Origin of the sequence: Paenibacillus cymbidii (genome assembly GCF_004764705.1) — a bacterium.
GTDB lineage: Bacteria > Bacillota > Bacilli > Paenibacillales > NBRC-103111 > Paenibacillus_AN > Paenibacillus_AN cymbidii.
The window spans coordinates 1-115,343 of sequence record NZ_SHLX01000028.1; the positions used below are offsets into that span (position 1 = coordinate 1).

91 protein-coding genes and 1 pseudogene (1 of these 92 running past the window's edge) are annotated in these 115,343 nt (G+C 52.2%); 17 read left to right on the plus strand and 75 right to left on the minus strand.

Annotated elements, in window-relative coordinates; translation table 11 throughout:
- Positions 1 to 141: 141 nt before the first annotated feature.
- Positions 142 to 1,668 carry a sulfatase-like hydrolase/transferase gene (locus EXY20_RS29120; protein ID WP_135555826.1) on the minus strand — a complete coding sequence of 509 codons (1,527 nt, stop codon included), beginning with the start codon at positions 1,666 to 1,668 and terminating at the stop codon, positions 142 to 144.
- A 236-nt stretch (positions 1,669 to 1,904) separates the two neighbouring features.
- Here EXY20_RS29120 and EXY20_RS40730 point away from each other — a divergent pair, with 236 nt between their 5' ends.
- Entirely contained in the window at positions 1,905 to 2,027 is a 123-nt protein-coding gene (locus EXY20_RS40730) for a DeoR family transcriptional regulator (protein ID WP_167859607.1), read from the plus strand.
- Between the two features lie 454 nt (positions 2,028 to 2,481).
- Positions 2,482 to 3,276 carry an endonuclease/exonuclease/phosphatase family protein gene (locus EXY20_RS29130; protein WP_135555829.1) on the plus strand — a complete coding sequence of 265 codons (795 nt, stop codon included), beginning with the start codon at positions 2,482 to 2,484 and terminating at the stop codon, positions 3,274 to 3,276.
- 866 nt (positions 3,277 to 4,142) lie between these two features.
- Here the strand turns inward: EXY20_RS29130 and EXY20_RS29140 are convergent.
- The 11 genes from EXY20_RS29140 to EXY20_RS29190 all read right to left on the minus strand — a co-directional run bounded on the left by EXY20_RS29140 (position 4,143) and on the right by EXY20_RS29190 (position 17,477).
- The gene (locus EXY20_RS29140; RefSeq protein WP_135555833.1) at positions 4,143 to 4,997 is read right to left on the minus strand and encodes an FAD-dependent oxidoreductase; all 855 of its coding nucleotides are present in this window, start codon (positions 4,995 to 4,997) and stop codon (positions 4,143 to 4,145) included.
- Entirely contained in the window at positions 4,994 to 6,868 is a 1,875-nt protein-coding gene (locus EXY20_RS29145) for an FAD-dependent oxidoreductase (RefSeq protein ID WP_135555834.1), read from the minus strand. Before EXY20_RS29145 ends, EXY20_RS29140 begins: the two co-directional genes overlap by 4 nt.
- A gap of 27 nt (positions 6,869 to 6,895) precedes the next feature.
- A complete protein-coding gene (locus EXY20_RS29150; RefSeq protein ID WP_167859608.1) occupies positions 6,896 to 8,425 on the minus strand; it encodes an extracellular solute-binding protein in 1,530 nt (509 codons plus the stop codon).
- A gap of 35 nt (positions 8,426 to 8,460) precedes the next feature.
- The gene (locus EXY20_RS29155) at positions 8,461 to 9,321 is read right to left on the minus strand and encodes a carbohydrate ABC transporter permease (protein WP_135555838.1); all 861 of its coding nucleotides are present in this window, start codon (positions 9,319 to 9,321) and stop codon (positions 8,461 to 8,463) included.
- Positions 9,315 to 10,202, minus strand: coding sequence for an ABC transporter permease (locus tag EXY20_RS29160; protein ID WP_235886254.1), 888 nt, complete (start codon positions 10,200 to 10,202; stop codon positions 9,315 to 9,317). The genes EXY20_RS29155 and EXY20_RS29160 overlap by 7 nt, the downstream gene beginning before the upstream one ends.
- 187 nt (positions 10,203 to 10,389) lie before the next feature.
- Positions 10,390 to 12,216, minus strand: coding sequence for a cache domain-containing sensor histidine kinase (locus EXY20_RS29165; protein ID WP_135555839.1), 1,827 nt, complete (start codon positions 12,214 to 12,216; stop codon positions 10,390 to 10,392).
- Positions 12,213 to 12,929, minus strand: coding sequence for a response regulator transcription factor (locus EXY20_RS29170; RefSeq protein ID WP_235886247.1), 717 nt, complete (start codon positions 12,927 to 12,929; stop codon positions 12,213 to 12,215). The genes EXY20_RS29165 and EXY20_RS29170 overlap by 4 nt, the downstream gene beginning before the upstream one ends.
- A 287-nt stretch (positions 12,930 to 13,216) precedes the next feature.
- On the minus strand, positions 13,217 to 14,839 hold the full coding sequence (locus EXY20_RS29175) for a helix-turn-helix domain-containing protein (protein ID WP_167859609.1): 1,623 nt from the start codon (positions 14,837 to 14,839) through the stop codon (positions 13,217 to 13,219).
- A gap of 44 nt (positions 14,840 to 14,883) precedes the next feature.
- A complete protein-coding gene (locus EXY20_RS29180) occupies positions 14,884 to 15,906 on the minus strand; it encodes an ABC transporter substrate-binding protein (RefSeq protein ID WP_135555844.1) in 1,023 nt (340 codons plus the stop codon).
- A 291-nt stretch (positions 15,907 to 16,197) separates the two neighbouring features.
- Complete coding sequence (locus tag EXY20_RS29185; RefSeq protein WP_135555846.1) at positions 16,198 to 16,692, minus strand: hypothetical protein; 495 nt, start codon at positions 16,690 to 16,692, stop codon at positions 16,198 to 16,200.
- Positions 16,692 to 17,477, minus strand: a complete 786-nt coding sequence (locus tag EXY20_RS29190; RefSeq protein WP_135555848.1) for a hypothetical protein — start codon at positions 17,475 to 17,477, stop codon at positions 16,692 to 16,694. Before EXY20_RS29190 ends, EXY20_RS29185 begins: the two co-directional genes overlap by 1 nt.
- 180 nt (positions 17,478 to 17,657) lie before the next feature.
- Here EXY20_RS29190 and EXY20_RS29195 point away from each other — a divergent pair, with 180 nt between their 5' ends.
- Entirely contained in the window at positions 17,658 to 18,230 is a 573-nt protein-coding gene (locus tag EXY20_RS29195) for a CBO0543 family protein (RefSeq protein ID WP_135555850.1), read from the plus strand.
- Positions 18,231 to 18,401: 171 nt separating this feature from the next.
- Here EXY20_RS29195 and EXY20_RS29200 read toward each other — a convergent pair whose 3' ends face one another.
- The 11 genes from EXY20_RS29200 to EXY20_RS29250 form a co-directional block, all read right to left on the minus strand.
- Positions 18,402 to 18,890 (minus strand): DinB family protein, encoded by a 489-nt coding sequence (locus EXY20_RS29200; protein ID WP_135555851.1) that lies wholly within the window; start codon positions 18,888 to 18,890, stop codon positions 18,402 to 18,404.
- The gene (locus tag EXY20_RS29205; protein ID WP_135555852.1) at positions 18,887 to 20,080 is read right to left on the minus strand and encodes a CaiB/BaiF CoA transferase family protein; all 1,194 of its coding nucleotides are present in this window, start codon (positions 20,078 to 20,080) and stop codon (positions 18,887 to 18,889) included. Before EXY20_RS29205 ends, EXY20_RS29200 begins: the two co-directional genes overlap by 4 nt.
- Before the next feature lie 37 nt (positions 20,081 to 20,117).
- Entirely contained in the window at positions 20,118 to 20,711 is a 594-nt protein-coding gene (locus EXY20_RS29210) for a cysteine dioxygenase family protein (protein WP_135555854.1), read from the minus strand.
- Between the two features lie 18 nt (positions 20,712 to 20,729).
- Positions 20,730 to 21,482: a CoA-transferase gene (locus tag EXY20_RS29215; RefSeq protein ID WP_167859610.1), complete on the minus strand. Its 753-nt coding sequence runs from the start codon at positions 21,480 to 21,482 to the stop codon at positions 20,730 to 20,732.
- Positions 21,479 to 22,360: a CoA transferase subunit A gene (locus EXY20_RS29220; RefSeq protein WP_167859611.1), complete on the minus strand. Its 882-nt coding sequence runs from the start codon at positions 22,358 to 22,360 to the stop codon at positions 21,479 to 21,481. The genes EXY20_RS29215 and EXY20_RS29220 overlap by 4 nt, the downstream gene beginning before the upstream one ends.
- Positions 22,361 to 22,387: 27 nt before the next feature.
- The gene (locus EXY20_RS29225) at positions 22,388 to 23,746 is read right to left on the minus strand and encodes an LLM class flavin-dependent oxidoreductase (RefSeq protein WP_135555859.1); all 1,359 of its coding nucleotides are present in this window, start codon (positions 23,744 to 23,746) and stop codon (positions 22,388 to 22,390) included.
- A gap of 31 nt (positions 23,747 to 23,777) precedes the next feature.
- Positions 23,778 to 25,814, minus strand: coding sequence for an ABC transporter ATP-binding protein (locus EXY20_RS29230; RefSeq protein ID WP_135555860.1), 2,037 nt, complete (start codon positions 25,812 to 25,814; stop codon positions 23,778 to 23,780).
- Between the two features lie 45 nt (positions 25,815 to 25,859).
- A complete protein-coding gene (locus EXY20_RS29235; RefSeq protein WP_135555862.1) occupies positions 25,860 to 26,756 on the minus strand; it encodes an ABC transporter permease in 897 nt (298 codons plus the stop codon).
- A gap of 30 nt (positions 26,757 to 26,786) precedes the next feature.
- Complete coding sequence (locus tag EXY20_RS29240) at positions 26,787 to 27,707, minus strand: ABC transporter permease (RefSeq protein ID WP_135555864.1); 921 nt, start codon at positions 27,705 to 27,707, stop codon at positions 26,787 to 26,789.
- 102 nt (positions 27,708 to 27,809) lie between these two features.
- On the minus strand, positions 27,810 to 29,462 hold the full coding sequence (locus tag EXY20_RS29245; protein ID WP_135555866.1) for an ABC transporter substrate-binding protein: 1,653 nt from the start codon (positions 29,460 to 29,462) through the stop codon (positions 27,810 to 27,812).
- Positions 29,459 to 30,814 carry an LLM class flavin-dependent oxidoreductase gene (locus tag EXY20_RS29250; RefSeq protein WP_135555868.1) on the minus strand — a complete coding sequence of 452 codons (1,356 nt, stop codon included), beginning with the start codon at positions 30,812 to 30,814 and terminating at the stop codon, positions 29,459 to 29,461. The genes EXY20_RS29245 and EXY20_RS29250 overlap by 4 nt, the downstream gene beginning before the upstream one ends.
- Positions 30,815 to 31,106: 292 nt before the next feature.
- On the opposite strand from EXY20_RS29250, the gene EXY20_RS29255 reads away from it, so the two are divergent.
- Complete coding sequence (locus EXY20_RS29255) at positions 31,107 to 32,012, plus strand: LysR family transcriptional regulator (protein WP_135555870.1); 906 nt, start codon at positions 31,107 to 31,109, stop codon at positions 32,010 to 32,012.
- Positions 32,013 to 32,121: 109 nt separating this feature from the next.
- Complete coding sequence (locus EXY20_RS29260) at positions 32,122 to 33,366, plus strand: MFS transporter (protein WP_135555872.1); 1,245 nt, start codon at positions 32,122 to 32,124, stop codon at positions 33,364 to 33,366.
- Here the strand turns inward: EXY20_RS29260 and EXY20_RS29265 are convergent.
- The gene (locus EXY20_RS29265) at positions 33,360 to 34,706 is read right to left on the minus strand and encodes a hypothetical protein (protein WP_135555874.1); all 1,347 of its coding nucleotides are present in this window, start codon (positions 34,704 to 34,706) and stop codon (positions 33,360 to 33,362) included. The two genes, EXY20_RS29260 and EXY20_RS29265, sit on opposite strands and share 7 nt — an antisense overlap.
- A 160-nt stretch (positions 34,707 to 34,866) precedes the next feature.
- Between EXY20_RS29265 and EXY20_RS29270 the strand changes: the two genes are divergently transcribed.
- On the plus strand, positions 34,867 to 35,751 hold the full coding sequence (locus EXY20_RS29270; protein WP_135555875.1) for an AraC family transcriptional regulator: 885 nt from the start codon (positions 34,867 to 34,869) through the stop codon (positions 35,749 to 35,751).
- Positions 35,752 to 35,796: 45 nt separating this feature from the next.
- Here EXY20_RS29270 and EXY20_RS29275 read toward each other — a convergent pair whose 3' ends face one another.
- Positions 35,797 to 36,690, minus strand: coding sequence for a helix-turn-helix transcriptional regulator (locus EXY20_RS29275; protein ID WP_167859612.1), 894 nt, complete (start codon positions 36,688 to 36,690; stop codon positions 35,797 to 35,799).
- 145 nt (positions 36,691 to 36,835) lie between these two features.
- Between EXY20_RS29275 and EXY20_RS29280 the strand changes: the two genes are divergently transcribed.
- On the plus strand, positions 36,836 to 37,621 hold the full coding sequence (locus tag EXY20_RS29280; protein ID WP_135555879.1) for a phytanoyl-CoA dioxygenase family protein: 786 nt from the start codon (positions 36,836 to 36,838) through the stop codon (positions 37,619 to 37,621).
- A gap of 153 nt (positions 37,622 to 37,774) precedes the next feature.
- Here EXY20_RS29280 and EXY20_RS29285 read toward each other — a convergent pair whose 3' ends face one another.
- On the minus strand, positions 37,775 to 40,150 hold the full coding sequence (locus tag EXY20_RS29285; protein ID WP_135555881.1) for a glycoside hydrolase family 31 protein: 2,376 nt from the start codon (positions 40,148 to 40,150) through the stop codon (positions 37,775 to 37,777).
- 116 nt (positions 40,151 to 40,266) lie between these two features.
- Between EXY20_RS29285 and EXY20_RS29290 the strand changes: the two genes are divergently transcribed.
- Positions 40,267 to 41,142 carry an AraC family transcriptional regulator gene (locus EXY20_RS29290; RefSeq protein ID WP_135555883.1) on the plus strand — a complete coding sequence of 292 codons (876 nt, stop codon included), beginning with the start codon at positions 40,267 to 40,269 and terminating at the stop codon, positions 41,140 to 41,142.
- Between the two features lie 165 nt (positions 41,143 to 41,307).
- On the opposite strand, the gene EXY20_RS29295 is transcribed toward EXY20_RS29290, so the two are convergent.
- Both EXY20_RS29295 and EXY20_RS29300 read right to left on the minus strand, forming a co-directional pair.
- Positions 41,308 to 41,676, minus strand: coding sequence for an FG-GAP repeat domain-containing protein (locus EXY20_RS29295; RefSeq protein WP_135555885.1), 369 nt, complete (start codon positions 41,674 to 41,676; stop codon positions 41,308 to 41,310).
- A gap of 692 nt (positions 41,677 to 42,368) precedes the next feature.
- Positions 42,369 to 43,307 (minus strand): SGNH/GDSL hydrolase family protein, encoded by a 939-nt coding sequence (locus EXY20_RS29300; RefSeq protein WP_135555886.1) that lies wholly within the window; start codon positions 43,305 to 43,307, stop codon positions 42,369 to 42,371.
- A 359-nt stretch (positions 43,308 to 43,666) separates the two neighbouring features.
- On the opposite strand from EXY20_RS29300, the gene EXY20_RS29305 reads away from it, so the two are divergent.
- The 3 genes from EXY20_RS29305 to EXY20_RS29315 are packed head-to-tail and all read left to right on the plus strand — an operon-like array spanning position 43,667 to position 46,442.
- Positions 43,667 to 44,431 (plus strand): DeoR/GlpR family DNA-binding transcription regulator, encoded by a 765-nt coding sequence (locus EXY20_RS29305; RefSeq protein WP_135555888.1) that lies wholly within the window; start codon positions 43,667 to 43,669, stop codon positions 44,429 to 44,431.
- Between the two features lie 11 nt (positions 44,432 to 44,442).
- Positions 44,443 to 45,219 carry an alkaline phosphatase family protein gene (locus tag EXY20_RS29310; protein WP_135555890.1) on the plus strand — a complete coding sequence of 259 codons (777 nt, stop codon included), beginning with the start codon at positions 44,443 to 44,445 and terminating at the stop codon, positions 45,217 to 45,219.
- Entirely contained in the window at positions 45,207 to 46,442 is a 1,236-nt protein-coding gene (locus tag EXY20_RS29315) for an MFS transporter (protein WP_135555891.1), read from the plus strand. Before EXY20_RS29310 ends, EXY20_RS29315 begins: the two co-directional genes overlap by 13 nt.
- Before the next feature lie 840 nt (positions 46,443 to 47,282).
- Here EXY20_RS29315 and EXY20_RS29320 read toward each other — a convergent pair.
- From EXY20_RS29320 to EXY20_RS29370, 11 genes are all read right to left on the minus strand, one after another.
- A complete protein-coding gene (locus EXY20_RS29320) occupies positions 47,283 to 48,791 on the minus strand; it encodes an Ig domain-containing protein (protein WP_135555893.1) in 1,509 nt (502 codons plus the stop codon).
- A 189-nt stretch (positions 48,792 to 48,980) separates the two neighbouring features.
- Entirely contained in the window at positions 48,981 to 50,303 is a 1,323-nt protein-coding gene (locus EXY20_RS29325; protein ID WP_135555895.1) for a neutral/alkaline non-lysosomal ceramidase N-terminal domain-containing protein, read from the minus strand.
- Positions 50,287 to 51,279, minus strand: coding sequence for a Gfo/Idh/MocA family protein (locus EXY20_RS29330; protein ID WP_135555896.1), 993 nt, complete (start codon positions 51,277 to 51,279; stop codon positions 50,287 to 50,289). The genes EXY20_RS29325 and EXY20_RS29330 overlap by 17 nt, the downstream gene beginning before the upstream one ends.
- Positions 51,280 to 51,303: 24 nt before the next feature.
- The gene (locus EXY20_RS29335; protein ID WP_135555898.1) at positions 51,304 to 52,290 is read right to left on the minus strand and encodes a Gfo/Idh/MocA family protein; all 987 of its coding nucleotides are present in this window, start codon (positions 52,288 to 52,290) and stop codon (positions 51,304 to 51,306) included.
- A 39-nt stretch (positions 52,291 to 52,329) separates the two neighbouring features.
- On the minus strand, positions 52,330 to 53,745 hold the full coding sequence (locus tag EXY20_RS29340) for a sialidase family protein (RefSeq protein ID WP_135555900.1): 1,416 nt from the start codon (positions 53,743 to 53,745) through the stop codon (positions 52,330 to 52,332).
- Positions 53,746 to 53,776: 31 nt separating this feature from the next.
- Positions 53,777 to 54,661, minus strand: coding sequence for a carbohydrate ABC transporter permease (locus tag EXY20_RS29345; protein ID WP_135555902.1), 885 nt, complete (start codon positions 54,659 to 54,661; stop codon positions 53,777 to 53,779).
- Between the two features lie 16 nt (positions 54,662 to 54,677).
- Entirely contained in the window at positions 54,678 to 55,514 is an 837-nt protein-coding gene (locus EXY20_RS29350) for an ABC transporter permease (RefSeq protein ID WP_235886248.1), read from the minus strand.
- A gap of 215 nt (positions 55,515 to 55,729) precedes the next feature.
- Positions 55,730 to 57,385, minus strand: a complete 1,656-nt coding sequence (locus EXY20_RS29355; RefSeq protein WP_135555905.1) for a type 2 periplasmic-binding domain-containing protein — start codon at positions 57,383 to 57,385, stop codon at positions 55,730 to 55,732.
- A 187-nt stretch (positions 57,386 to 57,572) separates the two neighbouring features.
- Positions 57,573 to 58,961 carry a response regulator gene (locus tag EXY20_RS29360; protein WP_135555907.1) on the minus strand — a complete coding sequence of 463 codons (1,389 nt, stop codon included), beginning with the start codon at positions 58,959 to 58,961 and terminating at the stop codon, positions 57,573 to 57,575.
- Positions 58,962 to 58,963: 2 nt separating this feature from the next.
- Positions 58,964 to 60,628: a sensor histidine kinase gene (locus EXY20_RS29365; RefSeq protein ID WP_167859613.1), complete on the minus strand. Its 1,665-nt coding sequence runs from the start codon at positions 60,626 to 60,628 to the stop codon at positions 58,964 to 58,966.
- A 164-nt stretch (positions 60,629 to 60,792) separates the two neighbouring features.
- Positions 60,793 to 61,563, minus strand: coding sequence for a M55 family metallopeptidase (locus tag EXY20_RS29370; protein ID WP_135555910.1), 771 nt, complete (start codon positions 61,561 to 61,563; stop codon positions 60,793 to 60,795).
- A gap of 215 nt (positions 61,564 to 61,778) precedes the next feature.
- On the opposite strand from EXY20_RS29370, the gene EXY20_RS29375 reads away from it, so the two are divergent.
- Together EXY20_RS29375 and EXY20_RS29380 are read left to right on the plus strand one after the other, a co-directional pair.
- On the plus strand, positions 61,779 to 63,533 hold the full coding sequence (locus tag EXY20_RS29375; RefSeq protein WP_135555912.1) for a sialidase family protein: 1,755 nt from the start codon (positions 61,779 to 61,781) through the stop codon (positions 63,531 to 63,533).
- A 31-nt stretch (positions 63,534 to 63,564) separates the two neighbouring features.
- Complete coding sequence (locus tag EXY20_RS29380; protein ID WP_135555914.1) at positions 63,565 to 64,770, plus strand: Gfo/Idh/MocA family protein; 1,206 nt, start codon at positions 63,565 to 63,567, stop codon at positions 64,768 to 64,770.
- A gap of 69 nt (positions 64,771 to 64,839) precedes the next feature.
- On the opposite strand, the gene EXY20_RS29385 is transcribed toward EXY20_RS29380, so the two are convergent.
- From EXY20_RS29385 to EXY20_RS29405, 5 genes and pseudogenes are all read right to left on the minus strand, one after another.
- On the minus strand, positions 64,840 to 65,550 hold the full coding sequence (locus EXY20_RS29385; protein WP_135555916.1) for a FadR/GntR family transcriptional regulator: 711 nt from the start codon (positions 65,548 to 65,550) through the stop codon (positions 64,840 to 64,842).
- Between the two features lie 51 nt (positions 65,551 to 65,601).
- Positions 65,602 to 66,378 (minus strand): HpcH/HpaI aldolase family protein, encoded by a 777-nt coding sequence (locus EXY20_RS29390; RefSeq protein WP_135555918.1) that lies wholly within the window; start codon positions 66,376 to 66,378, stop codon positions 65,602 to 65,604.
- An 858-nt stretch (positions 66,379 to 67,236) separates the two neighbouring features.
- The gene (locus EXY20_RS40810; protein ID WP_456238571.1) at positions 67,237 to 67,443 is read right to left on the minus strand and encodes a group II intron maturase-specific domain-containing protein; all 207 of its coding nucleotides are present in this window, start codon (positions 67,441 to 67,443) and stop codon (positions 67,237 to 67,239) included.
- Between the two features lie 90 nt (positions 67,444 to 67,533).
- Positions 67,534 to 68,334: pseudogene (locus EXY20_RS40815) on the minus strand (reverse transcriptase domain-containing protein); the annotation flags it as partial.
- Positions 68,335 to 69,113: 779 nt separating this feature from the next.
- Complete coding sequence (locus EXY20_RS29405) at positions 69,114 to 70,181, minus strand: SGNH/GDSL hydrolase family protein (RefSeq protein WP_135555920.1); 1,068 nt, start codon at positions 70,179 to 70,181, stop codon at positions 69,114 to 69,116.
- Between the two features lie 716 nt (positions 70,182 to 70,897).
- Here EXY20_RS29405 and EXY20_RS29410 point away from each other — a divergent pair.
- Together EXY20_RS29410 and EXY20_RS29415 are read left to right on the plus strand one after the other, a co-directional pair.
- On the plus strand, positions 70,898 to 71,887 hold the full coding sequence (locus EXY20_RS29410) for a tyrosine-type recombinase/integrase (RefSeq protein WP_135555921.1): 990 nt from the start codon (positions 70,898 to 70,900) through the stop codon (positions 71,885 to 71,887).
- Between the two features lie 3 nt (positions 71,888 to 71,890).
- The gene (locus EXY20_RS29415; protein WP_135555923.1) at positions 71,891 to 72,898 is read left to right on the plus strand and encodes a tyrosine-type recombinase/integrase; all 1,008 of its coding nucleotides are present in this window, start codon (positions 71,891 to 71,893) and stop codon (positions 72,896 to 72,898) included.
- Between the two features lie 214 nt (positions 72,899 to 73,112).
- Here EXY20_RS29415 and EXY20_RS29420 read toward each other — a convergent pair whose 3' ends face one another.
- The 4 genes from EXY20_RS29420 to EXY20_RS40520 form a co-directional block, all read right to left on the minus strand.
- Complete coding sequence (locus EXY20_RS29420) at positions 73,113 to 73,448, minus strand: hypothetical protein (RefSeq protein WP_135555925.1); 336 nt, start codon at positions 73,446 to 73,448, stop codon at positions 73,113 to 73,115.
- 118 nt (positions 73,449 to 73,566) lie between these two features.
- Positions 73,567 to 74,091 carry a restriction endonuclease gene (locus EXY20_RS29425; RefSeq protein WP_135555927.1) on the minus strand — a complete coding sequence of 175 codons (525 nt, stop codon included), beginning with the start codon at positions 74,089 to 74,091 and terminating at the stop codon, positions 73,567 to 73,569.
- A gap of 562 nt (positions 74,092 to 74,653) precedes the next feature.
- Positions 74,654 to 75,370 (minus strand): DL-endopeptidase inhibitor IseA family protein, encoded by a 717-nt coding sequence (locus tag EXY20_RS29430; protein ID WP_135555928.1) that lies wholly within the window; start codon positions 75,368 to 75,370, stop codon positions 74,654 to 74,656.
- A gap of 30 nt (positions 75,371 to 75,400) precedes the next feature.
- Positions 75,401 to 76,471 carry an RHS repeat-associated core domain-containing protein gene (locus tag EXY20_RS40520; protein WP_135555930.1) on the minus strand — a complete coding sequence of 357 codons (1,071 nt, stop codon included), beginning with the start codon at positions 76,469 to 76,471 and terminating at the stop codon, positions 75,401 to 75,403.
- Between the two features lie 304 nt (positions 76,472 to 76,775).
- On the opposite strand from EXY20_RS40520, the gene istA reads away from it, so the two are divergent.
- Positions 76,776 to 78,227: an IS21 family transposase gene (istA, locus tag EXY20_RS29440; protein ID WP_207671354.1), complete on the plus strand. Its 1,452-nt coding sequence runs from the start codon at positions 76,776 to 76,778 to the stop codon at positions 78,225 to 78,227.
- On the plus strand, positions 78,228 to 78,968 hold the full coding sequence (gene istB, locus EXY20_RS29445) for an IS21-like element helper ATPase IstB (RefSeq protein ID WP_235886250.1): 741 nt from the start codon (positions 78,228 to 78,230) through the stop codon (positions 78,966 to 78,968).
- Here the strand turns inward: istB and EXY20_RS29450 are convergent.
- The 27 genes from EXY20_RS29450 to EXY20_RS29585 form a co-directional block, all read right to left on the minus strand.
- Entirely contained in the window at positions 78,952 to 80,070 is a 1,119-nt protein-coding gene (locus EXY20_RS29450) for an RHS repeat domain-containing protein (RefSeq protein ID WP_135555934.1), read from the minus strand. The genes istB and EXY20_RS29450 overlap by 17 nt on opposite strands.
- A 99-nt stretch (positions 80,071 to 80,169) precedes the next feature.
- A complete protein-coding gene (locus tag EXY20_RS29455) occupies positions 80,170 to 81,603 on the minus strand; it encodes an RHS repeat domain-containing protein (RefSeq protein ID WP_135555936.1) in 1,434 nt (477 codons plus the stop codon).
- Position 81,604: 1 nt separating this feature from the next.
- Positions 81,605 to 82,849 carry a transposase gene (locus EXY20_RS29460; protein WP_235886251.1) on the minus strand — a complete coding sequence of 415 codons (1,245 nt, stop codon included), beginning with the start codon at positions 82,847 to 82,849 and terminating at the stop codon, positions 81,605 to 81,607.
- Between the two features lie 82 nt (positions 82,850 to 82,931).
- Positions 82,932 to 83,915 (minus strand): alpha/beta hydrolase, encoded by a 984-nt coding sequence (locus tag EXY20_RS29465; protein ID WP_135555938.1) that lies wholly within the window; start codon positions 83,913 to 83,915, stop codon positions 82,932 to 82,934.
- Between the two features lie 31 nt (positions 83,916 to 83,946).
- Positions 83,947 to 84,897 (minus strand): carbon-nitrogen hydrolase family protein, encoded by a 951-nt coding sequence (locus EXY20_RS29470; RefSeq protein ID WP_135555940.1) that lies wholly within the window; start codon positions 84,895 to 84,897, stop codon positions 83,947 to 83,949.
- A gap of 207 nt (positions 84,898 to 85,104) precedes the next feature.
- Positions 85,105 to 86,115: a Gfo/Idh/MocA family protein gene (locus EXY20_RS29475; protein ID WP_135555941.1), complete on the minus strand. Its 1,011-nt coding sequence runs from the start codon at positions 86,113 to 86,115 to the stop codon at positions 85,105 to 85,107.
- 43 nt (positions 86,116 to 86,158) lie between these two features.
- Positions 86,159 to 87,565 carry a sialate O-acetylesterase gene (locus tag EXY20_RS29480; protein ID WP_135555943.1) on the minus strand — a complete coding sequence of 469 codons (1,407 nt, stop codon included), beginning with the start codon at positions 87,563 to 87,565 and terminating at the stop codon, positions 86,159 to 86,161.
- Positions 87,566 to 87,601: 36 nt separating this feature from the next.
- The gene (locus EXY20_RS29485; RefSeq protein WP_167859614.1) at positions 87,602 to 88,591 is read right to left on the minus strand and encodes a hydroxyacid dehydrogenase; all 990 of its coding nucleotides are present in this window, start codon (positions 88,589 to 88,591) and stop codon (positions 87,602 to 87,604) included.
- 26 nt (positions 88,592 to 88,617) lie between these two features.
- Entirely contained in the window at positions 88,618 to 90,129 is a 1,512-nt protein-coding gene (locus EXY20_RS29490) for a DUF6298 domain-containing protein (RefSeq protein WP_135555946.1), read from the minus strand.
- Between the two features lie 222 nt (positions 90,130 to 90,351).
- Complete coding sequence (locus EXY20_RS29495; protein WP_235886252.1) at positions 90,352 to 91,242, minus strand: carbohydrate ABC transporter permease; 891 nt, start codon at positions 91,240 to 91,242, stop codon at positions 90,352 to 90,354.
- Positions 91,243 to 91,280: 38 nt separating this feature from the next.
- On the minus strand, positions 91,281 to 92,225 hold the full coding sequence (locus EXY20_RS29500; RefSeq protein ID WP_135555948.1) for an ABC transporter permease subunit: 945 nt from the start codon (positions 92,223 to 92,225) through the stop codon (positions 91,281 to 91,283).
- A 269-nt stretch (positions 92,226 to 92,494) separates the two neighbouring features.
- Entirely contained in the window at positions 92,495 to 94,330 is a 1,836-nt protein-coding gene (locus tag EXY20_RS29505) for a cache domain-containing sensor histidine kinase (protein WP_135555950.1), read from the minus strand.
- A gap of 9 nt (positions 94,331 to 94,339) precedes the next feature.
- Positions 94,340 to 95,932 carry a response regulator transcription factor gene (locus EXY20_RS29510; RefSeq protein ID WP_135555951.1) on the minus strand — a complete coding sequence of 531 codons (1,593 nt, stop codon included), beginning with the start codon at positions 95,930 to 95,932 and terminating at the stop codon, positions 94,340 to 94,342.
- 134 nt (positions 95,933 to 96,066) lie between these two features.
- Positions 96,067 to 97,938, minus strand: a complete 1,872-nt coding sequence (locus EXY20_RS39255; RefSeq protein WP_167859615.1) for an S-layer homology domain-containing protein — start codon at positions 97,936 to 97,938, stop codon at positions 96,067 to 96,069.
- Between the two features lie 58 nt (positions 97,939 to 97,996).
- The gene (locus EXY20_RS29525) at positions 97,997 to 101,791 is read right to left on the minus strand and encodes a polysaccharide lyase family 8 super-sandwich domain-containing protein (protein WP_135555956.1); all 3,795 of its coding nucleotides are present in this window, start codon (positions 101,789 to 101,791) and stop codon (positions 97,997 to 97,999) included.
- Positions 101,792 to 101,870: 79 nt separating this feature from the next.
- Entirely contained in the window at positions 101,871 to 104,132 is a 2,262-nt protein-coding gene (locus EXY20_RS29530; RefSeq protein WP_135555958.1) for a glycosyl hydrolase family 95 catalytic domain-containing protein, read from the minus strand.
- On the minus strand, positions 104,129 to 105,826 hold the full coding sequence (locus tag EXY20_RS29535) for a glycoside hydrolase family 2 protein (RefSeq protein WP_135555960.1): 1,698 nt from the start codon (positions 105,824 to 105,826) through the stop codon (positions 104,129 to 104,131). The genes EXY20_RS29530 and EXY20_RS29535 overlap by 4 nt, the downstream gene beginning before the upstream one ends.
- Before the next feature lie 14 nt (positions 105,827 to 105,840).
- The gene (locus EXY20_RS29540) at positions 105,841 to 106,191 is read right to left on the minus strand and encodes a cupin domain-containing protein (protein ID WP_235886257.1); all 351 of its coding nucleotides are present in this window, start codon (positions 106,189 to 106,191) and stop codon (positions 105,841 to 105,843) included.
- Complete coding sequence (locus EXY20_RS29545; RefSeq protein ID WP_135555963.1) at positions 106,154 to 107,248, minus strand: zinc-binding alcohol dehydrogenase family protein; 1,095 nt, start codon at positions 107,246 to 107,248, stop codon at positions 106,154 to 106,156. The genes EXY20_RS29540 and EXY20_RS29545 overlap by 38 nt, the downstream gene beginning before the upstream one ends.
- A gap of 33 nt (positions 107,249 to 107,281) precedes the next feature.
- Positions 107,282 to 108,325: a Gfo/Idh/MocA family protein gene (locus EXY20_RS29550; RefSeq protein ID WP_235886253.1), complete on the minus strand. Its 1,044-nt coding sequence runs from the start codon at positions 108,323 to 108,325 to the stop codon at positions 107,282 to 107,284.
- A gap of 13 nt (positions 108,326 to 108,338) precedes the next feature.
- On the minus strand, positions 108,339 to 110,288 hold the full coding sequence (locus EXY20_RS39260) for a hypothetical protein (protein WP_167859617.1): 1,950 nt from the start codon (positions 110,286 to 110,288) through the stop codon (positions 108,339 to 108,341).
- Positions 110,289 to 110,290: 2 nt separating this feature from the next.
- A complete protein-coding gene (locus EXY20_RS29560; RefSeq protein ID WP_135555967.1) occupies positions 110,291 to 111,085 on the minus strand; it encodes an MBL fold metallo-hydrolase in 795 nt (264 codons plus the stop codon).
- A complete protein-coding gene (locus tag EXY20_RS29565; RefSeq protein ID WP_167859618.1) occupies positions 111,082 to 112,008 on the minus strand; it encodes a ketopantoate reductase family protein in 927 nt (308 codons plus the stop codon). Before EXY20_RS29565 ends, EXY20_RS29560 begins: the two co-directional genes overlap by 4 nt.
- Position 112,009: 1 nt before the next feature.
- A complete protein-coding gene (locus EXY20_RS29570; RefSeq protein WP_167859619.1) occupies positions 112,010 to 113,329 on the minus strand; it encodes a four-carbon acid sugar kinase family protein in 1,320 nt (439 codons plus the stop codon).
- A gap of 28 nt (positions 113,330 to 113,357) precedes the next feature.
- A complete protein-coding gene (locus tag EXY20_RS29575; RefSeq protein ID WP_135555972.1) occupies positions 113,358 to 113,768 on the minus strand; it encodes a VOC family protein in 411 nt (136 codons plus the stop codon).
- Between the two features lie 12 nt (positions 113,769 to 113,780).
- A complete protein-coding gene (locus tag EXY20_RS29580) occupies positions 113,781 to 114,620 on the minus strand; it encodes a fumarylacetoacetate hydrolase family protein (protein WP_135555974.1) in 840 nt (279 codons plus the stop codon).
- Between the two features lie 97 nt (positions 114,621 to 114,717).
- Positions 114,718 to 115,343, minus strand: partial view of a polysaccharide lyase family 8 super-sandwich domain-containing protein gene (locus EXY20_RS29585; protein WP_135555975.1) — the 3' end only. The gene runs 3,958 nt beyond the window's last position; 626 of the gene's 4,584 nt are visible here — the last part of the coding sequence; the start codon falls outside the window, past its right edge — the gene reads right to left on this strand; it ends in the stop codon at positions 114,718 to 114,720.

The following is a 115,343-nucleotide window of genomic DNA, read 5'->3' on the forward strand; positions in this document are numbered from 1 at the left end:
AAATATCTGAAATTCTAGGTAGGGCAGGTTTAGTTTGCGTTTGCCGTTTTTCGGGACACCCCCTGAAAAAGTGACGGTACGCGAGAATCTCCTTCATTCAGGGTCTTGACATCGTACCGCTGCTCTCCTGCCGACCTCTGTTCAGGACGATCCGATTCGCGGCCGGCGCAGCTTGCTCTCGGGCTTCTCCATCTCGTCGACGATGAGCGCCATCAGCCGCATTTTCACCTGCTGCATGGCCGGCGCATGAAACAGATTGACCGTTTCGCGGGGATCCTCGCGCAAATCGTAGAGCTCGCCGTACTCGCGGCGATGATAGACAGTCAGCTTGTACCGCTCGGTCACAACCGTTTTCAACCGCAGGTCGTCAACCGTATCGACATATTCGATGAAGGCGTGCTGTCTGACAGCAGGTTGCTCGTTTCGCAGCAGGGGCATCAGGCTGTGGCCGTCGATCCAGCCCGGCACCTGCTGTCCGGCCGCCTCGAGCAGCGTCGGAGCGAGGTCGGCCAAGCTTGCGAGGCTGGCGCAAACGCCGGTGCGCCGCAAGCCGGCCGGCCAGCGCAGCAGCAGCGGAACATTAATGAGCTGCTCGTAGTGAAACGGGCCTTTCAGCCACAGGCCGTGATCCCCGAGCAGCTCGCCATGATCCGTGGTGAAAACGACGATCGTGTTGTCGACCAGTCCAAGACCGGCCAATTCGTCCAAAATGACACCCGCACAGCGGTCGACCAGCTGCACCATCGCGTAGTAGTAAGCCCGCGCCAATTGCGCTTCTTCCGCCTCTACTGCGCTGAACGCATCCGGGTACTCTTTGCCGGTCCGAAACGGCGCCTTGGTCGGGTATGCGTGTTCTCCCTCATGCGCCGATTTGAAATGCGGCGGCTTGTCGTCCAACTCTCCCTCGCTCCAGAGGGGCGGCGGTACCCGGCTTGGGTCAACCGTGCCGCCGAGCGACGCCGGCAGGCAATGAGGGTGATGCGGGTCCTGAAAGCTGGCCGCAATCAGAAACGGCTTCCCTGCAGCCTTGGCTTCACGCAGCGCATGCACCGTTCTTTCCGCTACCCAGCTGCTGTTGTGCAGCTCCACCGGCATGTCCCAATCGTACGCTTCCGCTCCGAAACGGTGAATGCTCTTCGCCTTACGAACCAGCTCCGCGGGGCGTTTATCGCCCAGCTTCTCCCTCAGCCAGAGGCCGTAGTGGCCGAAATGCCCGAAGCTCGTATGTCCCATCGACAACTCCGCGTGCTCGAATCCGTAGTAAGGCGTGGGGAAACGGCGGAAATTCCGCTCCCAGTCGTCGTGAAAGCTTTCGAGCGAGCGCTGCGGCGAGGCGGCCCAGGAGCTGAAATGCGCCTTGCCGACATAACGGGTGTCATATCCCGCTTCCGCCAGTCGGGCGGAGAGGAATGTGCCGTTGTCTTCGGCAATGGTGCCGATGTTCCATGCGCCGTGGCTGCCGACGTGCATGCCGGTGAACAGACTGACGCGGCTCGGCGTGCACACCGGGTTCGTACAGTAGGCACGCGTGAACAGCAATCCGTCCGCGGCAAGTCGATCCAGCGACGGCGTGCGGACAAACTCGCTTCCGTAACACCCCAGACTGTCGCAGCGCTGCTGGTCAGTCATGATCAGCAAAATGTTCGGTCGCGTCGATTGACCATCCATATCGTCATCTCCGTCGGTTCGTCATCATACAGGGGCGTCATTGCATTGCACTCGGCGCGGTTCGCCGAAACAAGCTATACAACAAACGCTTTGCCGTTGAATTAGCGTATCACACCTGCGATGATCCCGATATGCAGAGAAACAATCATTTTATTTTCAAAACTGCCAAAGTGTGACCAGACGGTGAGTAGATGCTGATCCACCCCTACCGGTAATTGTTTGCAAATGAACGTCGTGTGAGAATTGTCGAGCTACTGGAACGAAAATCATCCATTTCCGTTTCTGAGCTTATGAAGTTGTTCGGAGTATCAATTGAAACGGTACGGCGCGATTTGGAATATTTAGAGAACCAGCGCTGAAACGCGTCCATGGGGGGGGTGTCCAACAGAAAGATGAAAAGCTTCGCAAATCTCGAAAACCATATGGAGGAAAACAGAGCCCTCAAACAAAACCTTGCGAAGAATACGATTCCGTTTATAAGCGACGAATGAGAAGGTATTGTTGATCCTGGTCGATGTCCGAGATAGTGAACTCGTTGCAGATCACCAATCAGTTGGCGGGTATGCAGTAATCGGCAGCTTTATCGCCTACGGCATCGGCAGCGCCCTGTCGATCCATGGATCGCCACGATTAGGAAGGTTTACGGATGAGGATTAACGTCGGTCCGCCGTTCCCGTCGCTACTCCCGTTTTCTTCACTACGCGGATCACTGCTTGAGCGATCCTATTATTACTTGTCACATTCCAAACCCGTCTTTATAATCAAACACGGAGACTTGGCGCACCATCAGAAAAAAGAAGGCAGGTGGCGTAAATGTATATCGTAACATTCAATTTACGCGGAAGTTGGGCCGGGGATGGAATCAATGCCTTCAGGCACCGAGCCGGAGAAATTTTGGATAAAATCGATCAAGAAGCTCCTGATATAATGGCCTTCCAGGAAGTCTCCCCTCATATTCGGCAATATTTAGAACGCCATCTTCCGGAGTATAACTTTGTCGGACATGGACGCAATGCCGATTTAGGCGGGGAGGCGCTTGCTATAGCCGTTCGCAAATCGACCACTGTCTTGCTGAGCAGTTCCGTTTTCTGGCTCTCCCCTACTCCGAAGGTTCCCGGAAGCCGGTTTGCCGATCAAAGCGAATGCCCCCGAATTGTAGTCAGTGCTCTGCTCGCCGATAAACAATCCGGTTTGAAGCTTTACGTCTACAACGTGCATCTTGACCATATCGGCGAAGGCGCGAGAGTGGCTGGTATCAAGCAGCTTATGGAGCAAATCGACTCGGACCGTCAGTTTCTGAAGGCCCCCACTTTCGTCCTTGGCGATTTTAATGCTGATCCGGACAGCGCGACGATTCGTTACTGCAAGTCTTTGGGTTTTGCCGATCTTGCTCCTGCGGGAGAGGCAACCTTCCATAATTTTGGACGCGGGGATGGGGATGATGGTCGTTTCGTGAAGATCGATTATATCTTTGCAGATGCCGCCGCCCGTCAATACAAGTCCGAAGGTTTCCTGTGGACGGATTGTTCGGATGGCATCTATCTTTCGGATCACTATCCGGTCGCGGCGAAAGTGGATCTGACGAAACAAGGAAGAATGTCTTCTTGAAGATAACTGCCCGTTTTTTGTTGAACTGTGCGTATAGGCATTAAGAAAAAACCATCAAGAAAGATCACCCTGACGTTTCTTTTGGGGTTGGGTTGGGTTGGGTTGGGTTGGGTTGGGTTGGGTTGGGTTGGGCTGGGCTGCTGCTAGGGAAGGCTGGCCTTGTGAGAGAGGATCGCCTATCTTGGAACAGACACATTGCTTTATGCGCGCCATTCCCTCATCCGCCAACTCCCCCCTTGCCAAATAGGCCATGTTTTGCCTATTTCGCAAAAAAATGGGCCGTCAATTAACTATGGATCGATTGATGAGAACGGATGGATGCAGAGATTAAAGATGATTTTTCACATATAATTTCGAAAATGAGGCTAAAATCGCGAATTATGTATGAAATATCGCATATAATCGCTGGAATGGGCAGGTCCAACCATTATTATAGATGATTTTTCGCCTATAATTTCGTGCGCCCTGCCCAGGCACTCCATAATACATTTCGAATGGAGTACCCAATTCATAATCCCCCGCCTTCCATTTTCGATATGATTTGGCGGAACCCAGCGCCCTTATTCATAGGCACAACCCGATGAATCGCATCGCAACGGAACTCAGCGCCGTTATTGGGCGTTTGGCAGGCGTATTTGCACCATTGATTGCTGAATAACCGCGCTCAGTTCCGTTAAGCTGGCTTATAATCTATTATTTCGTCCGGTAGCGGCGCTCAGTTCCGTTAGCTCCAGTTCGAACTAATCTGCCCGGTAGCTCAATGGACCGTTGAAAAATAATATCCATCTGACAACAAGACAAAAGGAGCAGTTGCCTGCCGCTGCAATCTGCTCCTTCCCTGACCGTAATTCCTGCAAAGACTTCTGTCAAACTGTTGCCTTGTTGGAACACTTTAAGTCGGCATCTGACAGAACGAACCGACTTTCGAGCCGTCTTTTCACCGAGTTCCAAAGGTCATGAGGCGATTCATGGCCGCTTGACCATAGCAGCGGCTTGTCGCCTATATGTGCCAGACGGGCAGCGGCGAGTGCCGGATCCGATGTTCGCAAGGCAAGAAGGATTTCGCCGAGTCTGGCATAAAACGACTGCATCTGGCCGGCCGGTTGTGCGGCTGTGCCTGTCATCAGGACGTAAGCGAGCGTTTCATCCTCGTAAAAGCCCCGTTCGAACCGCGCCGGAATCGGCCCCCCAGCCGTTTCAAGCATTTGATCGGCAAATTCCGGCAGCTTGGCATTCATCAGCGTTAGCGCCCATATTTCGCTGTCACAGCGGGTTTCGTTCATCGTCTGGTAAAAAGCTTGCGCCCGCACCCGCCCCTTCTGCCCTCGGAGCGCCAGTTCGTGAACGTGCGGTTCGTCGCCGGCCGCAAGAAATCCGGCCTCGAACAAGACGTCCACTCCCAGCTGCCGCAACAACCGATCGGCAACGATCGTGGCCAGACACGGCTCAACCCGCCCGTCCCGATAACCCCCGGCCTGAGTAAGCCATTCCGTATACATTCCGGCCGGTTCGCCGGCCTCTCCGGTATGGGCGAAGTCGAGATCGAGCCGCGTCCAGCGGCTCCAGGCGATCTCTCCCATGCATCCTCCGCCCCGCTCCACGAGCAGCGTTTTGTCTCCCTGCAGAGCCAGACGCGCCGCAAGCATTGTGCCCCGAATACCGCCTCCGTAGACAACAGCGTCGTAGGTGCCGGCATCGAACGATCGGCTAATCTCCCTCATTGCTGCCGCCCTCCTTCGGATAATTGGAGTGATTGGGCCAATCTGCGGACGAACGCGCTCTCATGGTTGGCATACTGGCAGCCGATTGCTGCGCCCGACGCATCGTCGCCGATCTCGTTCAGCAGCTTCGCCGCATGCAGCGCGGCATAAGGCGTATAGTCGCTCGACAGGCCGCCGTGCGTCACTCGCGAAGTCTCCCGTTCTCGCAACCGGTCGGCCAGCGAACGCAGCTCGCCGGCGAGACGGCGGGCGATTGGCTCCGGAAGCTTCGTTCTCATCGTTTCGAAGTATTTGAGGAACAGCGAGTAGTAGTGCACCGGATACTCCTCGGCAATAAGCTCGAGCAGCGGGATCATCACTGTCTCGCAGCCCAGCCTCCTGAGCAGCACCAGCGCCCCAATCCATCGCGGCATGTTTTTATAGCCGTCGTCCGTTTCTCCGTCGCGGCGCTCGAACACCTCGATCAGAACCGGAATCGCCGCCCCGTTGCCTCGGGCGCCAAGCGCAAATGCGGCTCCGCGACGCTTCGGATATTCCGCGTGCCGCAGCAGTGGAAGCAAGACGGAATCGACGGCTTCTTCCGCTGCGGCCAGCCACAGTACCGCTTTGCCTTCCTCGGCGGTGCCGAAATAACCGGTCAGCTCACGGGCGCAACGATGCGCGTCCGCAGCGGTCAAACCGCGGCCATGCAGCTCGCCCGTGGCGAACTGATAGCCGACCGGCGCCGGCTCGCGCAGCGTTTCCCGGGACAGCACGCCCCGTTCGATGAGCCGCTCCTGCAGTCGCGTAATATCGAGCCGCCGGGGCGTGACGCCCTCGCGTACGGCCATCGCCGCCGCCACGCCCGCCGTTTCGCCGAGCTTCTGCATGTCCCGCTGCATACGGACGGCCATGCCGGCTTCGCGGTCTACCGAGAAGGCACGGCTGGCGAGCAGCAGCGACTCCGTCTTGCGGGGCAGCAGGCAACGATACGGGATCGATGCCCGCGACATGTGCATGAATTGCCCGTAAATCGTCGTCCACGTTTCGTAGTCGTCCTGTTCGAAGCCGATATCCATGTTGTGCAGATCATAATGGGAATAGCAGGTCATCACCGTGTCCGGGAACGGGCGATTGCTCGCATAATCGTCCCAGGTCAGCACGTAATCGCCGACGATATGTCTGCCTTCGCGGACGCCGAGCTGGGGCGCGACGGCGTATATGCGCGGCGCCGTCCCTGACGCATACAAGTCGGCGATTCGCTGCCGGCCGATGCGGTAATGCACCGATACATCCCATGGATCGGTAGGATCGACAAAACCGCAATCATAATTCAAATGGGCGATCGCCCCATTCGGCTCCACGGTACGCGGGACAAGCGAGCAGGCATTGGTCGCGCCGTCGCTTTCCCGCCCTAACGTAAACGCCTCTCCCATTCCGGCGGCCACATCGCCGTCGCCCGTAGCGTCAACGGTCACATGCGCCTGCACGCGCCATATCGCGCCGGGCGTGGAAGCCATGACGCCGGCAATCCGCTCGCCATCGGTCAGGAAGCCGTAAACGATCGCCTGCAGCCGGATATCGACACCACGCTCTGCTAGCATGCCGGTCAGCGCCGCCCGTTTGGCGTCAGGATGGAAGCCCGCCGATTTGACGCCGAAGGCTTCGGCCCATTCGCGGCAACGGCTGTCCACCGCATGCTGGATGCCGCCGGTCGAGCCGTACCAGTATGCATTAATGCCCGCCCGCGTCCCTACGCCGCCGAGGGCGTCGTCCCGCTCCAGCAGAACGACGCGCGCCCCTTCCTCGGCGGCGGCCAGCGCGGCCAAACAGCCGGCAGTTCCGCCGCCCACGACCAATACGTCAGTAACGAGCTCTTGTTCCATGCGCATGCTCCCCCATCCTTCTTGCGCTCCGATTTACTTCAGCACGCCGGCCGCCTTCAAATCTTTTTCCGCCTGTTGCAAGTAAAGCGGCAGCTTATAGGTGTCATTCAACGTTTTGACAAAATCGTCGAACTGCGACAAAGGCCGGGTGCCGTAGATGAATTTCGTCAGCTCTTCCGTTTCGTAGCGTGTCTTGTCTTCGACGACCACCCCGCTCGGTGGCGAAACGAACTCTTTGTATACCGAAATGCGAGGCTGGTTGACGGCAAACTTGATCAGCGGCGACTCCGCCGGAAATTTGGTGCTCAAATATTCCTGTTCGTTGCGGCGCGTCAACTGATGCAGGATGGAATAGTTCGCCGCATTCGTAACGACGATTTTGCCGTTCTCTACCTTGTAATTCGTACCCTCGATACCGTAATTGACCAGCGTTTGCCCCTTGCCGGGGTCGGTAATGTAGTTCAAGTATTCGAGCACCTTGTTCAGCTTGTCGGGATTTTTCTCCAGCGATTTGGACAAAGCGACACGGCCCGGCGTTTGTCCTTTGTCCCAAATGCCCTGCAGCTTGCCGCCGGGCCCGGTCAACGCATCGAGCTGCACCCATTCCGCCTTCGGATTGATGCTCTTGTACTCCTCCACTTGCGCCGTCTTGCCCATATCGCCCCAATGACGGTACAAGGCGCCTGCTTGACCCTTGATCGCTTTCTCCCGATCCTTCGTGCCCTGGTTGGCCATAATTTCGGGATCGACGACTTTCAGCGCGACCAGTTCGGCGATAAAGGCAAGCGCCTCTTTCATCTGCGGGGCGGTGGTCGAATAGACGACTTTGTTGTCGACGATCATGTACTGGCCCGGATCGGCTGTGCCGAAGGCGGAGAACAGCCCGCTGAACGCGCCGAGTCCGTTGCCGGTAAGCCCGTATGTGTCCTTCTTGCCGTTGCCGTCCGGATCCTTGTCGGTAAAAGCGATCAGCATCTGCTTGAACTCCGCGGTCGTCGCCGGCGACTTCAACCCGACGTTGGCCAGCCAGTCATTGCGGATCCAGAACGTTTGCCCCGGGACATCGGGCCTGGCGGGAATCGCAAACAATTTGCCGTCCACCCGCCCCATGTTCAGCATCGCATCTGTATACGTTTGTTTGATGTTCGGCATTTTGTCGAGATAAGGGCCGAGCTCCAGCAGAACGCCCTGCTGCGAATACGTTTTCATCGGATCTCTCGTCAAGATGAAAACGTCGGGAGGCGTACCGCCGGCGATCTTCACATTAAGCTGCTGGGCGTAATCGCTCGGCGCAGCGGTAAACTCCATGTCCATGTTCAGGTCTTTGTTCAGCTGCTGCAAAATCGGATCCTTATCCGGCGTCGGCAATCCGCTGCCGCCGACGAATACGCTGAATTTGACCGGTTCCTTCGCTTTCGGCTCCGGCGACTTCGCCGCTTGTGCGGCACCGGGGGATGCGGACGTTGCCGTCTTATCCTTGGATCCGCTGTCTCCGCCGCATCCGGACAATACCGCTCCCATGCCGAACGTGCCAATCATGATTGCTGCCACCCATCTTTTCACTTGTCCATCCACCATCCCTTTTGATGTTTTATATCTTATCCCTTGATCGATCCAAGCAGCTTCCCTTGGGTAAAATACTGCTGGACGAAAGGGTAGATAACGAGTATGGGCAATGCAGTAAGCACAACGGCCGACATCTGCATCGATTCCGTCGGCAGCGTTTCCTCGAAATTCAGATCGGGATTCATCGCTTGCATCAATATGCCCTTCAATATCACCTGCAGCGGCCATTTGACGGGATTGTTGACATACATGACGGCCTGAAAAAATTCGTTCCAATGCCCAACCGAGTAGAATAACCCGATTGTGGCCATAATCGGCATGGACAAGGGCAGCACCAGACGGGCAAAAATGCGCAACTCCCCCGCCCCGTCAATCCGCGCCGCATCGTCGAGGCTCGCCGGCAGCTGTTCGAAAAACGTCTTCATCATCAGCAGGCTGAACGTCCCGACCGCCGAAGGCACGATCATCGACCAAAGCGAATTGATCAACCCGGTTTCTTTGACAATCAGATAAGTAGGAATCATGCCGCCGCTGAACAGCAGCGTAAACACGAGCAGCAGCAACAGCTTGTTGCGTCCGGGCAAATAAGATTTGCTGAGCGGGTAGGCCATCAGCGACGTCAGCGCGAGATTGACCAACGTGCCGACGACTGTAATAAACACCGTTACACCGTAAGCGGTCGGTATCAATGAGTTGTTGAGAAATGCCGTATATGCGGCAAACGTCACCTTGCTTGGGATAATGATGAACCCGCCATGCTTCAGCACCTCGCTGTAAGGCGTAATCGAAACCGAAACGACATAAAGCAGCGGAAATACGATGCTGGCCGACAGGACGATAAGGAGCGTGTAGACGAAAACGGAAAATACTCGCGCCCGACCAACGGTTACCATATGCCTTCTCCCCATTTCTTCGCCAGTTGGTTCGCGCATACGACCAGCAGCACGCCGATCAACGATTTGAACAGCCCAACGGCGGCACCCAGACTGAAGTTCAACTGCTGCAAGCCGACGCGGAACACCCACGTATCGAGAATATCGGCCACCGGATACACCTGGATGTTGTACATGATGTAGATTTGATCGAAGCCGGCGTCAAGAATATGCCCGAGTCGCAGCACGAACAACAGCACGATAACGGAACGGATTCCCGGCAGCGTAATATGCCACATCATCCGCAGCCGTCCGGCGCCATCGGAGCGGGCGGCTTCGTAGAGCGTCGGATCGATCCCGGCGATGGCGGCGAGATACAAAATGGAGCTCCAGCCGAGATTTTGCCAAATTTCCGAACCGACCAGAATGCTGCGGAACCATGTCGGCGACGTCAGGAACGGGATCGAATGACCGATGCCCGACTTCAGCCAGTAATTGACAAGCCCGCTCGATTCGGATAAAAAAGCGAGCAGAATCCCGTAGATGATCACCCACGACAGAAAATGGGGCATATACGTAATCGTTTGCACGATCCGCTTGAACGTCTTCCGCTGCACCTCGTGCAGAAGCAAAGCCAGCACGATCCCCGGAGGCATGCCCCAGAGCAGCTTGTACAAACTGATCAGCAACGTGTTCGCCAGCAACTGCGAGAAGTACGGCGAATCGTAAAAATACTGAAAATGTTTGTACCATGGATCCGCCCACGGACTGCCCCAAATGCCCCGAAGCACGTTAAAATCCTTAAAGGCGATAAGAGCTCCGTACATAGGCACATACCGGTAAATGACGTAGTAGATCAGGCCCGGCAGCAGAAACGCATACAACACTTTATGCTTCCATATTCGTCTGGCCGCCGTGCCCCACGCAGCGGCAACGGGCGCGGAAAGCGCCGGGCCTATTCGTTTGACTGTTGCTTTGTTCACCGTCGTGGCCTCCCGAGCCGTTTGTTTGAAAACGCTTAACCTGTTTCCATTATAGGCCCGGGCCCAGAGCGAAAATATACAGCGCTCGCCCGATATTGTCAGATCATCATGGTTGTTTCTCCGGCAGGTCGGGGCGATCGGGAATAGCGGGCAAACGAATGGTCACCTTCGTTCCCGCTCCGGGCACGGACGCAACATCAACGCCGTACGCTTCCCCGTAGATCAGCCTGATGCGCTCCCGGACATTGCCGAGTCCCATGCCGTTCATGCCGCTTGCCTGGTCGCGTTCCACTCCCTGCAGCTCCCCGGTATACGCCGGGTCGGCGAACAGACGCAGTCGTTCCGGCGGCATGCCTTTGCCATTGTCCTCGACGGTCAGGTGAAGATCGGCTCCGACCTCGCAGGTGCGAATGACAATTGTGCCGTGCTCCTTATTCTCGAAGCCGTGAAAGATGCCATTCTCCACTAGCGGCTGCAAAATCAGCTTCGGAATCCGGCATTGCAAATGCCGCTGCGGCACGTCGAGCGTCAGACGGAAGGCATCGCCGTAGCGCATTTGCTGGATTTGCATGTAGGCGAGCAAGCCGTCAAGCTCGTCCTCCAGGCGGACGATCTCCTTCTTCTTATCGATGCTCGACGTCAGCAAAATAATGAGCGAACGGATCGTTTGCTCCACTTCCTTGATTCGGTGCTGCTTGGCCAGGCTGCCAATGCAAGCGAGCGTATTGCAAAGAAAATGCGGCCTGATCTGGCTCAGCAGCAGTTTCATCTCCAGTTGTTTTTTGCGCTCCACGTGCTGCCGTTCCGTCTCCATCAATTCGCGAATGCGATCCATCATCATGCTGAAGCTGAACGACAGCTGGCCGATTTCGTCCTTCCGCGCAAGCGGCTCGACCGCCGCTCCCATGCGATCGCCGCGAATCCGGTCCATCTGCAGCGCAAGCCGGCGGATCGGAATCGTGAAGTGGCGGCTGGTGACGAGCGCAAGCAGCATCAGCAGCGCGAACCAGATCGCGCCGATCTGCGCAAACTTGGCGTACAAGCTTTCGATGCCTTGGCGAAACGCTTTTTCATCCGTCAGCGTGACCAGGTACCAGCCAAGCTGGTTGCGGTTGCTTTTGACCGTAATCAAGGTGCCGCGGTTCCCTTCCGCACGGCCGATACCGTTCGAAAGCCCCAGCAGATCGGCGGCAAATTCGTCCGTCATTTCGCTCGGGAAGGTGAGCGCCTTGCCCGGAACAAGCGAACTGTTGCGATCATAAGAAACGATATGGCCCTTTCCTGTAAACAAGGCGAACGTTTGCCCGGCCGCATACAGTTGGCTGCCCAGTTGATTGGTCAGCTTCAGCGTGTTGATTTCGAGCAAAGCGATACCGGTGATCTGTCCGCTTGCATCCCGCAAGGAAATGGCGAAGGCGACGGTATTGTCAACCAGCAGCGGGGAATAGTAAGGCTCGCTGGAATTGATCAAGTCGGGATTGTCATAAGCGATGCGAAAAATATTCATCAATTCCGGATGCCCGATCACCTCGTACAGCACCTGGTTGCTGGATATGAGCCGGTCGCGGCGGTCATACACGAACAGGTTGCTGACGATTTCGCTGTTTTGCGCTGCGTAACGGCGCAAGACAGCTTCGATCTTCCTGTCGTCCTGCTCGTCCAGGTCGATCCCGGAAGCCACATTGAGCAGAATATTGCGGATGTTCTGCAAGTACAAATCCAGGTATTGGCCCGTTCGTTCCGTAAACAGCGTCATGTCCGCCACCTTCTGGTTGTATAGCGCTTCACGCGAGCTCGAGAGAGATTTGTACATCATGCCCGTAAACACCAGCAGACTGACGACGGCAATGGTCAGAAACAATTTGGCGAACATGCTCGAGAAAGGGGCCGACACTCGTTCGGCCAGATGCGCCCATCGGCTTGTAGCGTTCATATGCCTCTATACTCCCGGGGCGTTTTATGGAAATGCTTGCAGAATACGTCGGTAAAATAGCGGTAATTCGGAATGCCTACGCTTTGAGCGATTTCGTACACCTTCAGCGTACTGTTGCGCAGCAGTTCGGCTGCTTTATCCATACGCACTTTTTTGACATAATCCTGGAAATACTCTCCCGTTTCCTTGCGAAACAGGATACCGAAGTGGTTGGCGCTCAGGCTTACTTCCTGGGCGATTTCCGTCAACGAGAGCGGTTCGTGCATACGCTCGTGGATCAAGCGGATGGCGCGGCTGATTTCGTAACGCACTTCGGGCTCGGCGGGCATCGTTTTGTTGATTTTGCTTCTTGTTTTGTTAAGTGTATCGAGTAAATCCTCTTCGCTGTAAGTCCCTTTCAACAAATAATCGCTTGCTCCCGATACGAGCGCCTGGCGAATGTAATCGAAATCGCTGTGGCACGTAAGCAGAATCACCTGCAGGTTCGGGTTCCATTCCTTTAAGGCGTACGTCAGCCGAATGCCGTCCATCCCCGGCATGACGATGTCCGTAACTACAATGGCAGGCGCCGTTTGGCGGCAAAGCTCCAGCGCCTCGCGCCCGTTCCTCGCCTCGCCCGCCAGTTCGAATCCGTGCGTCTGCCAGGGGAATAACCGCAAGCTTTCGAGCATCGGAATTTCGTCATCGACAATAACTACACGTGTATAACGCACAATATCCCTCCTACATTCGGCACATGGGGTGCATAAGCAACCGGTTTCATTCTGGTTTGCCCACATTTTAGCGACAGCCAGGGCAAAATAATATACACAATATCATACGAAATGTCAGAAAATCAACGATGCTCGCATACGAGTTCATGCCACTGCCAATGGTTAGAAACATTGTCCGAAAACCAAAAAAGCCCGCAATTTCGCGGACTGAAAACGGTCAGACGTCGCATCCCTTTTATTAGGTACGGATTACTGAAATGCTGTACTAGGGGCGACAGCAGGGGAATTTATTCATTTGTCCATGGCTGTCGCTGCTCCGAAACCGAAAGCAATAGCTCGTCGATAATGCGGCTGCGGCCGGGCGGGTTCCAGCTCATCCGGAACCAATTGGGAATGTGCCGCACCTGACCGTAACGAACGGCCTTAATGGCGTTCCATGCCGATGTGGCGCGCATTCGCTCGTATACCGTCTCGCTGCCGGCGGGCAGATGATTGCGATGCACGAACAACCGGTCGGCCTGCAGCGAGGGCAGTCGCTCCGGGGGAAGTTCAAGGCGGAAATGGTTGTTCGGAATGTTTGCCCCCGGTTTTAAGCCGAGTCCTCCGTACAGCAGCTCGTTGAGCGGATGACGCACCGTGCCCTGAATCCGGGCCAACCGGTGATTGATTTGCAGCACGATGATCGTTTCGTTGCCGAGCGCATGACCAAGCTCCCTTGCCGCTTCCCGCTCCCGCAGTTCCATGCCGCGGATCGTCCGCCTGCCTTCCTCCTCCAGACCGACCAGTTCGGCGATGGTGCCATGAATGATCCGCCAATCGGACTCGCTCGGCAGGAATGTCGCCGGAGCGATGTCACCGAGCCGGTCGGCTAACGGCTGATGAAAATAGTCGCCGATTATAAGCTCGGGACGTACTTGCTCGAGCCGATTCATCTGTTCGGCCGTGATTCGGGCATACTCCTCGTCGCTCATCCATGGGTAACGAAAGCAGTTGACGCTCGCCACCGGCTCGTAGCCGAGCGATTGCAAATTATCCTGATAATCGAGACAAGAAGCTGTCGCCACGCGAATCTTCCTGCGCTTGATGTAAAGCGCAGGTGCAATCCCGACCTGCTGTTTGAAGATGCGGCTGAAATAAAATTCGTTCTCGAAACCGACGGCGGCCGACACATCCTTGACGCGGCTTCCGGTTTCCGACAAGAGCCGTTTGGCGCCGGAGATGCGCAGTCCGATCAAATAATCGATTGGCGACTGCCCCATCGTCTTCGCAAACGCCCGGGAATAGGAGCTTGGGGTGAAGCCGGCTATGCCGGCAAGCGTCGCCAGCGTAATTTTCTCGGCAAAGCGCTCCCGCATGAACCGAATCGTTTCGCCGATGCCTATACCTCCATCACCCCCCTGCTTACCGCGCTCCTCCATCCCGTCGACGATAGCATGCAGCAGTTCCTGGAAACGCACGTGCAGCAACGAGCGGTCCGCGTCCGATCCAAGAGCCGATCTGCTTTCGACGTATAGCCGCTCGAATCGCTTGAGTGTCCGCTTCGCATCGGTGACAATCAGTCTCCCCGGCACAAGAAAGGAAGGCAGACGCAGCGAAGGCGCCGCATACAGCGCACCATCGCGCCTGGCGATGACTGCCGTATCCAGCAGCACGATGTAGTACGCCCATTCGCCGTAAGCTCCCGCCGTCTCCACCGACATGCCGGGAGCGAAATAAAACAAGCTTCCCGCTTCGAGCTTGTACGCCGCCCCGTCGAGCAGCAGCGCCCCGTCTCCGCGCGTGACGAATACGAGCATCGGTCGGGATACACTGCGAAGCCGTATCGTCGCAGGACGCGCACGCTTCCGGTAATGCACCGAACCGAGCAAAAACAACGCCAGCTCTCCGCCATCGCCCGCCGTTTTTCCCATCCGCCTATCCCTCCCGCATAAAAATGACGCGTACGCCAACATATTTATTTGGCAGCCGTCATATCCTGCCGGATTTGATCGAGAATCATGCCGCGGCCGATCGGCCCGAGGCTCATCGCAAGCCAATTGTCGACGTTGTAGACGTGACCCTTTTTGACAGCAGGTATGCTTTTCCATACGCTGCTGTCCTGAATGTTATTTACGACCTGCTCCACCGTACCGAAGCGGTTCCGCTGAACGAAAATATGCTCGGGATTGAACGTGCTCATTCCTTCCAGCGACACCTCCATGCGATTTTCGCTCGGGATGCCCTTGGCCGGCGTCAACCCGAGATCCTTGTACAGCAGGTCGTTAAGCGGATGCCCGGCCATTCCCTGGACACGGATCGTCTTTTCATTTATCACAACAGCCATCACCGGCTCGAGACCGATCGCTTTATGCAACTCGGCTTTGACGGCCGCCGCTTTGGCATCATAATCCCGCAGATTCTGTTCGGCCTCCTTCGTTTTGCCGACGATCTCCGCCAGCTTCAGGTGCGTGACGCGCCAGTCGGCGTTGAACCCGACATAGACGGTAGGGGCGATTTTGTTTAGCTGCTCGTAAAATTTTTCATTCTGGCCGTTGATGATGATCAAATCCGGCTCCCACGTCAACAACTGCTCCAAATTAGGCGCTTGGCCGTCGATTCCATTGACTCCCTGCAGCCGGTCGGCAATATGCGGGTAAAACTTTTTCTCCGACCAGGCAAATGTCGAAGCGACAAACGGCTTGATTCCCATGGCAAGCATGTTGTCTTCGAAGGCGTTATCGTTGACGAACGCAATTTTGCCAGGCGTTGCGGGAATAATCGCTTCTCCCTTCTCATCTTTGATCGTGCGCGTCTGGTCGGCTGCTTTCGCCGCAGGCGAGGCACTGGCCGCGGCCGGCGATTGTACCGTCGCACCGGGAGACTTCGTTCCGACCGCTCCGTTCGAATCCGATTGTTCACTTCCGCAGCCGACCAGTCCGGCGGCTACCAACACGAATGCACAACCCGTCAACAAACGACTCCACTTCTTCCTTAACATATGCACCCTCCATAATGATAATGAGAATTATTATCAGTATAGACCGAGGATATCGCTACGTCCATATATTATTTTGTCCGATTTCCCTGCTGTGGTTCATGACCGTATCGCAACGCATGCGCACGCTTTTTTTCGGCTTGCCGGCTCATCCCTCCTCCGCTAGTCATCGAACAGCAGCAGTTGGAAGAAGTTCGAAGCTGAAACAAGCCCGCCTGACGGCGGGCTTTTCCATAGGTAAGCGATCAGCTCTATCAGTAAAGAGAAGTATGCTCTGGCCCCTTTTTCTTTGGGCTACGTCGATGAACTTGTCTCGAATTGGGATGTTTCCATTCGAGTTTTGGCAACCCCCAGCGCCAAGTTTCCCCACAGTGTTTGTTCCACAAAAGAGGATTGTTCATTTGAACACTGAACGATTAATATTACTTCCCCTGTCTTGGTCTTTGCTGTTCTGATTTTTTTGCGTTTGATAAGGTTCTTTATAAGATCGTACATGAAACCTATAGCAAATCCGCCGGCGGCTCCAATCAGCCCCCAAAAAATGGGACCCCAATGGAGAACAAATCCTCTTGCTACCCCAATGGTACCGCCCATCATGGAAATAATAAGCCCAATATCGACTAATGACGTTCCGTCCGCACCGTGCATCGTATCAACAAACTTCATATCCAACGAACGGTTATCAAGAGGAACGGCATAAATAGCAACAACTTCGTTTTCTTTCAGTTTGCTTATAGCAAGCTCGACGTAGTGCGAGTGTTGGAATGTGGAGAAGAACTGGACACCCATTATACTTTTTCTCCTTTATGGATGACAAAGTTTTGCGGTTGAAAATTGCTTTTCAAGAAATTTGCTTGTTCCCAATCAAACAGTTTTGTCAGCTCAACTGTATTGGAGTAGGCATCATACATACCGAAGAAATAAATCGAAGGGAAGTACAGAAACCACTGAACCCCCATAACTTCTCTGGATTCAGGGAGGTTTCCCAACAAAACGTAGTGAATGCCCTCAATCATGTCTGATCGAATAACAATAAGCATCGTCATTACAAGCGTCAAGGCAGCGGCAACGATACGATGAATGTACAGCTGCCCGAGACTTGGAACCGTCATCGCCCAAAATAAAGCGATCCATGGCTTTTTCTTGTCCAAATAATTGATTTCGAAAGGACTCTCCGTGAAATTGGGATACAAGGCATTTTCCCTTTTCGCCAACATGTGAATCTTATTCTCATCGATCGCAGTTCGGTAGCTGTCCCATATTGAAAACAAATAAACGGGAATATAAAGGTAAATGTATTTTTCATTTAATACATCCTTTGCTTGGGCGATGTTGCCGTTAAACGAATACATGATGGCTGTATTAAGATGCGTAAGTTGATTGATGTAAAATTCCCAAAAAAACAATGCAAAGCCAGTAATAAATTTATGCAATAGAAAGTGTCCAAACCCGGGGAATGCAACCGACCATAATGCAATTACAAGGGGATTCCGCTGGTGAAGTTGAATAGTTCCGAATGTGGTAACGTTGGCTTGGCAGTAGCGATTCCTATATTTATCCCTAAAATTATTCATTTTTGAACCACACTCCCAAAACGGAATGGGGGTATGTTTTCCATGTTGGCGAAGTTTTATTCATCGTCTGTCAACCATGGAGTGGGATGAATAAATTTGTGGCAAGAGCGCCATACTTTTAGGAGATATAAGGGAAAATCCATTAACGGTGATTCAGCACAATAAGGAGTTGCAACGCTTTTGCCAGCTCAGTATCCTTCCTTTGGCGAAATAAGGGATGTGCAACGAAAGCTAACTGAAATGAAGAAGCAATACTATTTTCACCATGACCTGTTCTCCATTCAATGGTGGCTGCTAGTAGCGCTTATGATTGTATCTTGGATGGTATGGTGGAAAATCGTTGACAAATCAAGAGTGCGGGAAATCTTATTATATGGAGCTGTCTTATCTGTAGTCATTATTATGCTTGATGATATTGGCAGTGAACTGGGGCTTTGGTCGTACCCTTATCAAGCCATACCGTTAATACCGCGCCTAAATGCGATTGATCTTTCCGTTTTACCTGTATTTCATATGATCGTTTATCAATATTATAAAAGTTGGAAATCATTCCTTGCAGCTAATGCGGTAATGGCACTTTCGTTTGCTTTCATTGCAGAACCCCTTTTTGTCTGGCTTGATATTTATCATATGGAGAATTGGAGATATATTTATTCAATCCCACTGTACATTGCCAAAGCTCTCTTTGTTAGATGGTTGCTTGAGTTCATCCAAGCAAAAGCAAGCGTAAAACAACAACGACTTATAAAATAAATCTGCATTTCGACTGTATAAATCGGTTCATCTGCCAGTTGACATACAGGTTTTCTTTCCTCCCTCGCATCAGCGTTGAAGCGCATTTAATCGCCAAAAAACTTGGACCTCCTCGCGGAAGTCCAAGTTTTTTGCCTGTTTGCCTCGCAGCAGTTACGTTGCTGCTTACTGCTAAACCAATCCGGAGGGCAACGCCGCCTTAGTACGATCGATTTGGGCCTGATGGATGCCAACGTGGCGAATGAATCCCTGGAACAGCTCGGCGACTGTCACTTGTTTGCCGTTGGTATCCCCCGCCTTCTCCCAGTCCGCGTCTGTTATCCGTCCGTAAAACATCGCATTGTGGGTCAGAATCACTTCATAAGTCTGTAAGATGTCCGCTATCGCCGCCTCGTTAGACCGCGCGCCGGCAACCCATGCGTCCTGGTCATAGACAGGCAGCACGGGATGCGGCTCGGTCACGATTTTGCGCACACGTACGCTGTGCACGATGCTCGAATCGACGAGGTGGGCGACTACCTCCTTGACGCTCCACTTGTCCGGCGCCGGCTTCCAGCTCAGTTGCGCTTCGCTTAAGCCGTCGATACTTTCACGGATGCGCCGGAGCGTATCGGTGAATGCCGCTGTCGATGGCTTCGCTTCACTTGCCGTTTCGCTCATGTTCCGATTCCCCATTCCTCGATAATCGTTTCGTTATGTTCGCCTTTCAGCGGCGGTCTTCGGTAAGCGCGAAACGAATAGCCGGACAACCCGATCGGGTAACCGACCGTCGTCGTCACGGCGCCGTTCGGCAGCTCCAATTCGTGCAGCAGTCCGGACGCCGCCACCGCGGGATCATGCAAAATATCGGCATAGTCGTTCACCGGCGCGCACGGCACGCCACGCCGATCGAACTCGGCCAGCCATTCGGCGGCGGTCCGGCGGCCGAACGTCTCTTGCAGCAGCCCGGCCAATTCCTTCTGGTTGCGAGCACGGTCGGCCTGCCGCACGAACCGGGGATCTCGTGCAAGCTCCGGGCTGCCGACGGCGGCGCATACTTCGCCCCACAGCTTGTCGTTGCCGGCGGCGATAACGAACGGCTTGTCGCTGCCGCGGTAGCCCTGATACGGCGCATTGCGCGGATGTGCGCTGCCGAGCCGCTTCGGCGCAATGCCGTTGCCGTAATATTCGCTCGTCTGCAGCGCCGATATGCCGAGCACGCTGCCCAGCATCGGCGCGTCGATATAAGCGCCTCGCCCGGTTCGCTGCGCCTGCAGTACGGCGGCCAGCACCGTGTAGGCGCCATACAACCCGGCGACGAAATCGGCGACGGGCACGCCGCATTTGACCGGTTCGCCCGCTTCTTCGCCGGTCACGCTCATCAGGCCGCTGATCGCCTGAATCGTCACGTCGAACGCGCCTTTGCCCGCATACGGTCCTTGTTGGCCGTAGCCGGATATCGAGCAATAGACGAGCCGCGGATTGGCTTCGGCCAGCGATAAGTAATCGAGCCCGAACTTGGCGAGCACGCCCGGACGATAATTTTCGACGATAATGTCGGCATTGGCGCACAAAGCGCGCAGCCGCTCAAGCTGCTCCGGCGCCTTGAAGTCGAAGGCGACGCTCCGTTTGTTGCGGTTGAGCGAGCTGAAGTTCGCGCTGAACGGATCGCCATCCTCGCCGTCCAGGAAGGGCGGCCATTCGCGCATGCCGTCGCCCGTGTCCGGCCGCTCCACTTTTACGACGTCGGCGCCCAGGTCGGCGAACAGCATGCCGGCAAACGGACCGGCGGCGATTTGCCCGAATTCGAGCACCTTTAAACCTTGCAGCGGCCCGTTCGGTTGTCCGTTCGCGGGAGTCGTTGACGTCATAGGATCGTTCCTCTCGCTTGATAAACTATCGGGCACGCTAAACGGCGGCATATACCGGCCGTTCGTTGTCGTGCTTCGTCACGACGTCGCGATGCCCCCCGGTCGCCACATCGTGGATATGACGCTGCTGCTTGCCGATGTCCGTACCGTAAATGTGAATTGTAATTGCCTGTTCGTCGAACGGATTCGACACGCCGTGAATGTCGTAATCCGGCGGATAAACGAACGATATATCGCCCCGGCGCGCCGTCGCCTCGCCGACCTCGCGCAGCTCGTAGCGCGGATCGGCCGTTTCGCCGCGATCGTTACGGCGATACCGCTTCTCGACGACCGCGCCTTCGTACAAGCCGACAAGCCCCCAAACGAGATGGTCGTGCACCGGCGCCGTCTGCTTCGGCCCCCACACGAAGGCGATGACCGCAAACGATTCGTCCTCCGGCTTGTAAAGCAAATATTGCGCGTACTTGTGCGGCAACGGCGTCCGGTATTCGGCCGGCACAAGCTCCTCTTGCGCCAGCAGCCGCTGCAAGTAAGGACGCACCCCGTCTACGATCGCGCGGTTGCCCTCGGCCGTGGCCAGCACCGCTGCGATATCGCGTTCGAGCTGCTTCCAATCGTACGGTTCGCTCATGGCATGTTCCTCCTCCAATCAATCTCCAAGCGCGTTGCGGGCAAATACGGGATATAATGGTAGCAGCCGCTCGAGCACGACGCCGCGCAGCGCGTCCATCTCGGCCGCCGTCGGTGTTTCGGCTTGCGCGAAATGGGCGGACGGCACGCTTGCGAGCACGTCGAACCCCGTCCGCTCCTGCACCTCATCCGGCGTTACGCCTGGCGCGGTCTCCGCAAGCCGCAGCGCGCCGTCCGGCGGCTGCGGCCGAAGCGTGCCGAGCGGCGTAAACACCCCTTCCAGCCGTCCCCGGCGAAACACGCCCGCTTCTTCGCGGAACGTGCTGGTCGTTGTATCGACCTGCGCCGGGAACCCTTTGACGGTATGATCGGTCTTGAACAGCAGGACGCGTTTGCATGCATAAGCGACGACAGCCGAGCCTGCGCCGCCGGGCAGCCGCACTTTCGGCCTTTCCGCATCGCCGATCGCCTGCAGGTTGATGCTGCCGAAACGGTCGATTTGGCCTCCGCTGAGAAAAAATACGTCGACCCCGCCCCGTTGCAGGAAGTCGAAAAACTCCTTCGTGCCGTCGAACGGCCAATCCGGCGAGCCGAGGATGAATACCGTCGCCTGCGGCGCATGTGTCGCTTGCGCAAGCAGCGCCGCCGCCGCCGGGATCGGCGAAAGGTTGCCGGCGGCAATCGTTTCGCCGTTGCGCAGCTGCCGCGCCAGCGAGCAGATCAGCCATTGTTCGTCGGTATAGCCGCGCCCCGCGACGCCCGGCCCGCTCACGACGCCTCCTCGCGCGTGCGGATCAGCCTGCGGTACGCGGCTTCCCCTTCCGCTCCCGCATACCGGCGCAAATAGGCGGCGAACGATTCGTTTGAGCGCGAGGCGTCGACATACTCCCGCACGTGCTCGGCATCGAGCGGATAATTGCCGGGACACGCGGCCGGATGGGCGCCGTACGGCGCATCAACGACTGCCGCCACATAGAGCGACGGCACGAACGCGCCGCCTCGGGCGCGCTCCGCGAGCAACTCCTCCGGCGTCACGATCCGCTCCGCCGAAACGATCGTCCGTCGCGCCGCCTGTGCAAGCAGCCGGCCGTTCTGCACCGGATGTGCAAGCACGTTCCCTTCCGGATCGGCCGCGTAAGCGTGAAGGAACGCCACGTCGGGCCGAAGCGCCGGCACGACGGCGATACGCTCGTTATCGTCGTACGGGTTGACAATCGTGCGGAAATCGCCGCGCCGGTTCATATAATCCGTACCGAGCAGCCCGCGCACCGGAAGGAACGGAATGCCGGAGACGGCGGCTTGCAGCGCCGCGATCAGCGTCGGGCAAGCGTGCTCGCGACCCGCGATCGTCCCCGCCTCGAAGCGGCGGCGGAAATGCGGGGCGGCGCCGTATTCCCCAAGCGATATTTGCGAGAACTCGACGCCGCTCACGGCGCCCGCGCCAATCAGCAGATCGGCGCCGATCGCCGCCGAACCGACGCAGACGAGCCGCAGCTCCTTGCGTCCGGAGCGGATCGTTTCGCGAACAAGCGCCAGTGGCGCCATCGTCATATCCCCGCCGATCGCAAGCGATGTTCCGTCTTCCAGGATACGCACCGCTTCGGGAAGCGATACGATTTTGGAGGCGTTTGCCCTTGTTGTTGCAGTCACAGGATCCCTCCTCTTGATGCCTTGACGTTACACCGGCTGCCTTGCCTTCGCATACGCGTTCGCCGGCCGTTCCAGCCCGAAGTGCTCGCGCAGCGTCTTGCCGGCATAGTCGGCGCGAAACAAGCCTCGGTTTTGCAGCTCCGGCACGACGAGCTGCAGAATGTCGTCAAGTCCCGCCGACATGTAGGGCGCCATCAGGTTGAAGCCGTCGCTGCCGCGCTCGCGGAACCAGGCGGCCAACGTATCCGCTATTGAATCGGGCGTGCCGACGACGATAGAGTGGGAGCGGCTGGCGGCATACCAGCGTCCGACTTCGGCCAGCGTCAACCCCTCTTCCTTCGCCTTGCGGAAGACGAACGCGAACCGGCCCCGGCTGCCGCGAATGCGGTCTTCGATATCGGGGAACGGGCCGTCCAGCGGATGCTGCGACAAGTCGTAGTTCATGCTGCCGGACATGAAGGCGAGCCCCGCGTGCGGATGAATCAGCGAATCGAGGTAATCGCGCTTCTCTTTCGCTTCTTTTTCAGTTGAACCGACGATCGGCATCAAGCCGGGCAAAATTCGCAACGAAGCTTGCGACCTGCCGTGACGGACGGCGCGCGCCTTGACGTCGGCATAAAACGCCTGCGCCGAACCGAGATTCGGCTGTGCGGTGAAAATCAGTTCGGCGTGGCGGGCCGCCGTTTCGCGGAACGTCTCCGACGACCCCGCTTGAATTAGCACCGGATGGCCTTGCGGCGTCCGCGCGACATTGAGCGGACCCGCAACGTCGAACCACGCGCCCTTATGTCGAGCGGCGTGCACTTTGGCAGCATCGGAGAACACGCCGGACTCCTTGTCCGCATGCACCGCCTCATCCTCCCAACTGTCCCACAGCTTCTTGACTACCTCGATGAATTCGTCCGCCCGCTCGTAACGCGTGCCGTGCTCCAGATGAGCGGACTTGCCGAAATTGCGCGCCTCGTCATCGCTTGTCGACGTTACCGCGTTCCATGCCGCTCGCCCTTTGCTGAGATGGTCGAGCGTAGCGAACATGCGAGCGACGTGGTAAGGCTCGTGGTACGTCGTCGAAGCGGTGGCGGCAAGACCGATGCGTTCGGTCACCGCACTCAGCGCGCCGATCAGCGTCAGCGGCTCGGCCGTAAAACTGGGCCGATAGGTGACCGATTGTTCGTAGCTGCCTGCGTGAACCGCTTTGATCGACAGCCCGTCGGCGATGAACAGCATATCAAGCTTGGCCCGCTCCGCCTGGGTGGCGATGCGCTTGTAATAATCGGGATCGGTCGGACTGCCGAAGTCGGCGTCCGGATGCCGCCAGCCGCCGGCGTGATGACCGTTTGCGGCGACAAATAGCCCGAGATGCATCTGTTTGCGATCATCGCTCAAGAGATCCCTTCCTTTCTTCTGGACAACGCCGTTACAACGGGTAATGGCATGCCGACGTATGACCCGGTGCCACCTGCGCAAGCGCCGGTTCCTCGCTCCGGCAGCGCGCCGTCGCCGCCGGGCAGCGCGTATGGAACCGGCAGCCGCTTGGCGGATTCGCCGGCGACGGCATTTCCCCGGCGATCGGCGCGAACGGCCGTCGCCGCTTCGGATCGGGCACCGGAATCGCGGCAAGCAGCGCTTTCGTGTAATGATGGGCGGGATGCCGGAAGAGCTCGTCGGCCGGCGCCACCTCGACAAGCTTGCCGAGGTACATGACGCCAATTCGGTTGGAAATGTGACGGACGACGTTCAAGCCATGGCCGATGAACAAGTAGGCAAGCCCGAGCCGTTCCTGCAAATCCTGCAGCAGGTTGATCACCTGCGCCTGCACGGACACGTCGAGCGCCGACACCGCCTCGTCGGCGAGTATGAACTGCGGATGCAGCGCAATCGCGCGAGCGATGCCGACCCGCTGCCTCTGCCCGCCGGAAAACTCGTGCGGATAACGATCATACCAGCCGGTATTCAAGCCGACCAACTGCATCAGCTCCTCGACCCGCTGACGCCGTTCGGCGACGGGCAGCGATTCGTGCACCCGAAGCGGTTCGCCGATAATGTCGCCGACTTTCCAGCGCGGATTGATCGAACCGTACGGGTCCTGAAACACGACCTGCATGTCGCGACGGGACGCCTTCCAATCGCGTTGTCCCATGGCGAACAAGTCGCGGCCCTGAAATAACACCCGGCCGCCGGTCGCCTTCTCGAGCTGCAGCACGACCCGGCCGAGAGTCGATTTGCCGCAGCCGGATTCACCGACGAGCCCGAACGTTTCGCCTTTGCCGATCGAGAACGTCACATCGTCGACGGCGCGGATGTACCGCTTGTGCCGCTGCAGCAACCCTCTGTCGAGCGGAAAATATTTTTTCACTCCTTCCACCTCGATCAGCGTTTCCCCGACAGCCGGGAGCTCAAGCGGAGACGGCGGCGTACCAGCCTCTTTCGTCTGCTCCGGCTCGACGACCGCCACCCGCGCTCGTTGCACTTCCGCCTCCTGCAGCAGCGACTCCGCATGCCAGCAGGCGACTTCGCGTCCGTGCAGCTTGTCAAGTGACGGCTCCTCGGTGGCGCAGCGTTCCGTGGCGTGCGGGCAGCGTGGATGGAACCTGCAGCCGCCCGGCAGCGCACTCAAGCTCGGGATGGCGCCTTTGATCGTGTACAGTCGCGTGCCGCGGTCGCCGTCAAGCGTCACGACGGAGCGCAGCAGCCCTTGCGTATACGGGTGATAGGGCCGTTCGAACAGCTGCTCCGCCGCCGCTTGTTCGGCGATGCGGCCGGCGTACATGACGACGATGCGGTCCGCCATTTCGGCGGCGACGCCGAGATCGTGCGTAATGAGCAGAATCGACATGCCGAATTCGTCGCGCAGCTCCTGCAGCAAACCAAGGATTTGCGCCTGGATCGTCACGTCGAGTGCGGTCGTCGGCTCGTCGGCGATCAGCAGCTCCGGGCCGCAGGCGAGTGCAATCGCGATCATCGCCCGCTGGCGCATGCCGCCCGACAGCTCGTGCGGATGCTGCTTCATGCGCGCCTCCGGTTCGGGAATACCGACGCGCCGCAGCAGCCGTACCGCTTCATCGTAGGCTTGCGCTTTCGTGACCGGCTTGTGTCGGCGGATCACCTCGGTAATCTGGTGCCCGATCGTAAACACCGGATCGAGCGCCGTCATCGGCTCCTGGAAGATCATTGCGACTTTGCGTCCGCGCAGCGCACCGATCTCCTGCTTCGACATCGCCGCCAGGCTGCGTCCGTCGAGCTTGATGTCGCCGTGCGAGATGCGGCCGTTGTCGTAATCGATCAGCCGCATGATCGACAGCGACGTGATCGTTTTGCCGCTGCCCGATTCACCGACCAGGCACACGATTTCGCCGGGGCCGATCGTCAGACTGACGTTATTGATCGCATTCAGCGAGCCGCCGGCAGTGCGGAAATCGACCGACAGCTCCTCGATGCGAAGCAAATCTTTCATGGTGTTCCTCCCTTCCGACCTCCTGCGCGCCGGTCTATTCAGACATCAGGCGCGCTCTTTTTTCGGATCGAACCGATCGCGCAGATCGTCGCCGAGCAGATTGACGACAACGACTAGCAAAGTGATCGCTAGTCCCGGGAATGTGGCGATCCACCATGCGACTGTCATGTAGCTGCGTCCTTGCGACAGCATGTAGCCCCAGTCCGGAATTTCTTGTACAACGCCAAGTCCAAGGAAGCTTAAGCCCGTGCCGACGAGAATGGACGTACCGACCCCAATCGTCATCATGACGAGCAGCGGGGAGAAGCAGTTCGGCAAGATGTGCCGGAGCATGATTGCCAGGTGGGACGTGCCGACAGCGCGGGCGGCGTCGATGAACGGGCGGCTGCGCACCGCGATGACTTGACTGCGAACGACGCGCGCCTTGCCGGGAATCGACGCGATGCTGATCGCCAGAATGACGTTGAAGAAGCTCGGTCCGAGCGCCACGGCGATGGCGATGGCGAACAGGATGCCGGGAATCGTCATCAGAATATCGTTGAAACGCATGAACAACGAATCGATGACGCCGCCGAAGTAACCGGCGACAAGCCCAAGCAATGTACCGACCAAACCGCCGATCAGCACCGACACGATGCCCATCGTCAGCGATTGTCGGCTGCCGTACACGACGAGCGTCCAGACGTCGCGCCCAAACTGGTCGGTACCGAGCAAGTGCGCGAAGCTTGGCGCCTGCAGCAGTCGGTCAGTCATCATGTCGGTCGGCGAATACGGCGCAATCCATTGCGGCGCGATCGCGCAAACGAGCAGAAACGCGAGCACGAACAAAGAAGTGTAGAGCAACACGTCGGAAACCGTCACCTTCGGCGACTTGGCATCATGGCGTCCCGCCAGGAGGCGCTGCGGCAATAACGCTTCGGTGGAAACCGTATTGGCGGACATCGGGTATGCCCCTTTCGTATAAATTTATCCTTACGCCTTGCGTACGCGCGGATCGACGTAGGAATACGAAATGTCGACCAGCAGGTTGCACACGATTGTAAACACGGCCGTGATCAGTATCGCCGCCTGGATCACCGGAATGTCCTTCTGGTTGATCGCGTCGACGACCATCTTGCCGAGTCCTTGCCGGGAAAACACGGTCTCCGTCACGACCGCGCCGGACAGCATCTCGCCGACGAGCAGACCGAGCACTGTAATCGCCGGCAGCAGCGCATTGCGCAGCACGTGCCGGTACAGCACGGCACGGTCGGTCAACCCTTTGGCCCGCAGCGTCACGACGAACGGCTCGCCGATCACTTCCAGCACGCTGTTGCGGATCATCCGCGCCAGCATGCCGGCGCCGGTGACGCCCAGCGCAAATGCCGGCATGATCAACTGCTTGAAGCTGCCATTGCCGATCGCCGGCAGCAGCTGCAGCTGTACCGAAAAGACGAGGATCAGCAGAATGCCGAGCCAGAACTTCGGCATCGATACCCCGAGCAGGCTTAGCAACCGCACGATGTAGTCGAGCGCGCGGTTCCGGTACACAGCGGACAAGACGCCGAGCGCCGCGCCGATGACGATCGCAAGCACCGTGCTTAGCGCCGCCAGCGACAAGGTCGCCGGCAATTGCGCGATCAGGCGGTTCAATACCGGCTGCGAATTGGCGAATGATTTGCCGAAGTCGCCCCGCGCGCTGTCCCACAAGTAGGAGACGTATTGCTGCCACAGAGGCCGGTTTAAGCCAAACTGTTCGCGCAAGTAAGCGACGCGGTCGGGCGCGGCGTCGTCGCCGGCGATCATTTGCGCCGGATCGCCCGGCAGCCAGTGAATGATCAGAAACACGATCGTCAGCGAGCCGAGTACGACCGGAATGGAAGCGAGCAGCCGTCCGATAATCGTTTTCACCATACCTGTCACCTCCCGAGCGATGGAACCGGCTTATTTTTTGGTTTACGGGGTCTCCGCAAAGTATCTGGGCATACTTTGAAGCATAAGTTCCACTTTGTGGGGCTATTTGAGCCAAGTGTCATAAAAAACGGGCCAGGCCGGCGAGTCGAACGTAATGCCTTGCACTTCCTTCGTCGACGCGACGTTGTACAGGAACAAGTAGGTCGGAATCGCGTAAACGTTCTGCGTAATATACTCCTGCGCCTGCTGGTAAATTTGCTTGCGCTTCTCCGTGTCGTTCTCCAGGTATCCGTCTTCGAGCAATTGATCGAGCTTCGGATCGTTTGCCCGGGCGATGTTGTTTTTTCCCGACGGCCCCTTGGTCGAATACAACTGCCGCATCACATCGGGATCGCCGGAAAACTGGCTTGCGGCCACGAGATCGTATTCGCCTTTCGCACGGCGTTCCGAATAGGTCCCGGATGGCAGCGATACGACTTTCAGTTCGACGCCGACCTGTTTCAGCTGTTGCGTAAACACGGCGATCAGATCGAGCCGCTTCTCGCGGTTGCCCTGCGTGTCGATCAGCTCGACGGTCAGCCGTTTGCCGTCCTTGGCGCGATAGCCGTCGGCTCCTTTCACCCAGCCGAGGCTGTCGAACGTTTGGTTCGACTTGCCCGCGTCCTGCTTATAGCTGTTTTCCAGCGTCTGGTTGTACCCGAACAAATGCGGCGTAATCGGTGACCATGCCTGGCTGAGCGTACCGAGATAAATCGTTTTGACCGCCGAGCCGATGTCGAGCGCCGAACGGAACGCTTCGCGCGCCTTGACGTCGTTCCACGGCTCTTTCTGCTGGTTCAAATACAAGTTGAAGTTGGACTGCAGCAGCTCCGTCTCCTGGACGTTGAAGTTTTTGTCCGCTTTGAGCGCGACCAGATTTTGCGGCGGGATGATGTCCGCTACCTGCACCTGCTTGCTTTGCAGCACGCTGACCCGGGTCGATTCCTCGTCGACGTATTTGACCGTCAGCTTGTCGAGATAGGCCGGTCCCTGGTGGCCCGCATTCGCCGGCGCCCAGTTGTAGTCCGGGTTTTTGACGAATTCGACCTGCGAGCTCGGCGTCAGCTTCGCCAGCTTGAACGGTCCGGTGCCGACCGGATTTTGCGGATACGCGTCGCCGAACTTCTTGACAGCAGTTGGCGATACGAAGCCGAGATCAACTTTGGCCGCGTTGCTGAGGAATGGCGAGAACGGCGTCTTGAAATGGATTCGGACCGTAAATTCGTCGATGACGTCGGTCGATTCGTACGGCCCGATTTCGTTCAGCGAGCTGGACGCCTTCGTCGCCGGGTCCTTGATCCGGTCGAAATTGAATTTGACCGCCTCGGCGTTGAACGGCGTGCCGTCATGGAACTTGACATCTTTGCGCAGATGGAACGTATAGCTCTTCTTGTCCGCCGACAGCTCCCACTTGGTGGCGAGCCAAGGCTGGAACGAATGGTCGGGCAGCTCCACGACCAGGCTGTCGTAAATGTTGCGCATCACCCGCGTCGTCGGCGCGAAGCCGGCCTTGTGCGCGTCGAGGCTGTCGTTCGTGATCGTCCCGGCGAGCGCCCACGTCAGTTCGCCTCCGGGTTTTGCTTGGGAAGCGTCGGGCTTCGCGGAAGCCGATGCGGGAGCTTGTGGACTGGCCGCTTCCTTCTTGTCGCTGCAGCCCGCCGCCAGCAGCGCTGCAACGAAGACTCCCCCGACCAATGGCCATAAAGACTTATTCATGCTCGAATCTCCACCGTTTCCGAAAGGTTGTTCGTTTCTCGCTGCAGGGAATAGCGGTTGGCCGGGACGGGCAAACCGAGATGCCCGCGAAGTGTATCCGCCTCATAATCTTGTTTGAACAAGCCGCGCTCCTGCAGAATCGGCACGACCAGCTCGACGAAATCGTCGAGGCCGCTCGGCGTGGCCAGCGAGATGATGAAGCCGTCGGCCGCGCCTTCTTCGATCCATGTCTGGATCGTATCGGCCACCTTCTCCGCCGATCCGACGAACGTGCTTCGCGGCGTGGCGAACCGGAGCGCAACTTCGCGCAGCGTCAAGTTGTTCTCCCGGGCCAGTTTCTTGATCCGCTCCGAACCGCCCTGCTGGCTGTTCGCGCCGAGTTCGCCCAAATCGGGGAACGGCTCGTCAAGCGGGTATTGCGAGAAGTCGTGATCATTGAACGGCCGGCCGAGCGCGGTAAGGGCGTCCTCGATCGTCACCAACTCCACCTTCTCCCGATACTTGCGCTCGGCTTCCTCCTCTGTTCGGCCGACGATCGGCCCGATGCCGGGAAGAATGAACAGTTCGTCGGGATTGCGTCCGAACCCGGCCGCTCGTCGCTTCAGATCGGCATAATACAGCTTCGCCGCTTCGATGTTCTCATGCCCGACGAATATCGCGTCCGCGTTTTTCGCCGCGAAATTGCGGCCGTCCTCCGACGTGCCCGCCTGGAAAATGACAGGCTGCCCTTGCTTCGATCGGGAAATGTTGAGCGGCCCCTTGACGGAGAAAAACTCCCCTTTATGGTTAAGCGCGTGCTGCTTCGACGCATCGAGGAAACGGCCGGTCTCCTTGTCCCGCGGGAACGCGTCGTCCTCGTACGAGTCCCACAACCCTTTGACGACGTCGAGATGTTCTTGCGCGATGCGATAACGCTTCTCGTGAGCCGGGTGTTCCGCCTTGCTGTAGTTTTCAGCGCTGCCGGACAGCCACGACGTAACGACGTTCCAGCCGGCACGCCCCCCGCTGATGTGGTCGAGTGAGGCGAACTGCCGCGCTACCGTATACGGTTCGCTGTAGCTGGAGGTCAGCGTTGCTACGAGACCGATGCGTTCGGTGACGGCCGCAATCGCGGACAGGATCGTCAGCGGCTCGAACCGGTTCAGGTAATGCGGACTCGACTTGGCGTTGATGCTGACGCTGTCGGCGATGAAGACAAAATCGAATTTGCCTTCCTCCGCCTTCTGCGCATGTTTTCGGTAATAAGGGAAATTGATCGCCGCGTCCGCCACCGAATCCGGATGACGCCAGTCTCCCCATCCGCCTCCCGCTCCTTGAATCATCGCGCCAAGCTTTACTTGTTTTTTGGCCATTTGAAAATATCCTCCTTGGAAATTAGTTAATATAATAGTATCCCGATTAAATAACTATGATTTAGAATCATATCCCATCCCTTCGTCGATGTAAAATGCAAAGATGTGAAGCAATGCTTCATGTTTCGTGAATTGGCCCGACGCGGAAAAAAATAATGTTTACTATTCCGGTTGGATTAGTTATTTTTTGTGATACGATAGTTATACCGAAACGTCATCGTTTTGTACAATGGAAAAACCGGAACGAACCGTTCACGTTTCATGAATGGACAGGAGAAGGAGTTGAGGGAGGATGGACATCCGTACGATCAAAACGTTTCAGACAATCGTCAGGCTGGGGAGCTTCCAGAAGGCGGCAGAGGAGCTGCTTTACGGACAATCGACGGTCACGATGCACGTGCAGAAGCTGGAGAGCGACCTCGGCATGAAGCTGCTCGAACGCGGAAAGAAGCTGCAGCTGACCGAAGCCGGGCGGTTGTTCCACCAGCATGCCGACTTGCTGCTCAAGGATTACGATTATTTGCACGCGACGATGAGCGAGCTCCTGCAAGGGGAAGCGGGCTTGATCCGGCTCGGCGTCATGGAGCCGACCGCCAGCTATCGGCTGCCGCCTATTATCGGCCCGTTCCTGCAAGAGTATCCGAAGGTGCAGATCAGCGTGCAGATCAACAATACGACCGCGCTCAGCCAGATGCTGGCGGACGGCATGATCGACATTGCCGTCTGCTCGGCGCCGGAAACCGGTCTCGGCCAATCATTCGAGCCATTATTCCAGGAGGAACTCGTGCTGCTCGTTCCCGATACGCACCCACTTGCGGCGAAGCATCGGGTCTGCTTGCGTGACTTGCGCCACGAGCGGCTATTGATGACGACAGCGGTATGCCCGTATCGCAGGAAGCTGGAAAAGGCGCTGCTCGAGAAGGGTGGCAGTCCGTATTCGGGCATGGAGATCAGCAGCATGGCCGCGCTCAAATATTATGTGCAGGCGCGCTTCGGCGTCGCCGTCGTGCCGCTTATTACCGTCGTACCCGCGCCGGAAGGCACGGTGCTGAAGCCGATCGCCGACCTCGATTCGGGACTCGTTACCGGTCTGCTGCAGAAGTCGAGCGGCGCTCATCTGAGCTCCGCCGCTGACAAGCTGATCGCCGCGCTGCAAGAAGGGCTGCGCCATTCTTCGGCCAACGCGGCAAGTTCATAAAACCGGAAGCGGCGGTTTTGTTTTTTGCATTGGGCAAACGAAGCGGGCTGCGGTAAACTATCCATATTCCTATTTTTCGCATCAAATTTATATGGAAAGGTACCGGCTTATGAGTGTGTACGCCTCCTCTCGCTTCAAGTGGATCGATCGTCATTTCCACGCGCTGACACATCGCCATTTCCGCACGATTTGGCTCGGGCAATGCGTCTCGTTGGTCGGCACTTGGGCGCAGACGATCGCCCAATCGTGGCTCGTGCTGACATTGACCGACTCGCCACTGCTGTTAGGCTTCGTCGGCGTCGCCCAGTTTTTGCCGTTCACCTGCCTGTCCTTATTCGCGGGCGCCGTCGTGGACCGCTATCCGAAACGAACGATCCTGCTGCTCACGCAAAGCTTCTCTATGCTGCTGGCATTAACGCTTTCGCTGCTTGTGTTCACCGGCACGGTGAGTTATCTGCATATCGTCGTCATCGCCTTGCTGACGGGCGTCTCGAACTCGTTCGACTTGCCGGCGCGCCAGGCGTTTAACGTTGAAGTCGTTGGTGCCGCCGATCTGATGAACGCGGTGGCGCTCAATTCCTCCACGCTCAACCTGGCTCGTATCGTCGGGCCGGCGATCGGTGCGCTGCTGATGGCGACGCTTGGTCCCGGATGGTGTTTCCTCGTCAATGCGGTGAGCTTCGCCGGGCTGTTAATTGGACTCGCACGCATGAAGATCGCTTCCTTCGTCAGACCGCGGCGGACGGATACCGGCATCGTCACGGAAATCGGGGACGGCCTTCGTTATCTGTTCCGCGATCGTTCGTTGCTGACGGCGGCGCTGCTCGTGCTGCTGATCGGCACGTTCGGCTTCAACTACAACGTGCTGATCCCGGTGTTGACGCGCGACGTGCTGCACATGAAAGAGAACGCCTACGGCCTGCTCATGTCGTGCATCGGCATCGGCTCGCTGGTCGGCGCGATTGCGCTGTCGGTCGCTAGCCGCAAAGGACCGCGGCTCGCCGTCGGAATCGGCTGCTGCCTGGCCGTCGCCAGTTTCCTCGTGCTGGTCGGCATCGCTCGCACGCCTGCCGCCGTCGGCATCGCACTTGTTTGCACCGGCTTCTTCAACATCGTCGCATTGACGACGGGCAACGCGTATTTGCAGGTGCATGCCTCGGCGGAATACCGGTCCCGCGTGATGGGCGTTTATTCGCTCGTCTTCGTCGGCTCCACGCCGCTCGGCAGCCTGTTCGCCGGCTACATATCCGACCGCTTCGGCGCGGGATACGCCTTTCTGCTGTGCGGTGTTTGCCTGTTCGCGTGCGGCTTGCTGCTTCGCGCGTTTCGTGCCGACGACGCCCGGCGTCAATAGTTGTCGTAAGCCAATTCGGACGTATGAAACCCGCAGAAGATCGGGAAGTTACGGGCCAGCTTGGCGATTTCCTCCGGCGGAACGGCTTCCAATTCGGTCAGGCGGCGCGTTCGGGCCATTTCGGCCATTTCCTGGAACGAAACGATCTGATCGGCTTTGCGGTACAGTTCCGGTCCCCATCGCGTGGCAAAATCGATATGCCGGCGTTCGTCGATCAAATCGAATTCGCATGTAATCGCCGAAATCACGTCGCCGAACTTCCAGAACGCCTCGGCGGATTTGCGCTTCTTCTTGAAGCCGCATGCCTCCCCCAGCATGGTCAGGTTCGAATACAGCTCCGTAAAGCGCTCCTTCACATCCGTTTTGCCCGGCCCGCCGAGCCATTGGAACTGTTCGACCGAATAGCCCATCTGCAGCAGCCGGCGCATCCCCATCTGGCTGTGGCGGAACTCGTCCCACATGTGGCGGGCGAGATCGAAATAAAACGGCAGCGGCATCCTGTCGACGTAATAATAAATCGCGGCGAGCGTTTCGCCCGCGAACAATTCCGTCGCGTAAATATAAATCATTTGCTTGACGCTGTCGTGCAGCACCGACATGCTGCTGTCGGAATACGACTGCTGCGGCTTCGGATTCGTATATCGGGGAAATCTCGCTTCCAGACTCGCATGCTCCGGCAGCGGTCCGGCCGGTTGTTTCACCAGGTGAGGCGGCCACAACGCATCCGGCGATCCGGACAGCCCGCCCGATTCGTATACGCTCCATACGGCCTCGACATATTTTTCCCACTCCGCCAGCTGCAGCGCCTCCGCTTCGCTATTGCACGCCGCGAACCGGATTTGCTCCTGCAGCCACTCATGTGTCGCTTCCCGTTCGACAAACACGATACGCAGTTGATCGACGGTCGGCGCGTTCAGAATCGGATCCAATCGGGCCATCAAACGGTCGTAGCGGGCGTAAAGCTTTCCCAAAACGTAGGTGTAGCTGACCAAAAAGCCGTTCTCGTCCGCGGCTCCGAACAGACGCTCGAACGCTTCGCGCGTGACTTCCGGCATCCAGTCCGCGTCGCGAATCGCGCCGGGCAGCTCCTGAATGCGCTCGTACAAACATTTGACGTTGCGGTTGTGCACATAAGCGAGCCGGCCAAGCCGCATTTTCCGCTCGTAGGACGGAATTGCCGCAATCCAGCCGGCAATCAGCTTGGACAACGCCAGCTCCTCCCACAGAAGAGGCTTCAGTTCATCGCTCGTATCGAGCGGCCGCAGAAACCGGCTCTTCAGCGTCCGTTGCCCGGATTCCGTCTTGCTCTGCAACCCTTCAAAATCTGTTTCGTCTCTCATCCCGAGCCCTCCGTGAACAATATCTTGGCAAAACGCCTCTTGATCGTAGCACGGAACAGAGAGGGCGTCTTATCCGACGGGAAGCGAAAAGTTGCAATATCGTACGCGAACGGCTATCGGTTATACTGGAGCAAACGATCGATCGAGGGGAGAGTGCTGCATGTTCTTCGAAGAGTTCAAACTGGAGAAGGGACTCGTCTTTCAGGAGAAACGGGGCGCGTTCGAAGAGCATGAACTGCACATGCACGATGTGCTCGAATTTCATGTGCTGCTGGAGAACGAAGCGACCTTCCAGTTGGTGGACAAACGGATCGATGGCAAGCCCGGCGACGTGTTCCTGTTTCGCCCGTTCGAGCCGCATTGGAATCTGGTGAAGCATTCGCACCGGCCGATTCGCTGGATCAGCATTTTGTTCTCCCCCGCCATCGTACGCTCCATTCCGGGCGGATACGCGCTTCTCGCCCCGTTCTACGCGGTGGAAGCGGTCTCCCCGCACCTGCCGGCTTCCGCCTCCGCCGCCCGGGCCATTCACCGGCTGGCCGCGCAAGCCATAGAGGAGGAGCGGACGCAAGGGCCCGGTTGGGAAGCCAAACAGTTCGCCATCCTGATCGATATCCTGACGCATACGCTTCGCCATGCCGCAAGCGGCGGACGAGACGACGGCCGCTTCGTGCCGGCCGACGAAAGCGGCGACTGGTTCGACGACGGCATGCTGCAGGCCATCGCGCACATCTTGACCGCATTTACCGAACCGATCGATGTCGAGCAGCTGGTGCGGATGTCCGGGAGACGGCGCACCTTTTTTTACCGCAAATTCAAAGCGATAACGGGCTTGACCCCCAATCTGTTCGTACAGCGCCTGCGCATGCAGGTCGCATGCTACCTGCTCGGGAGAACGGATAAATCCGTGACCGACATCGCTTTTGAAAGCGGCTATGCGTCCATCTCCTACTTCATCAACCACTTCAAGCAGTACAGCGGACTTTCGCCGCGCGACTATCGCAAATCGCTCCGTACCGGCAGCCCTTCCGCGCCGCCACAATAAAACGTTTCCCGCCGCAGCGGGCGGCAGCCGATACGCGCGCCTTGCTCACGCGCCGCCATGTTGCTTGCGGTAGCGACCCGGCGGGAGACCGGTTTCGGCGGTAAATACCCGGGTGAAATAATAAATCGAGACGAACCCGCACTCTTGCGCTATCGTTTCCAGCGGCTTGTCCGTTCCGATCAGGTCACGAATCGCAAGGTCGATCCGCAGCCGGCGCAAATAGGCGGAAAAAGACAGCCCGTCCGCTTCCGCAAACAAACGCGACAAGTGGCGGCCGGAAATATGCAGCTGACGCGCGACGTCCTCCAGCCGCAGCGGGAACGAAACGTTTTCCGCCATGAACCATTTGGCCTGGCGCAGCAGTACGGACGACATCGACAGCCCCGCTCCTTCGCCCTCCCCCTCCTCAGACCGGACCTCCCCGAACAGCTGTGCGAACGAAAGCAGAAGCGCATACGCCACGGCGGACAGGAGCGGCGCGTCTGCCGGCTGGAATCGTTCGGCCTGCGTCCACAACGCCTCCCATAACTTGGCGGTCGGCGTGTTTCCCGCGTCCGCACGAACAATGCGCTTCGTTTCCCCGAGGCGCCGAAATGCGTGCACAAGCGTCTCTGCCAACGAATCCTCCTCCGCGACTTGAAAAGACACCCACAGGATCGACAGCCCGCGTTCGCTGACGATTTGCCGCGAGATATGCGGCCGGGAACAGAAGATCGTCCCTGCGGCGAGCGGGGAAGCAAACTCCTGCTCCGAATAACGTCCCTGTCCCGACAATACATACCCCACCCAGAACGAGGAATGCTTGTGGATGCTGTTCACTGTATGTACCGGATTCGCTCCCCAGAAGTGCACGGCAAACGACAGCTCCGGACCGCTCACGCGGCTTGCGTACCGGTTTAACACCGCGTACGCATTTTTGTAGCCGGACGATAGCAGCACCAAACTCCCCCCTCGATATGTCCGCATAAGACAAAAAATTGGCTCCGCCTGCCAAAGACTTCCGCTGCGGCGGCTTTTATACTGACATCATATCAGCAAGGATTCGTTTTCGTCCAAAATTAAAAAACAAAGGAAGGTGCCGAATATGCTTGAAGCGCTTACCGCCGAGATGTGGGCGTTTTATGCCGAGCACGGCTATGTCCGTTTGGGCAAACTGTTGTCGGACGCGGAACTGGCCGGGCTGCAGACGAGGATTGACGACATTATGCTGGGGAAGGCGAATATTGCGTACGACAAGCTGCTCATGCAGCGGGAAGCCGACGGGATGAGCGGACAAACGGAGCAAACGACGGGCTCCAAAGGGCACACGCTGAACTATCGCAAAATCCAGAACCTGGAGCTCGATCCGCTGTTTTTGGCCTATATGACCAGACCGCTCTTCCGCTCCATCTGCGCAGGAGTATATGGAGAGCAAACGCCAATCGCCTGCTTCCGCGCCATGTTCATGAACAAACCGGCTTTCCACGGCTCCGTGCTTCCGTATCACCAGGATCGCTGGACGCACCTTGACCGCGACCCGCTCGCCACCGTATGGACGGCGCTCGATCCGGCGACCGTGGCCAACGGTTGCGTGACCATTATCCCCGGCACGCACAAGCGACTGCTCAACCCGGACCATCCGTCCGGCTTCCTGACCGAACGGCAGGCGGAGCTATTATTGGCGGAGCATGCCCCGCTGCCGCTCGAGCTTGCGCCCGGGGAAGCCGTGCTGCTCCACAATTGGACGATCCACGGCTCCGACGGGAACCGGACGGCACAGTCGCGAAGAGCATTCAGCGTTTGTTACATGGACGCAGCCACGACTCCTTCGAACGACGAGCCGATATCGCCGATCTTTTCCGACACCCGTGTCCCGAATTCGCCAACATGACCTTTGCTTCCAAAATGAACTGCGCGGCCATTACGATGGCATCGACTGCCTGTCCAATAACTGAAAAAGGCCGCGATATACGCGGCCCGGAAGGCCCATGATCGAAAGCAACAATTGGTGAGATTGTGGCGTTCGAGGGGCTATTTATTTTTCTTACCTGACAACCTCGACATCAAAGCTTACTCGATCCGGCATGCCATTGTAAGAACCGACTCTCTCCCCTATATGGAGCAATCCTGCACTGTCATCCCACTGTAAAGATATACTTGTGTAATGGCCATTTTCGTAATTGTAATTATCGTTTTCATCCTGATACAAATGGAATTCACCTTTGCACCCGGAATAGATCTTTACCTTAAAGCGGTCTTGAACAATTGCTCCGCTGTACGGTGCACTATCGGCCATTGGAAGAATGCTTCCTGCTCTTACGAATAAGGGCATCGTGTTGATTTCAGCATTCACGTTAATCGTCTGGCCGCCGGCAACTCTTTGACTTGTCCAGAAATCATACCAATCCGTACCTTCAGGCAAGTAGACAGAACGAGTTTTGGGAACGTGCTGAAGCGGCGTTGATTGGGGACCAAAATACATAGGGCTGGTTACAGGACATACCATCAACGCTGGCCCAAGCATAAACTGATCCTTGATTCCATAAACCTTGCCGTCATGCTGAAAGTCAAATGCGAGCAGGCGCATCATCGTATAATCGTTCAGCGTTGTCATCGCCGCCAATGAATAAATGTAAGGAAGCAACTGATACCGCAGTTCTACAAACGTAACGAGGGTATCATAAAAAGGTTCTCCCTTTTCACCGAAATTCCAAATCTCACGCCTTGTATCTGTACCATGTGCGCGGAATACGGGCAAAAAGGCACCGTACTGAAACCATCTCGTATACAACTCCCTGTATCCCAGATCTTTGCAGCCCTCTTCATAATCTCCATCCCAGAACCATGCATTGCCGCGCTTCACAAAAAATGCGCCGATATCAAGTGTCCAGTAGGGAATACCCGATGCGCACATGGAAAGTCCCGCAGGAATTTGGTCACGCAAGGTTTTCCATTTGGCGGTTGTATCGCCAGACCACAGAATCGTTCCGTATCTCTGCTGACCGATATACCCGCTTCTTGTCAGGTTCACTACCCTCTTTTGGGAAGTTGCACTGCGTTGTCCATCATAAATGGATTTGGCATGCATCAAAGCATAAGCATTGGTATATTCTTCATCCAAATAAGTTTTCGCTGTATCATGAAAGTCCACAAAATTTTTATCTGGCTCTGGTTTGATCGGATGCGTCCATTCTGGAGTAAAGGGCTCACTGGAGTCACACCACCATGCATCGATTCCTTGCGAAAATAAGCCTTCGTCAACTTGCTTCCAGTAAAGGCTGCGAGATTCATCAGAAAATGCATTATAGATATTTGAGTTTTGTAAAAGACAGTCGCGTTCTTTCATTTCAAGATAGTTTTCGCTGCTCTTATCCATATTGGGCCAAATTGAAATCATGAAATGAGTTCCTAAAGTATGCAGATCATCCATCATGCGGGGGACATCAGGAAATCTGCTCTCATCGAACGATTTTTGACCCCATTTTCCACTCTCCCAGGATTGCCAGTCCAATACGATGGAATCAATCGGAATTTCCCTCCTCCTGTATTCCATCACTGTATCGATGATTTCCTGTTGGTTTTCATACCTTTCTTGAGATTGCATGTAGCCGAAAGCCCACAACGGAAGCATGGTGGCTTTTCCTGTAACTTGACGATAACCGCCGATGATGTCGTCCATGCATTCGCCGCATAGAAAGTAAAAGTCAAGTTCTGCGGCCGACTCGTTATAAATGTAGGAACCATATTCATTATCGTTAAAAATGAGCGGTGAATAGGTATGGAATAACATCCCATAGCCATTCGTAGAAATAAAAAATGGCATGGCAATTTTCAAGTTTGCTTGATGGATGTACTGACGAGTTCCACGCAGATTCAGACTGCCTTCTTCTTGTTGGCCAAATCCATATATAGCTTCGTTTGGTGACCATTCCAACTCCAGTTTGGTATGATAAAGCGTTTTATAAAACGCTTTTTTTGCATCCAAAACGACATCCTTGACTCCATCCGCGGTTTTGATTTTTTCCGTTAAGCTTGTATCGTCCAAGATGGTCCTGTAGGCATCGTATCGATTCAGAAATTTCCCGCCTCTGGCGGGTTCTCTGACAAGCAGCTTATGATTTTGATCATAGTAAGCAAATGCGCTTGTTTGCATATCGATTTCCAGATGGATTTTATCCGTTTTCAAGTTAACCGTATTACTGGATTCGGTATATGCCCACTCACAGTCGGGCAGGAGAGGAACTAATCCGGGTCCAAGGTGATCGTTAAACTCATTAGCAAGGGTATATTTCACCCTAATGATACGATCTGAATATGGCACCAATTTTATGTTTCCATTTTCAGTTTCAAGCAGCAGTTCATTTCCCGACTTGACTACATGCTTTATTGTTGCCTGCTTTCCTTTGACCGCTTTAAGCATTTCATTGCCCCCCACATAAAATATTACTATAATATTAATGGGAAAGACGGCAAATAAACCAGTTAGTAAATTAACAAAAACTTGTCTTATTTGAACTTCTTGCAGTCGGAGGTTACATGAAAAGATATCTCGATATAACAAACTATGAAGTTACGAAATTGGAGAGTGACGACTTTGGCTTTAACTGTTTCAGCTTTACCGGTGCTGAGACCTTTCCGCATTGGCATACGCATATCGAAATCATATTTATTAGCTCCGGCGTTACTTGGGTTTATGTTAATGGAGAAAAATTCACTTGTGGTCAAGGAGATATCATCTTCGTCCCCTCGAACAGCCTTCATAGCATCATTCCTCAAAAAAATTCCACCTATAAGCCGATCATTATCGGAGAATTGCTCCTGAATCAAATTCTTGCCGATCAGCATTGTCATAGCACAATGGCGCCGTTTATGGGTCATGACGGATTTACTCGCCTGCATATTACCCCCGAACACGTACACTATTTAGAATATCATTCAGCGTTACAACAAATTTTCCGTGAACACAACTCGAAATTAATGGAATATCGGACGATGATAAAGTTGGAAATCATTAAATTGTTTGCCCTGTTAAAAAGACATCATTCTCAAATTCATGAACCATTCAGCTTTATGCAAAGCGAAAAAACACAAGTTATCATAAATGTGTTGGATTATATTTCAGCTCACTACTCCGAAAAAGTTACTGTAAAGGCAATGAGCCAATTCTGTTGTATGAGTGAGCAGCACTTTTGTCGGACATTTAAAGCTTACACAGGAAAGACCTTGATTGAATTCATAACATTACTCAGACTGGAAAAATCATATCGCATCATTCAAGGGACCGATATTCCGATCACACACGTTCCGGAGTTGACAGGCTTTTGCAATGTGAGCTACTTTTCCCGAGTGTTTAAAAAAAAATATGGATTGGCACCATCCCAATTACGAAAAATGTGCGGCTCGCAAAGCTGAACAATTTGAAAATGGGCCTTGGTCAGATGTTATTCATGAAAAAGCCCGCGTTATACGCGGACTTGATCCAGTCTATGTTCTTCAGAAGGAAGGATTCTCGATAGCCGCCTCAGACAAGCCGCCGACTACGCCTGCTGCCGCACCAGTCGTTGTAAGTTCCCTAGACTAATAGCAACGCTTTCCATCGGCGGTCGGTCGAATTTCTCCTGTTCGACGATGAACCATTCCGCATTGCGGCGATTTGCTTCGGTCATCAAGGCGGGGACCGGAATCAAACTTGCCGCCTTCCGGTTTGCCGTATATACATGCATCGCCTTCGGCGATCACAATTTCGTTGATGCCGTCCCCGTCGATGTCACCGACTGCAACTTTCGTCGTGATGTAGTCCGCGGCGAATTTGTTTACCTCCCACGGACGATTCGGGTCGCCTGTATATTTGCACCAATGTGTAACGGCGACAATCTCATTGCGAGCGTCGCCGTCCAGATCGACGATGAGCAATCCTTTTGCAGGCTGCTGTGCGGTCGCTGCCAATCCACTCGAAAATGCCGGCGTTCCTTGTTTATTTTAACGTCTGCCGGCCTGAATAAAAGTTATTTCGACCGGATGCTGCCTAATGTGACATTCATCAATACAGTACGCGGCTCTCAGGTGGCGGAAAAATCCGCTGTATCGTTCATAAATTAGAAATATTATTAATTATATCCATACTCGCGTCTCCGGCAAGTCGGCCAAATGGTTTGAGAGCGTATCGCAATTCGAAAAAATATCGATAAGATCGGTTTTGTGCACGCCCATCTCAACGGCTTCGGCATCCGGCAGGAAGGGACCGTATACTTTTATCACGAACTGTTAGCTCTTCAGCATCTCGATGACACGGAGACCGATCATACCAGCGCCCAGGATGAGGGGGGGTCCACGATAAAACGAAAAGTCCGACATCAACGGTATGATCGAAGAAATCGACAAGAGCTTCTGGCTACAATCGCCATCAAGAGACGCTACTCTCGACACCGTGGGTCATCCTCGCCAAGCTGAACCGCGCGATTGCGGCTGAGATGACAGCTACCTACACCTTGATGGATACCTGGTGCATTCATACGCCTCTCGTTCAAGAAGTGGATAACCACGGCCTCCATGTGAATGATTAACGACTGGTTGGTCAGTCAAAACAAGATTCTGTTTTCTCGTTACATTTTTCTCGGACGGGAGACTGCATCAAAGCTTTAGGATCTCGCATCCGCGCCAGCGTGCAAAATACGAATGGCATGGCCGCTGCTTTCCGGATGCGATGTTCCCGATATGCGAAGCGTTGCCCGGTGTTCGCCCGGCGGCAGCTCATCGTCCAGAGAAACGAATTTCGGCCGGTCAAATTTGTCGCAATACACGTCCCACAGCGCCGTCCGCTTCCATTCGCCCCCGTCAACAAGCACTTCCAACTCGCCGCAGTCCGGTCCGACAAGCAAACCAAGCAACAGGCTGCGCCCCCAAAACGTAACAGTCAACTCCTCTCCGACCGTTAGCGATTCCCACACGCGGGCCGGCGGCGTCCAATTGCACCCCCTCTCCGCGCTGTAATCGGAACGCTGCACCCAGCCCTCGCCGGCAGGTACGATTGCTTCGTCTGCAAGCAGCGCCGCGTATTCCCAATTGTCAGCCAGCAGCGGATCCGGAAGTTCGGTATCGCCGGAGAACATTCCATCCAAGATGGACGGAAAATGAACGTCAAGATAAGACTTGATCCATCGCGCATACCACTCGTTCCCGGCTCGGTTCGGATGAACCGTGTCTCTGAAAAGGTCCGCAAACACAGCGCCGCCGCTATCCACCAACTCGAAGACGCGCCGTGACAAATTGACGACCGGTATACCGTAGTGATGAGCTACCGCATCGTGATGCCGCTGATTCGCCGGGGTCAGCCCTTTGCGAAGCTCCGGCAATTGGCCCTCCGTCGCAAAATACATCATGATGATCGCGATCCGTGGATTATGGCGCTTCGCTTTGCGGACGATGCCCTCCATCGCTCGAATGGAGCTCCTTTTGTTGCCGGCGTCGTTGACCGCAAATTCGAGGAACAACAGATCGACCTTTCCCTTAGCGAGCACATGCTCGTCGAACCGGAAAACGCCATAGGTAGAATCCGTGCCACCAATTCCGGCATGCACCCACTCGAATGCAAGCTGCGGATGCTAGGCAGCGAGGTATTTGCAAACATCGGGTCTCCAACTTGTGCCCCCCAGTTCGGTTTGACTGTCTCCGACAGTTACCGAACCACCGATAAACGCCACTCTCTCGCGAAAGGGAAAGCCGAGTTGGCCAAGGTACGGTTTTCGCAAGACACGGCCACGAGGGCGCAAATGTAAAAGTCCCTGGAAGTTATGAAAACCCTTCCATGGAAAAGGGTGAATACAATAGTTACTTATCGTATCACTGGGGCAGCCTCACGGAAATGCTCATTTCCGCTTGACTAAGTACGGTAAAAGCATTATTTTATTTTTGTGGATATGTGGGGAGATGATTGTAATTGTTTGCAAATGAACGTCGTGTGAGAATTGTCGAGCTACTGGAACGAAAATCATCCATTTCCGTTTCTGAGCTTATGAAGTTGTTCGGCGTATCGATTGAAACGGTACGGCGCGATTTGGAATATCTAGAGAACCAACAAGCGCTGAAACGCGTCCATGGGGGGGCTGTGTCCAACAGAAAGATGAAAAGCTTCGCAAATCTCGAAAACCGCATGGAGGAAAATAGAGCCCTCAAACAAAACCTTGCGAGGAATACGATTCCGTTTATAAGCGACAATGACACGATTGCCATCGATTCCGGCAGCACCGCGATGGAATTGGTACCATTGTTGAAGGAACATTTCCACAAGCTTACGATTGTCACCAATTCCCCCGAAGTGTTCGGGTCGCTGTGCGATACGGACGGATTTACATTGATTCAAATCGGCGGGCAATATCTGCGCGATGAAAAAGCTTTTTACGGGCATATGGCATTAGATGCGATTGATCGGCTTCACTTTTCAAAGGCATTTATTTTTCCGTCGGCGATTTCGTTGCATGGTGGGATCGGCGTATTTGTCCATGAGCTGTTTGATATCCAACGAGCTTATATCCGTAATGCCGATGAGGTGTTTATCCTTGCCGACAGTACAAAGTTTGAAACTTCAGCAACCATTAAGCTCTGTGACTTATCGGCATCCCATAAGATTATTACCGATCACGAACTGCCGGAAGACATCTATGCGCGCTATAAAAAAAATGCGGTTCAAATTATCAAATCATAGGAGTGATTCCAATGAATGAGAAGGTATTGTTGATCCTGATCGATGGCATGCGTCCCGACAGCTTGGAGCGGTCCGGGCATCCTTATATTGAACAAATGAAAAGCGAAGGAAGTTTTACGCTTGAGGCGCAAACCGTTATGCCAAGCGTGACTCTGCCCTGCCATATGTCGCTGTTTCACAGCGTCCCACCGCAGCGTCACGGCATATTGGATAACAGATACGTTTCTCAGGTGCGGCCTATTCCCGGGCTTTATGAGCAGTTGCATGCGAATCGGAAAACATGTGCTCTGTTCCACAACTGGTCGGAGCTTCAAGATTTGGCGCGTCCCGGATCATTGGCTTATAGCTGCTTTATTTCAGGCGCTGCCCATACCTATGAAGTGGCGAATAAGAGGCTCACCGACAAGGCCATCGAATACATAAGGGAAGAATTACCCGATTTCACTTTCTTGTATCTAGGACTTGTCGATGAAATCGGGCATAAACATGGCTGGATGTCAGATGAATATATTCAAGCGGTTTATGATTCCTGGGTATGTATCGAACAAGCTGCAAGGATGATTCCAGAGGATTATACGATCATCGTAACCTCCGATCATGGCGGGCACGATCGTACGCATGGCACGACCATGCCTGAAGATATGACGATTCCGATATTTATGAGGGGCAAGGCATTTGTGCCCGGGAAACACCTTGCGGATGCCAATATTATTGACATTGCGCCAACGATAACTCAACTTCTCGGGGTGCAGAGCGACAAGGATTGGGAAGGCAAATGTCTCGAATAGCCACAACAAGCTTAACCAAACGTCAGTTGATCATTTTCATCACTTTATGCTGTCTGGTTTATTTTACAAGCTATCTCACACGGCTTAACTACGGAGCGGCTATTTCCGAGATTGTGAACTCGTTGCAGATCACCAATCAGTTGGCGGGTATGGCAGTCATCGGCAGTTTTATCGCTTACGGCATCGGCCAACCCGTCTTCGGCTTTTTAGGCGACATTTTGAAACCCCGGCATATGATCTTCGCAGGGTTAACGGCAAGCGCCATCTGCAATCTTTTGATTTCATTTATGAGCAACATCTACCTGATGACTTTCATCTGGAGTTTGAATGGACTATTTCAAGCCATGCTCTGGCCGCCGCTTGTGCGAATTATGGCGCAAACTCTGCCAGCCAGCAACTATAGGAAGGCAAGTGTCAGTGTCGTTGCGGCAGCCTCTGTCGGAACGATTCTCGTTTATTTACTCGTACCCGTTTGCATCTGGATTTCCGGGTGGAGGTTATCCTTTATTATCCCTGCTGTTGCGGGAGTGGTCGTTGCCTTGGTTTGGTTTGTCCGCATAAAGGAGTTTACGGCACATCAACCGATAGTTGAAGAAAAATCAATCGAACCGCGGGCCTTGACCAAGACAAGCACGCTTCTGATCTCCGCGGGACTTATGCCCATATTGCTGGTTGCCGTGTTTCAGGGGGCGTTGCGAGACGGGATTACAACGTGGATGCCAACCTACATTCAAGACGTCTACGAAATGGGCACTTCCCTATCGATAGTGAGTACAGCCGTACTGCCGGTCTTTACCATTCTGAGTGTAAACTTTGCGAGATCCGTTCAACGCACTGCCAAAAACGAATTAAAAACTTCCACCTTTATCTGGGGCATTAGTCTTCTCGCAACGATTTTTTTGATCCCGGTTTTTTCCTCCCACGCTGTGATGTCCATTATACTCATGGCCACTATTACGAGTTGCATGAGCGGCATCAATTTGATGCTGGTCAGCTATATTCCATTGCATTTTGCAAAGTTTGGGCGCGTATCGACAATCTCGGGTATTCTGAATTCATTCACCTATATTGGTAGCGCCCTGTCGATCCTTGGCATCGCCACGATTAGCGATCATTTCGGATGGAAAGCTACGATTATCTCTTGGAGTGTTATTGCATTTGCGGGAACCTTCATTTGCGCATTATATATTAGAAGTTGGAGAAAGTTTACGGATGGGGATTAACGTCGATCCGCCGTTCCCGCCGCTTCTCCCGTTTGGTTCATATTCACCATGACGCGGATCACAGCTTGAGCGATCCTATTATTGACTTGTCACTTTCCAAACCCGTCTTTATAATCAAACAGGCGATCTTAATGCCGATCCAGGCAGCGAGACGATTCGGTTCTGCGAGTCATTGGGATATGCCGATCTGAGATTATATAATGGAGGTGTTAATAATCGATTTAGAAGCCTTTCTATTCTTAAGTTTGCTGATATTGGCAGTAACGATCTCAATTGGATTTGTGCTTCTTAAATTAAAGAAAGCTTATCGGCGTTCCACGTTAATTCTACAATCGCTGGGATTAGGAGTTTTTCTTTTTGCCGTTGCATCAGCAGTATCGCTATTGACGTTTACTGACGCATTAAATCTAGTTGCAGTTTGGATCATTTATGCGTTTGCTTTCCTTATAAGCAGCTCGATAAACATATTGATCATCGTCTTGAAGTCATCAATTCCTACTAACCGCATTTGACCGGAATCGGGGTAAAGTTGCAATCTTTATAACGGCTGGTATCAACAAAGGCTGCCTTCCCGCAGCCTTTGTTGCAATTATACTGGGTATTAACAATTCAATGATCAAAGGATTGCCGTGCGAGTAGAATGTTCCGCTGAATGAAATCATAAACCGATCATAATCTTCCGCTGTTCGGTCGGAGAACGACCATACCATTTCTTAAATTGCTTCGAGAAGTGGAGCGGATAGGTATAGCCCACGGAAGCCATAATCGGGCTCGTAATGACCTCATCCCCCGCCGTTATCCCGCACACGCCAAGCGCCGTATGAATCGGCGCAAACAAAACTAAACTGCTGAACCGGCAAAATGCCCGATAAATGGAATCATGAACAGGGTGTATTCCTGCCGTGCAAACTCGCCATATCCATCGAAAGCTTCAACGATAACGTTTACTTCCAGCTCTTCGGAAGCAGTTCCCGTTATCCAGCCGCTTACTTCATCGATCGTCAACCAGTCCGGCGCATCGATAAGCTTGTATTTTACCCGGTTCACATTGGGCGAGAAGTCGGCAAATGCCCGATATTCATACAAACAATCCACATATCCCTCAACTACAGGTTGAGACAGAAAACATAAACCAGGGATAGCCAGCTTCCAAACGTCATTTTTCAGCGGCCAAATCATGCCCCCCATGAGATACAGCGCATCATCATAAACCAGTGCAGAAGCTTCATGTCGATCCTCCCACATCGCGGTAGGGACGGACAAAGGCACTCCCCCGCTGGAATTGTTCCAGCATGATGCATGCTGCTCAAATGGAAGCCACTCTTCCCCGTCCGCAGAATACCACATGTCGCCAATGTGCCGGCTTTCCGGCGCAGCTTGATAGCCGCCCATGATCCACATGCGATCCCTGTATACAATCGTCGATCCCCATATGCGAGCCGGCCAAGGCGCGTGTGCAATGATTCTCTCCCAATGGATGCCATCCGAAGAACACCATATATCGTTCTGGGCCACAAATGGAAAATAGGAGGTACCCAGCGCCCCGCCTCCGAGCAGCCAGAGCTTATCATTATAAACAAGCAAACTATGTGTGATCTGCCGCTTGGACCAAGGCGCCTGTTCTACCTCCAGAACCCACCGGACACCATCTGCAGATGACCAAATATCATTGAACAGACAATTCCCCTGCTGACCGCCCATCATCCATACTCTGTCTTTAAAGACCGCGCCGCCCATCATTCGCCTGCCACGCATCGGGCCTGTATCCGTTGCCTTGGCCCACATATCCCCTTCGCTCGAACAATACAACACACCATCGGCATCTGTAATAAATATCTTGTCTTTGAAGACGAAAGCAAGTGGAATATCCACTCCAATATTCGTGGGAATATCACTCGCCTTGATCCAGGTCGCCCCGTCGGAAGAATGCCACACATCATTGGCATATTCCGGGGTATACCCACCGAATAACCACATGCGATCCTTAAAGATCGCTTCTCCAGCGGAATCTCTCGGAGACCATGCTGCATGCTCGATCACTTTTTCCCATGCAGGAGTTGCATGTGCTCGAAAAAATTTCAATTCGTATGCTTGTAATGTGATCCCGTCAGTGGCAATGACCTTCATGTCAAATACATTGCGACCCGGCATCAATTCAAAAGCTCCAGTTCGTTTACCGCTCATAAGTTGATGGCCGCATATCCATAATTGTATGCCGTCAGTGAATGTTGCTTCAAAGGATACGGTATCAATTCCATAGTGCAGATAGGTATAGGAATATTGATTGCGTTGCATGGCGACCATCTTTATTTCACCAAATGGACCATAAGCAGTTATCTCATTAATCATAGCGGCACCAACTTCAATGCATTATCAGCGTAGATTTTGGTTAATACCTCTTGCGGCAGTCCCAGAGAATTCCTGATGAATCATGATGGCGATTTAACGCATTGTGCCTGGACCCGGCTGAAATGTCGCAGATCAGGTTGGGATAACGACGGAGCATCTCGAAATTTTGCCGCCGCCTGGTTCTTTCTTTTAGCCGATAATCGCATCAAGCGCCGCCCGAACCTTCTCCTCGACAACCGGATCGTATGGAGAAGGAAACCCGTGCCGATAGAAGAAGTCATGCGCTTCGTAGCCGCCTTCCGCCAATTGCCGGGCTGTCGGCACGTAACCGGCATTCCCGTCGGTCAGGCCGAGCGCCACGATTCCCTCGCCGCCGGCGGCTTTCGCATGACTGCCGTAAGCGGCCACCATCTCTCCGCTCATGCCGACAAGCGCCAGCCCTTCGGCCAGCGACAAGCAGCCGAACCGAAGCGTCTCCTGCGGCTTGAGAAACTGCGGAAACGCGAGCAGTTTGCGGCTGCGCGCGCCGAGCAGCCCCGGGTCGTCGCACCATGCTTCCAGCTCGGCCACCGTCGGCACCTCGCCAAACGGCAGCTCGACCTCCAGCCGGCGGACATGGATGCCGGTCGTCGCCAGCTCCCGCATCGGACGCGCCAGCACGGCCCGCGTTTCGTCCGCGAGTTCGCCGGCAAGCCGGCATACGTCCTCATCCGACCCGTAATAATACTTGCCGTCCCGGATCAGCCCCGGCCGCACATCGCCGCTGCAGCCTTGCAGGAACAAGGCGACGACGCCGGCTGTTTCCTCCAACTGCTCCATCGCCGTGCCCGGATAATCGGGCGAAATCAGGTCATCGTACGTCACGGTCGGATGACACGCGAAATGGACGAACAACGCCTTGTCCGACCCGTCCTCCCGGCCGAAGCGCACAACCGTAAGTGCCGGGTCCTTCGGACCGGCGTCGTCCGGCGCCATCACCCATCGGCCGCCCGCTTCCTTGCGCCGGTAAGACGAAAATTCGCACCGGCCGGCGCCGCGCCAGACGGTTACCGGCTCGAGCCCGGCCAGCGCCGCTCCGACGCCGGCGAACACCGCGTCCTCCACCCGCCGGAAATAAGCGTCATACTCTGCGTCCAGCGAGCTGTCGTATACGGCGGCGTAATAGCCGGCTTCGGGGAACGGCGCCGAATGCGTATGCGTCGCCTGGACGAATACGGCGGAGCCGTCGATTCCCCAAGTCTCGGCAATTCGGCTCTTCAGTCCTTCGATCACGTTGTGCGGAATGAATAAGCTGTCCGCCGACACGAAAACCGCATTTCGACCAGCCTGACGGAACACGGCGATTCTGGCGAACAGACGGCGGGTGACGCCGATGCTTGAACGCGGGGCCGGAGCGGTCGGAATCAGATGAATCGGACCGTTCGGCGTAATATCCGTTTTATTCGTACCGACGAATAACGGTGGCTTTACCCGGTTGATGGGAATTCCCTCCTCGTTACTGCTTCCCCGCAGGCAGCTTGACCGGAGCTCCCGCTCTCACCGATTCATAAGCGGCGATCGCGACTTCCGTCGATCTCAAGCCGTCCTCTCCTGTGACGGGCACAGGTTCGTCGTTCAACAGCGCCTGGACGAACGCACGGACCATAAATTCGTCCATGTTGTCTCCCCAATAGCTCCACTGGGCTTTCATGACGTCGTCGCTGTACACTTCGTTCTTCTGCGCGAATCCGTTCACGGACAGTACGCCTTTCGTTCCCGTAATTTCCATCGTCACGTCGCCGCCGAAGGGAAACGATTTCGAGCGCGACCAGCTCGTATCCAGCACAGCGATAACATCGTTGGCGAATTTCGCGTGCACCATGCCGGCATCGTCGACATCAATGTCATGGAACAACGTATCCGCTTCGGCGTATACTTCCACTACCCGTGAGCCGATAAACCAGTTCATCAGATCCATGACATGAACCGTATGGTCGAATACAGCGCCTCCGCCCGACATCGATTTGTCGAGAAACCAACCGCCGGGCAGCGAACCGCGATTCGTCCCTTTGATCGACAGAATCTCGCCGATATCGCCGCGCTCCACGGCCAGCTTCGCCTGCACCACCGCCGGAAGGTAGCGGCAAGGAAAGGCGGTCATCAGCTGCACGCCGTTCTCCTTGCATACTGCGATCATTTGCTCCATCTCATCAATGGCAACGCCAAGCGGCTTTTCGCAAAGTACATGTTTGCCTGCGCGCGCCGCTTCAATCGTCAATTTGGCATGATGAACATTTTCGGAACAAATGATCACCGCGTCGGCATCGGTTTGCAGCAATTCGCGGTAATCGTCGTAATAAGAGATCGACGTCGTCCATTTCTGCACGCGTTCGCGATTGTCATCGGCAATGCCGATGATTTCCACTTCGGGAAGCTTGCTGAGCTGCTGCACATAACTTTTGGCATGTCCGTGCGCGAAGCTGATCATCCCTATTTTTAATTTACGCATGCTGCTCTTTCGCCTCCTTCTTCCTTATGATCCCAGGCTTACCGGCAAACCGGTCTCGGCAGACTGAATGGCGGCAAGCGAAAGCTCCACTGCTTTCAAACCGTCTTCCGCCGTGACGATCGCTTGCGCGCCGCTATGAATACAGTCGATAAAATGACGCAGTTCGAGGTAATAGGGATCGTGGAAGGCTGGGCTTTGCGGAACTGCAACCGGTTGCTCCTGCTCTTCCGCGGCGCTTCGGAACAATTGCAGCGATTGCGTTTCAGCGCCGTCGTAACGGATGATGCCCTTATTGCCGGCAAATTCGCATGAAGTGGCAAACGGTCCCGGATATCCCCAACACGATTCAAGATTGACAATGGCCCCGCTCCGGAACCGAAAGGTAACCAACGCGTGATGCAGCCCTTCCGATAGTCGCTGCATGGCATAAACCGTTTTGACCTCGCCCAGCACCCAGCGCACAAAGTCGATATCATGGATCATCAAATCCATGATCACGCCGCCGCTTTTCGCATAATCCTTGTACCATTCTTTCGCTTTCGTCCGTCCGGGATGGCTGCCCGAACGTTTCGTATGGGCGACTCCGACGCGGCCAATCGCCCCGGCGGCAATTTTCCGCTCGATATCGGCAAAGTTCGGGAAGAACCGAACCACATGGCCGACAAACAGCCGTACGCCTTGCATCGCGCAGAATCGGATCATCTCTTCCCCCTCCTGGACGGTAGGAGCAAGCGGCTTCTCGCAGATGACATGCTTGCCAAGCGCGGCAGCTTTCAACACATACTCCTTGTGCAGCCAGGTGGGCAAAGTAACGCACACAATGTCCGGATTGACGGCGCGCATCATTTCCTCAAAATCCCCGAACGATCTTGTCTGTGCCGCATCGGCGAGCGCGTCGGCCATTTCTTTGCGGACATCGCACACCGCTACCAGCTCAACCCCCGGCATTTTCGCCAAGTTGCGCGATGTAATGCGACCCATCGTGCCGCAGCCAACAATTGCGATTTTCATATCTGCTCCCCTTTCGTTCCACGGCAGCCCCATTTATGGTCATACCAGATACTGGCGGAAATTTTCGATCGTATGAAGCGTCATATGATTGGCGTCATGATGATTCAGTGCGTTATTAATCGCGGTGCGGGACATGCAGAGGATATTGTCTCCGTCAATGATGAATGTAAAATATTGAAAGCCTACTTTCGTCGGATCTTCCTCGCGGAAATCGATGAATATCTTCACGGTCTTCCAATCGTAAATGTTATCGGAAACGAGCAGCGCCGCGACGGTTCGCATACTGGGATAATTGGCATCCACACAAATATTTCCGATCGCGATATACTTATCGCTCACTTCGTCATACAGCACATACGTCTTGGCATTGTTTCCGCTTGGCATGTCGATATACTTGTGAAAGGTCAATTTGTCTTCCGGCCGTTCCGGGTCCACTTCGAGCAGCAGCGCAATACTGCGCTCGGGTGTGCGCTCTTCCCAGCCGGCGCGAAGCAGATTGAGCAGACGGCCGTCCCTGCTTACAAGCACGTTGCCTTCCATCAATCCGCCGCCGCGGGTCATGCGATTGGGCGTGCCCGGCCATTTGGGGTCATACTTCAAAGGCTCCGAACAATACCAGTTCGCCGCATCGAGTAAATCGGCATCCTCGTCAATGGACAATACACAGACATCGTAAGTAGGCATGGACCCGTATTCCACGGAGGTATACAGCCTGCCGTTGTGGTGAAGAATCGGCATCGCGGCTTGCGCCCAGCCTTGGCCTCCCGGCAACTGGAAGGTGCCCGGGAACAGCCGGGTCGGCGTCGTCCACGTATACCCTTCGTCATCGGAAGCGCTGATCATGAAGTCGCCATACATCGTCGAACACGCCAGATTGTACAACCTGCCTTTATTCACGAACAACAAGCCGAAGAAGCAGGGATACACGTCCGTGACGTAGCGCCAGGTCGCACCGTTATCGTCCGAACGGAAGATAAGCCCCAACACCGGCGGAGTCGGATACTTGTATAAATCCATGCAGGCGAGCAACGCCCCTGAAGGCAAACGAACCAAAGACGGCGAGTTGAGGCTGTTCCCTGCGAACGAATAATGATCATCCTTCGGATGCAAATAATTGATCACCGTTCCCGGCGCCTGGCCTGTGCGAAACAAACGAACGGCGCTGGATACGCGTTCCGCTCCGGCCCGGATCACCCGGAACTCATATTCCGTATAGGGCTGCAGCGAATCGAGATGCACAACCGCATCGTCAATGGGCATCGACGACCATTCGAGCCCGATCCCGATCAATCTCCATTCCAGTACATGCGCCGAATCGGGCGCCCCATTATCGAACCATTCAAATTCGACCCCTTCCGCTTTCGGGGCAATGCGGCAAATAAACGGGATTTGTCCCTCGTCTAGTTTGTTCGCCGGTCGATAGGGCCGATAATGCCATCCTGTGCTACCACGCATGAGAGATTCACTCCTTCAGTTAGTCGTTTCGTTAACCCTTGACAGCGCCAACCAATTGTCCATGGATAAAATATTTCTGCACAAACGGATAGATCGCGATAATCGGCAATACGGTGATCATCAAGGCCGCCATCTTCAGGTTCTCCGGGTTGATTTTATCCCAGTTTACTTCTGTAGCTGCTCCCTTGGCGTCTGCGTCCGTCAGGATCGCCGTTACCAGGACGTCGCGCAATTGATATTGCAGCGTCCACTTCGTTTTATCGGTAATATAGAGCAACACGCCGAACCATTCGTTCCAATAGTTAACCGCACTGAACACCACAAATGCCATGGCCATCGGAAGAATGAGCGGCAGAATGATGCTGAACAGGATTCTCGGTTCGCTGGCGCCGTCAATCTCCGCCGATTCGACCATCTCCGCGGGCAACTGCTCAATACTGTTCTTGAACACAATCATGTAGAACATACTGACGACATTCGGCAAAATCAACGCCCAATACGTGTTGCGCAGGCCGAGCTCGGTGACCAGCAAGTAGGTCGGGATGAGTCCGCCGCTGAAATACATCGGGACAACAATGTAGTAGAATATCACGCTTTTGCCGATCATATGTTTGTTGGCAAGGGCATACCCTGTGGCAAGTGAAATAATGATCACCAGGAACGTATTGACAACCGTAAGAAAAACGGTATTCCCCATCGAGTGAAGAAACTGCGGATTGGTGATCAACCGCTTATACCCGTTCACATTGAATCCCTGCGGCCAAATGCCAATGCCGCCTTTTACAACCGCCTCGTAATTGCTGAATGAAATCGCCATCGCATTAAGAAAAGGAATGATGATGGACAGCGAAAACACGATCAACAGGATATAGTTGCATACGACAAATATTTTCCTCGATACGGATGAATGCTGCATACGCAACCCGCCAATCTTAATATAATCCCAAGCCCACCAGTTTTTTCGAGATTTTATTCGCGGCAATGAGCATGATGAACCCTAACAAACTTTGTACCAGCCCAATGGCCGTGGTCATGCTATATTGCGCTTTCTCCAAACCAATCCGGTAAATGTAAGTCGAGATGACATCCCCAACTTCATATACGAGCGGATTTTCCATCAGGTAGTAGCGATCGAAGCTGGCCGTGAAGATAGTGGAAATTTTCAGCAAGAACAACAGCACGATAATCGGCAGCATCATCGGCAAGGTAATAAACAGGATTTGCTTGAAACGACTTGCTCCATCAATTTTCGCCGCTTCGTACAAGCTCTGATCGATGCCGGCGATCGTGGCAAAATACAAAATAGCCGACCAGCCAACCCCTTTCCATATATCCACCGCCACATTGATGCCGCGGTACAGATGCATTTCGGTCATGAAGAAGCGGGGCTCCATACCGAACAGTGCGTTCAGTGCATCGTTTACCATACCGTGAACCGGCGATAATATTTGGTAGGTGATGCCCGCGACAACAATCCAGGACAAAAAGTGGGGCAAGTAGGAAATCGTTTGAATGGTGCGCTTGAATGATTTCTGAACAAGTTCGTTCACGAGCAAAGCGAAAATAATCGGCGCGGGAAAGCCGAAAACCGTATCGTAAAAACTGAAAATCAAGGTGTTTTTCATGACCTTCCAGAATGTATCGTCATGCAAGAAGTATATGAAATGCTTGAACCCGACCCAGCTGCTGCCGGACACCCCTTTAAAAACAGAGAAGTCCTGAAAGGAAATCAACACGCCATACATCGGAATATAGTGGAAGATAAACATCAATACGACGGCAGGCACAAGCAATAAATAAAGACTGGCCAGCTTCCGGGTAAACGTGCGTTTGTTCCTCGTCGAAGCAATCATGGTATGGCTCCATTCCCATTAATGTGTCGCTGGCAGGATCAAGTGAGGATAGCAGGCTGAAGCCGCCTCTCGAAGCTTTCAACGGTCATCGACGGTTTCAACCTGCCAGTCGTTTGGACACTCCCCGGATCTTACCAGCCCGCTTCGAATACGCCCAACTTGAGCAATTCCGCTTTATGTTCGGTTAAGTATTTCGTCATTTCGTCGAAAATAAAGCCGTACTTCGTATTGAACTCCGTTACTTTCTTGTCGAAGTCGCTCATCGAAATCGCGCCCATAATCGCCTGAACGGTAGCAGTGGATATAAACTGCTTCATCTCCGTCATCTTCATGTTCGCTTCGTTCGATGCCCCTTTGTAGAAATCGCTAAACTTGTAGCCTTTCTTCTCGGCGAGTTTCCCGATCGGATCCAAGCTGTCGTAAACGGCTTTGGCATAATCAGCCCCGAGCAATTGTTCCGCCACATTCTTCTTGGCATCCACACCGCCGGAAGTATAGCCCGATATCAATGCCAACTGCGACGACCATTTGCGATCCGGCGCAATCAGCTTATCCGGGTCGAGGATCCGTTTGCCGTCTTTTACCGTATAGGTTACACCTTCCGAACCCCAGAAGATGGCTTCCTGCAGTTCTTTCGAGGCGAAGCCTTCAATGACTTTCCAGGCCCGGTCCGGATTTTTGCTGCTTGCGGAAATATATAGGCCGTGCGTGTTGATCGTTCTTTGCTTGTATGGCCATACATATTTCTCATCCGTCGGATAGGTGGTCAACGGCGGCGCAAAATACATTTTGAAGTTTTTCGTCTGTTCTTGCTCCACTTTCAAGCCTTGTGCCTTTGAGACCACTCCATCTGCGGCATTGAACAGCCCAATCATGTTTTTATCATACATATTCGTATTGAATTTGGCGGAGTTGTTGGTGGCAAATTCCTTGTCCACAATGCCTTCACTATACAACTGCCTCATCAATTCCGTCGCTTTGCGATATTCCGGTAAAACGAAGGTGCTCATGACTTTACCGCCTGCAACCCGCTGGCCGTATACCGGGGCGCCGTAAAGACTGTAGAAAATATTAGCACCTTGACCAAAAATCGTATCTCCGTTGACGGCATTCGAGATCAAAGTGGATCCAGGGTTGGCCGCATTGATTTTTCGGATCAACTCTACCCATTCGTCAACCGATGTTGGCCATTTGCCGGCATTGTATTTCTCGACGAGATCATACCGGGCTTGGAGCCAAGAGCCAGTCGGCGAAGCTGAAGTCGACATGGGAATGCGATAATAATGTCCGCTTGCGGATTTGGCCAGTTCCATCTGTTCGGGAGTAATCAAACGTTTGACGGCCGGCGAGTTGTCATAATATTTCTTCAAATCGATAAAAGCGCCTTGATCCGCCGCGTTCTCGATAGTATCCGGGTAATAGCTGTGCACAATATCGGGCAGCTTGCCGGATGCCAGCAGTAAATCGTGTCGTTTCTGGAAATCAGCATACGGAGGAATATCCAGTTTCAAATCCACGTTGGCATATTTCTCCACGATATTGATGAACGGATTATCACTCGGATCGATGCCGGGACCATCCGGTACACCCGCGTTGCCCATAAACATGGTCATTTCGATTTTCTTGGCATTGGGATCCTCCATTGGTTTAGCGCTCGCGGTTGCTGAAGCGGCGGGCGATGAACTGCTCCCGGACGAGCTGTTTCCTGACGAACAACCTGCCAGAATGACCCCGAACAAACACGTTGAGACTACGGAGCTGGCGATAATCTTGCGTCGCTTGGACATGTTGCATAGACCTCCTTATTTATCTTGGATCGATATTCGCGATCCTACTGCCATTATAAATCCGGGTCAGCGGCGGATGAGGTCAATTTGGTCTCGAATTGAGAGTAGTATTCGACGAGAATATCGCATTCCGCATCGCCGTTGAATGGACAATATCGGATGATCCTGCACCCTACTGAGGACGATTTTATTCTTTGTGCTGCCTGTATTCGCTCGGAAGCATGCCGGTCTGCCCGCGAAATACCCGGCTAAAGTATTTTTCATTCGGATAACCGCAATGTTCCGCTACCCAATAGATCGGTTTGTTGGTTTGCTTGAGCAGCACCCGCGCATGAGCGAGCCTGGCATCCGTAACATATTTCTGAAATGAGGTGCCGATAATATCCTTGAAGCAGAAGGAGAAGTAACTTCGGCTCATCGACGACTCGCGGACAACGTCGGGCAATTGGAGTTCTTGCGTCAAATTCTCATGAATGTACGCCACAGCCTTGAGCACACTTTGGACAATATCCGGCGCATACGACTTCTGCAGCATCCCGATCAGTTTCTTCCGAATGTCCGTTAGCCAGTCCAGCCAGTCTGCCCAATGACGGAATGACTGTATCGATTCATGCGAATCGAGGAACTCGAGCGATACGATACGCGTCCAATCCCTCATGGCGGCGTAGAAGATGCTTACCAATTGTGTCGCGGCAGGCTTCAGCCGCTCGATCTCGGAAACCAGTCGAGTGAAATCGCCGTCATTGATCGCCCACTCCAGGGACGAACAACGCTTCTGTATGACCAGCAGTTCCTCATTGCTGCACGCCGCCTTGGGCTTTTGATTCCACTTTGCGGCAGGCAATTCATACTGGACGCATCCCCGCTCGTATTCGTAAAAAAACGTTTGCTCCTTATAGTCTCGAAGTTTGCCGCGCAGCACCGTTCTGTCTGCCCCGGCCAGGTCCGTGACGTGAAACACCGTCCAGTCGTCCAGGCCGCGAGCCTTCACCACATTCGCTGCCTCGCGGCCTTCCGACTCCCCTTCAACCCACCACAACCCCGATCCCAGATCTTCAAGGGCATGTGTTGGCATATGGCCGCGCCATAGCTCCAAATCGGGATCGGCATGAAGCGCAACCAGCACATAGGCTTCGTTGCTGCTGACAGCCCCGCTCTGGATCGTGTGATCGCCAATATGCACATTCTGATTCATGTCGTTCCGGATTCGCTTCACAATGCGCTCGAGCACTTGTTCGACCTTCTCTATTTCCAGCTGCACCTTGGCGATATAATCAATGGCGCCGATTCGCAACGCTTCCTGGATCAGCTCAAATTCCTGATGGAAGGTCAGAACCACGATCCAGACATGGGGGTACAAGGCCCGCGTCTTGCGCATCAACTCGATCCCCGACATAACGGGCATGGTCAGATCGGTTATCAGCAAGTCGACGTGATGGGTGTTCATAAATTCAAGCGCACTCACGCCATGATTAGCCTCGCCCACGATCTCCATGTCGTAATCGGCCCACGGCATCGTGTGAATCAACCCTTTTCTCACCAGCTTGTCATCATCGACGATCAATACTTTCAGCATATTCAATCCCTCTCGAAAGGAATAAATAGTCGCATCGACGTTCCCCTGTCAAGCGCGCTTTGAATATCCAGCTTCGCCCGTTCCCCGTATTGCATTTTGATCATGCGGAATACGTACCTGATCCCGATGCCGAGTCCCACTTTGCGCTGCTTTCCGGGTTCATGGAGGAGCGAATATACTTCTTCTTCCGACATCCCTCTTCCATTGTCGATTACTTCAATCAGGATAAACTTGTCTTCCGTCAGATCAGCCTTCACTTCGATTGTGCCGTCGTCGCCGATGCCGTGGTACAAGGCGTTCTCTACCAACGGCTGCAAGACGAAGCGGGGAATCTTGACCTCAAGCAGCTTGTCATCGATTTGAATATTCACGTCGAAGACGAAGTCGTAACGAATCTGCTGCAAGGTGCAGTAGTCCCGCAGCGCCTCGATTTCTTCGCGGATGGTCACCGTCCCTCCGCCCATATTGTAATACAGGATCTTGTTCAGCGTGGATATTAGCCGATCGATTTCGGTCTGGTGGTTTAATCGGGCAACCCAACGAATCGTATCGAGCGTATTATGGATAAAATGCGGATTAATTTGCAACAGCAATCGTTCCACTTCGAATTGCGCTTTCAGCTTCTCGACTTGCTCCTTCTCGACCAGCAGCTCCCAGATCGTGCTGCGCATCTGCTGGAACTTCTGCACCAAATAATCGAATTCCGCAATCTGCGGAAGCTTCAAGGGCGAATGGAAATCGCTGTGCTTCAAGCTGACGATATGCTCGCTGAACCCGGTGATAGAACGATACAGGCTTCTCCATAACACCCAGGCGAGCAACATGGCAATACAGAATGACAAGATCACAATGAGCGTATATCGCCCGATCCATGTATTTCTTTCATCATTGTAGATCGATTTCGGAATGACGAGCGCCAGCTTCCACCCTAGGCTCGTCCCTTCCTGGAAGATGTAGTTGCTGCCGATTCCATGAAAACTTCTGCCCGGTTCCGGATTCCAATAGGCGATACCCAGCGGGAAATCATGTTCCGATTCGCTGTATACGATTTTGTTCTGGTCGTCGATGATCACGAAAGCCGCATTCATGTTGGGTCGGGACTGTTCGAATATCGTATCGACGATATTCTGACCCGACTCCACATAAATATGTAGATAGTGATTTTTAAAACTGGGCAGAAAAATTTTGCGGTCAATGGAAAGTACCTGCGAGCTGGATTGGGGAACTGCCGAAAGATGAGGTCCCTGGTAGGAGAACCAGCCCTCTTTTTTCAGCAATGGGAATTGAAGCGGATTGAAGTCTGCCTTGGCCTGCGCCTGTGAAATTGCCGCCTGATTCGTATCCGAAAAATAATACTCGGTAAACCCGACGTTCGGATTCATATACCTCGTCAGTTCCATATTCGTACGAATACTGGTTTCCAATTGATACTTTTCATAGTAGTCGGTCGAAGTCAAGTATTGCTCCAGCTTGACGTTGATTCCGCCTTCGAACGACAATTGCTGGGCGACGCGTTCCAAACTGTTCATCTCGTTATCGAGCGAAAAAACCATTTGTTGCAAATTGCTCTGGATGCCGCCTTGAATCTTATTCTCGAATATGGAGAGGATGGAGAAATACGTAATGATAAAGATAAAGGCAAGCGGAACGATCAAATTCAACAGCAAGACAACAATCATACGGCTTTTTAAGGTGTAAAGGAAAAGGGGGCGTTTCCTCGTATTCGAGTCTGTAAATCGCCTCATGATCAAGACCACCCTTTTTTTTTCACCATAATAGCACAGAATGGCAGTTGGGATGAAGGACCACCATTCCCCATCTATCCAATCATTCAGAATGGTAAATCGTTGATATTGTCGGTTTCGATCCGATACGTCCGTTCATCGACTATCGTTACATGCGGGCGGCTCTTCAGCTCTTCGCTCAACGGAGTATAATGTCTGGCCTCGAATTGATAAGGTGGCTGGATAGCGTTGAACGGAGGGATTGCCCCGATGCTTCGCCCCGCAACAACCGCGGCCTCCTTGATCCGGCGGCACGCTTCCTGCGAATCGAGATGTTTGGCGCTTTCCAGCCCCGTGCCGAACTTGGTCACGGCCGTCACGATTTCCGGCACGAACATTTGCGCCTCAAGAGCCGCCTTATCGTCCCCCGCAAGGAAAATCGTCGGAACCGCTTCGTTGCCCGCCTTAAGCGCAATGGCGCCGAATTCCCCGATAAATACACCATTCAACCGATAATATAAAACCGTTCGCGAATTGAAGGTATGGTTCAAGGGGGCGTTAATGGTTCCCGCCATCGCGTGTTGGCCCACAAACAGAAGCGCACGGTAACTGCCCAACTGTTGAAACAGCTGAATGACGTTACGATGATAATGGCAATCGATCAAATCCTCCGGGAGCAAGCCACCCGTGCCGTGACCGTCCAATACATCAATGACGGCATCGGGATATACGGTGCGAAGCCCTTCGACACAGGCATTGGTTTCCCGCGCCAATTGTTTCATCGACGGCCCCTTCATGGCGATATCCGTCGTCCTCGTCTGGGCGAAGTTGTCAGTCCCGGCTACGCCTTCCAAGTCGGTTATAATCAGAAATTTCATGTTCCCCACTCGCTCTCTGCATGGATTCTACCTTCTATTATAACCCCGCGCGAACCGTATCTTGGGGTCAATATCGTCTTGAATAAAGAACACAATTGTACAGGATCGCGCAGGAGACGGATATTCGTTTCCTATTCGCAGGACGATTATGCCCTATGCGCCGCACGCTTCTATGTTATGATTCAACGTAATGTTCATGAAAAGGAGTGTCCGCCATGGCCTGGTACCTCAAGCAGATGGAACAATTGCTCAGTTCCCAAGACATCCGCATGCTGAAACAAATTTACGAGCCCAAGGTAGTCGCCATCCCGCCGGGAGATGCGCGCCGCAGTCTGTGTGTGATGCCTGACGGAGAAATTCGCTACTACGGAGAGGTAGAAAAAAAATATGCAGCCGATGATGGGGTCGTTGTGTACGCTGCTTCCCGTGATTGCGGACTTTCCTGGAAGTTGTATTACGCGGAACACAACGATGTCCTTGGCGCTTCGGTTCGCAGTCCGTATTCGGGCAAATATTTTACCATCCGCAGCTCGTTTAAAGAAGAGAACAAGGGAACCTATTTGTATAGTTCGTCAATTGGACCATCCGATCCTGCGCCGACCGTAAAGAAGCTTTCGGATACTCCATATTGGGATATTTTCCAGCCGATTGCAGTCAGCACACGACCGAACCGCTGGATTTGCACCATGCACAAGAAACTGAACAGCGCCCAGCCGTTCGTGATGATTTCGGATGATGACGGCGAAAACTGGCGCGAAGTTTACGTCAATGCCACTCCTCTGCACGAACCTGTATGGCCCCATCTTGATGTCCGTTGGCAGAATACCGGCCAGGAGCCCCACGTCACCGAATTGCCGGACGGCCGTCTGATGCTGCTGGTGAGAACCTCCCTCGACTACTTGTATGTGTATTATTCCGAAGACGGCGGCGACAGTTGGACAGATGGCGAGCCTTCCATCTTTCATTGCACATTGACCACTCCCTTCTTATTGAAGTTGTCAGATAGGCGCAACATGCTTTTCTGGTGCAACACGCAGCCGTTGCCCGAGATGAATCACGCCAAACAATGGCCGCCGCTCGATCCGAGGACAGCAATAGGCAGGGGCGAGGATGCCTTTACCAACCGGGATGCCAACCATGTGGCGATTTCTTCGGATGGCAGCAACTGGACGGGATTCCGCGAGCTGTTCTTAAGCAGTTTGCGCAATGATGCCGATTATCGGACCAAGGGCGGCGGCATCAGCGCCAACGACAAGAGCGTCCATCAATTTCAAGCGTTGGAGCTGCCGTTTGGCAAAATTCTTGTCGCGTTCGGCCAGCATGAGGTTTCGCGCAAGATGGTTATTTTCGATATCGACTGGCTGTACGAAACGTCCCGTTCCGAAGACTTCCAGACCGGGTTGGCCAACGTCAGCACACATCTGTTTGTGAAAAGCATCTCGGGGGGAGTGACCCCGGGTTATACCGGACACTGTTCCTGGAATCGCGTCAGCGGAGCGCTGCTCGCCCCCGACCCGGATGCCACTTACGGCGAAGCCTTGCAATTATGCCGTGTGCGCGATCCCAGACTGCTCAGCGAAACGCAAGGCGTCGTCTGGAACTTCCCCGCGGCGAAGAAAGGCGAGCTGTCGGTCGAGATTCGTGTTGCCGGTTCGGGGGTAAGGCTTTCGTTGACCGATCACTGGTACAATCCCGGCGACGTCACCACAAGGGAGCTTTCCCATTACTCTTTCTCATTGACCCGCGAGATTCTGCCCGAAGACGAATGGTGCACCGTCCGGGTGCGCTACGATTTGACGGATTCAGCTTTTGCCCAAGTATATTTGGCAGACAAGCTGCTGTTTAAGGTTCCGCTTCGCTTCGAGGCGCCGTACGGCCTTTGTTATGTTCACATACAGAGCCTTGCGGAAAGTGAAGATCCGAAAGGAACGTATATCCGGACATTGAACCACCAACAAATTCTTACTTGAACGAGTAAATTGATACCTGGAGATGCGACGTATGAAACGAAAGATTGCCATCGGTGTCATCGGGCTGGGGAAGCGGGGAATCGGCCTGCTGAAAGGCGTTATTTTGCCCCGGGAAGATGTGGAGGTCGTTGCGGTTTGCGATCTGTACGAGGACAGACGCGAACGGGCTTCTGCGTTGGTTGAAACCGCAACCGGACACAGACCGGCTGCTGTGAACAATTATGCCGAGTTGCTGATGATGACGAACATCGACGCGGTGATCGTCACTGCATCGTGGACGGAGCATTTGTCCATTGCCATCGCTGCCATGAACGCCGGCAAATATGTGGCAAGCGAGGTGGGCGGCGCTTATTCTGTTCAGGAATGCTGGCAGTTGATCGAAGCCTACGAACGAACCAAGTCGCCTTGCATGCTCATGGAAAATTGCTGTTACGGCCGAGACGAATTGATGGTGCTGAACATGGTGCGGCAAGGCGTATTCGGCGAAATTGTCCATTGTTCGGGTGGATATCTTCACGACTTGCGCAACGAGATCTCGGGCGGCCATGTGAACAGGCACTATCGGCTGGATCAATATATCCATCGCAATTGCGAAAATTATCCGACGCACGAGCTTGGTCCGATCGCGCAAGTGCTCGACATCAATCGCGGCAATCGGTTGCTGTCCCTCGTATCCGTCGCTTCCAAGGCCAAAGGCATGCAAGAGTATGTCCAGCGCGACAATAGCACAAATCCCGAATTGGCGGGCGTCGATTTCATGCAAGGCGATATTGTGACCACCACAATCAAGTGTGCCCGAGGCGAGACGATTGTGATTACGCTTGACACGACGTTGCCGCGTTATTATTCCCGGGGCTTCACCGTAAGAGGCACGAAAGGCATGTACACCGAAGACAATCACTCGATATTTATCGATGGACGGCACGATCAGGATCATGGCGACTGGCGCCGTCAATGGGGGAATGCGGATACATTCCGGGAGCAATACGACCATCCCGTCTGGAAGAACTATCTCGCGGAAGGCATCAAGGGTGGACACGGCGGCATGGATTGGCTCGTCTTCAACGACTTCTTTCAAAGTGTCAGGCAAGGAACGTTGCCGCCGATTGACGTATATGACACGGCCGCCTGGATGAGTATTTCCGCCTTATCCGAAGATTCGATCGCGCTGGGCGGACAGCCTGTTGCCATCCCTGATTTTACGAACGGAAAGTGGATTTCGCGGAGAGCGAAATAATCAACGGGGGCTAAGATACCTATCAATGGGGTTGCCGCGTGGGCAACCCCATTGATATACAGGAAACGATTATGGCGATAAACGACTCGCGATTTCATAATTCCGCATGGATGACACCAGGTGTCCCCGTACCGTATCTTCCGCCCTTTCGGGATCGCCCGAACGCAGCGCCTCGATAATTTTCCGGTGATATTGGATGCCTTCTTCGTTGGTGCCATTTACTGTGATCGATTTGGTCATCATGGCCTCCAGCAGGCTGGTCATCGACATGACGAAATTCCCAAGCAACGAATTACCGCTAAGTTCCGCAAGCTTGGTATGAAATTGAATGTCGAGGTCCACACGTTTCTTCAGATCGTGCTTAAGCTGTTCCATCTCGTCATTAATGAGCGTGAGCGTTTGGATTTCATCATGAGACGCTCGTTCTGCAACAAGACGAGCGGCCATGATTTCCAATGTGACACGAATTTCGAACACACTGGTAATATCCATATTGTTCAACAGTATGATTCGATTCAAGGTATTCGTCAGTTCCCGCGGGTCGGGGGTGGAGATGAAGGAGCCTTCTCCATTTCGCTGAGTAATGAGTCCTCTTGCCTTGAGCAGCATCAGCGCTTCCCGAATAACGGGCCTGCTGACACCGAAGCTGGCCGCAAGAAATTGTTCTGACGGCAGCTTCTGCTCCAGTTGCGAGGAATCGCTCAATATCATCGTTTCCAGCTTCTCCGCAATCGCTTCGTAAAGATTCGGATGTTTTACATTGAAATCGATCTCCTGCATGCATAGCCTCCAATGTTAATTTAACCATGTTGTAAGGATAGCAAGTTATCTTCAGCCGTCTCGTTGAATACTCCGCAAATGGGAGATGACATGCCTGGCGCCAACCAGGATATGTTCGTAGTCGGCTCCCGAGGAAATGATCCTCATCCCCTTATCATGCCAATATTTCAATATCGTCTTCTCTGTAGAACCGGTCGATACGCCGAACGGTTTGCCAGCGGCATTCAGAATGCCGATCGCTTCGTCAATAAGCGCGGAGGTTCGTTCGTCATATATATGGCCTAATTCTCCGATCGAACCGGACAGATCATTAGGGCCGAATATGTAGCCGTCGATATGCGGATTCTTAACGATCTGCGGCAAATTCCTGACAGCCGCTTCGCTTTCGATTTGAATAAACCGGCATAACTCGCGGCTGGCGCGATCCACATATTCCTGCGCATCATCGAGTCCATAGCGGATAGCCCTCCTCGGACCGAATCCGCGTATGCCAAGCGGCGGATACAGGCATAGCTTCATCACATAATCGGCCTCTTCCGGCGTATTCACCATTGGAAACACCACCCCGTCCGGTCCCATCTCCAGGACCTTCTTCGTAGCGGTCGGATCCTTGCAGGGGAGACGAACAATGGCCGGAGTGCCTGCCGCCTTGGCGCCCATTAGCAACGAGTGAAGCGTGTGGTAATCGATGGAAGTATGCTCTGTATCGATCCAGATAAAATCAAAACCGAGATGACCAATGATTTCACTGACACATGGGTCGCTCATGGTGATGTGCGTCCCGGCCAAAGGTTGTTGCGAAAGTAATTTCTCTCTTAGTTTGTTCATGACGGGCCTCCAGTAATTGTTAAACTGATTTTAATATAATTGGGCCAAGGAACCTGAATTATATTTATTCTGAGTCCATTATAATTCGGATTCGGCACCTTATTAGGCCATAATCGTCCTGAATAGGGGATAGTTTTGTACGAGATTCCCGCTTCATCCGCATCGATTCCAGGTATGTTGGACGATTCGAACCGACGGGTACACACATCTTGTTGGTAGCGGAGCCGGCGCTGGCGCTGGTGGGGGGGACGCATTCGGTCCGGTGCGATGCCGTTCTGGAGACGAACATTATTGCTTACTAACAACCAAAATGAGGCTGCCGGCAAATAACGGCAGCCTCGCTGTTTATGAGAAAGTTCTCGCTGAAGACCCGGCCGCCCGAATGTTGCGACAGTGAAATGTTACAGAAGATAACGTGCACTACATGTAAAGGATAGTCGTTCGGGGGAGGTCTGTATTAAGAAAACCGCACGACAATTTAGCTTAACCGTTATCCCAATCGTCTCGAATGCTTGCCTAATACTCTCACTAATAACCCAAAGAAGCTTATTGTTGCCTATCGGCAGTTGTTATACGAATGACCGTACTTTCAAAATCGGATTGGAGGCTACCCATTAGTTGAGTAGCCGACCTTCCACACCACCGTATGTACCGTTCGGTATACGGCGGTTCCTAAGTTTAAACCCGAACAGCTTTGAAATACGTTGAGAAGGTTGTATACCCCGCTTGCTCTAGTCGAGCATTGGTTACAGACGTGTTCAGGATTGGGCTTTTGGCAGTCCGCCAATAGCCTTTTCTTGTACATGCGAACTTGAAAGCCGTGTTGTGGTCTTTTCCGAGCTTACGCAACATTGTATATCAGGTAGGAATTCGTTTCCAGCGTTTCCAAATGTTCATGCGTATTCTTCGTCTCAGCCATTGATCGGTTGCCTTAAGCAAGTTCTTCATATCCGCGAGTTTGAAGTAATTCAACCATCCCGTTATGAATTGTTTCAGCTTTAATTTCAGTTGGTCATATCCAAGCCCATTGCTTCTTGCCGTGAGCTCTTTTATTCTGGCTTTCATCTTGCTGGTGCTCTTGGCGTGGACACATAATTTGATTCCGTGTTTGGTCGGGTAAAATCCGTATCCTAAACATTTGTTCTTGCCGATGTAGGCGACCACTGTCTTCTCTCGATTCACCCGAAGTCGCAGTTTCTTTTCGATGAACGGCAAAATGTGTTCCAGCATCCGCGCCGCAGCCCTTTTCGTTCTCGCAAACAGAAGCATATCGTCCGCATATCTGACGAACTTGATTCCTCTGCGCTCCAGTTCGCGGTCCAACTCGTTCAGCATGATGTTACTGCATAGGGGACTAATATTGCCGCCCTGTACAAGTCCCAGCTCTGTCTCCTCAAATTTCCCCTTGTTGATTGCGCCTGCCATCAGGTATTTGTGGATCAGGGATACGACTCTGCCGTCTTTAATCGTTCTGGACAGCAGTTCGATCATCTTCGATTGATTGACTGTGTCGAAGAATTTCTCCAAATCCATGTCTACGACATAGGTGTATCTTTCGTTTGCGTAGGCCTTACATTTCCTTAAGGCATCATGCGCGCTTCTCTTGGGGCTGAATCCCATAGCTGGTTTCAGCGAATACGTCCGCTTTACCGTCTCTTGCCACGCCCTTACCTTCTTCTTTGCAGCTTTTCTTTACTCGCCTTGCGTACACCCCATAATGACGGGATCCTTTTGAATTGTTCATCCGGGATATGACGTGAAATGAACTCGTCCACGGTTATCGCCGGCCTGCGAATATACCGGCCAATATACCCCAGTTGTACTTTAACGTTCCCACTTTGCTTCAGCTTCGCAAACGGAATGTAATCGTACGTATGTCTTCCACTCCCCGTTTGCCGTCATGCCGCCCATTGTGACCAGCATATGTACATGGGGGTGAAAGTTTAATATGTTTCCTTATCCCCCTCTTCACGTGAACAATAAAGGCGACCAGTTCCTCGCCGGTACTCGCTCGCATGATACACCCGTAACAAAGTGCTCCAATTGGGGATACCATATCGCAAAAATGCTATGGAAGTGGGAAAGAATAATACACACTCATAGACCCACGCCTTGTCAGGAACAATTTCAATATTTGAATCTTGGGTACACGATTTCAATTGACGCCGACAACACCGTCCCCCGTTTCAGCCTCCGCGAAAAATCATTTCTCGCGTGATAGGATAGTGAACAGGCGAGCGAATTGAATGAGTCAATTCCCCGCGGCACATACGACACATGTTATTGTCCGAAATCGACAACTGGTACAAGCTCCTGTCACGCCAAAATGACAAGAACTTCAACCGATAATATAAAAAGCCCATTAGTAGCGGGTTTTTATTCGGTATATGTTCTTGTCACTCGACAAGCTTTTATTATTTCCATATTATCTTATATCTCAACTATGGCAGTGCCAAAATCAGCTTCAGACTACAAGTATCAACTAAATGGATAGATTGACTCGGGTCATCCTCGCCAAGCTGGACCGCGCGATTGCGGCTGAGATGACAGCTACTTACACCTTACCTGGTGCACTCATACGCCTCTCGTTCACAACAAACGCTACATTGTAGACGGAGAAAGATTTTTCACTGTATTCCGGATTTCGAGTTGCGTTACTACGACTTGTTGGTCAGTCAAACCACGATTGTGTTTTCTTGTTACATTTTTCTCTTGCGGGAGACTGCAACAAAGCTTTAGGATCTCACATCCGCGCCTGCATGCAAAATACGAATGGCATGGCCGCTGCTTTCCGGATGCGATGCTCCCGATATGCGAAGCGTTGCCCGGTGTTCGCCCGGCGGCAGCTCATCGGCCAGAGAAACGAATTTCGGCCGGTCAAATTTGCCGCAATACACGTCCCACAGCGTCGTCCGCTTCCATTCGCCCCCGTCAACAAGCACTTCCAACTCGCCGCAATCCGGTCCGACAAGCAATCCGAGCAACAGGCTGCGCCCCAAAAACGTAATAGTCAGCTCCTCTCCGACCGTTAGCGATTCCCACACGCGGGCCGGCGGCGTCCAATTGCACACCTTCTCCGCGCTGTAATCGGAACGCTGCACCCAGCCCTCGCCGGCAGGTACGATTGCTTCGTCTGCAAGCAGCGCCGCGTATTCCCAATTGTCAGCCAGCAGCGGATCCGGAAGTTCGGTATCGCCGGCGAACGTTCCATCCAAGATGGATGGAAAATGAACGTCAAGATAAGACTTGATCCATCGCGCATACCACTCGTTCCCGGTTCGGTTCGGATGAACCGTGTCGCCGAAAAGGTCCGCAAACTCAGCGCCGCCGCTATCCACCAACTCGAAGACGCGACGTGACAAATTGACGACCGGTATACCGTAGTGATGAGCTACCGCATCGTGATGCCGCTGATTCGCCGGGGTCAGCCCTTTGCGAAGCTCCGGCAATTGGCCCTCTGTCGCAAAATACATCATGATGATCGCGATCCGCGGATTATGCCGCTTCGCTTTGCGGACGATGCCCTCCATCGCTCGAATGGAGCTTCTTTTGTTGCCAGCGTCGTTGACTGCAAATTCGAGGAACAACAGATCGACCTTTCCCTTAGCGAGCACATGCTCGTCGAACCGGAAAACGCCATAGGTAGAATCCGTGCCACCAATTCCGGCATGCACCCACTCGAATGCAAGCTGCGGATACTTGGCAGCAAGGTATTTGCAAACATCGGGTCTCCAACTTGTGCCCCCCAGTTCGGTTTGACTGTCTCCGACAGTTACCGAACCACCGATAAACGCCACTCTCATTGTTTTGTGTCCCCTTGTTGTTCTGATTAAAGTACGTCCATCTTATCAAATTTTCTCGCTCACGTGTTGAAAGGATTGACGTCGTCACACAAATCGAAATGGTGAACGAGGCAAGCGTCAAATACTAAAGTGGGACCTGTTCATGCGAAAATAGAGCTACCGCGCCAGTGGAGGATCCAAGCATGGTTAGAATGAGTCAACGTCAAGTATGCGTCAAAACCTGTGCAGGCCAAGAAAGCGGACTTACGATTGAAATAGTGGTGCGAAACAACAGGGCATTCTTTCGACCGACTTCGGTACTGTAAAAACAAGTACAACTCTAGTACATCATCAAATTTTTGACGTTCACGTATGCGCCCCAAATCAGTTTAATCCGAATAATGCTGCTGAAATAAAAAACTCTCAGGATCTATGATCCTGAGAGTTTATATTCATAGTTGGTACCGGCGAGAGGACTCGAACCTCCACGGTTTCCCACTCGATTTTAAGATTGGCGCAATGGGAGGAGGCCTTCAAAAATCGCCAATAGCCGAGAAGCCGCGTGGGACAAGGAAAGTTTGGTTTGGGTGGATTTACCAAATTCAAAATACGTCCCTTGTTTTCCGAAATGGTTTTGCGCGCTCGCTTTTCCCTAGATTGGCGCGGCTACATGCCGTCAGGCGCACCAATCATTTTACCGCACCAAACTCCCGCCGAAAATCGGGAGGTAAAAACAAATGACGCAACAAGAAAATTTTGTTGAAACCGCTGTAGCAATAACTTATGATACCGCTGCCGCCAACCCCCAACACGCCGAGGCTGTCCGGATGTTTCTGATGGACTGCCGCTGCCGCAATTTATCGCCGTATACGATTGAGGGGTATCATGTGTATCTCACGTCTTTTCAACGCAAACTCGAAGCTTGGCAGCTCTCCTTGGATACTTTGACACCGAAAGACCTTTCCGTCCGGATGATCAACGAAATGCTTGAGCAGAACCTGAAGCCTAATACGATCAACGGTAAAATTCGAACGCTTCAACAATTTTTCAAATTTTTATACCATGATGGGCAGATGCAAATTAATTTGGCAGACACCCTGAAACCAATTAAAAACGACCAAAGAGTGATTCATACTTTTACGGAAGAACAAGTACAACACATTCTCGCTGCCCCTGACCGGAATACATTCACCGGTCTGCGGGACTATACTATTATGCTTCTCTTCTTGGAAACCGGAATACGTGTCATGGAAATGTACAATTTAACGATTCCTGATATCAATTTTGAAGAAAACACAGTTCTCATCCGGATGGGCAAAGGAAGGAAATTCCGCAGTATACCGATTCAAGCAACTTGCATTGACTCCTTAAAACACTATATAGCTGAACGAGGAAGTCAATCTTTTGACAAGCTTTGGATCACCGTGTTCGACTCACCGATGGCAAGGAACTCCATGATCCATATGGTAAAGGATCATATGGCTAAAGCAGAGATTACTGGCGTAAAAGGTGCCTGCCATATTTTCAGACACACAATGGCAAAGTTTTTCCTCTTGAATGGTGGCGATATTTTCACCCTGCAATACTTGCTCGGACACGCCAATTTGGAAATGACCCGTTATTATGTCGAACTATTCAATACCGATCTCCATAAGCAACATGAAAAATATAGCCCGATTGAAAACCTCACGAATGAAGCGGACTTTGCTGAAAGTGAGGTGGAATAAGAAATGGAATCGACCATCAAACGCAGAAAAAATACGATTGCATCCGCCGCGGCGCAAGCAACTACTTCTTCGACGAGTGTTTCACCGAAACGCCAAATCAGTTTTCCTAATCTACTACAGTCCTTTACGAACGAATGTCGGGCCAAAAACCTGTCCAAACGGACCGTGCAATTTTATGAAGAAAATATATTACAAATGAAAAAAATATTCGAAGCTCAAAACTTGGAATTCAATGTACTTGCTTTAACGAACCGGGAGATTAAACACTCTTACATCGGGCATATGCTAACAAATGGATTAGCCAGCAACACCGTGAACGGCCGAATCAAAACTTGTAAAGCATTTTTCAAGTATCTGTTTAGGGAAGGATTCATCTCCACTAATTTGGCGGATGAATTGAGATTGGTCAAAACTGAAAAGAAGATGATCCAGACATTCACCAAAGAACAGGTACTCGCCCTGCTCAATCAACCGAACCGTCAAACCTTTACAGGGTTTCGAGATTACACGATGATGATGGTTATGTTGGAAACAGGGATGCGGGTTGGAGAGTTGCTGAATCTGAAGATCACCGATATATCCTTTAAGGAAATGGAAATTCGAATTACTCGAGGAAAAGGCGCTAAAGCGAGGCGAGTCCCGATACAAAAAACATGCGTAAAAATATTGAAACAGTATATAGAAGAACGCGGTAACGTGGATACAGATTGGTTGTTCGTCAACGTGGAAGGAAGTGCTCTCCGTATGCGGACCGTTCAAGAAAATATACAACAATACGGCAAATGCACCGGAATATCCGGCGTTCGTGTATCACCTCATACCTTTCGACACACGATGGCGAAGTTTTATATCCTGAATGGCGGCGATGTCTTTACCTTGCAACAAATTCTAGGTCACAGCACTCTGGACATGGTCCGCTATTATCTAGAGCTTTTCAGTAAGGATATTCGGGAACAGCATCAGAAGTATAGTCCGGTCGAAAATATGACTCTACAACGAATCAGGATGTAAATAATTGCAAATTAGGGATTGCTTATAAGCGATCCCTAATTTGTTTTCACGTCTTTCCTATTGTCCCCAGTGCCATTCACGTCTTTGACCCATGACGTGTACCGCTAACCAAAGGGACAGTCGCTGCCATTGATGGGACAACTGCGCACCATTCTCATGACTGGAAGAGCAGTGGAATGAAGTATTTTCACTTTCTTCTAGCCACTATCTGCTTTTATTCCGGCCCTCCATCTTTCAAGTATTCTTCGATCGCTTCAACTTCTGAAATGTCTACCAGATGAAACTGCACAACACATGATTTACATAAACCGTATCGGAAACCTTTGTTCGTACAGCCGGCAGCCCGGCATTTTGATTTCAGAATCTTTGAGATTTTCCTACTTGCTGGCTTGACTGTTGAATTTTGAGCCTGAATAAGAGGGGCAAACCTATCGAAGAATGAATCAATTATGAGACGCTCGCTGTTATCCATGTTGTCAGGCAAGCTGAAATGCTGTTTGAGAAGCATGATCGCATGAATATCAGACTTTGATAAATATTTCGCCACCAAGCTCATAGCCCTCCTCAACTATCGTTCTCAGGTTCTATACGAACTCGTTCAGCTTCCATTTTCTGATTACGCCAGTCTCTCTGAATGGGGGATGGAAGTAACTAAGTCAATACGCGCCTTACGCTTGATCAGTACAACACGGTTTGTTTTGGCGAGCTCCACAGCATTTGGAGAAAAATCCTGGATTGGTTATTACCCATGCCTCCGACGCCGCATAATGTGCACTCGCCCCCGTAACTTGTTGAATCGCGTCGACACCCACGGTTCTTTCATATCGCTTCGCCTGTACAACGGTGCGTTTCCCCGATAGGGTCAAAATTAAATCGGCTCCAAAGTCGTTGGATTTTGGTGCCAACTCCACCTGGTACCCTTGTTGTTCAAATAGCACCTTCAAGTAAAGCTCGAATTGCTCGCCCTTCATGACATCGATTTGCTCAATACCCGATTGAAGTACTTTTCTTCGCCATGCTTGATTCCTTTGCCGTCGGATAACCCTTGGAATCACCCAAATCAATGCCATACACCTAAAACAATAAACCAAGGGAAATTTTGAAAAATGACAATGATGATGGCCAAGCCGACAAGGAAGGCAATAACTTTTATTTCCCACTTCATTATTTTTCTTTTTTTTAGCTACCAGCAAACGCCCCCAAAGAATGATACATATAAAATAGTTGAATGGTATAAATGTATCATTCGAATTTTGCTATTGCAATAACGACGCAGCACAGCCGCCAACACAGTTTGCCAGAGAACGGCTAGCCAACTATGAAGTGAATGTATAAGATGAACTGGTGGAAGCCATGAAATTTCAATAACCGCCCGACCGGGTAATAGGTAAGAGAGAGAACTACCGGCAATCTTTAAACAATAACAACAATCTATCCTAATTTGAGTTGAAGTGTACCGCGGCGAATATTTATCCAAGGATCAACTACCAAATCCGTGGGTATGTTTTTCTAAAGTGATCCCAGAAACGTAATAGATCCTTGGTAGAGGTAAAAAGGAAACCACAACGCGAAGGTTAGTCGCATTGTGGCTCAATTGTTAGTAACAATTACATAAACTATATATTATTTTTACAATTCCATGGATCATTTTTGGTGTGGAATAATCTTTTCGGATAAGATTCCCTCCTGACATATTAAATAACCTGCATGCGCACGTTGCATTGTAGTTTAGTATAGTACCATTTACAATGGGATTCATAAGTAATTTTCGGGGTCTGCATCAACTCTCCATCCTGAGTTTTCAATGTATTTATAACTTACCTCTATTTTAGATGGGTTCATTTTGGGATCGAATGAGCCCACTTCAAAAAATATTTTTACGGTTTCTCCACTGAATTGTTTATTCAATATCGTTGTTTTACCCCAGTCAAGCATTGAACCCCAATCAAGAGGGCTAAATGCAAGATTACCATCAATCATTCTTAATTTTAATCGACTAATAATCTGATCAGAAATTGATTTTGTGAAGACCTCTTCTAAATACGATTCAATTTTTTCTTTCGTGTTAATCTGTTCGCAGATATATGCATAGCCGCCATCTTTGCTATTTATATAAGTAAAATCTTTACATGGACCTCCTCTTTGAAGCAACATAGCATTTCTGTTACGAGCTTCATCAATTAACTTCATTAGATCGGAATCAGAAATTTCAGAATATTTTTTTGCCGTTGGGCTCGATGTAGCTGTTACTATTGCCGTTGGTGTTGCTGTTGGTGTTGGTGTTGCTGTTGGCGTTGGTGTTGGTGTTGCTGTTGGTGTTGCTGTTGGTGTTGCTGTTGGTGTTGCTGTTGGTGTTGCCGTTGGTGTTGGTGTTGCTGTTGGTATTGCATTTGCCCTAGAATCTACATTCATACAGCTACAACAAACTACCATCGTTACTATATAGAGCAAAATAACCTTATACAGATTCATGCTCATATACCTCCATATTTCTCAGGTAAATTAATTTGGTGTGAATATCCTAATGCTTAATATACTCCCATTATTTTGATAAATTTGTGTTTTATCTAGTGTCGTTTGGACCCCTCCCCAAGGATCTAGAACTATTATATCTGAATCCGTTTTCCCTCCGTCTTTGTATCCAATTGCAACTACAAAGTGAGTACTGGGATTGCCTCTGCTATCATAACCATTGGTACCAATTATAGCTGGATGTTTTTCGTCGACATTTGTTCGAACATCTGCATACAAATTTTGCACTGTGTAAGTGTTGCTTATATCATGTCGGGTATAATCCATACCAATTGACACTGCCGCGGGTTGAAAGTTCATTGAAACTCCTCCTCCTGCAAAATCCTTACTAACCGTATAAAAATCCGTATTAGCACCATAGTAATCGGCAACCATAACAAATGATGAAACTGCACAACCCGCACTTGAATACGGTCTCTGATCGTTTGCAGGTACACCTTCTATGAACCCAGATTCTGTTCCAGAAGTAGGTGAACTTGAAGTAGGTGAGTTTGATGTAGTGGGGGATGAAGTAGTTGCACTTGGCGCAGGATTTTTAGCAGCCCAGACTTCATCATTTGCATACACTTTGTTTGGTTCAGTTGGATCAATGTAAACATTGTTAGCATCTAACTCCGCCTGAGCCCATGCTCTTATTCCATCACTTGGACTATTGTGAGCCAAATCGTACAAGTACGTATACTGATTTGCATCCCATTCGGCATGAGCTGCATCTTTACCCGTCGGGTCGAAATATCTCAACGGGTTATTGTATCCGTACGTATATAAATTCAAACTAAGTGGATTTTCTATCTTGCCTTCGTACGTATCTTCTGATATAAATCGTCCCGTATCTGGATCATAGTATCTCGCGCGTAAGTATATATATGACGACTCATTATCTTGGACTTCGCATGCATATTTATATGGATTTTCCATCACCTCACTTTCAGAAATTACCTTTCCCCAAATGTCATATTCGTACGTGTTTAATATATTACCATTTTTATCTGTAATCTTTACAACGTCACCGTGACCATTAAAGAAGTAATACCCTTCCATGGTTTGTGATGCGGTTGTGTTTTTACGATATAACAGTGTATTCCCCCAAACATTTCTCGCTTTGCTGTTTCCAGCGCTATCAAGTTCTGTTTATGATCAAATAGAAATGGAGGTTTTGATCAATAGAAATTCCTTGGTGTGATCATCAGGAAATCCCTGATCGGATCACGGAAAAATCCTTGATCAGAACTGGAAAATAACTTGGGTGAGGAAATCCCTGCGACGTCATCGGATCGGCCACAATTCTCCTTGTGTGCAACAAGGAGGAGAAAGGATGACGAAGAGCATGGAGCAGATCCACCGTGTGAAAGAGTTACAGCGGCAACAGTTGGGACCGTATCAGATCGCCAAGGAGCTGGGGATGGATCCGAAGACCGTGCGCAAGTACATGGCACAGGAGGATTTCTCCCCGAAAGCGCCGGAAACGCAATTGCGTGAATCCAAGCTGGATCCATACAAAGCGACGATCGAAGCATGGCTGAAAGCAGATGAGCAGAACCGATACAAACAGCGACATACCGGCAAGCGCGTGTACGATCGGCTATGCAAGACGTACCCGGCCTTCGATTGCTCGTATCCGACCGTCAATCGCTACGTGCGACTGGTGCGTGGACGGCAGCAACTGAGCAAGAACGGATTCCTTGAGCTGGACTGGCATTCGGGCGAGGCGCAAGCCGACTTCGGCGAATGCGACGTGATTGTGAACGGTGTCCATAGCGCCTGTCGTTATCTGGTCGTATCGTTTCCACAGAGCAATGCGGCCTTCGTACAGTGCTTTCTGGGTGAGACGGCGGAATGTCTCTGTCAGGGACTGATGGATGTGTTTCAGCATGTCGGTGGCGTGCCGAAGCGTCTGGTTCTGGACAACGCAACCGGAGCCGGCAGACGCATCGGCGAAACCGTCAGGCTGACGCAGCTCTTTCAGCGCTTTCAGGCGCACTTCGGCTTCGCGGTCACGTTCTGCAACCCGGCCAGCGGACATGAAAAAGGCAACGTCGAGAACAAGGTCGGCTATGTCCGGCGGAACTACTTCGTCCCGTTGCCGTCGGCGCCGTCGCTTGTGGAGTGGAACACGGACTTGCTGACGATGTGCGACCTGGACAACCTCCGCGAGCACTACAAGAAGGAGACGCCGATCTGCGAGCTGTTCGAAGCGGACCGTCAAGCGATGCTACCCCTGCCGCGGCTGCCGTTCGAAGCTTGCCGCTACGTGCATTTGAAAACGAACGGATACGGAAAGTTTGTGCTGGACGGCAAGCATACGTACACGTCGTCACCGATGCAGGCCGAGGAGGAGATTGTGGTGCGTGTAGGCGCTCACTTCGTAGAACCGCTCGACGCGGCGGGCGACGCCATCTCCAGACATCCAAGGCAGTTTGGCAACGTCCGCACGGATACGGTCGATTGGTTGACGATGCTCGATGCACTTATTGCCAAGCCGGGCGCCTGGAAGAACAGCGTGATGCGCTCCCAGATGTCCTACGACGTACGCGACTACATGGACGATCTGGACCGCAGCGGCCTCCGGGACGCGCTGCGCATGGTCAAGGACTTGTCCGGACGCTACGGGTTGGATGTGGCGGTCACCAGCTTGCAGGAGACGATCGTACGCCGTCGTGCGGACGGCATCTCGGCAAACACGGCGATGATTGCTGCGCGGATCGCCGGCTATGGGCTGGATACGGCCGCGACGCCGGGACCGGACATGCGATTGTACGACGACGCGCTGATGCCCCAACCGACAGGAGGTCTGTGATTGGACAGAAGCGAGATTCGTAGCGAAATTGCCCAATTTTGCAGACAGCTGATTCTAAGCCAAAATGCCGTGCGGCTCTGCGATTTGGAAGCGACGCCCAAGCAAGAAGAGTTTCTGCACCAAGTGTTCCGGGAAGAGCTGGAACACCGCGAGCGCCTGCGCAAAGCGCGTTTGTTCCAGCGTGCCGCCTTCCCAATCCGCAAAACGCTGGAAGGTTATGAATTTCACGCCATGCGTCTGCCGACGACGCTAAATCCGGACGAACTGACCTCGTGTCAGTTTGTCCGGGACAAAAAGAACCTGGTGCTGTTCGGGCCGGTAGGCACAGGCAAAACCCATCTGGCCATTGCGCTGGGCGTGAAGGCTTGTGAACTCGGCATGGCGACTCGTTTCTTCACCGCGGCTACACTTGTAACTCGACTGAGCGAGAGCAAGCGCGCCGGGGCACTGGAGCGCACGATGAAGGATTTGGAGAAGACGGAGCTGCTGATTATTGACGAATGGGGCTATCTGCCGATGGACCGGGAAGACGCGCAGCTCTTGTTCCAGGTCGTGGCCGCCAGCTACGAACGGAGGAGTCTGGTGTTGACGACGAATCTGGAATTCTCCAAATGGGGCAGCATGTTCACGGACGACCAGATGGCGGCCGCGATGATCGACCGGTTGGCGCATCACGGCCAACTGGTTGTATTCGAGGGCGAAAGCTACCGCTTGAAACACGCCCTCATGCGCCAAAAGTAACGGTTACAAATTGGAAACGGACCAGGGATTTTTGATGACCAAACCAGGGATTTTTCGATGATAAAACCAAGGAAAACCCGTTGATCCGACCAGGGAATTTTCGTTGACCAAACCAAGGAATTCTACTTGACAAAACACAATCAAGTTCATCAATTACCTTGCCAGCTACATACACATAGCGAGAAAACTCACCATTTACCGACTTGGTAGCTCGAAGACCATCCCAATAATACGTATACTCTGCAGTTGTATCAGATTCCTCGTCAGTAATTATTTTCAATTGATTAAGTGCATTGAATTCAAGCTCCTTGTTTTCATTAACAAATCCAGTTTTTTGAGGGGCACTAGTACTTGTCGTCTGTCTATTTCCTTTTTCATCATACTCATAATTATTCTGCCCTGTGGGTAATATTTCCTCTTCAATTCTATTTAAACCATCATAATGAAAGGTATACACTGTTGAATTCCGATTCCAGGTTTCGATATTCCCCATCGCATCATAATTGAATGACTCTGACCAATTTGCTGTGGAACTGTTGTTATAGTGATTCACTGAAATTAATTCATCGAAAGAATCTCTTTTCACCTTTTGGTGTAGACCGTTTCCAAATAATGAATCTGTTTCATTCAAATCACTCGATATTGTATAGGAATACGTAACTGGTGACATAATCGCTGTATTTGATGCATCCAAATAGTTTACAGTTTGAATTCTACTCAGATCATCAAATGTATACTTTACTTTTTGGTGATCCGGATACTCAATTGTATCCATTCGATCATTACCATCATAATTGAATGAATACACCTTCCCCGCTATAACTTTTGCGTCATTTAAGTTCCACATGTTATACGTATACTCGATCGATTCATTGTCACTATTACTGGCTTGCTTAATCGAGCGAGTAAGAGGGAAATAATTATACTGTTGCCAGTATATTTCCGTTTCTTCCCCATCTTGAATCGAAATTCTATCTTGTTCACCAAAAGGTGTATAAGAATAAATCGTTTTTTGTCCATTTTTGTCAGTATAATCGCTTAATAATCCATTGTTCTTATATTGGAAATGTTCTTGAAATCCATCAGCATCAGTTTTCATCATTACCCAGCCGGCTTCATTATATGTTTTTTGTAGAGTCAAAGTACCTTCAATACTTTTGGAAGAGACGGATCCAAACCGACTGTAGCGATACTCGTATTCCTATCCTTCATTGTCTTTCACATACAATAGATTCCCCCAACCATCATATTTATAATATGTGGTCTGAGTCACCGAGCCCGAATTGATCGTATTATAAGTTGATTGTCCAATTGTATTATATCCATTAGAAGACGATCGTTTCTTCAAATCATTTGGAGACTTAACGATGGTATTAAGTAATCTACCATATGGATCGTAGAAGGAAAGTTGTACTTTTCCATCAGCTTCAACGGATTTCACAACATTTTGAAGAGTTTCCATACCTGTTGTAATATTTCGAGCAACATTTGCATACGAATACACAGATGTTTTTCCAAGTGGTTCTGTAACACTTGTAAGTCTTCCAAAGGAATCATAGACGGATATCGTTTGATTCGAACTGTTGTCATATGGTCTACTTGTAACAATAGCCCGGCTGTTGGGATCGAAAATCGTTTTCGAAAGAATCCGGCTTTGTGCCGCATAGGTCGAATCCAGTACAGACTGTATGGATTGTACTTGCTGACCAAACGGTGAGTAAATACTGATTTGTTTCTCCTGACTGGGTAGTGTAACCGTGACTTTTCGTAGATTGTCATCGTAGGCAATCGATGTTGTCCGGTTGTCCGCCCCTATCGGTACAAGCGTTTGGGTTAACAAACGATTCCATGTATCAAAAGAGTCATTTAACACTTTTGTATGATCGGGATATTCTGTACTCACCAGTCTGCCGAAAGTATCATACTCGTACGTTAATGAAATCTCGACAGGCGAGAGCGCTTCTCCCAGTGTAATTTGCGTAGAAGAAGTTAAGACTTGCCCTTTCGCATTATAGGTATAGTCACGTTGAGTGATCGACGAAGTTAAGCCAAACTGATCCCCTGTACCGGATTCCGTTGTTTGTAATGCCCTTCGGTCACTATTGTAACTTGTATAATTTGTGACGATGGAATCGTGTTGTTGTGTAGCAGAAATCGTTGGGTGGTCATATGTTTGTTTTCTCTCTACTTTACTTAATTGATTTCTTTTATTAGGATCACTGTCATTGCTTGCAAAGTACGTATACAATTCTTCCAGTACTACACTTTCATCTTCAGCCCGCATTGTTTTGCTTGAAATTTGATGAAAGGGCCCACCATACTCATAGGTAGTCTCATTACCCAATTTATCAACAATGTTGAGTGGATAACCCCACGTATCATATGTCCTGGTTTGTGATACCTTCGACGTTGCAGCGGGAGAACTTGGGCTTATTATGGTTGTCGTTTTATTACTAATCAAGGAGTCCGCATTTTCGTATCCGAATCGATCGATCGTTTTTGGTACTTTCATGTTGCTGTCGTACTCATAATACGTTACTGCATCTTGATAGGTGTATTCGACGCCATCCTCCGTAAAGGCCAATTTGTTGATACCATTATCCGCATTGGTGGAGCTTACCCAATTTGCAATCAAGTTATGTGCACATGACAAATCCTTCAATGGCTTGCAAGGTCAAACGAATTCGCTTTCGCTGCTGCTCGTCTGTCACGTGCTCCAAAGGATCCGGATCGCCTTTCCGACGATAGAGGCTGAGCTTCGGCATGGCCGAACTCCAGAAGCGGTAGCCGAATGCGCCAATGACTTGTTTCATTTCTCGAAATGTACATTCGATCTTGAAGCGATAGCCGTATGCGGTGTGGATCTGCAAGGGTTCCAGGCTCAGGTCGGTGCTGACAAAAATCGAAAGACGTTCGTCTTGTCGCACGAGTACAAAGCTCAGCTTCTGATATAGCCCCTGACCCCATAACAAATCTACACGCAGATAGGACACCGTTTCTTCCTTGCCGTAGAACGTCACTTTGGCCGTTTGAAAATCGGCTGCGCGTGTCTGAAACAACGCGGCGAGCTTCACCATCTTGCCTTTCTTTGGCGGACGCCCCCGCCCTGGTTTCTTCGCCGCAGGCGGTTCGTAGGCAACGACATTCATTTTGGCTCGGGTTACGATGTGTACAGCGGACGCATACGTATGGTTGCCTTCGGCTAGCCGCTGTAGGGCGGGAATGGACAAGTAGTAGCGGTCAAGCAGAAGCAGCGCCCGGCCAAAGATACCCGCAGCCGTAAAGTCTTGATTGATCACTTGCACGACATGGGAGGCTTGCCGTTCCTCGGATGAATCGTCCCAGCCCAAGATCGTTTTTACGCCGTCCTGCAAATTGAGGAACAAGGGCAAGCAAAACCACTTTTCCGCCGTACCGGCCAGCACGCCAATCGCGCCAAAGAAGTGACCGAAGATGTATTCGCCTTTCGATGAATTCTCGGATTCCTGATGCAGCTTTTTCACACCCGGCATGTACCTGGCTTCTTTGGACTTCTTCATGCCATCGCTAACGAGTAAAACACATCCGAGGTATCGTACGATCGGCGCGTTCCGATTCACCGCTTTGTACCAGGAGAGTTGCAGCGATTCCAGCGACCAGGCGGCGGAACGAAAGAAATGAAGCATCGTCTCGTAATGACGCAGATTCAGCGCAAGCTCCCGCACAATTGAGGTCGCTCCGAGATGATCGGAACGCACCATAAGACCGACAACGATTACGACAATCCACTCGTATACTGCGGCGCGGGAGAAGCAACTTCGAAAAGCATCGGGTAAACTATCCAAGCAACTCTTTCTAGCGATCTGCTCTCCTTTCCGGCCCAGGAACCGTAAGGATATCACAGATTCGCTTGATTGGGTTGTTTTACCATGTGTCAATTTTTTGACGAGAACTTTTCACTGTCCAGCATTTATAGTACCTCATCTATAAATGACGGTCCAAGTAGGAAAGAATATAAGCCATGTTTTGAGGCTGATACTCTCCCCTCCTATCATAGAGCACGCTGTGCTCATGTTCCGGCAACAAGACCAGCGTTGCTTCGGCACCGGCTGCTTCAAGCGCGTTATGGAAGCGGTACGCTTGCATTACAGGTACAATCAGATCCGCTTCCCCATGCAGGAGAAGGAATGGCGGAGCATCGGGATGGATCCATGCAACAGGACTGGCGCGACTCAGCAAATCCGGATGATCCTCCGCTCGAACGCCGAACAGTTGATCCAGACTAGAGTGATGCAGCAGTTTCACCTGTCGTGATTGCCCAGAATCGCCGAGCAACGGCGCGAAAGCGCTACTATTCCGTTTCAGCATGGCGCTCACCGCATCCCCCCAAACAACCAGCCGGTTCAAATCCGCGGCTACCGCGGAGGCGACGACAGCTCGTACGGAGGAATGGCAACTGTTATCGTTGCAAGGTACCGGCAACTCGGCAACTTGGATCTCTTTCTCACCGAGCAATCCGAGCAGCGCCGCCAGATGCGCGCCTGCGGAGTTTCCCCAGATGCCGAGACGCCCTTTGTCCAACCCCCACTCCTCTCCTTGAAGAGCGATCCAGTGAATCGCCGCTTGGCAATCCTTCAGCTGGGCCGGAAACGGAGCTTCCCCGGACAGTCGATATTCTGTGCTTACAACAGCATAGCCGTTCATGGCAAGCGGCAGTGGCTGCAAAACCTTGCGCGTGCCGGAGTGCCAGCCTCCTCCATGAATGTAAAGCACGACGGGACATTTCCCCGAAGCTCCTGCCGGCTTCAACAAGTCCAGCTTGAGCATGCGACCATCGACACTGGCAAATTCTATATCGGGCACATACTCAACCGATTCGGGGAGCGGATATTCCGGCAGCATCACATTAACCGGCAAAAGAGGTATCGTGTATTTAGAGTCTTGCGTCTCGGGTATAGCTGCCAGCATCCGTTCTTTCCTCCCTCAAAAATCGAATTCATTAGGGTTCCATGTGCCCCGGTGCGCAGCGATGCTCGGAAGCGCGTGCGAAGTAGTCGTCCAGCGGCTCCAGTTCGAATTCTGCGACGATGTCCATCGCGGTGAATGCCTCCGACTCGCTTGACAGCAGAACACTGCCAAGATAACCCGGATCGTGAATGATCACCTCAGGCCCGTACTTGTTTTTGATCGCTTGGAATTTGGTTCCGTTCTCATCGATATGCAGCACTACCCGGTCCATATTTACTTTCGTCGTCACAAAAGGGTAGTAGTTCGTGCTTTTCGCCACCGTTTCCCCTAGTGGCGATACAATCGTGCAAGGTTGCCCCGAGATAGCGCCGGCAAAGTAAGATCGGCAAGAATAGGCCCAATAGCCTTGCATGAGCCCGCCGTGGTACATGGATGGAAAGACAATTAGATCGGGCTTTGCCGCTTCATACTGTCGACGCAAGGCGTTAAAATTCAAATCGAAGCAAATAGCGGTAGCCACTCGGCCGAAATCGCATTCGAATAGAGGAGCTTCCTTTCCGTACAAAATACCGTTTTCTTTGTTTTCGGAAGGGACGAGATGATTTTTGTGATAAGTCCCGACGGTCTCGCCATTGCGCCCGAACAGGCGCATCGCGTTGCGCCAGTTGCCGTCTTCTACCTGTAGATGAGCCGGGTACGTCACATAGCAACGATGCTCCGTCGCCGTACTAATGAGAAAATCGGCGACTTGGGTTCCTCTTCGTTCATAGTAAGCCATGCGTCGTTCTTTCGGATATGTCCCCTTAAACGGTCGATCGCATGCTTCCGGCAAAACGACGATGTCCGGTCGGTCCGGAAGCACGCGATCCAGAAGCCTGCGCCAATGCTCGATCATGAGGTCGACCGCTTCCTGCGGCCCGACACTGGCCTCCAACTGCAGGGGAGCCGGTCCCAGGCAACTGATCGTGATATAACGCGCCATACATATGCCTCCCTTCGCGCCGATCGTTGCAATTTTTTTACAGCCGGGAATTTGAGCGCTTTATTGTGCGCGGCGAATGCGGATCCGGCGTAGCGGGAATAATCGTCTGGAATATCGCTCCATGCGACCGGAACTCCACCGCGATCCTGCGAGAGCTTGCCCGCGTTACCTCCTCTACTCCGTTCCCGCATTCGTTCTTGACTGGCGTTAGACCGCCTGAGTCGATCCCGACAAAGCTTGTTCCACAACCGCCTGAATGGGCTCCGGCTTGCCGCTCTGCAGCGACGCGATCGCTTGCAGGATCATCAAAGTTGCGTACAACCCGTCCACATGGTTGATGAGCGGCGGCGTGTCTTCCCTGATGCATTGCAGAAAGGCCCGGTTTTCTTCCAAAAAGCCCGATTCGCTGCCCTTGTACACTACTGTAGGCTCGCCATCCTCTTGATACGTTAAAGTCGTTAGTCGATCGCAGATCGTAATCGACTTGTCCTTTGCGAACAGCTGCATGAAAAACTTGCTCGTCTGCTCCGGACACCGGCAGTCGCCTTGCACCAGATTTCCGGCTGCACCATTGGCAAATCGGTAGACCGCCACCAGATTATCAACCACACCGGTCGGTTGATAGTAGTTGCCGCCTGCAGCGTATACTTCTACAGGCTCGGATCCCGCCACATAGCGCATAATATCGGTCGAATGGCAGCCTTGGCTGATGACATTGCCTCCGCCCTTAACCGGGTCGTTCGCCCACATATTGTCCGGCCAACGGTTGTCCATCATTTGCATAGTGACAACCAACGGTTCCGGAATCAGCTCCTTCGCCTTCCACAGCATGTCGAAGTACCTCATCTTAAACGCCGTGAACAGCTTTTTCCTGCTTCGGGTAACCGCCTCTCCGATGCGCAAGCAGTCCTCCAAGCTCATCGAGAGCGGCTTCTCAACCAACACGTGCTTGCCAGCGTTCAACGCCTGGATACTGAGCTCCGCATGGGAGTCATGCAGGGTCGTGATGTACAGTGCGTCGATGGATGTATCATCCAGCAGCCTCTGCACGTCACTCGTTGCATAGTCGCCGCCGAATTTCTCCAGCAGCTTGATGGCATTCTCCTCGAACACATCACAATAGGCGGATAAGTACGCGCCTTCCAGTTGACCGACGCATTCCGCATGAGTCCTGCCAAGGTGGCCGCAGCCGATAATCCCTACTTTTACTGTTTTCATGGATTCACCAGTCCTTTATCGACCCTGTACAACAGGATCTGTTTTATGAAAGCGTCACCGGATAACGGAAGAAAGAAAGTGGCGGCATATAAGTCAAGCTGTCGAGCGGCAGGTATGTCGATGGGTTGCGTTCGGCTCCGCCATTAATATAGCCATGTCCGACGAGCGGACGACCAAGTGTCAGCCTTACTGTGTCACGACCGAATATCGTCCATGCAAGAACAGGCACATCCCCCGCTTCGTCTTCGACCGCGTACAGCGGAGCCTGCTGTCCGGTATGCAGCAAGTAACCGCCGACAAACGCATAGCTCACTAAAATTGCAGGCTCCTCAGGGATACCAGAGTCAATGCTGTAAACAGCGCTTGCGACCTCAGGCGCCTGATAATGGAGATGACCGCCGTAAACCGTAGCAATGGCGGATCTCGCCATTCGCTCTCCAATCAACAGGTTGCCTGCTGAACTGTTATGGATCTCGTCGGAAAGAGGACAGTCGATCGCCGGCACGATGGACACATGCGGAATAACGCGCGCCGCGACGCGTTGTTGCTCCCGGACAGTCCCCCATGACAGGTTCTCTTCGGCGCTCGTAACCGGCCCCGTTTTCCGATTCAGTTGTACCGTAATGACCGGGAGCGCCTCGTTCCCCAAGTCGGCGCGAAGCCGCTCGACGAAAACGCGGAAGCGGGCGGCGTATGTATCCCGCTCACTCGGAATGCAGTCGCTGCAGCCTTGGTACCAGACCATGCCGGCAACGGAGCCGCCTGCCGCGCTGACAATATCGATCATATTGCGGTACAAATGTCCCTCTTGCTCCGGATTCCATGCCCGCAGCGCCGAGCCGCCGAGCGCCGTCTGAATCAACCCGATCGGATATCCAGTGTGTCGCTTGACAATCTTAGCGAACGCCAGAAACGGCGAATGGCCCGGATTGGCTCTCTCCCGATTAGCGGGATGAATCGTATCGGTCGATTCGTTAAACGGATGCGTCGCCAGATCCCATCTCCCGCTGTGCCGCAACAAATGAATGCCGATTTCGGGCGGGTCCAGTACGGGGCCTCTTCCATACCCCGCCGCATTGCTCTGGCCTGCGATGATCCAGAGGTCGCCGACCCCTACGTGATGGATCATATCTCCGCGCGACGCCCATTCGATCTCCGGATTCGCGTTCGTCTGAAGACAAGTCTCAATGCGATACAACCCGCCGGCAGGCACCTGCGTGATCTCTATCTCCCACCCCTGGGAAGCTTGCATCGTCGCCGCCTTCCATTCGACGATGGCAGCTCCGGTCGATTCGTCCACGACGCGTGCGTACACTTGTCTTCCGCCCTCAGCGGCAGTAGTCGAAACCGCCCAGGTTCCCGACAAAGCGATTGTCCCGTAACTGTCCCGTTGCTGTACGATCGACCAATGCTGCGGACCCTGCATAATGATAACTCCGATTTGCGACATGAACGACAACCCTCCTCGATCGCTTCTCCAGTCTCCTCAGGCCATCGTCGCCAGCATATCCAGTGTAACCCTGTATCGTAACGACTCCCCGTTCCGATACCGCTCGAACTCCTCCGCGGCGTATTGTCCCAGTCGCGCTACCTCGGCATTCATGCTTCCTGCGATGTGTGATGTGAGGATGACGTTGTCCAACGTCATCAACTCACTGCCCTCGACTACTGGCTCAGGGAATGTGACATCGAGCAACGCGTATCGCCCCGGTTCGTCCTTCAGTGCTTGGATCAGATCCTCCTCCACTACCTGTGCTCCACGACCCGTATTGACAAATGTGGCGTATGGCTTCATGCGACTGAAATGCTCCTTGTGGAGAATGCCCTGCGTTTCCGGCAAGTTGGCCAGATGGTTCGATATCGTATCGCAGGTAGAAAAAATATCGATTAATCCGCTTTTCATTACACCAAGTTCGGCTGCCTTCTCGTCCGAAAGGAATGGGTCGAACACTTTGATAGAAAGGTTGTAGTTACTGAGCATCCCGATAACCAATTGGCCAATCATCCCCGCTCCCAATAAGCCTACTGTCGCCCCGTAATTGCCCTTATAACGGCCTTTCACGGCGGCTGCCTGCTTGTGCCCGTTTTGTTTGTATTGCCTAGCGTTATTAAAAAAGCCTTTGTTCGCCAACACGATCGTCGCAACTGTAAATTCCGCCACGGGCACCGCATTGGCCGCCCAGGAGCTTACCACAATGACGTTCCGGGCCAGAAACGGTCGGGCGAAATGTTGAACTGATCCAGCTCCATACAACACGATTTTCAGATTCGGCAAATACTGCTGCAGCTCAGCCTCGGTGAACTTGGCAATCCCCCATGTGCTGAAAGCAACTTCTACATCATGCAGTTGCTCCTTGTGTTCTTCCAAGTTGCTCTGATTGATGAATGTCGGGTAGAAGTCCATCTCTTGCTCTAGCCGGCACCGGGTTGCCGCATCGAACACCTCGAAAAGCTTACTACTCTCCAACTCCGCCAAGTAGATGGCTTTCCTTCTCTTTCGTATCATCCCGTGATCTCTCTTCTGCGCAAGTACAGCACTGCGGGTCCTTCAAAAGGAGCATGGATCAAATACCGTTTTCCCCCGACAACCGTCATTTCCGGAACGGTATTCCTCCATTCCTCTTCCGTAATGCCTCCGCCATTGGTTGTGATCCCGGTATGAGGGTTTAACCATTCAATTTCATAAGTACATTTTTCCCCTCTTAAGTCCACCCCTTCCGTTCCGCCCGCAGGCAGAAAAATTACATATTCATAACCGGGATTGGCCAGGCAGTACGTGGAGGTGCACAGCTCATTGCGTGGAATGCAAGCGTTTAAGTCCATTCTCCTTGCCAACTCCACTGTATAGCCCAAATTCCGGCGAAGCGGATCCCATGCATAATAGTAGCGCGAGTTCTTGGAAACATTTCTGTCCAACCAGCTCTTACGTTGATTGCCACCGGCAATGGGCTCCCAAGGGTCCATAAAGATTACGTTGATACCTCTCGTGAAATTCTTCCATATCCATGCTACTTCCCCGCCATGGCCCCAGATATGGTCGGTGTCATTAATAATCACTTTTCTCCCATCTGCCGCTGGAGGGTTGCAGCGATATTCAAAAACCGGACCGCAACTCGGAGAGATCCAGTCCGCATTCGTAGCATACAGCTCCTCAGTGTCCTGGCAAGTTCCTTCAGGAGTAATGCCTACGGGATGCTGCCTCGGCATGCTCCGTTCAACCTCATGCACGTAATCGCAAATATGAGTTTGCCACTCAAGCGCTTCCTTGGTATGAGGCATCTCGTTGCATATTTCATATAGCACATTGTCCAGGTCGTTTACGGTCTCTATCACTTTTTTTACATACGCTTTTTGCCACTGCAGAATCTGTGGACAGTTCATCGAAAAGAAATTCCACGGCCTTCCATTCCTTATAGTGACATCATCCGTGATCGAGTTGATATTGTTGGCAGGATTCATGGGGCAGTAACCCCATGAGCTTTCTTGAGCCGTTGAAGAATTTTTGATGCTCCATCCCTCAAACAGCATAATCGCTACATAGATGCCTCTGTCTCCGGCTTGCCGAACACGTTCTCTCAAGCGGAAGAAGTAAGGCTCATTCCATTTCGACAGATCGAATTTCGGCTCTCCGTCGTTTGCCGTACCCGGGCCGGTACGGGCATAAGGCTGCGGATCAAACAAAATCGGAGTCTCCGACCAAGCTGCATGTTTGGTTTGCATCCATTGCCAATAACGGAGAAAGTTATGTCCATGGTCTACTAGCATTTGCAAGAAGGCGTCATACCCCATATTTTTCCGAGGCTGCGGCTCAAGCCACATATCCTGCATGACCGCCCATGTATGGGAACCGGCCAAGTATATGGACTTGCCTGAATCATCCGTGAAATATCTCGGATTGGTCGCATTATAGCGCAAGGAGCCATTTATCCATTTATTCATATCGATTTTTCCTTTCATTGTTGCATCAACAGCAAAGCTAATTCCGTTATTGAGGTTCGATCCGCATCGTTCCATACCGCTGAAATCGTGCTGTATAGCAACACATTCTCAAACCCCTTTAATTGGAATAAACTTTAACAATTCCACTATATCCCGAGGCATCAGGGTAACTCCGACTCCACTGGAAATGAAATTGGCGATTGTTAGTATCTCCTGGCCTGTTCCAGTCACCTTGGGACTGAAGCCAGCCGTCATTCTATAAAGGACCGCAGGGGTTGATAATTGCTACTCATGTTATCAACCTTTAACGGAGCCCATCATGATTCCTTTAACAAAAAATCTCTGGAAGAATGGATATACGAACATGATCGGGAGTGTAACCACTACTGTAATTGTCATTCTGACCGTTTCAGGAGTAATATTGTACTGGCCAGGAGTCATATTCTCCATATCCTCACGGGACAGACTAACAAAGCTTTGCGCCTGCTGCATGTATTTGTACAAGAGCAATTGAATGGTATTGAGGTTGGGGTTATTCACGTAAAGATAATTATCCATATAACTGTTCCAGTCCCCTACCACGGAAAACACCGAAATAGTAGCCACGATCGGTTTGCATAGCGGAAATATAACACTCATGAAGATCTGCCTTGTTGTAGCCCCATCGATCATCGCCGACTCTTCAAGCGACTTCGGAAGGGATTCGATGTAAGTCTTAACCAAAATTACAAAATAGGCCGAGATAAGACCTGGTATGATATAAACTAGGAAAGAGTCTCTCAACCCAATATGTTTGATCAACAAATAATTCGGAATCATGCCGGCATGTAAATAGGTGGACGCAATTACGATTCTATATACGAGACTTCTATAAGGCATATCGTCCCTGGTAACCAGATAAGCGAAAAAGGTGCTGCATCCAACTGTGACCGTTGAACCAATTACCGTTCTAGTAATCGAAATAAAGAATGCATGGGAAATATCTTCAAGCTGCAAAATTTTCACATAGGTCTCTAAAGTAAATCCTCGCGGTAGAAAGGCTATACCTCTTAGCGCCTGCACCGGGTCACTGATCGAGTAGATGATAATATAATAGAAGGGATACAGGCACATAAGCGTCATTGCAGCAAGTAAAATGAAGTTTGATCCGTTAAATGCTATGTCCCATTTTGTTGTCCTTCTATGCACGTAGAATCCCCCCTTCTTAAGTCTGCAGAATGGCGTTCTTAAATGAGTGAATTTCCTCTCAATTTCTTTGCCAGTGCATTTGCACCGAATAAAAACATCAAACTGATAAGCGAGTTTAGCATATCCATGGTTGTCGCATAAGAATAATCTCCCGTTACAATGCCCATTCTGTAAGTGTAATAGCTGAGAATTTCCACCTTTTCCTGGATTAATGGGTTCATGAACACGAAGACCTGTTCCCATAATCCGCCATTATTCAGAATAGAGGTTAACCTTAACAGAAGTAGAACAAGGAAAGTCGGAATGATTCCCGGTATCGTGATATGCAAAATTCTCCCCAGCCTGCCGCATCCATCGATTTCAACAGCATCATACAACTCCTGATCGATGCCGGCTATCGCCGCTAAATATACAATCGTGCCCCACCCAACCTCTTTCCACACACTTACAAAGAACTGGAATGGCCAGGCTAAAGCCGAATTCCCCAAAATATTTAGGGGCTCTTGAATCAGATTCCATGAAGTCAGAATTTCATTTAAGGCTCCGCCATAGGAGAACATGGCATAGAATAGGGAGTACACAATTACCATACTTACAAAGTGAGGTAACGTAATTATCGTCTGAACAAAGTTTCTGGCTTTTCTTGATCGCACCTCATTCAACATTATGGAAAGAAATATCGCTATTGGAGCGTTCAAAAGCATTAATCCGCTCATGGCCAAAGTATTAATAAGCACACTTTTAATATAGGGAAAGTCCTCAACGAGATACTTAAAGTATTTTAAGCCGACAAAATCAAGTTGTGATAATTTAAAACCCAACTTATACTCATAAAAAGACAAGCTCCATCCAACCAGTGGTATAAATTTGAAAATAATCGTATAGATCAAAACCGGTGCCGCATATAGCAGCAAAGTATAATCTCTTCGACCTCTTTTTTTCTTCACCGTTCCCGGCTTTGCTGGTTCTATGGTTACTTCCAAGCCTGTTTCCCCCTTCTGGATTCATACTATATTTGTACCCCTAGAAATGAAAACACCGGTTGGGAATAACTCCATGTAACCGGTGTCAAACTCCTCATATTTAATTATAGCTTTGCCCACATGCAAGTATATGAACGATCCTACTAGGTTATTGAACTGGATTACCACTCAAGCCACAACGAATTTGCGCACGCAATCCTCCACTTGGATTATTGTTTTTGTTTATTATTTTCTTGTATTTTCTTACGAATTTTCCGATTCAAACTTTTCTACCCCTTCTCCTCGTATGTCGGAGGTATCTTGACGAATACTTGGGTGCCTTCATGAAGACGGCTTTCTATCGTCAAGCCGTATTGTTTTCCGTAATGCAGTTGAATCCTTCTATTCACGTTGCGGATTCCGATACCCGCTCCCTCATTGGTTTCCGTTACCGGGTTTCTTAGACTATCATTTAACTCCCTGACCTTTCCTTCGTCCATGCCAATGCCGCTGTCCGTGATCGCCAGGATCAAGGAATCGCTTTCACTAATTACGGAAATCGAAATGATTTCCTCGCTATCCGAGGTCTCTATCCCGTGTATAATACTGTTCTCAATAATGGGCTGCAATAGGAACCTGGGAACTTTACAATCCAGACACTGCTCGCTTATCTCATACTTCAGAGATATGTTATTGCCAAAGCGGATATTGAGGATTTCAATATAGTTTCTAACAAACTCGATTTCTTCACGCAGTTGATACATGATCGATCTTTCCTTGAAGATCGGCCTGATGATGTTGCCGAGAATCGTGATGCTTTCCGCCACGTTCTGAGCCCCGGAAACAATAGCCATGTACTTGATCGCATTTAAGGTGTTATAGAGAAAATGAGGATTGATCTGGGCCTGTAAAGCTTTCACCTCCTGTACCCTCTTCTCATCCTCCATTTGTCGGTTCTCCTCAAGCAGATGAAGTATATTGACCGACATGGTATTGAATTGCTTGATTAGAAGTCCGATCTCGTTTCTCGGAATCCGCTTAAGCGTCTTGCCGAAATTGCCTTTTCCCGCATCCAGCATCGCCCTCGACAACTTATAGATCGGCTTCAGTCTTCGATTGATCCAGAAATATGTCATCAAGAGGATAACCAGGAAACTGAGCGCGAAAGTCACGATCATAATACTCCTCAGCAACTTTACGTCATCCGATACTTCATTAAGGGGGATCTCCCTTACAAGCGTCCAGTTTAAGTTCTGGATTCGGTAATAGAATAGATTGGTCTCCGGTTCGTCTGCACTATCCGAATAGGTTATTTGACCGAAAGACCTGACGGAATTGGAATTCAACTCCTCCAAGAGTCGATTCCGTTTGGCCGTGCTTATTTCCATATTGACCGGTATCCAATCCTCATTCTCCACAAGCGTGTACACATTGAGTGCATTGTTCTCATCGGTAAACTTATTATACAAGTCAGACAGGTATTTCTCGTTTACATTGATAGCGATTACATTATTTTTGCTGTTATACACAGATCTGGTGCATTTTACAGCCGATATTACATGCATATCCGGATTGCTGATTTTATCGTTATAGAATGGAGTCGTCTCCCTCTTTAAACCTGCTTTCCATACCGTACTCGGAAAATGGCTCACAGCTTCTTTATAAATCTCGGAATCAAGGATCAAGTTTTCTTTCTCATTCAAATCCAATCTGGAGTTCCGTTGCCTGGAAATGTAATACGCCTCGCCACGCTCGGTAAATAGATCGATGGAATCGATAAACGTGTAATAGTTGAGCATTTCGCTTACAGCGGCTACCAAATCAATATTAATATAGATGGACTCGGGGGTATCCTGCTCATCCTTCTCTAGAAACGCCTGTACCTCCGTACTGGCCAGCAATTGGGCATGCGCGTCCCCGATATCTTCAACCAAGTTGGCGATATTGTACTCGATCTGCCTAAGTTGTTGGACGGTCTGCTCCTCGGTCCTGCTGCTCAATATGTGAAAGATGGCATTATAGCTTCCATAGGAAGTAGCAAGAAGGACTAGCATACATACAATCGCTATTGTGGCTAATAATTCGGTTTTCAAACTGAATAGTTTGTTTTTGATCCGAATGTTCATGCAGCTTGATTACCTTTCCAACCACTTTTTTCGATACTCGTTCGGACTTAAACCCGTGACCTTCTTAAAGGTTCGGCTAAAATAAGCCCCATCCGTAAACCCTACCCGCTGTGAAATTTCGTAAGCGAGCAGGCGGGTGCCCAGCAACAACTCCTTCGCTCTCTCAATTCGGTAATTAATCATATACTCCGAAAAATTCATATTCAGTTCTTTTTTAAACAAAGCAGAAAAATAGTTTGGGCTCAAATTCACCAAATCAGCAAGATGGTTCAGCGTTATATCTTCACTATAATGTCGCTTTATATATTCAACGGCATCGAGAATCCCTTTGCTGAAGGCGATCCGCTCTTTATTTCTGTTAACCGCACTCTTAATAAAGTCTTCATATGTGGCGTACATTTCATCAAACGTTTCACACTCATTCATGATACCTGAATAACTAATGACTAAATCTTCGAAAATGGTCTTGTCAATTTGAGAACTCAATGCGGTCATTTGCAGGAGATGAATAAAAAAGTTCCTTACATTTTCAATCAGGAAGCTGCCGTCAGCTATAAAATGGTCCACTCTGCTTTTATACTCTCCAGCACATCCAAGTCGATCCAGAAGAGGTGGAGGGACCCTTAGCTTATCCAACTTTTCTCGTATAGTACTTTTATTCGCTTGCTCGTTAAGGTAATTGACGGTTCCTATACCGCTGAATAGTCTGAACTCCAATGCTGCTACTGCTTCAGGATACAAGGTATCCAGCTTCCTGGTATCATTCCTTATGGAACTTATACCAAACGAAACCGATAGATCAAAATACCGTTTCAACGCATTTCTTATGTTTAGTATCGTATTGCCAGCAATATCATTAACTCTAGACTCACTTACTATTCCTTCCATAATAAATACGATCATATATTTGGAAAGGCTTAGATTGATTACATAACTGTCATGACTTTTTTTAGCAACTTCCCCTATCAGATCCAAAATTGAAACGTCTGGACTTTTTCCATCCTTCTTTTCATATTTACTTTGGAAAATTCCGTAATGGTCTATCTGCATCACTGCTATTGCTATTTTTTTGCCTTTTAGCTTGACGCCTTGCTGGTCAAGATTTTTGTCAAACTCTTCACTATTATAGTTAAACTCTACAAAGTATTGTTTACAAACTTCACATATCTTTTCATCCGAATGAAGGCTGCTTTTGCTTGAGTCCTCCTTATCGGGCACACCTAATTCCTTTAACTTACCTATTGCCCTGCGAAGCACAGTCTCCATTTCTTTAGAGGTCATGGTTAGCTTAACGATATATCCATCCACTTCAAGCTCCATAGCCTTCTTAATCATTTCAAACTCTTCCAGGCATGTCAGGATAATGATTCTTACTCTCCGGTCGGTTTCTCTGATCTTTTTCATCAGTTCGATCCCGTCCATTTTGGGCATCTTGATATCGGTGATAATAATGTCGGGCTTGTATTCGTTATACATGTCAAATGCCTCCTGACCGTTGGATGCATCGGACAGCAGGGCCAGTCCCAGCTCATTCCAATTGATCAAGCTCTTTAAACCTACTCTTACAAGCATTTCATCTTCTGCTATGATTGCACCGTACATAGAGTCACGTGCTCCCCCTCATGAAAATGCACCTTGCTTATTGGATGATAGATGTAGAGCACATCAATTATACCATACTTCGCAAAGGTGCATTTTCATTTTATTGCGTCTCTATTAATCCGATCAGTCGTTTCTCATAGAGCCGCTACGATCCTGTAGAGAAGAACCGCAGCTTCAGCTCGAGTAGTCTCCTCACCAGGATAGAGCCGGTTTTCGCTGCCCTCCACTAACCCAGCCTTCACGAGAATAGCCACATCTTGAACCGCATACTCATCTAGTTCGGCGTGATCCGTGAAGCCTGCCAAGACTGCGGCGCTTGCAGACACCTGCAGCCTGCCTGACAACCTCAAGGCTCGTGACAGAATCACCATCATATCTTGTCGAGTGATCCCCTTCTCGGGATTAAACAGGCCTTCTCCGCTTCCTTCTACAACCCCCAGCTTGCTTGCAGCCGCCACAGCATCATAATAGTATGCGTCCTCTGATACATCCATGAAACCGGAACCGCCTTGGGCCTCCAACTCTAGCGCTCGTACCAGCAGCAGGGTGAAGTCGGCACGGGTCAACATGGCATTCGGTACAAACGTATCTTCCCCCGTCCCTTGTACGATTCCCTTGGCAGCCATAATTTCAACTGCCGTCTTCGACCATTCGGCATCCGCCAGATCCTTAAAGCTCTTCTTTACATAGGCAATCGCATATGTGCTGAAATGTGTCGTTTTAAAGCTTACATTTCCCGTTGAAGGATCATACTTCCCATTCGGAACGGTCGTTATGGTACCTTGCGAATCTATATACCAAATGACAATATGATTCGGATGGTTCCGCTCTTCTTCCGTTGGCGTATAGGCAACGGAGAAGGATACGGAAGCCTGCAGGTTTTTCCAGGCGATCGGTTGGTCTCCGATCTTGGCCGTCAGCTCGAATACCGGTTTATCTCCGAGCTTGCTCTTCATCTCCGCGCTCAGTTGATCTTTGCCGGCTTGACCGATTGAGAGCGAGATGGATTTCCCTTGCGGAACATCGATATTGGCGAACATATTGCCTGGGACTTCCATCGTACCGAACGGCGTCGACAGTTCGTATCGGGTTTTGTTATTGCCTGATGTCAATGCACTAACCGGAAGCTCTTGGACGTAAGCGGTAGCGCCTGGTATCTGGACAACCTCCAGAATCACGCGTTTGATGCCTTGGTTGTCCTCCCGGGTTTCCTTAAGCGCTTGCAGCAAACCTGTCTCTCCCAGCTTCGATATGGCTTCGCCGGTTGCGGAATCCAGCTTGGGCTCAAGTGAAATGGCGATTGTGTGCTTGTCGTCATTCGGGCTTGGAGTTGGACTCGGGCTTGGGCTTGGGCTCGGGCTTGGGCTTGAGCTTGAGCTTGAGCTTGGGCTCGGGCTTGGGCTTGGACTTGGGCTCGGGCTTGAGCTCGGGCTTGGGCTTGAGCTTGGGCTCGGGCTCGGGCTTGGGCTTGGACTTGGGCTCGGGCTTGAGCTCGGGCTTGAGCTTGGGCCACCCGATCCGGTATCGGCTGCCGACACCGTGACTGCCAAAATTTGATTCACCGGATACACGGTTTTCTGCAAACTCGCATCCGCCTGCTTATCGATGGCCGTAATAGCCTTCAGTTCCAACCGTGCGCTGCCCGATGCTTTGCCGCGGAAAGTCAACTCGGCGAGATTTTTATTCCCGCTGTCGACAGGCTCATTCCCCAGCTTGGAATAAGGCAAGTACAGACGATCTCCTTCCTGCGTCTTCGTCAGTGAAGCAGGCGAAGATCCGATGTATTCCAGCTTCGATGTGTCGTACTGAAGCTCGAGTTCATAAGCGTATAGGCGCTCGAGCTCCTGCGCGCGCAATGTCACGGTAAAGTCGGTGTCCTTCTCGACGACAACGGAGCTTTTATCGAAGTCGAAGGCAGGCGCCGCCTGAACAAAGGCAAGCTGTATAAGCAGACACAGACCTGCTGCGAATGCTGCGGCGACCGCAAATCTCATCCAATTTTTCATATAGGTCCTCCTCTGCCAGGACAGGAAGATAGAAGCTCTATCCTCCTCAATGATTCCATTACTTGAGAATCTCGGCAGCTAACAACGCCAGATCAAGAATATCGACAATGCCGTCTCCATTCAGATCGGCCTTGCCGGCCGTGCTCCAATCCGGGCTGCCGGAGGTTTTGCGATAATGAGAAGCCAGCAATGCCAGATCCCCCACGTCGATGCTGCTGCTGCCGCCGCTCAAATTAGCGTTATATATGCGCGCCAGCAGCTCGTTCGGCGTTGCTTCAACTACAGCGCTGTTAGACAAGCCTACGAGGGCCGAAACGATTCTGACAGGAGACGATGTGCTGATTGGCAAACTTTTTGCACGTAAAGTCAGATTCAGGAGGTTGGACGCCGGATCGACGCCATCGCCGGTAATAGTCAGAATACGCACCTCTCCCGCCACGGCTTGATAAACCGCCGCCACAACCGTAGCTGGACTGGCCGGCTGCAGCGAGAGCAGATCGAATACAAGAGGATCATACTGAATCGTAATGTCTTCCGCGTATACATTTGCAGTTACACTTGCGCCGCCCGTCAATTTAAGGCTGACATGAAGGTCGCGTCCTGCATGAACCAGAGCATGAGCGCTGTCTGTCGTGAAGCTCGTCTCCAGAATATTTTGTTCCCGGAACACTACCGTGTACGTCCTGACCGTTGTCCCATCCTCCGCTGTTACGGTAACCGTTGCTTTATCCGTGGAGGAAGGCAGCGCACTCTTCGCAGCTACGGTTGTGGCCTGGGTTAAGGTCACAGCGGCGTGCGATTCGTTTGCCGTTGCCGTAATAACGGGAGGCGTCTGTGTTCCTTCCGGCAATATAACCGTATATTCCGAGACGCTGGAATCGAATCCCGATATCGTTGTCCCGTTGACTGCAAAATCGCTCAGCATAGCGTCGGAGCTCCTTTCCAACGCGTACGCATAGTATCGGATGTTCGCATACCCTGTCGGAACAGGCATGGCAGCCGGCCAATTCGAATTGAATGCGATACCGTCCATGTAGGCCATGGCCGTCGGCTGCAAATCGGCATCGATACGGAAATTGTTATCGTCCGCGAGGATGCTGAGCCAGTAATATTGTCCGGCTTCAATCGCAACCGGCGTCTTGAAGTACAGCGTATTCATGCCAAGCGGCAAATTCGTCCCCGTATACGTTTCTCCAAGCAATTCACCTATGTGGCCTACCTTATCTTCCGCGTACGAATAAATAGCGAACTTGACATGGGAGGTCTCCACCGGAGTGAATACTTTAAACTCCATCTTTTCGGCCTTCATGTCGACGGACGCTCTGTATCGGAGTGCGTTGATCGTATTTTTCCCGACCTTGCCGCCGTCACTCCTTTCAGTCACGCCGTTATACCCCAGTATGCTTGGGCCTGCAGGGGCGGGGCTCGGAACAGCTTCGGGCGTTCCTGCCACAGCATTCGGATCCGAAGTGAACTTGGCCTTGAACGATTTTCCTCCCGAATCCTTCACGTCAATGATAAGTTTGATCGTGGGGGAAAGCTGGGTAACGGTTATTCCAGTATCCTTGGAAAGTACATTTCTGGCGGACTTGTTAATTTCAATTTCAATCGTTTCCTCATTCATCTGGGTAGGATCGGATACCGCTATGTCGAATTCGTAGCCGGTTTCCTTGGTTGTTACGGATGCCTTTTTATTAGACGTAATAATATCTACTGTCTTGGTCATGTTTTTCCAGAAGTTGGCGCCTATCATATTAAGCCCGATTTCTTTCACGGCTTGCGCTTCACCCGAATTTTCCAGCACGACAAATTCCGGATTGGCTGCATAAGCGTCAGTCTCGGCGTTTGTTTGATTAGGCAAAATCGCATACTGGTAGGAGCCATCCGTCGGATTGACGCCATGATCGAGCCATAGCGTCATAAAGTTAAAGGTTTGGGTACCCGAGCTCGTTCCTACGTCAATCCAATTTCCTGTTCTGGATTCTCTTAATCCGTTGATGGCAACAGGATTCGGGAAATAATAGCCCCCGGTGCCGGCCAGATTGACTCGGTTTACACCTGTCATGGCTTCGTTCCATCCCAGCACGGATGATTTCGCTTCGCCATTCACGGTAAGCGCATTGTCGCCGCCAGCGTTCAGCTTCCTGTTCTCCACGGTAGTCTCAATCGTTCGGTTGTCTGTACTGGTGATGCCTGCACCGAGCGCTACAATCTCATTGTCGAACATGAACCAGGATTTTTTTGCTGTGAGCGACGATCCATAGGCTCTTAATTCCATACCGGCCGATCCGTAAGTCCCCAGTAATTCAGAACCGCCTGCCCAGTAGCTTGGAGCTCTGTAATTATAGCCGTCCTGATTCAGTCTCACTCTTGTATCCACGGTTGTGCCCGGAATCCGATAAGGATTGATGGCAGCCCAGATGTTATCGTACTGCGTGGGATCATCTTTGTTATACAGATAGGTCATCCCGTCGGAATAATAGAAGCCCCTCTTGTTTTCATTGCCGGTAAATTCGTAATTGTACGTTCTCGCCGATGACAAAGCCAATGAAAAGGCGTAGTCAGGGAACATATGCACGATCCTGTCCATGCCGGGGAAAACTGTGGTTTTGGTCAAATCGCCCCTTGGAATAACGTTTGTATCGTTCAGCAGCTCCTTATTCATTATCAAATCGGGAATCGTCAAATTCGGAAGGTACTGATCGGGCCCGTAATCGATAATCCACTGCTTGGCCATGCTCTTTATTTTTTGCGCTAAATCCGGGGGAGCTGACATGGACAGCTGAACCGCGCTGTTGATAATGTTGGTATTCGCTCCTTTGCCGGTATTGTTCGGGCGGGATACATTTCGTCCCAGTGTGCTCTCCATAATAGCGCCGTTATAGATCAACGGTTCGTAAGCATCAAACATTAATTCGTAAAATTCATGGACGCCGTTGCTAGTGATTTCAAACTGGGTTCCGCTAAGAACCCTTAGGATGGAGATGGCATCCGTGGTCTCGTTCACACTATAGCCTCCCGTGTAGGCTACAGCCTCATGGAACACATAAGAACCGTCCTCCAGAAACCCTTCGCTGGCCCGGACGCGTTTGAACACATCCTCCAAGCCCACAATCGCCTCCATTACAGGCCCGCTGTCCTTGTCGAGGATGCCGTTCATCAACCGCACAAAGGATCTCCAGGTTCGATTAGAGCCCACGCTTTTGGGCCAGGTTGGGTTGAAATGATCAACGTTGGGGCAATGGTAATTTACAGCAGCCACAACCTTAGCCTTCAGCGCATCAGGAACTTCATCCCGATCCAAATAAAGCACGGCCTGCTGGAGCGCCGTCGGAATCCCGATCTCCCAGTCAAACCAGTTGTTATAATGCTCTGCTCCCACGTAGTAGATGTTGTCAACGATCCAGTTCATCCCGTAAAGGATGTCATTCAACAAATCGGGATTCTTATAGTAATCCGATCCATACGTATTGTAAGCTAGGGCTAACGCGCGGATCCGGTTGGTCAAGTTTGTATTTTTATTGGAATTCAGGGTGGCTGTTTGGGCATAATCTGGCCACAGGATCGAACCGTCCTTCCTCATGGTTCCATTTCCCCAGCGGTTGTAAGCATCCGAATTGATTTTCGCCATTTTGCTTATGATATTGGGATCAGCAAGATCGTAATCCGGAGCACCGATCTTGATATTCTGGAGATTAACCTGCAAGACGTCGTATACATCAAGCGGCGCAGGCTTGGGTGCAGGCGGAGTGGATGCATCGGCGTACACTTGCTCCGTCGGCAGGATCGGAATCAAGGAAAGCATCAGAGAGAAGATGAGCAACAACACTGCATAGTTTCTTTTTCGATTCACCTGTTTTTCCTCCTTTTTATTTGGTTACCTCAAGCTGTTCAATCGCTTGTCCTGAAATCCGTCCCCCCCCCTTTCGATCTCAGCTAGAGGAAAAAGAAAACGCTATAGACATCGCCTGATGGGCGAGTAAAACCATATTCACAACCTTCCTGTCCGGCAAGTGCAAATTGAATTCCGTATGGCGCACGGCAGTCAACTTCGCTTTCCCACCATTCGCCTTCAGGTCCCATGTTATGGACACTTCGGCTCCCGCCCTTGTAGCCAGCGGACCGATACTGCCCCTCTCCCACTGAGCGGGCAAGGCCGGCAAAATATCAATTCGGTTCCGGTTTGAAAACAGCAGCATCTCCTGAACGGCCGCCGTCCATCCCATATTGGCATCGATCTGGAAAGGCGCCCTTTTCATTCTCAAGCCAATCCCCATATCGCGCCAGTCATTATGCACCGTCAACAGATTTTCCATCAGCGTACTCCGCGAAATCAACGACAGGCACTTCCATGCATGCTCTGCATCGCCCACCCTCGCAAGCAGGCTGGCATTCTGGGCCAGGCCCCAACTGGTCTGGTAAGCAAGGCCAAGCGTCATCCTCCGTATGCCACCTATCCGATAGGATTCCAAAATGTCTTCCCCGGCCCTTGCCAGCTCCAGCCCTGGGAATACGGGATATAAATGAGATTGATGACGGTGGATATCCCTATCCGCGAAATCCTCATGGAGCCATTCTCTGGGTGCCCCCGCCTCGTTTCGCTCATATTCCGGCGTTCCTGCCAGAAACGTTTTCCATACGGCTAATTCTTCATCCGCGGCACCTGCCAAACCGCCCAGCTCGATCAGATGCGCAAATACCTCCTTGATAATCGCCACATCCATGGTTGCATTGATGGAGGTCTGGATCATCTCCCCGGCCTCCTCTCCCCCGCGATAAGAGGAACAGTGGTTTTCCGGAGAAATGGAAGGAGCGACAAGCCATTTATCATCCTGCCAGATCAGAAAATCCTCATAAAACGCAGCGGCCTCGCGCAAAAACGGCAAAGCGCGGTTGACGAGAAAGTCATGATCCCTGGTGAATGCCCAGTATTCGTAATAATGCTGAGCGATCCACCCGGCGCCGCCGATCCAGTTGATGATATGCGAGGAGATGCAGTCAATCTTCAGACCGCCGGGCGTGGACACGGCAGGCAGGTAGATACCCCTGCACCCGTACAGCTTGCGCGCATTCTCTCTCATGTCCTCCATATTTCTCTCGTAGTAATCAAAAACCGGAAGCAGCAATTCCGTCATCCTGGCGGGCAGCACCTGCCAATAAATCATTTCCAGGTTGATGTTCGCCATATTAAAAGCCCAGAACGCCCGGTATTCGCCGCTCCATAGCCCGGTCAAATTGCAGGGCAGTCCTCCTGTCGAGGTGCCACATGTGAGAAGATACCTGCCGTAGGCCCACATACGTTCTACCAGCGCATTGGGCAACTCCCCGTCATACGCCGCATCAAGCAGCGTTCGGTTCAACTCTTCCCCGGAGTAGCTGTTATCGTCCAGTTGAAATCGGCATGTGCCGAACAGACGGCTGTGCTCCGGCTGATGCCGTCTCAGAAGCTCGTTATAATCAGCCGGCAACTGTTCCATGTACTCCGTCAGTTCCCGCCACTTGATTCGGCTATCCCCTTCCGTAAACAGCCTGCAAATAATAAGCGTCCTTGCGCCGCGCACTACTCGGGCAACAGCTCCATGCTCGATGCTGTCGATCTCCGCCTTGAAATAGATCCATTCCCCCTCCTTCTGCGTGACTGCGCGCTTGGGCAGCTCTACTCGAGTGGAGTCAACCGTATCTGGGAGATGTACGGTAAGATCAACCTCTACTCCCGCATTCGCCTCTACAACGAGCACATCATCCGCCCTGGACACAAACGCCCTACGGAACACGAGCTCCTTCCCGTCGCAGAAACGGACCGTTGCTTCTGCGCTGTCCATCAGAAGCTCTCTTCTGTATTTGGAGAAGCCTTCGTTCGCAGGCAGCTTGATATGCAGATCCGCGGCAGGGAACGGATATCCCCCGTCGGGCGCATACCCTTGTTTCTTGAGCTCATCCGCGATCAACGGATCGCCTTCTTGCACTCTGCCCTCAAATATTCGTTCGCGCATCTTCGGCAGCACATAGGATACATCCGGCAGCTCCGGCTGCCGGACTTCCCTCCACATGGCCGTATGGGTAAGCATGATTCTTTCGTAAGCGGCCGCCCCGTAAACAAGCCCGCCATGCCATCCGTTCCCGATCGGGGTCCCTTCGCGCCACGTATCGTTCCACCATGCCGCAGGGCGATTCATTACCATCTTGTAGCTCATCGCTGATCCGCCGCTCTTTCGAAATATTGTTTGACCACCTTGGCCGCAAGCTTGGGACGCCTGTACCGGTCTACGATGCCCTTGTTGTTCCTGGAGCACGCCCTGTTGATGGCCCAGCCGTCTTCCTGGCTAATTCGACAGTCGCAATACTGCCAAATGATCACGCCGCTAACATCCGGTTTTCCCATAAAAGTATCCAGTACTGCTCCTATAATATCAGCCTGTTTTTCCTCAGAGCCTTTGGAGAGGCCTTCATCTCTGTAGCCGTATATGCCGTCTCCGCCGAATTCGCTGACTATGAAAGGTTTGTTCGCTCCCCCATGCGCGTTCTTATAATTCACCAGCTTGTGATAATCGTCGATCGGCGGCGTATCCCAATACCAGCCCGGATAAGTGTTGTAGGAAACGATGTCAACCAAGTCGAGGCATAAATCCTTCACCCACTTGTTGGACGCGAAGGTCAACGGCCTGCTTGTATCCATAGCCCGGATTTGCTCGAACTGACGTTTATATATCCGTCTTCCTTCTTCCGTTTCGCTGGCGCATTCATTCAAAATACCCCAGATAACGATGGAAGGGTGGTTATAGTGGGACTGCACCATTTCCCGGTTGCAATCCTCGCATTGCTTCTCGAAGTTCGGATTTTGCATCTTTTTCAGATCGAGACCGCGGGCATGATTTTCTTCCCATACGTAAATGCCCCTCTCGTCGCAGAGATCGAGGAAGCGCTCGTCATTGGGATAATGGCTCGTTCGGACCGTATTGGCGCCCATATGCTGCATAATATCCATATCCTGAACCATTAGTTGAAGCGGAAAGGAGGCTCCGACAGATGGATGATCCTCATGCCGGTTGAATCCTTTCAAAAATATCTCTTTTCCATTGACCAGAATGGTTTCGTTTTGTACCGTTATCGTTCTGAAACCGACTCTATCGATATAATCGTCCAATGGGAAGCGGCTATTCTCGTCAAAAAGCTGAATGTCCAGCAGGTACAGATTCGGTTCGTCCCCGGACCAGGATTTGACTTCAGGGAAAGCAACCGTTTTGGAAAGCTCCGATTGGTGTGTTGCCGAAATCTCACAGGTTCCCATGTCAAATGTTCGATCGCCTATGCGGCCTTGCAGCGCAAGCTTTCTACTTTGTTGTGAAATATTTTCAATAAACACTTTTATGTCGGCGGCCCAGCAATCCTCTTGCCTAAATGGGGTAAACTCTATCCGTTCAATAAAAACGCCGTTTACCTTTTGCATAACGACAGGACGGATCATGCCCCCATAAGTATAATAATCATTGGGGATATGCAAGGCCGAAGCATCCGAGAAGGAATTGTCCACCAATACGGTCAATTCATGCTCTCCCGGCTCCACATCCGCTATCACGGTACTAAATGGGGTGTACGCATTGTAATGATGGGCTATTTTTTGATGATCAAAATAAACGTTAGCGGTATGGCTGACACCTTTAAACTCAAAACGCAATGAAGTTTTTTGCATCAGGGCGATCGTTCTCCTGTACACGCCTTTTCCCCTGTATGTCAGCAGTTCGGGGTGCAGCTCCCAGCAACCCGGGACCGGCATTCGGTACATATAGGATTCAGGACTGATTTCATCGTCCTTTACAGGCGTGAAATCCCAGAGCCCTCCTAATTCCAGTTCTTCTCTCACTTTGTGGGTTTCAAACAATCTTATCATGGGGTCCTCCCTATTCAGTGATGCTCCACAACGAAATCGCGTTCGCCGCTGGAATACGTCATCATCAAATCAGCATCCTCATCGCCGATGTTTAGGGCATGATGAAAAACTCCTGCGGGGATGTGAAGGGTATCACCCTCATTCAGAACGAAGCTGGCATCGCCGACTGAATGCTCCAGCTTCCCCTTCCATACATAGAGAATTTCATCGCAATTCGTATGGCAATGACGTTCGTTACGTCTGCCTGGCTTAAGAATCGTCCTGCCGAGTGTGAGGCTGTTACAGCCGATCAACGCTTTGTCCGCAAACCAAAACAGTGTTCCCCATTCAAATTGCTGAATTCTCGCCTCGCCGGATCTCAACACATTGCTCAACGCGCTCCCCCCCTTCACCGTCCTGCCGTTCAAAATTTAAAATGATTTTGTTGATCTCGTTCGGCTTCGTTTTGGCGAGATGGAACGCCGCGGCGATCTCGTCGAACGGCATCGTTGTCGAAATGAATCGACGGGCCAGCGTTTCGTGCTTATGGAGGAAGTCGATAATAAACGGAAACTGGTTGACGCTGTTACGGCTCCCGAATATTTCAATTTCCTTCCTGGTGTACAAAATTCCGGGCATACTGACATCATCCTTCGTCAGCCCGACAATGACGATTCGCCCTCCGGGGCTGACCATATGGATCGTTTGCTCCATCGTGCGCTTCAAGCCTGCCACCTCGATGACGATATTGGAATATTCGCCGCCGGTCCACTCGCCGATTCGGGCGACAGGATCGCTGTGCATCGGATTGATGATTTCGTCCGCGCCGAACGCTCTGGCCGTTTCCAGCCTTTCCTCCACGACGTCAACCGCGCATACCTGGACTTGGTACAACTGCTTGAGCAGGATCAGGATCGTCAACCCGATCGGGCCGATTCCCAGAATCGTAATCGTATGCCCGTTTTGGATATTCGCCCGGCTGATCGCCTGCGCCCCGATCGTAAAGGGCTCGCACAAGGCGCCGAGCTCGAAATCCATGCCATCCGGTAGCGGATGAACACAGGCTTCCGGCACGACAACATATTCCGCGAATCCGCCTTGACGGCCGAAGGCGCCGATGAACTGCATATCGGGACAGCAGTTGGATTTGCCGGAACGACAGGCAAAACAGCTTCCGCACGGGATGGAAGGCTCAATGGCGACCCTGTCGCCCGGCTTCACCTTCGAGACGGACGATCCGACTTGCTCGACCGAACCTGCCAGCTCATGACCGTATACATTCGGATATAGCGCATAAGGATGCGATCCGTCGTAGAAATGCAAGTCGCTCCCGCAAATTCCCGCAGCCCGCATGGACAATAACACCTCGTTCGAACCTGGCTGCGGGATCGGCATGTCTTGCAGAACGATATCAAACGGTTTGCTCAAAACCGCGGCTTTCATGGCAACGCCTCCTAATAGTGCTCTCGCGCCGCCTTAGTACAAGGCGACGGCCTGATGGGTTTCCATACTTTGATAAGTGGCGAACGTCAGCCGCAACGTACGCAAATTGTCCTCGCCGTCCGTTTGAAAAGGGGCACCCGACTCCAGGCAATCGATAAAGTGCGACTGCAGCCGAAAGTGACTCTCCTCATGGTCGAGCACAGTCCGTTCAGCGACAACCGTCTCCTGTCCGTTATGATCCACAAGGACGATTTTGCCTTGAGTTCCATACATTTTGAGCGTCGCCTTGTCTCCATCAATGATAAAATGCTCAACAAAGTGGGCGTCCACCTCATCCTCGACAATCGGACCTGTCATCTCCCGGCTCGTTACCCAGCATGTATCCATCAGTCCGTAAAAATGTTCGTATCCGAGCGTAACGACGCCGGAATCCTCCCCCTTGACGTTGCGGCTGAACGATCGCGCCTCGGCATACAATCGTAGCGGATCGCCAAATAGAAACCGCCAAGTATCGTACCAGTGGACGCCCATCTCGTAAAACATAAACTTCGGCATATCGACCAAAAAGGGTTGGGGGAGTTTAGCCCCCGGGACCATCCGCTCGGTGAAATAATCCGAGTGAATAAATCGTGCGACCCGAATTTCGCCAAGCACGCCAGATTCAAGCACCCTCTTAATCGTCTGTGCCGGTTGCAGCCAACGCCAGTTCTCCGTCACCATCAAGCGGATGCCGACCTTTTTGGCTATCGCCACAATTTCGGCCGCTTCCTCATACGTTGGGGCGAACGGCTTTTGACACATAACGTGTTTCCCGTAACGGGCTGCGAGTTGAACGAGAGGAAGATGTGTTTCCGGCGGTGTGACGATATCGATGAAATCAATATCCGCCATCTCCAGCATTTCTTCCGCAGACTCATATAATCGGTCATGCGAAACACCGTACTCCTCCGCTTTGCTTGTGAGCTTTTCTCTACTTCGATCGCATAAAGACGCAATTTCGACACTCGGAATGCGGCTCCACGCCTTCATATGTTTTTCTGACCAGAATCCCGTTCCAATCAATCCTACCTTAAACAATGAAACCCCTCCTTTATTTCTGCACATCCTTGATTGAGGCATCGATACACGCGACGGCAAAAGGAAGCAGCTTCAGGATTATTCCGCTCCCCTCCCCCTCCACATGCAAGCTTGCTTCGTTCCGATTGAGAATCCGCACAGCACCCGCCGCATCGATGTTCTCTTCGTTCAGCTCCCACAGTAAATAGGGTTGTGCATTGCCGAGGATTACCCGGATCTCGCGTGTCTCATTCGTTAAATTAGCCGCAAGCACGCGTCTGTTCATTCCGCTGCCCATAGCCAGAAAAGCGGTATGTAGCGGATCCCAACCTGTTACAGATAATATCTCGATGAGGCTTCCGGTTGCGAAAGAAGAAATTTTCTCCAAAATGTGATATAGAGGATACACGTGTCTGCCGTCTTGTTCCATGATGCCGAGCGGTCCGGAAATCTGATAATAGCTGGCGTAATCGGTTTCTGCGGTCGTCAATTGGGTCAAGCTTCCGAGCGTCCAGCCCGCGCCGAAAAGCGAATATTGCCTCGCATCGACTTGGTGGTCCGAGTTCTCCAGGCGCCGTTTGTCCGCTTCGTTCGTCGCGTAGGGATTCAGTCGCTGCTTCCACAGGACCGGTCCGACGCTGAGCGGCTTTCCTGCTGTCAATTGTCTTGCACTTTCCACGGTCGCCCGCTGCGCGGTCAATGTCTCCGTGATGGAAGCCAGGTCAAAGGTGTGCACTTGCGGACTTATCGTATAGGCCGCCACATCCATACAATCCAGCGGGAGCTCCATTCGATTGAACTCGGCAAAATTCACCCTCGTCCCGCCCCCAATCGCGAATCGGAGCTGCGCCGCATCCCTTGCGCGCGCCACCGCCTGCAGCAATTCGCGTGTCGACTCGTAGCTCGTAGCAGGGAATACCAGTACCCGGACGATCGGAATTTCAGCTTTTACGATCTCGTCTACAAATGACCGAATCTCCCATCCGCCCTCATCCGCAAGCAATTCGATTTCCAGCCCCATCCCAAGACGTTTCGCTGCCAGGTTAATTTCCACAAGGACGTCCCGCCAATCCGGACTGGTTAAGGATACGATGGCACGCAAGTAGGAGAGCCGCAGCGCATCCAATCGTCCCCAAACCTGATCCGGAGTTGCCAAGAATCGAAATGGGTGCGGCAGCGTCGTTCCCAATTGAGGCAATCGTCCGCTTTCAAGAGAGCCGACTGTAACAGCCGGTTGGCTGAAGTCAGGCTCCGCAGCCCCCTGCTCGACAGCCTGCGCCTGACTCCGCTGCGTCAATCGCAGCTCTATCGCCTGTTCGACGATCTGGCCTGCGCACATTTCTACAGGGTACGGGATGCGCAGCGGTGTGCAAAAAGTTTTAAAGGAAGCGTCCGTCCAGTTGCGCTGATCCTCCATCTCGAACAGTTCTCCCTCGAACTTGATCTCGGTCTGCGAGCCATTAGGCAGCGTAAGGCGCATCGCCTTCATATCGGAAAAAGGATTGTTTGGGGAAATGAAGCAAGGAAATTTGCCTTCGATGATCCCCGACTCCGTCTCGACTTCCAACGGAAGCCCGGCTTGACCTGCCGGATGAAGAACGCAGAAACCGATGCGATTGTACCAAAACGAATGTTCTGCCCTGCCGTTCATCCCAAATCGGATGGAGCTGTCCGGATTGCCAACGATGCCGCCTTTCCAGACGAATTCGATTTCGTCCATCCGGTGTTCGGCTGTAAAGTTGATCTCGAACCCGTCCCCCTTGTCCTCGATATGAATGTCTGACAGCTTAGGGACGATCGTCGACCAATTGCGATCGCGCACGGCAACGTAAATGCTACGGATCAGCTCATACTCACCTGCTTGGATATACCGCAAGGCACCGTTCTCGAGACACAAGGTTAACCGTCCGGCGCGAAGCGTGACCCGTTCGGGCAATGGCTCATCGTAACCGTAACGAATCCGGCTCACGCTCGTATCCGACATGTTCACAGCTCCTTTCGATATCCGCCGCCTTCGAGGATTAGCGTCTCGCCAACCTCCAGATACAGTGCTTCCCGCTGGCCGGTTGTATCAAGCTCTCGTACACAGGATACAAAATCTTCTACTTCCTGTTTCTCGATGTCATTCATCAGATCCAGATAATGCGATGCTACGGCCCACTTCAACCGAAGAAACTCGGAAGCTAGCGCCGCCTCTCGAGGCGACATTTCCCCGGTCAAGAGCCGGCCTGCGAAGTTCGCCTTGGCGAGCAGCGCTTGCGAATTGGAGCAGCCCATCAATCCGACTGTCGGACCATACAACTCGCCGATCAGCTTCATATCGCCGAATATTGCGGTGTCCCCGACATGATAAATGCGTATGCCAGGTTCGGTCTCCAAGATGAATCCCATCGGAACACCCGATATGTACCGCCCGTCTTTCAACTGCGTATGGGACCAATGATGACTCTCGACCGGCCGTACAACAACACCGCCGACTTCCACCACAATTCCCCATACGGTCGGGTGAATTTGCTCGGGCGGAATGCCATATTCCAGCAGCATCGCACGAACATCATTGCCGCATACGATTGGTGCGCCTGTGCGTCTGGCTATCGCAGGAGCGTCGCCGAGATGATCATACGCTGCGTGAGTGACGAGGATAACGTCGGGCTTCTCCAGTTCCTCATGATGTATTGGCGCGTTTGGGCTGCCTGTCAGGAAAGGATCGATCACAATGCGCCTGTCTGGCCCGATAATTTCATAACCAGCCATTCCGAGAAAACGGATTCGCGTTGTCATTGATGCCAACTCCTCTCCAACCCTGCGATTAAGGCAATCATCGCCTTGTTCAGAGGTACCGGTACGCCCAACTTTTCCGCGGCGCGGACGACAGCCCCATTGACTACCTCGATTTCGGTTTTCCTCTTCGCTTCGGCGTCCTGGAGCATTGATGCCCTTCCTTTGCCCGCATTTCGCAAGATCGTGTGAATTTGCAGGATACGGTCCTCCAACTCGATCTCATAACCGAGCAACCTGGCTACTGAAACAGCCTCCTTGGCAAGCTCATCGACCAAGTCGAGTGTCGGACCAGACTCGCCAAGTGCGCCGGCGCATAATCCAGTCAGCGCGGAAGTCGGCAGAGCAGCTGAATTCAGAATCAGCTTCTTCCATATCTCGGTTTTGACAAGCGGAGTCACGGTCGTTTCTAGCCCGCATTCGTTCAGTACTTGTCCCATTCGCTCCGCCGGCACGATAGCGGTTCCATCCACATAAGGACCGATAAAAGTCGCTCCCATCCCGGTATGCGCCACTTTGCCCAACGCCAGCACAGTTGCGCTGTGATAAGTCACGCCGACGACGATCTGCTCCGCCGAATACGTCTCCGCGAGCACGTCCGCGTTGCCCCAGCCATTCTGCAGGCTGACGATCGTTGTGTTGGGACCGACCAGCGGTATCGCTGAAGTGGCGGCCGCCGCGGTATGCTGAGCTTTCACGAAGAAAATAACGGCATCTTGAACCTCGCAGGAACCTGGTTCAGCCGTTGCCACAATTCTAGATGTTTTGATACCGACATTTTTGGTATCAACAACAAGCCCGTGTTCGTTAATATGCTCGACCAGTATCGACGAAACATCGACCAGGATGACGTTGTTCCCGCTCTGCGCCAATTTGGCCGCAAGCATGCCTCCCATCGCACCTGCTCCTACAATGGCTATCTTCATCTCAACCACCTCCGGTAAGTTTGCGATCAAATTTGGAAACGATTCGGAGGAGTGCCGCATCGTCTCCGATATTGCCGGGTACGACACCGTATGGGATGCTCCTTCCGTCCCTTGTACGAATGTCCCATAACGATATGCCCGATTCGAGCTGACCACGAACATAAGCCGTATCTGCTCCGAGTCCTTCCGATGCGACTTCCGCCGAAGTAATGCCTCCTTTCGATATGACACCATCGCATTCCGGAGCTACAAGCGCGACAATGGAAGCAATCGCCTGCATCACCCTGCTGCCGATTGCCAAATCGCTATGTTCTTGCAGCCGAACCCGTTCTGAAGCGATAATAGAAAACCGATCGAAGCGAAGCTTATCGGCAACCCGTTCAGCCGTTTCCCGAACGACAGCATCTCCTTCCTCTTGTAGCAAACGATGGGTCGGCACAAGAATCGGTGTTGCGCCTGTTCGTTGCGCCAACAACTCGAGTTGACGGGTGGATGCGGACGTATGCGATCCGCAAACGACGAGCAAACGCCCTGCTCCGCTCATCTCCGCCCGCTCGAGCGAGAGCGGCTGCAAGCCGCTGCGCACGGCCGCAAAGCTCGCCGCCGAGCGGATAACCAGCTGTTTGCCTGCGGCTTCCGCCAAGCGCAGCCCTTCGGCAATGCGTTTCAGATCGGCATACGTCTCTGCATCCGGAATCACCACCGTGCCGCTCTTCGCATCAAGGAGTGCTTGGCATACCGCACCCGGACCATCAGCACTGCGGATTTGTTCAAGCGGAACAAGCGAAGCGCTCCAGCCTCCTCCGCTAACTTCCGCGACCCAATCAGTCAGTCCTTCAGAGCCGTATCCAAAAACGGGATCCTGCGCGAATTCCGTCTTCACGACAGGCGTCAGTGTGATGCCAGACAGCAGATAATGCACACCTGCCCGGGTAATTCTGCCGCATTCCGGAAAAGCAGGAACGAATAATGCTGCCGTCTCCTCCCCTCCCAACGCTTCCATCTCGGCAAAAATATGACCGCGGAGGGTCGAATCGCCGCGCAGCAGGAACCGTATACGTGCTCCCGTTTCACGGGCCGCTTGTTCGGCGTCCGTCTTGATCCGTTGCACAAGCTGAACGGCGGCATCACGCGGCATGGACCTTGAATTCGTCAAGATATAGACAGCTTGCCAATCCGGCGTAGAGAATTGATGACGAATCGCGACAGCGGTCGGCTTCAAGATAACCGAAACACCGGAAACCGTCTGTGTTCCGGTAGGATCGTCATCCAGTATGATTGTCTTTATCGGATATTCGTCGATTGGTTGGGCAATTGTCATATGGAACTCCCTCCGACTCCGATGATTGTCAACTCGAAGATTCCTGAGCATCGGGTACGGGCTCGAATTCAGTCAATTCCACTACGTATCCATTCGGCTTCCCCTTAAGAAAGCAAGCTCTGCGGCTGCGTCCTCCAAGGACGACTTTGGTCTGCTGTTCACCATCCAATCGTTCCAGTACGCTCGGAATATGGTTGACGCCGAAGCACAAGTGATGCAGGCCCTCTCCTTTCTCTTCAAGATACTGGCGAATCGGAGTCTCGCCGATTGGCTGAACAAGCTGGATCATCGTATTTCCCGCATCGAGATAAGCGAGCCTGACACCCGCAGACGGTAACAACTCATCGTGAATTAACGTCAGGTTAAGTTGCTCCGTGTAGTAGCGCAACGATTCCTCGATGCTCCACACGGCAATGGCAATATGGTCCAACTGTTTCATCCGTCGGGCTCCTTATGATCTCCAACCCGCGACAACGGGGTTGGCAAGCTGTCCGATTTTATCTACTTCCACAATGACTTGATCTCCCGGTTTCAAATATTGCGGAGGGTTCAGGAATGCACCGCAGCCAGCCGGTGTTCCGGTAGACACGATATCCCCGGGGAGCAGCGTAATAAACCGGGTGAGCGACTCAATAATGGCAGGCACACTGAAGATAAGGTCCGCTGTCAAGCTGTCCTGGCGAAGCTCCCCGTTCACATAGCAGCGGACCCTCAATTGCGACGGATCCGGAATTTCATCCTTAAGCACGATCTCCGGCCCAATCGGACAAAACGTATCAAAACCTTTGCCGATAATCTCATGTTGCAATCGGAATTGACGGGCTCTTTCACTTACATCGTTCATCACCGTATACCCGAATACGTAGTCAAGAGCCTGCCCCCTGGTTACCTGTTTTGCGGTTTTGCCGATAATAAAAGCCAGTTCGACTTCATAGTCCGTCTCGCAATCTTGGGTCGGAATAACAATCGGTTCTTCCGGACCGATGATGGCCGAAGGCAATTTGGCAAATACGGAATGCTCCTGCGGCAGCTTGGCATCCGGATCCTCATACGAATGGGCGGCGTAATTAATACCCGAGCAGAGCACTTTACTTGGAGTGCCGATCGGAGCGAGCAGCCTGAATGACCCGACCGGCATGCCGTTTGCTGCAGCTTCCCGGGCTTTTGCGATACCTGATTCCCCTTCCTCAATCAACTGTTTCATATCTACATAATCGGTCAATACGATGCCTCTATCCGTCTTCACGCCAACTCGAATGGAACCGCTGGATTCTACTGTTACTAAACGCATGCGATGAAATCCTCCCCATACCGATAATTGTAAACATAAAGGGAAGGATTGGCGTAGTGCCGCGAGGCAGCCAACCCCTCCCCTAAAAAACGTCTAGCTAGAAATCAAATTTCGCCTTGTAAGACTTGCCTTCAGAATCCTGCACATTTACTGTGAATTTGATTGTAGGAGACAACTGAGTAACCGTAATCTCAGGATCCTTCGAAATAACACCCGTTGACGCTTTGTTGATTTCAATTTGGATGGTACCCGTGTTTACCTGTGTGGGGTCTGACACGGATACATCGAGATCGCTTGCATTCTCTCTGACCATGACGGAAGACTTTTTGTTGGAAGTGATGATATCTACCGTTTTACTGGAATCGTTCCAGAAATTCACTCCCATCACCTTCAGCCCGTTTTCCTTTACCCCCTGAGCATCCACTGAATTTTCCAGTACGGTAAACTCAGGACTTGAGGCGTACGTGGTTGTCTGAGCGCTCGTGTAATTAGGCAGAATGGCATACTGGTACGTTGCATTGCTCGGATTGGATCCGTGATCAAGCCACAGTGTCAGGAAGTTAAAGGTTTGCGTGCCTGTACTGTTTCCAATATCACTCCAATCTCCGGTCCTTTGCTCCCTCAATCCCTTCACGGTCACCGCATTTGTGAAGTAATAGCCTCCTGTCCCATCAATGTGCAATCTGTTGACACTGCTCATGGTTTCGCTCCAGCCAAGAGAGG

Excerpts from the sequence above, each read along its gene's own strand:
- EXY20_RS29545 (WP_135555963.1), bottom strand. The coding sequence starts at position 107,248 with ATGAAAGCCGCGGTTTTGAGCAAACCGTTTGATATCGTTCTGCAAGAC.
- EXY20_RS29350 (WP_235886248.1), bottom strand. The coding sequence starts at position 55,514 with ATGTTTATCTTCCACTATATTCCGATGTATGGCGTGTTGATTTCCTTT.
- EXY20_RS29570 (WP_167859619.1), bottom strand. The coding sequence starts at position 113,329 with ATGACAATTGCCCAACCAATCGACGAATATCCGATAAAGACAATCATA.
- EXY20_RS29480 (WP_135555943.1), bottom strand. The coding sequence starts at position 87,565 with ATGTCGCAAATCGGAGTTATCATTATGCAGGGTCCGCAGCATTGGTCG.
- EXY20_RS29430 (WP_135555928.1), bottom strand. The coding sequence starts at position 75,370 with ATGAATCTGTATAAGGTTATTTTGCTCTATATAGTAACGATGGTAGTT.
- EXY20_RS29385 (WP_135555916.1), bottom strand. The coding sequence starts at position 65,550 with ATGCAGGAGATCGATTTCAATGTAAAACATCCGAATCTTTACGAAGCG.
- EXY20_RS29505 (WP_135555950.1), bottom strand. The coding sequence starts at position 94,330 with ATGAACATTCGGATCAAAAACAAACTATTCAGTTTGAAAACCGAATTA.
- EXY20_RS29180 (WP_135555844.1), bottom strand. The coding sequence starts at position 15,906 with ATGTTAAGGAAGAAGTGGAGTCGTTTGTTGACGGGTTGTGCATTCGTG.
- EXY20_RS29175 (WP_167859609.1), bottom strand. The coding sequence starts at position 14,839 with ATGGGAAAAACGGCGGGCGATGGCGGAGAGCTGGCGTTGTTTTTGCTC.
- EXY20_RS29145 (WP_135555834.1), bottom strand. The coding sequence starts at position 6,868 with ATGCGCATGGAACAAGAGCTCGTTACTGACGTATTGGTCGTGGGCGGC.
- EXY20_RS29130 (WP_135555829.1), top strand. The coding sequence starts at position 2,482 with ATGTATATCGTAACATTCAATTTACGCGGAAGTTGGGCCGGGGATGGA.
- EXY20_RS29140 (WP_135555833.1), bottom strand. The coding sequence starts at position 4,997 with ATGAGGGAGATTAGCCGATCGTTCGATGCCGGCACCTACGACGCTGTT.
- EXY20_RS29340 (WP_135555900.1), bottom strand. The coding sequence starts at position 53,745 with ATGCGTGGTAGCACAGGATGGCATTATCGGCCCTATCGACCGGCGAAC.
- EXY20_RS29355 (WP_135555905.1), bottom strand. The coding sequence starts at position 57,385 with ATGTCCAAGCGACGCAAGATTATCGCCAGCTCCGTAGTCTCAACGTGT.
- EXY20_RS29360 (WP_135555907.1), bottom strand. The coding sequence starts at position 58,961 with ATGCTGAAAGTATTGATCGTCGATGATGACAAGCTGGTGAGAAAAGGG.
- EXY20_RS29560 (WP_135555967.1), bottom strand. The coding sequence starts at position 111,085 with ATGACAACGCGAATCCGTTTTCTCGGAATGGCTGGTTATGAAATTATC.
- EXY20_RS29470 (WP_135555940.1), bottom strand. The coding sequence starts at position 84,897 with ATGGCGCGTTATATCACGATCAGTTGCCTGGGACCGGCTCCCCTGCAG.
- EXY20_RS29255 (WP_135555870.1), top strand. The coding sequence starts at position 31,107 with ATGGACATCCGTACGATCAAAACGTTTCAGACAATCGTCAGGCTGGGG.
- EXY20_RS29190 (WP_135555848.1), bottom strand. The coding sequence starts at position 17,477 with ATGAATAATTTTAGGGATAAATATAGGAATCGCTACTGCCAAGCCAAC.
- EXY20_RS29450 (WP_135555934.1), bottom strand. The coding sequence starts at position 80,070 with ATGATGAAAACTGATGCTGATGGATTTCAAGAACATTTCCAATATAAG.
- EXY20_RS29285 (WP_135555881.1), bottom strand. The coding sequence starts at position 40,150 with ATGCTTAAAGCGGTCAAAGGAAAGCAGGCAACAATAAAGCATGTAGTC.
- EXY20_RS29530 (WP_135555958.1), bottom strand. The coding sequence starts at position 104,132 with ATGAGCTACAAGATGGTAATGAATCGCCCTGCGGCATGGTGGAACGAT.
- EXY20_RS29580 (WP_135555974.1), bottom strand. The coding sequence starts at position 114,620 with ATGCGTTTAGTAACAGTAGAATCCAGCGGTTCCATTCGAGTTGGCGTG.
- EXY20_RS29345 (WP_135555902.1), bottom strand. The coding sequence starts at position 54,661 with ATGCAGCATTCATCCGTATCGAGGAAAATATTTGTCGTATGCAACTAT.
- EXY20_RS29205 (WP_135555852.1), bottom strand. The coding sequence starts at position 20,080 with ATGACGTCAACGACTCCCGCGAACGGACAACCGAACGGGCCGCTGCAA.
- EXY20_RS29575 (WP_135555972.1), bottom strand. The coding sequence starts at position 113,768 with ATGAAACAGTTGGACCATATTGCCATTGCCGTGTGGAGCATCGAGGAA.
- EXY20_RS29535 (WP_135555960.1), bottom strand. The coding sequence starts at position 105,826 with ATGATAAGATTGTTTGAAACCCACAAAGTGAGAGAAGAACTGGAATTA.
- EXY20_RS39255 (WP_167859615.1), bottom strand. The coding sequence starts at position 97,938 with ATGAAAAATTGGATGAGATTTGCGGTCGCCGCAGCATTCGCAGCAGGT.
- EXY20_RS29380 (WP_135555914.1), top strand. The coding sequence starts at position 63,565 with ATGAAACGAAAGATTGCCATCGGTGTCATCGGGCTGGGGAAGCGGGGA.
- EXY20_RS40810 (WP_456238571.1), bottom strand. The coding sequence starts at position 67,443 with ATGAAAGCCAGAATAAAAGAGCTCACGGCAAGAAGCAATGGGCTTGGA.
- EXY20_RS29390 (WP_135555918.1), bottom strand. The coding sequence starts at position 66,378 with ATGAACAAACTAAGAGAGAAATTACTTTCGCAACAACCTTTGGCCGGG.
- EXY20_RS29265 (WP_135555874.1), bottom strand. The coding sequence starts at position 34,706 with ATGAGAGACGAAACAGATTTTGAAGGGTTGCAGAGCAAGACGGAATCC.
- EXY20_RS29165 (WP_135555839.1), bottom strand. The coding sequence starts at position 12,216 with ATGAACGCTACAAGCCGATGGGCGCATCTGGCCGAACGAGTGTCGGCC.
- EXY20_RS29405 (WP_135555920.1), bottom strand. The coding sequence starts at position 70,181 with ATGAGAGTGGCGTTTATCGGTGGTTCGGTAACTGTCGGAGACAGTCAA.
- EXY20_RS39260 (WP_167859617.1), bottom strand. The coding sequence starts at position 110,288 with ATGTCGGATACGAGCGTGAGCCGGATTCGTTACGGTTACGATGAGCCA.
- EXY20_RS29320 (WP_135555893.1), bottom strand. The coding sequence starts at position 48,791 with ATGATTAATGAGATAACTGCTTATGGTCCATTTGGTGAAATAAAGATG.
- EXY20_RS29565 (WP_167859618.1), bottom strand. The coding sequence starts at position 112,008 with ATGAAGATAGCCATTGTAGGAGCAGGTGCGATGGGAGGCATGCTTGCG.
- EXY20_RS29330 (WP_135555896.1), bottom strand. The coding sequence starts at position 51,279 with ATGCGTAAATTAAAAATAGGGATGATCAGCTTCGCGCACGGACATGCC.
- EXY20_RS29290 (WP_135555883.1), top strand. The coding sequence starts at position 40,267 with ATGAAAAGATATCTCGATATAACAAACTATGAAGTTACGAAATTGGAG.
- EXY20_RS29200 (WP_135555851.1), bottom strand. The coding sequence starts at position 18,890 with ATGAGCGAAACGGCAAGTGAAGCGAAGCCATCGACAGCGGCATTCACC.
- EXY20_RS29210 (WP_135555854.1), bottom strand. The coding sequence starts at position 20,711 with ATGAGCGAACCGTACGATTGGAAGCAGCTCGAACGCGATATCGCAGCG.
- EXY20_RS40520 (WP_135555930.1), bottom strand. The coding sequence starts at position 76,471 with ATGGAAGGGTATTACTTCTTTAATGGTCACGGTGACGTTGTAAAGATT.
- EXY20_RS29315 (WP_135555891.1), top strand. The coding sequence starts at position 45,207 with ATGTCTCGAATAGCCACAACAAGCTTAACCAAACGTCAGTTGATCATT.
- EXY20_RS29410 (WP_135555921.1), top strand. The coding sequence starts at position 70,898 with ATGACGCAACAAGAAAATTTTGTTGAAACCGCTGTAGCAATAACTTAT.
- EXY20_RS29260 (WP_135555872.1), top strand. The coding sequence starts at position 32,122 with ATGAGTGTGTACGCCTCCTCTCGCTTCAAGTGGATCGATCGTCATTTC.
- EXY20_RS29510 (WP_135555951.1), bottom strand. The coding sequence starts at position 95,932 with ATGTACGGTGCAATCATAGCAGAAGATGAAATGCTTGTAAGAGTAGGT.
- EXY20_RS29230 (WP_135555860.1), bottom strand. The coding sequence starts at position 25,814 with ATGAAAGATTTGCTTCGCATCGAGGAGCTGTCGGTCGATTTCCGCACT.
- EXY20_RS29475 (WP_135555941.1), bottom strand. The coding sequence starts at position 86,115 with ATGAAAACAGTAAAAGTAGGGATTATCGGCTGCGGCCACCTTGGCAGG.
- EXY20_RS29120 (WP_135555826.1), bottom strand. The coding sequence starts at position 1,668 with ATGGATGGTCAATCGACGCGACCGAACATTTTGCTGATCATGACTGAC.
- EXY20_RS29280 (WP_135555879.1), top strand. The coding sequence starts at position 36,836 with ATGCTTGAAGCGCTTACCGCCGAGATGTGGGCGTTTTATGCCGAGCAC.
- EXY20_RS29370 (WP_135555910.1), bottom strand. The coding sequence starts at position 61,563 with ATGAAATTTCTGATTATAACCGACTTGGAAGGCGTAGCCGGGACTGAC.
- EXY20_RS29155 (WP_135555838.1), bottom strand. The coding sequence starts at position 9,321 with ATGGTAACCGTTGGTCGGGCGCGAGTATTTTCCGTTTTCGTCTACACG.
- EXY20_RS29415 (WP_135555923.1), top strand. The coding sequence starts at position 71,891 with ATGGAATCGACCATCAAACGCAGAAAAAATACGATTGCATCCGCCGCG.
- EXY20_RS29335 (WP_135555898.1), bottom strand. The coding sequence starts at position 52,290 with ATGAAAATCGCAATTGTTGGCTGCGGCACGATGGGTCGCATTACATCG.
- EXY20_RS29310 (WP_135555890.1), top strand. The coding sequence starts at position 44,443 with ATGAATGAGAAGGTATTGTTGATCCTGATCGATGGCATGCGTCCCGAC.
- EXY20_RS29490 (WP_135555946.1), bottom strand. The coding sequence starts at position 90,129 with ATGGAACGATGCGGATCGAACCTCAATAACGGAATTAGCTTTGCTGTT.
- EXY20_RS29185 (WP_135555846.1), bottom strand. The coding sequence starts at position 16,692 with ATGGGTGTCCAGTTCTTCTCCACATTCCAACACTCGCACTACGTCGAG.
- EXY20_RS29240 (WP_135555864.1), bottom strand. The coding sequence starts at position 27,707 with ATGGTGAAAACGATTATCGGACGGCTGCTCGCTTCCATTCCGGTCGTA.
- EXY20_RS29235 (WP_135555862.1), bottom strand. The coding sequence starts at position 26,756 with ATGTCCGCCAATACGGTTTCCACCGAAGCGTTATTGCCGCAGCGCCTC.
- EXY20_RS29250 (WP_135555868.1), bottom strand. The coding sequence starts at position 30,814 with ATGGCCAAAAAACAAGTAAAGCTTGGCGCGATGATTCAAGGAGCGGGA.
- EXY20_RS29465 (WP_135555938.1), bottom strand. The coding sequence starts at position 83,915 with ATGCTGGCAGCTATACCCGAGACGCAAGACTCTAAATACACGATACCT.
- EXY20_RS29245 (WP_135555866.1), bottom strand. The coding sequence starts at position 29,462 with ATGAATAAGTCTTTATGGCCATTGGTCGGGGGAGTCTTCGTTGCAGCG.
- EXY20_RS29375 (WP_135555912.1), top strand. The coding sequence starts at position 61,779 with ATGGCCTGGTACCTCAAGCAGATGGAACAATTGCTCAGTTCCCAAGAC.
- EXY20_RS29270 (WP_135555875.1), top strand. The coding sequence starts at position 34,867 with ATGTTCTTCGAAGAGTTCAAACTGGAGAAGGGACTCGTCTTTCAGGAG.